The sequence below is a fragment of the Streptomyces sp. ISL-100 genome (assembly GCF_018614615.1).
Taxonomy (GTDB): Bacteria; Actinomycetota; Actinomycetes; order Streptomycetales; family Streptomycetaceae; genus Streptomyces.
The window spans coordinates 113424-224285 of sequence record NZ_JAGGOK010000010.1; the positions used below are offsets into that span (position 1 = coordinate 113424).

107 protein-coding genes, 3 tRNA genes, 3 pseudogenes and 3 riboswitches (2 of these 116 running past the window's edge) are annotated in these 110862 nt (G+C 69.3%); of the genes and pseudogenes, 37 read left to right on the top strand and 76 right to left on the bottom strand.

Annotated features, from left to right (window positions below):
* A protein-coding gene (locus J7E89_RS05955; protein ID WP_214969168.1) for a peptidoglycan-binding protein crosses the window boundary here: on the bottom strand, positions 1-118 show its start. Its footprint begins 1259 nt before the window's first position; only the first 118 of its 1377 coding nucleotides appear in the window; its start codon is at positions 116-118; its stop codon lies off the left edge, out of view.
* Between the two features lie 169 nt (positions 119-287).
* Here J7E89_RS05955 and J7E89_RS05960 point away from each other — a divergent pair.
* The 3 genes from J7E89_RS05960 to J7E89_RS05970 all read left to right on the top strand — a co-directional run bounded on the left by J7E89_RS05960 (position 288) and on the right by J7E89_RS05970 (position 4671).
* Positions 288-361: transfer RNA gene (locus tag J7E89_RS05960), tRNA-Lys, on the top strand.
* A 429-nt stretch (positions 362-790) separates the two neighbouring features.
* On the top strand, positions 791-2740 hold the full coding sequence (locus J7E89_RS05965; protein ID WP_214969171.1) for a glycosyltransferase: 1950 nt from the start codon (positions 791-793) through the stop codon (positions 2738-2740).
* On the top strand, positions 2737-4671 hold the full coding sequence (locus J7E89_RS05970; protein WP_214969173.1) for a kelch motif-containing protein: 1935 nt from the start codon (positions 2737-2739) through the stop codon (positions 4669-4671). The genes J7E89_RS05965 and J7E89_RS05970 overlap by 4 nt, the downstream gene beginning before the upstream one ends.
* A gap of 64 nt (positions 4672-4735) precedes the next feature.
* Here J7E89_RS05970 and J7E89_RS05975 read toward each other — a convergent pair whose 3' ends face one another.
* Positions 4736-5767: a glycoside hydrolase family 6 protein gene (locus J7E89_RS05975; RefSeq protein WP_214969175.1), complete on the bottom strand. Its 1032-nt coding sequence runs from the start codon at positions 5765-5767 to the stop codon at positions 4736-4738.
* Between the two features lie 226 nt (positions 5768-5993).
* Positions 5994-6078, top strand: a riboswitch (cobalamin riboswitch).
* A 55-nt stretch (positions 6079-6133) separates the two neighbouring features.
* Between J7E89_RS05975 and J7E89_RS05980 the strand changes: the two genes are divergently transcribed.
* Together J7E89_RS05980 and J7E89_RS05985 are read left to right on the top strand one after the other, a co-directional pair.
* A complete protein-coding gene (locus J7E89_RS05980) occupies positions 6134-6352 on the top strand; it encodes a CbtB-domain containing protein (protein WP_214969177.1) in 219 nt (72 codons plus the stop codon).
* 17 nt (positions 6353-6369) lie between these two features.
* Complete coding sequence (locus tag J7E89_RS05985) at positions 6370-7134, top strand: CbtA family protein (RefSeq protein WP_214969180.1); 765 nt, start codon at positions 6370-6372, stop codon at positions 7132-7134.
* A 26-nt stretch (positions 7135-7160) separates the two neighbouring features.
* Here J7E89_RS05985 and J7E89_RS05990 read toward each other — a convergent pair whose 3' ends face one another.
* The 6 genes and pseudogenes from J7E89_RS05990 to J7E89_RS06015 all read right to left on the bottom strand — a co-directional run bounded on the left by J7E89_RS05990 (position 7161) and on the right by J7E89_RS06015 (position 11989).
* Entirely contained in the window at positions 7161-7832 is a 672-nt protein-coding gene (locus J7E89_RS05990; protein ID WP_214969182.1) for a class F sortase, read from the bottom strand.
* Position 7833: 1 nt separating this feature from the next.
* Positions 7834-8391 (bottom strand): hypothetical protein, encoded by a 558-nt coding sequence (locus J7E89_RS05995; protein WP_214969184.1) that lies wholly within the window; start codon positions 8389-8391, stop codon positions 7834-7836.
* A gap of 104 nt (positions 8392-8495) precedes the next feature.
* Positions 8496-9275, bottom strand: a complete 780-nt coding sequence (locus J7E89_RS06000) for an HAD-IIA family hydrolase (protein ID WP_214969186.1) — start codon at positions 9273-9275, stop codon at positions 8496-8498.
* 73 nt (positions 9276-9348) lie between these two features.
* Positions 9349-10155: pseudogene (locus J7E89_RS06005) on the bottom strand (nucleotide pyrophosphatase); the annotation flags it as partial.
* 7 nt (positions 10156-10162) lie between these two features.
* A pseudogene (locus J7E89_RS06010) lies at positions 10163-10860 on the bottom strand (phosphonatase-like hydrolase); the annotation flags it as partial.
* A gap of 7 nt (positions 10861-10867) precedes the next feature.
* Positions 10868-11989 carry a TIGR03364 family FAD-dependent oxidoreductase gene (locus J7E89_RS06015; RefSeq protein WP_214969188.1) on the bottom strand — a complete coding sequence of 374 codons (1122 nt, stop codon included), beginning with the start codon at positions 11987-11989 and terminating at the stop codon, positions 10868-10870.
* Between the two features lie 157 nt (positions 11990-12146).
* Here J7E89_RS06015 and J7E89_RS06020 point away from each other — a divergent pair, with 157 nt between their 5' ends.
* A complete protein-coding gene (locus tag J7E89_RS06020) occupies positions 12147-12989 on the top strand; it encodes an alpha/beta fold hydrolase (RefSeq protein ID WP_214969190.1) in 843 nt (280 codons plus the stop codon).
* 66 nt (positions 12990-13055) lie between these two features.
* Here J7E89_RS06020 and J7E89_RS06025 read toward each other — a convergent pair whose 3' ends face one another.
* From J7E89_RS06025 to J7E89_RS06040, 4 genes are all read right to left on the bottom strand, one after another.
* Positions 13056-13838 (bottom strand): GntR family transcriptional regulator, encoded by a 783-nt coding sequence (locus J7E89_RS06025; protein ID WP_214969192.1) that lies wholly within the window; start codon positions 13836-13838, stop codon positions 13056-13058.
* A gap of 71 nt (positions 13839-13909) precedes the next feature.
* The gene (locus J7E89_RS06030; RefSeq protein WP_214969194.1) at positions 13910-15055 is read right to left on the bottom strand and encodes a low temperature requirement protein A; all 1146 of its coding nucleotides are present in this window, start codon (positions 15053-15055) and stop codon (positions 13910-13912) included.
* 77 nt (positions 15056-15132) lie between these two features.
* The gene (locus tag J7E89_RS06035; protein WP_214969195.1) at positions 15133-16065 is read right to left on the bottom strand and encodes a hypothetical protein; all 933 of its coding nucleotides are present in this window, start codon (positions 16063-16065) and stop codon (positions 15133-15135) included.
* A 116-nt stretch (positions 16066-16181) separates the two neighbouring features.
* Positions 16182-17402 carry an ROK family transcriptional regulator gene (locus J7E89_RS06040; protein WP_214969198.1) on the bottom strand — a complete coding sequence of 407 codons (1221 nt, stop codon included), beginning with the start codon at positions 17400-17402 and terminating at the stop codon, positions 16182-16184.
* A gap of 56 nt (positions 17403-17458) precedes the next feature.
* Between J7E89_RS06040 and J7E89_RS06045 the strand changes: the two genes are divergently transcribed.
* Entirely contained in the window at positions 17459-18568 is a 1110-nt protein-coding gene (locus J7E89_RS06045; RefSeq protein WP_214969200.1) for a Gfo/Idh/MocA family oxidoreductase, read from the top strand.
* On the opposite strand, the gene J7E89_RS06050 is transcribed toward J7E89_RS06045, so the two are convergent.
* From J7E89_RS06050 to J7E89_RS06070, 5 genes are all read right to left on the bottom strand, one after another.
* Entirely contained in the window at positions 18552-19166 is a 615-nt protein-coding gene (locus J7E89_RS06050; protein WP_214969202.1) for a Uma2 family endonuclease, read from the bottom strand. The two genes, J7E89_RS06045 and J7E89_RS06050, sit on opposite strands and share 17 nt — an antisense overlap.
* A 97-nt stretch (positions 19167-19263) precedes the next feature.
* On the bottom strand, positions 19264-20127 hold the full coding sequence (locus tag J7E89_RS06055; protein WP_214969205.1) for a fumarylacetoacetate hydrolase family protein: 864 nt from the start codon (positions 20125-20127) through the stop codon (positions 19264-19266).
* A 133-nt stretch (positions 20128-20260) separates the two neighbouring features.
* Positions 20261-21049, bottom strand: coding sequence for a YidC/Oxa1 family membrane protein insertase (locus tag J7E89_RS06060; RefSeq protein WP_214969207.1), 789 nt, complete (start codon positions 21047-21049; stop codon positions 20261-20263).
* 130 nt (positions 21050-21179) lie between these two features.
* Complete coding sequence (locus J7E89_RS06065) at positions 21180-21494, bottom strand: DUF6412 domain-containing protein (RefSeq protein ID WP_214969209.1); 315 nt, start codon at positions 21492-21494, stop codon at positions 21180-21182.
* Positions 21495-21631: 137 nt separating this feature from the next.
* A complete protein-coding gene (locus J7E89_RS06070) occupies positions 21632-22462 on the bottom strand; it encodes a class E sortase (protein WP_214969484.1) in 831 nt (276 codons plus the stop codon).
* A gap of 114 nt (positions 22463-22576) precedes the next feature.
* Between J7E89_RS06070 and J7E89_RS06075 the strand changes: the two genes are divergently transcribed.
* Entirely contained in the window at positions 22577-23593 is a 1017-nt protein-coding gene (locus J7E89_RS06075) for an SEC-C domain-containing protein (RefSeq protein ID WP_214969211.1), read from the top strand.
* Positions 23594-23816: 223 nt separating this feature from the next.
* On the opposite strand, the gene J7E89_RS06080 is transcribed toward J7E89_RS06075, so the two are convergent.
* Both J7E89_RS06080 and J7E89_RS06085 read right to left on the bottom strand, forming a co-directional pair.
* Complete coding sequence (locus J7E89_RS06080) at positions 23817-24917, bottom strand: MrcB family domain-containing protein (RefSeq protein WP_251060176.1); 1101 nt, start codon at positions 24915-24917, stop codon at positions 23817-23819.
* Between the two features lie 144 nt (positions 24918-25061).
* On the bottom strand, positions 25062-25718 hold the full coding sequence (locus tag J7E89_RS06085; RefSeq protein ID WP_214969215.1) for an ATP-binding protein: 657 nt from the start codon (positions 25716-25718) through the stop codon (positions 25062-25064).
* A gap of 207 nt (positions 25719-25925) precedes the next feature.
* On the opposite strand from J7E89_RS06085, the gene J7E89_RS06090 reads away from it, so the two are divergent.
* Positions 25926-26771, top strand: a complete 846-nt coding sequence (locus J7E89_RS06090) for a helix-turn-helix transcriptional regulator (RefSeq protein ID WP_214969217.1) — start codon at positions 25926-25928, stop codon at positions 26769-26771.
* Entirely contained in the window at positions 26771-26971 is a 201-nt protein-coding gene (locus J7E89_RS06095) for a DUF397 domain-containing protein (RefSeq protein ID WP_214969219.1), read from the top strand. Before J7E89_RS06090 ends, J7E89_RS06095 begins: the two co-directional genes overlap by 1 nt.
* A gap of 2 nt (positions 26972-26973) precedes the next feature.
* Here J7E89_RS06095 and J7E89_RS06100 read toward each other — a convergent pair whose 3' ends face one another.
* Positions 26974-27882, bottom strand: coding sequence for a LysR family transcriptional regulator (locus J7E89_RS06100; RefSeq protein ID WP_214969221.1), 909 nt, complete (start codon positions 27880-27882; stop codon positions 26974-26976).
* 79 nt (positions 27883-27961) lie between these two features.
* On the opposite strand from J7E89_RS06100, the gene J7E89_RS06105 reads away from it, so the two are divergent.
* Positions 27962-28534: a cupin domain-containing protein gene (locus tag J7E89_RS06105; RefSeq protein WP_251060152.1), complete on the top strand. Its 573-nt coding sequence runs from the start codon at positions 27962-27964 to the stop codon at positions 28532-28534.
* A gap of 86 nt (positions 28535-28620) precedes the next feature.
* Here the strand turns inward: J7E89_RS06105 and J7E89_RS06110 are convergent, their stop codons facing one another.
* The 3 genes from J7E89_RS06110 to J7E89_RS06120 all read right to left on the bottom strand — a co-directional run bounded on the left by J7E89_RS06110 (position 28621) and on the right by J7E89_RS06120 (position 33003).
* Entirely contained in the window at positions 28621-29616 is a 996-nt protein-coding gene (locus J7E89_RS06110) for a hypothetical protein (protein WP_214969223.1), read from the bottom strand.
* A 353-nt stretch (positions 29617-29969) separates the two neighbouring features.
* A complete protein-coding gene (locus J7E89_RS06115; protein WP_214969225.1) occupies positions 29970-30887 on the bottom strand; it encodes a S1 family peptidase in 918 nt (305 codons plus the stop codon).
* Between the two features lie 778 nt (positions 30888-31665).
* A complete protein-coding gene (locus J7E89_RS06120; RefSeq protein WP_214969228.1) occupies positions 31666-33003 on the bottom strand; it encodes a DUF445 domain-containing protein in 1338 nt (445 codons plus the stop codon).
* Between the two features lie 187 nt (positions 33004-33190).
* Between J7E89_RS06120 and J7E89_RS06125 the strand changes: the two genes are divergently transcribed.
* On the top strand, positions 33191-34483 hold the full coding sequence (locus J7E89_RS06125) for an SGNH/GDSL hydrolase family protein (RefSeq protein ID WP_214969230.1): 1293 nt from the start codon (positions 33191-33193) through the stop codon (positions 34481-34483).
* A 37-nt stretch (positions 34484-34520) separates the two neighbouring features.
* Here the strand turns inward: J7E89_RS06125 and J7E89_RS06130 are convergent, their stop codons facing one another.
* The 4 genes from J7E89_RS06130 to J7E89_RS06145 are packed head-to-tail and all read right to left on the bottom strand — an operon-like array spanning position 34521 to position 38026.
* The gene (locus J7E89_RS06130; protein ID WP_214969232.1) at positions 34521-35318 is read right to left on the bottom strand and encodes a DUF1707 domain-containing protein; all 798 of its coding nucleotides are present in this window, start codon (positions 35316-35318) and stop codon (positions 34521-34523) included.
* Positions 35319-35358: 40 nt separating this feature from the next.
* Positions 35359-36348: an ATP-binding cassette domain-containing protein gene (locus J7E89_RS06135; RefSeq protein WP_374196788.1), complete on the bottom strand. Its 990-nt coding sequence runs from the start codon at positions 36346-36348 to the stop codon at positions 35359-35361.
* 6 nt (positions 36349-36354) lie between these two features.
* Positions 36355-37206, bottom strand: coding sequence for an ABC transporter permease (locus J7E89_RS06140; protein ID WP_308315361.1), 852 nt, complete (start codon positions 37204-37206; stop codon positions 36355-36357).
* 19 nt (positions 37207-37225) lie between these two features.
* Positions 37226-38026: an ABC-2 family transporter protein gene (locus tag J7E89_RS06145; protein ID WP_214969234.1), complete on the bottom strand. Its 801-nt coding sequence runs from the start codon at positions 38024-38026 to the stop codon at positions 37226-37228.
* Between the two features lie 175 nt (positions 38027-38201).
* On the opposite strand from J7E89_RS06145, the gene J7E89_RS06150 reads away from it, so the two are divergent.
* Positions 38202-40742 carry a transglycosylase domain-containing protein gene (locus tag J7E89_RS06150; protein WP_214969236.1) on the top strand — a complete coding sequence of 847 codons (2541 nt, stop codon included), beginning with the start codon at positions 38202-38204 and terminating at the stop codon, positions 40740-40742.
* A gap of 65 nt (positions 40743-40807) precedes the next feature.
* Here J7E89_RS06150 and J7E89_RS06155 read toward each other — a convergent pair whose 3' ends face one another.
* From J7E89_RS06155 to J7E89_RS06165, 3 genes are all read right to left on the bottom strand, one after another.
* Positions 40808-41128, bottom strand: a complete 321-nt coding sequence (locus J7E89_RS06155; RefSeq protein WP_138897668.1) for a multidrug efflux SMR transporter — start codon at positions 41126-41128, stop codon at positions 40808-40810.
* A 47-nt stretch (positions 41129-41175) separates the two neighbouring features.
* A riboswitch (guanidine-III (ykkC-III) riboswitch) is annotated at positions 41176-41243 on the bottom strand.
* A 53-nt stretch (positions 41244-41296) separates the two neighbouring features.
* Complete coding sequence (locus J7E89_RS06160; protein WP_214969492.1) at positions 41297-41593, bottom strand: co-chaperone GroES; 297 nt, start codon at positions 41591-41593, stop codon at positions 41297-41299.
* Between the two features lie 131 nt (positions 41594-41724).
* Entirely contained in the window at positions 41725-42045 is a 321-nt protein-coding gene (locus J7E89_RS06165; RefSeq protein WP_214969237.1) for a DUF3618 domain-containing protein, read from the bottom strand.
* Positions 42046-42224: 179 nt separating this feature from the next.
* Here J7E89_RS06165 and bcp point away from each other — a divergent pair, with 179 nt between their 5' ends.
* From bcp to J7E89_RS06190, 5 genes are all read left to right on the top strand, one after another.
* On the top strand, positions 42225-42695 hold the full coding sequence (gene bcp / locus J7E89_RS06170; RefSeq protein WP_214969240.1) for a thioredoxin-dependent thiol peroxidase: 471 nt from the start codon (positions 42225-42227) through the stop codon (positions 42693-42695).
* A gap of 150 nt (positions 42696-42845) precedes the next feature.
* Entirely contained in the window at positions 42846-44351 is a 1506-nt protein-coding gene (gene proP / locus J7E89_RS06175) for a glycine betaine/L-proline transporter ProP (RefSeq protein ID WP_214969242.1), read from the top strand.
* A 1879-nt stretch (positions 44352-46230) separates the two neighbouring features.
* The gene (locus J7E89_RS06180) at positions 46231-46905 is read left to right on the top strand and encodes an HNH endonuclease signature motif containing protein (protein WP_214969244.1); all 675 of its coding nucleotides are present in this window, start codon (positions 46231-46233) and stop codon (positions 46903-46905) included.
* Entirely contained in the window at positions 46902-47561 is a 660-nt protein-coding gene (locus J7E89_RS06185; protein WP_214969246.1) for an HNH endonuclease signature motif containing protein, read from the top strand. Before J7E89_RS06180 ends, J7E89_RS06185 begins: the two co-directional genes overlap by 4 nt.
* Before the next feature lie 53 nt (positions 47562-47614).
* Positions 47615-47690, top strand: a tRNA-Leu gene (locus tag J7E89_RS06190).
* Positions 47691-47746: 56 nt separating this feature from the next.
* Here J7E89_RS06190 and rdgB read toward each other — a convergent pair.
* From rdgB to J7E89_RS06210, 4 genes are all read right to left on the bottom strand, one after another.
* Positions 47747-48349, bottom strand: coding sequence for an RdgB/HAM1 family non-canonical purine NTP pyrophosphatase (gene rdgB, locus J7E89_RS06195; protein ID WP_214969248.1), 603 nt, complete (start codon positions 48347-48349; stop codon positions 47747-47749).
* Positions 48350-48380: 31 nt separating this feature from the next.
* Positions 48381-48770, bottom strand: coding sequence for a hypothetical protein (locus tag J7E89_RS06200; RefSeq protein ID WP_214969251.1), 390 nt, complete (start codon positions 48768-48770; stop codon positions 48381-48383).
* A gap of 141 nt (positions 48771-48911) precedes the next feature.
* Positions 48912-49646: a ribonuclease PH gene (gene rph, locus J7E89_RS06205; protein ID WP_214969254.1), complete on the bottom strand. Its 735-nt coding sequence runs from the start codon at positions 49644-49646 to the stop codon at positions 48912-48914.
* A gap of 130 nt (positions 49647-49776) precedes the next feature.
* Positions 49777-50010: a glucose PTS transporter subunit EIIB gene (locus J7E89_RS06210; protein WP_028813127.1), complete on the bottom strand. Its 234-nt coding sequence runs from the start codon at positions 50008-50010 to the stop codon at positions 49777-49779.
* A gap of 228 nt (positions 50011-50238) precedes the next feature.
* Between J7E89_RS06210 and J7E89_RS06215 the strand changes: the two genes are divergently transcribed.
* Positions 50239-51540 carry a PTS transporter subunit EIIC gene (locus tag J7E89_RS06215; RefSeq protein WP_214969256.1) on the top strand — a complete coding sequence of 434 codons (1302 nt, stop codon included), beginning with the start codon at positions 50239-50241 and terminating at the stop codon, positions 51538-51540.
* A 253-nt stretch (positions 51541-51793) separates the two neighbouring features.
* Entirely contained in the window at positions 51794-53074 is a 1281-nt protein-coding gene (locus tag J7E89_RS06220) for a PTS transporter subunit EIIC (RefSeq protein ID WP_214969259.1), read from the top strand.
* Positions 53075-53179: 105 nt separating this feature from the next.
* Here the strand turns inward: J7E89_RS06220 and J7E89_RS06225 are convergent, their stop codons facing one another.
* A complete protein-coding gene (locus tag J7E89_RS06225; RefSeq protein ID WP_214969261.1) occupies positions 53180-53932 on the bottom strand; it encodes an MBL fold metallo-hydrolase in 753 nt (250 codons plus the stop codon).
* A 178-nt stretch (positions 53933-54110) separates the two neighbouring features.
* On the opposite strand from J7E89_RS06225, the gene J7E89_RS06230 reads away from it, so the two are divergent.
* Entirely contained in the window at positions 54111-54575 is a 465-nt protein-coding gene (locus J7E89_RS06230; protein ID WP_214969263.1) for a type II toxin-antitoxin system PemK/MazF family toxin, read from the top strand.
* A 172-nt stretch (positions 54576-54747) separates the two neighbouring features.
* Here the strand turns inward: J7E89_RS06230 and J7E89_RS06235 are convergent, their stop codons facing one another.
* The 7 genes and pseudogenes from J7E89_RS06235 to J7E89_RS06260 form a co-directional block, all read right to left on the bottom strand.
* On the bottom strand, positions 54748-55698 hold the full coding sequence (locus J7E89_RS06235; RefSeq protein WP_214969265.1) for a PLP-dependent cysteine synthase family protein: 951 nt from the start codon (positions 55696-55698) through the stop codon (positions 54748-54750).
* On the bottom strand, positions 55698-55976 hold the full coding sequence (locus J7E89_RS06240) for a MoaD/ThiS family protein (protein ID WP_214969268.1): 279 nt from the start codon (positions 55974-55976) through the stop codon (positions 55698-55700). The genes J7E89_RS06235 and J7E89_RS06240 overlap by 1 nt, the downstream gene beginning before the upstream one ends.
* Before the next feature lie 107 nt (positions 55977-56083).
* Complete coding sequence (locus J7E89_RS42310; protein ID WP_355268275.1) at positions 56084-56197, bottom strand: putative leader peptide; 114 nt, start codon at positions 56195-56197, stop codon at positions 56084-56086.
* 69 nt (positions 56198-56266) lie between these two features.
* Positions 56267-57043: an ABC transporter ATP-binding protein gene (locus J7E89_RS06245; protein WP_214969270.1), complete on the bottom strand. Its 777-nt coding sequence runs from the start codon at positions 57041-57043 to the stop codon at positions 56267-56269.
* A complete protein-coding gene (locus tag J7E89_RS06250) occupies positions 57040-58104 on the bottom strand; it encodes an iron ABC transporter permease (RefSeq protein ID WP_214969272.1) in 1065 nt (354 codons plus the stop codon). Before J7E89_RS06250 ends, J7E89_RS06245 begins: the two co-directional genes overlap by 4 nt.
* Positions 58105-58116: 12 nt before the next feature.
* Positions 58117-59091, bottom strand: a complete 975-nt coding sequence (locus J7E89_RS06255) for an ABC transporter substrate-binding protein (RefSeq protein ID WP_374196793.1) — start codon at positions 59089-59091, stop codon at positions 58117-58119.
* Between the two features lie 76 nt (positions 59092-59167).
* Positions 59168-59327, bottom strand: a riboswitch (cobalamin riboswitch).
* 14 nt (positions 59328-59341) lie between these two features.
* Positions 59342-59980: pseudogene (locus tag J7E89_RS06260) on the bottom strand (HD domain-containing protein).
* A gap of 333 nt (positions 59981-60313) precedes the next feature.
* Between J7E89_RS06260 and J7E89_RS06265 the strand changes: the two are divergent.
* Entirely contained in the window at positions 60314-61390 is a 1077-nt protein-coding gene (locus J7E89_RS06265; RefSeq protein ID WP_214969276.1) for a GlxA family transcriptional regulator, read from the top strand.
* On the opposite strand, the gene J7E89_RS06270 is transcribed toward J7E89_RS06265, so the two are convergent.
* The 4 genes from J7E89_RS06270 to clpS all read right to left on the bottom strand — a co-directional run bounded on the left by J7E89_RS06270 (position 61279) and on the right by clpS (position 64505).
* On the bottom strand, positions 61279-61695 hold the full coding sequence (locus tag J7E89_RS06270; RefSeq protein ID WP_214969278.1) for a Mov34/MPN/PAD-1 family protein: 417 nt from the start codon (positions 61693-61695) through the stop codon (positions 61279-61281). The two genes, J7E89_RS06265 and J7E89_RS06270, sit on opposite strands and share 112 nt — an antisense overlap.
* Positions 61696-61775: 80 nt before the next feature.
* Complete coding sequence (locus J7E89_RS06275) at positions 61776-63233, bottom strand: amino acid permease (protein WP_214969280.1); 1458 nt, start codon at positions 63231-63233, stop codon at positions 61776-61778.
* A gap of 346 nt (positions 63234-63579) precedes the next feature.
* On the bottom strand, positions 63580-64191 hold the full coding sequence (locus J7E89_RS06280; protein WP_214969282.1) for a DUF2017 domain-containing protein: 612 nt from the start codon (positions 64189-64191) through the stop codon (positions 63580-63582).
* A complete protein-coding gene (gene clpS / locus J7E89_RS06285) occupies positions 64191-64505 on the bottom strand; it encodes an ATP-dependent Clp protease adapter ClpS (RefSeq protein ID WP_214969284.1) in 315 nt (104 codons plus the stop codon). Before clpS ends, J7E89_RS06280 begins: the two co-directional genes overlap by 1 nt.
* Before the next feature lie 81 nt (positions 64506-64586).
* Here clpS and J7E89_RS06290 point away from each other — a divergent pair, with 81 nt between their 5' ends.
* Positions 64587-65915, top strand: a complete 1329-nt coding sequence (locus J7E89_RS06290; protein WP_214969286.1) for a nicotinate phosphoribosyltransferase — start codon at positions 64587-64589, stop codon at positions 65913-65915.
* A 195-nt stretch (positions 65916-66110) separates the two neighbouring features.
* Positions 66111-66695 carry an isochorismatase family protein gene (locus J7E89_RS06295; protein WP_214969288.1) on the top strand — a complete coding sequence of 195 codons (585 nt, stop codon included), beginning with the start codon at positions 66111-66113 and terminating at the stop codon, positions 66693-66695.
* 115 nt (positions 66696-66810) lie between these two features.
* Here J7E89_RS06295 and J7E89_RS06300 read toward each other — a convergent pair whose 3' ends face one another.
* Positions 66811-67137, bottom strand: a complete 327-nt coding sequence (locus tag J7E89_RS06300; RefSeq protein WP_214969290.1) for a hypothetical protein — start codon at positions 67135-67137, stop codon at positions 66811-66813.
* 122 nt (positions 67138-67259) lie between these two features.
* Positions 67260-69620 carry an immune inhibitor A domain-containing protein gene (locus J7E89_RS06305; protein ID WP_214969494.1) on the bottom strand — a complete coding sequence of 787 codons (2361 nt, stop codon included), beginning with the start codon at positions 69618-69620 and terminating at the stop codon, positions 67260-67262.
* Positions 69621-70036: 416 nt separating this feature from the next.
* Here J7E89_RS06305 and J7E89_RS06310 point away from each other — a divergent pair, with 416 nt between their 5' ends.
* Positions 70037-70315 carry a hypothetical protein gene (locus J7E89_RS06310; RefSeq protein WP_214969521.1) on the top strand — a complete coding sequence of 93 codons (279 nt, stop codon included), beginning with the start codon at positions 70037-70039 and terminating at the stop codon, positions 70313-70315.
* Here J7E89_RS06310 and J7E89_RS06315 read toward each other — a convergent pair.
* Entirely contained in the window at positions 70304-71035 is a 732-nt protein-coding gene (locus J7E89_RS06315; RefSeq protein WP_214969292.1) for an RDD family protein, read from the bottom strand. The genes J7E89_RS06310 and J7E89_RS06315 overlap by 12 nt on opposite strands.
* Positions 71036-71105: 70 nt before the next feature.
* On the bottom strand, positions 71106-72941 hold the full coding sequence (locus J7E89_RS06320) for an RDD family protein (protein ID WP_214969294.1): 1836 nt from the start codon (positions 72939-72941) through the stop codon (positions 71106-71108).
* 268 nt (positions 72942-73209) lie between these two features.
* On the opposite strand from J7E89_RS06320, the gene J7E89_RS06325 reads away from it, so the two are divergent.
* The gene (locus J7E89_RS06325) at positions 73210-73686 is read left to right on the top strand and encodes an SsgA family sporulation/cell division regulator (RefSeq protein WP_214969296.1); all 477 of its coding nucleotides are present in this window, start codon (positions 73210-73212) and stop codon (positions 73684-73686) included.
* Between the two features lie 18 nt (positions 73687-73704).
* Here the strand turns inward: J7E89_RS06325 and J7E89_RS06330 are convergent, their stop codons facing one another.
* Positions 73705-74088, bottom strand: coding sequence for a VOC family protein (locus J7E89_RS06330; RefSeq protein WP_214969298.1), 384 nt, complete (start codon positions 74086-74088; stop codon positions 73705-73707).
* A gap of 96 nt (positions 74089-74184) precedes the next feature.
* Positions 74185-75552 (bottom strand): FAD-binding oxidoreductase, encoded by a 1368-nt coding sequence (locus J7E89_RS06335; protein ID WP_214969300.1) that lies wholly within the window; start codon positions 75550-75552, stop codon positions 74185-74187.
* Between the two features lie 96 nt (positions 75553-75648).
* Here J7E89_RS06335 and J7E89_RS06340 point away from each other — a divergent pair, with 96 nt between their 5' ends.
* The gene (locus J7E89_RS06340; RefSeq protein ID WP_214969303.1) at positions 75649-77040 is read left to right on the top strand and encodes a lipopolysaccharide assembly protein LapB; all 1392 of its coding nucleotides are present in this window, start codon (positions 75649-75651) and stop codon (positions 77038-77040) included.
* Between the two features lie 178 nt (positions 77041-77218).
* Here the strand turns inward: J7E89_RS06340 and J7E89_RS06345 are convergent, their stop codons facing one another.
* The 5 genes from J7E89_RS06345 to J7E89_RS06365 all read right to left on the bottom strand — a co-directional run bounded on the left by J7E89_RS06345 (position 77219) and on the right by J7E89_RS06365 (position 79924).
* The gene (locus J7E89_RS06345) at positions 77219-77812 is read right to left on the bottom strand and encodes a nitrile hydratase subunit alpha (RefSeq protein WP_308315354.1); all 594 of its coding nucleotides are present in this window, start codon (positions 77810-77812) and stop codon (positions 77219-77221) included.
* On the bottom strand, positions 77809-78090 hold the full coding sequence (locus tag J7E89_RS42315; protein ID WP_214969305.1) for an SH3-like domain-containing protein: 282 nt from the start codon (positions 78088-78090) through the stop codon (positions 77809-77811). The genes J7E89_RS06345 and J7E89_RS42315 overlap by 4 nt, the downstream gene beginning before the upstream one ends.
* Positions 78083-78364 carry an SH3-like domain-containing protein gene (locus tag J7E89_RS42320; protein WP_214969307.1) on the bottom strand — a complete coding sequence of 94 codons (282 nt, stop codon included), beginning with the start codon at positions 78362-78364 and terminating at the stop codon, positions 78083-78085. The genes J7E89_RS42315 and J7E89_RS42320 overlap by 8 nt, the downstream gene beginning before the upstream one ends.
* Positions 78365-78373: 9 nt before the next feature.
* Positions 78374-79306 carry a Teichoic acid biosynthesis protein C (Precursor) gene (locus J7E89_RS06360; RefSeq protein WP_214969309.1) on the bottom strand — a complete coding sequence of 311 codons (933 nt, stop codon included), beginning with the start codon at positions 79304-79306 and terminating at the stop codon, positions 78374-78376.
* 177 nt (positions 79307-79483) lie between these two features.
* The gene (locus tag J7E89_RS06365; RefSeq protein WP_214969311.1) at positions 79484-79924 is read right to left on the bottom strand and encodes an ATP-binding protein; all 441 of its coding nucleotides are present in this window, start codon (positions 79922-79924) and stop codon (positions 79484-79486) included.
* Positions 79925-80199: 275 nt separating this feature from the next.
* Between J7E89_RS06365 and J7E89_RS06370 the strand changes: the two genes are divergently transcribed.
* The 3 genes from J7E89_RS06370 to J7E89_RS06380 all read left to right on the top strand — a co-directional run bounded on the left by J7E89_RS06370 (position 80200) and on the right by J7E89_RS06380 (position 83333).
* Complete coding sequence (locus J7E89_RS06370; protein ID WP_214969313.1) at positions 80200-81582, top strand: Tat pathway signal protein; 1383 nt, start codon at positions 80200-80202, stop codon at positions 81580-81582.
* Positions 81583-81621: 39 nt separating this feature from the next.
* Positions 81622-82101, top strand: coding sequence for an SAM-dependent methyltransferase (locus J7E89_RS06375; RefSeq protein WP_214969315.1), 480 nt, complete (start codon positions 81622-81624; stop codon positions 82099-82101).
* A gap of 410 nt (positions 82102-82511) precedes the next feature.
* A complete protein-coding gene (locus tag J7E89_RS06380; protein WP_251060154.1) occupies positions 82512-83333 on the top strand; it encodes a hypothetical protein in 822 nt (273 codons plus the stop codon).
* A gap of 7 nt (positions 83334-83340) precedes the next feature.
* On the opposite strand, the gene J7E89_RS06385 is transcribed toward J7E89_RS06380, so the two are convergent.
* Positions 83341-83778: a DUF4267 domain-containing protein gene (locus J7E89_RS06385; protein ID WP_214969320.1), complete on the bottom strand. Its 438-nt coding sequence runs from the start codon at positions 83776-83778 to the stop codon at positions 83341-83343.
* A gap of 112 nt (positions 83779-83890) precedes the next feature.
* Here J7E89_RS06385 and J7E89_RS06390 point away from each other — a divergent pair, with 112 nt between their 5' ends.
* The gene (locus J7E89_RS06390; RefSeq protein ID WP_214969322.1) at positions 83891-84475 is read left to right on the top strand and encodes a TetR/AcrR family transcriptional regulator; all 585 of its coding nucleotides are present in this window, start codon (positions 83891-83893) and stop codon (positions 84473-84475) included.
* Between the two features lie 231 nt (positions 84476-84706).
* Here the strand turns inward: J7E89_RS06390 and hppD are convergent, their stop codons facing one another.
* The gene (gene hppD, locus J7E89_RS06395; RefSeq protein WP_214969324.1) at positions 84707-85855 is read right to left on the bottom strand and encodes a 4-hydroxyphenylpyruvate dioxygenase; all 1149 of its coding nucleotides are present in this window, start codon (positions 85853-85855) and stop codon (positions 84707-84709) included.
* Between the two features lie 175 nt (positions 85856-86030).
* Between hppD and J7E89_RS06400 the strand changes: the two genes are divergently transcribed.
* The 4 genes from J7E89_RS06400 to J7E89_RS06415 all read left to right on the top strand — a co-directional run bounded on the left by J7E89_RS06400 (position 86031) and on the right by J7E89_RS06415 (position 88722).
* Complete coding sequence (locus J7E89_RS06400; RefSeq protein WP_214969326.1) at positions 86031-86516, top strand: Lrp/AsnC family transcriptional regulator; 486 nt, start codon at positions 86031-86033, stop codon at positions 86514-86516.
* A 62-nt stretch (positions 86517-86578) separates the two neighbouring features.
* Positions 86579-87184: a transcriptional regulator gene (locus J7E89_RS06405; RefSeq protein WP_214969328.1), complete on the top strand. Its 606-nt coding sequence runs from the start codon at positions 86579-86581 to the stop codon at positions 87182-87184.
* 15 nt (positions 87185-87199) lie between these two features.
* Positions 87200-87412, top strand: coding sequence for a hypothetical protein (locus J7E89_RS06410; protein WP_251060155.1), 213 nt, complete (start codon positions 87200-87202; stop codon positions 87410-87412).
* Positions 87409-88722 carry an MFS transporter gene (locus tag J7E89_RS06415; protein ID WP_214969330.1) on the top strand — a complete coding sequence of 438 codons (1314 nt, stop codon included), beginning with the start codon at positions 87409-87411 and terminating at the stop codon, positions 88720-88722. The genes J7E89_RS06410 and J7E89_RS06415 overlap by 4 nt, the downstream gene beginning before the upstream one ends.
* Here J7E89_RS06415 and J7E89_RS06420 read toward each other — a convergent pair.
* The 4 genes from J7E89_RS06420 to J7E89_RS06435 form a co-directional block, all read right to left on the bottom strand.
* Positions 88649-89440, bottom strand: coding sequence for a S16 family serine protease (locus J7E89_RS06420; RefSeq protein WP_214969332.1), 792 nt, complete (start codon positions 89438-89440; stop codon positions 88649-88651). The two genes, J7E89_RS06415 and J7E89_RS06420, sit on opposite strands and share 74 nt — an antisense overlap.
* Positions 89441-89495: 55 nt before the next feature.
* Positions 89496-90137, bottom strand: a complete 642-nt coding sequence (locus tag J7E89_RS06425) for an IclR family transcriptional regulator (protein WP_214969334.1) — start codon at positions 90135-90137, stop codon at positions 89496-89498.
* Between the two features lie 325 nt (positions 90138-90462).
* Positions 90463-92244 carry a DEAD/DEAH box helicase gene (locus tag J7E89_RS06430; RefSeq protein WP_214969336.1) on the bottom strand — a complete coding sequence of 594 codons (1782 nt, stop codon included), beginning with the start codon at positions 92242-92244 and terminating at the stop codon, positions 90463-90465.
* A gap of 238 nt (positions 92245-92482) precedes the next feature.
* Positions 92483-93943, bottom strand: a complete 1461-nt coding sequence (locus J7E89_RS06435) for an MFS transporter (RefSeq protein ID WP_214969338.1) — start codon at positions 93941-93943, stop codon at positions 92483-92485.
* 178 nt (positions 93944-94121) lie between these two features.
* Between J7E89_RS06435 and J7E89_RS06440 the strand changes: the two genes are divergently transcribed.
* Positions 94122-94196 (top strand) — tRNA-Cys (locus tag J7E89_RS06440).
* A gap of 12 nt (positions 94197-94208) precedes the next feature.
* Here the strand turns inward: J7E89_RS06440 and J7E89_RS06445 are convergent.
* The 10 genes from J7E89_RS06445 to J7E89_RS06490 form a co-directional block, all read right to left on the bottom strand.
* Positions 94209-95366, bottom strand: coding sequence for a lactonase family protein (locus tag J7E89_RS06445; RefSeq protein ID WP_214969340.1), 1158 nt, complete (start codon positions 95364-95366; stop codon positions 94209-94211).
* Between the two features lie 188 nt (positions 95367-95554).
* The gene (locus tag J7E89_RS06450; RefSeq protein ID WP_214969343.1) at positions 95555-97894 is read right to left on the bottom strand and encodes a xanthine dehydrogenase family protein molybdopterin-binding subunit; all 2340 of its coding nucleotides are present in this window, start codon (positions 97892-97894) and stop codon (positions 95555-95557) included.
* Positions 97891-99633 (bottom strand): 2Fe-2S iron-sulfur cluster-binding protein, encoded by a 1743-nt coding sequence (locus tag J7E89_RS41755; protein ID WP_308315355.1) that lies wholly within the window; start codon positions 99631-99633, stop codon positions 97891-97893. The genes J7E89_RS06450 and J7E89_RS41755 overlap by 4 nt, the downstream gene beginning before the upstream one ends.
* Positions 99630-100529, bottom strand: coding sequence for a xanthine dehydrogenase family protein subunit M (locus J7E89_RS06460; RefSeq protein ID WP_214969345.1), 900 nt, complete (start codon positions 100527-100529; stop codon positions 99630-99632). Before J7E89_RS06460 ends, J7E89_RS41755 begins: the two co-directional genes overlap by 4 nt.
* Before the next feature lie 302 nt (positions 100530-100831).
* Positions 100832-102505 carry a beta-N-acetylhexosaminidase gene (locus tag J7E89_RS06465; RefSeq protein WP_214969347.1) on the bottom strand — a complete coding sequence of 558 codons (1674 nt, stop codon included), beginning with the start codon at positions 102503-102505 and terminating at the stop codon, positions 100832-100834.
* Positions 102506-102509: 4 nt separating this feature from the next.
* Positions 102510-103343 carry a carbohydrate ABC transporter permease gene (locus J7E89_RS06470; protein ID WP_214969349.1) on the bottom strand — a complete coding sequence of 278 codons (834 nt, stop codon included), beginning with the start codon at positions 103341-103343 and terminating at the stop codon, positions 102510-102512.
* On the bottom strand, positions 103340-104263 hold the full coding sequence (locus J7E89_RS06475; protein WP_214969351.1) for a carbohydrate ABC transporter permease: 924 nt from the start codon (positions 104261-104263) through the stop codon (positions 103340-103342). Before J7E89_RS06475 ends, J7E89_RS06470 begins: the two co-directional genes overlap by 4 nt.
* Positions 104260-105585, bottom strand: coding sequence for an extracellular solute-binding protein (locus tag J7E89_RS06480; RefSeq protein ID WP_214969353.1), 1326 nt, complete (start codon positions 105583-105585; stop codon positions 104260-104262). The genes J7E89_RS06475 and J7E89_RS06480 overlap by 4 nt, the downstream gene beginning before the upstream one ends.
* Positions 105586-105812: 227 nt before the next feature.
* Positions 105813-106124, bottom strand: coding sequence for a DUF3039 domain-containing protein (locus tag J7E89_RS06485; protein WP_214969355.1), 312 nt, complete (start codon positions 106122-106124; stop codon positions 105813-105815).
* A gap of 30 nt (positions 106125-106154) precedes the next feature.
* On the bottom strand, positions 106155-106715 hold the full coding sequence (locus tag J7E89_RS06490) for a YqgE/AlgH family protein (RefSeq protein WP_214969503.1): 561 nt from the start codon (positions 106713-106715) through the stop codon (positions 106155-106157).
* A 253-nt stretch (positions 106716-106968) separates the two neighbouring features.
* On the opposite strand from J7E89_RS06490, the gene murA reads away from it, so the two are divergent.
* A complete protein-coding gene (gene murA, locus J7E89_RS06495; protein ID WP_214969358.1) occupies positions 106969-108309 on the top strand; it encodes a UDP-N-acetylglucosamine 1-carboxyvinyltransferase in 1341 nt (446 codons plus the stop codon).
* A 93-nt stretch (positions 108310-108402) separates the two neighbouring features.
* Here murA and J7E89_RS06500 read toward each other — a convergent pair whose 3' ends face one another.
* The 3 genes from J7E89_RS06500 to J7E89_RS06510 all read right to left on the bottom strand — a co-directional run.
* Positions 108403-108564 (bottom strand): hypothetical protein, encoded by a 162-nt coding sequence (locus tag J7E89_RS06500; protein ID WP_214969360.1) that lies wholly within the window; start codon positions 108562-108564, stop codon positions 108403-108405.
* Between the two features lie 253 nt (positions 108565-108817).
* Positions 108818-109099 (bottom strand): HU family DNA-binding protein, encoded by a 282-nt coding sequence (locus J7E89_RS06505; protein ID WP_028815325.1) that lies wholly within the window; start codon positions 109097-109099, stop codon positions 108818-108820.
* Between the two features lie 336 nt (positions 109100-109435).
* On the bottom strand, positions 109436-110862 hold the 3' portion of the coding sequence (locus J7E89_RS06510) for an NAD-dependent malic enzyme (protein WP_214969362.1). Its footprint extends 7 nt past the window's final position; only the last 1427 of its 1434 coding nucleotides appear in the window; the start codon falls outside the window, past its right edge — the gene reads right to left on this strand; the stop codon is at positions 109436-109438.

A 110862-nucleotide genomic window follows, 5' to 3' on the forward strand; every position in this document is an offset into this window, starting at 1 on the left:
CCGGGTGGCCGCCGGCCGCGACCGTCAGGCCGAGGGCTGCGGCCCGGCGTTCCTGGGCGCAGCCGGGGCAGCCACAGTCGGCCGCAGGCTCGTACTCCTCGAAAACCGGCATCGTCATGCGGTTCCACTCCCGTGGGTTTTTTTGGCGCATCTGCACGGGTGACAGTCTTTCAACTGTCTGGACATAACGCATGTTGACGGTCCAAATGATAACCAAACGGACAGTACGCGGCGTGGCCGGTCCTGAGCACCCGCGACAGTCGGGTAAAGTTCTCCGGGTCAGACAGGCGCCGCTAGCTCAGTTGGTTAGAGCAGCTGACTCTTAATCAGCGGGTCCGGGGTTCGAGTCCCTGGCGGCGCACACGACGTCGAAGCCCCCTCACCGAGCGTGAGGGGGCTTCGGTGATTTCCGGACACCCCCACCCACACCGAACCCGTGTCGCAACCAGCCCTCAAAGCCCGCGTATGACCGGTAAACACCTTGTTTCACCCTTGCGATCAAGGATGGGGGTCGTAGACCCTATCCTGGAGCCAGTGGCTCCAATGGGGCGGGCGGTTCGGGCAAGTTGGGGGCGAGTCCGGCAGCCGGGGGGCTGACGAAGCAAAGGGGGCGGGGGCCCCGTTCGTGGAGCAATCCCGGGGCGGGCATCATGCAACCGGAAGGTTGTCGTCCCATGTCTGAAGGGATGACAGCAGGCCACTTGTACGCCCGGGATGGTCGAGGGGGACCGGCTCCGGGCGAAGAGACCGACGAACACACGCAGCCAGCATGCGTGCGGGGGGATGACTCATGACGTCGACGCCGACCGGCGCCCGGCACAACAACGACCCTTCCCGGACCGCGCAGCTTCGGGTACCCCCGCAGCTGCGGCCCGGCGGATCCCGTATGCGGGCCAAAAAGCCGCTGCCGAGATACGACTACGAGCACTACAGCCGGCTCGCCGGGCCACTGACCCAGCCCGACCCGGCCAAGCCGTACACCGTGCAGTACCGCTCGCTGCTCTCGCAGGAGCCGCACCGTATCCGCGCCGCCCTGCTGCTGTGTGCCGCGCCGCTGCTGTCGCTCGGTCTGTTCGTCTGGCTGATGCAGCCCGAGCACTGGACCGAGCGCGACCCGAACCTCAAGAACGACACGCTGCTGATCCTCGACATCGTCATGCTGGTCTCGATCGGACTGATCGAGCTCTTCCGCACGCTGAATGTCCTGTCGAACGCGCACGCGACCCTGGTCGCCCGCGACCCCGTCCCCGTCGTGCCCGAGACCGGCACCCGGGTCGCCTTCCTCACCTCCTTCGTGCCCGGCAAAGAGCCGCTGGAGATGGTGACGAAGACGCTGGAGGCGGCGGTCAAGATCCGCCACCGCGGGCTGATGCACGTATGGCTGCTGGACGAGGGCAACGACCCGGCGGTCAGGGAGGTCTGCGAGCGCCTCGGCGTGCACCACTTCTCGCGCAAGGGCGTCGCGAAGTGGAACCAGGCCAAGGGCCCCCACCGGGCCAAGACCAAGCACGGCAACTACAACGCCTGGCTCGACGCGCACGGTGACGACTACGACTTCTTCGCCTCCGTCGACACCGACCACGTGCCGCTGCCCAACTACCTGGAGCGGATGCTCGGCTACTTCCGCGACCCGAACATCGGCTTCGTCATCGGGCCGCAGGTGTACGGCAACTACGACACCTTCGTCACCAAGGCCGCCGAGTCGCAGCAGTTCCTGTTCCATGCCCTGATCCAGCGCGCAGGTAACCGCTACGGCGCGCCCATGTTCGTCGGCACGTCCAATGCAGTGCGCATCACGACGCTCAAGCAGATCGGCGGCCTGTACGACTCGATCACCGAGGACATGGCCACGGGCTTCGAGATCCACCGCGCCACGAACCCGGCCACCCGCAAGAAGTGGCGGTCCGTCTACACCCCGGACGTGCTGGCCGTCGGCGAGGGCCCGACCGCCTGGACCGACTTCTTCACGCAGCAGCTGCGCTGGTCTCGCGGGACGTACGAGACGATCCTCAAGCAGTACTGGAGGGGCTACGGCACCATGCCGGCGGGCAAGCTCTTCAACTACACGATGATGATCATCTTCTACCCGATGTCCGCCATGAACTGGATCCTCGCGGCACTGAGCTGCGCGCTCTTCCTGGGCATGGGCGCCTCGGGTGTGCAGATCGACCCGGCGATCTGGATGATGCTGTACGGCAATGCTTCCGCGCTCCAGATCGGCCTCTACATCTGGAACCGCCGCCACAACGTGTCGCCGCACGAGCCCGAGGGCTCCGGCGGTCTGGCGGGCATGGTGATGTCCGCGCTCTCGGCGCCGATCTACGCGCGCTCGCTCATGGACGCCGCGTTCCGCCGCAAGTCCAGCTTCGTGGTGACGCCCAAGGGCGACTCCTCCAGCCCCGACACCCTCTTCGGCACCTTCCGTATCCACCTGTTCTTCATCCTGGTCTTCGGCGGATCCCTCGGCTCCTCCTTCTTCTTCGGCCACGACCATCCCGCGATGATCACCTGGGCCACGCTGGCCCTGCTGATCACGGCGGCCCCGATCTTCGCCTGGCGCTGGTCCATGCGCGAGGAGAAGAAGAAAAAGAAGGCACAGGGCAGGCACGGGGCGCCGCCGCCGAGCCAGTCCGAGCCGCCGGCCGGTCCCCCGCCCGAGGCTCACCTGCCTCAGCAGAAGCCCACCTGGGCCGCTTCCGACCAGACCATGCAGATCGCCCTTGGGGGACGTAAGAAATGAACTACCGTCCGAGCCGCCGCACCCGCCGCCTGGCGATAACGGGTGTGGTGGTGCTCGCTCTGGCGGGGATGAACGGGCCCGCGCTCTACCGCTTCGGCTCGGAGCAGTACCACGACTACAAGATCAACCGGCCGGAGTACAAGGCGGAGAACGGCCACTGGGACTTCCTCGACGTCCCCTCCGAGTTCCGGATCAACACGATCCACGCCGCGCTGCTGCACACCGGCAAGGTGCTGCTCATCGCGGGCTCGGGCAACAACCAGAAGAACTTCGACGCGAAGAAGTTCGAGTCGGTGCTGTGGGACCCGAAGACCGACTCGTACAAGATGATCCCGACGCCCAAGGACATGTTCTGCGCCGGGCACACCCAGCTTCCGGACGGGAAGCTGCTGGTGGCGGGCGGGACCAAGCGGTACGAGAAGCTCGAAGGTGACGTCACCAAGGCGGGCGGTCTGATGATCGTCCACAACGAGGACCCGGATGCCCCGAAGACGCTGCCCGCGGGCACGATCTTCACGGGCAAGAAGAACGGCAAGACGTACGTCTCCAAGGACCCGGTCCTCGTCGAGAAGGCCAAGAAGATCTTCGACAAGCAGACCGGCCGGTTCCTGCGCACCGAGGCGGGCCTCGGGCGGATATACGTCGAGGCCAAGGCGTCCGGGAAGAAGTACGAGTCCGGTACGGAGGACAACTACCGGATCCACGGGCTCACGGGCACCGACGCCAAGAACGTGTACGGCATAGCGCAGAAGCTCGCCCTGGACAAGAAGGACTTCCAGGGCATCAAGGAGGCCTACGAGTTCGATCCGGTGGCGGAGAAGTACATCACCGTCGACCCGATGAACGAGGCGCGCTGGTACCCGACGCTGACCACGCTGGAGGACGGCAAGGTCCTGTCCCTGTCCGGCCTGGACGAGATCGGTCAGATCGTCCCCGGCAAGGACGAGATCTACGACCCCGTCACGAAGAAGTGGGAGTACACCGGGGTCATCAGGAAGTTCCCGACGTACCCGGCGATCTTCCTGATGAACAACGGCAAGCTCTTCTACTCGGGGTCCAACGCCGGATACGGCCCCGCCGACGAGGGCCGTGAGCCGGGCATCTGGGATCTGAAGACCAACAAGTTCAAGAAAATCCCCGGCCTCAGCGACCCCGACCGGATGGAGACCTCCGCGACCGTGCGGCTGCCTCCCGCCCAGGACGAGAAGTACATGGTCATCGGCGGCGGCGGGGTCGGCGAGTCCGAGAAGTCCAGCGAGAAGTCGCGCCTGGTCGACCTCAAGGACCCGAACCCCCGCTTCAAGGACGGCGACTCGCTCGATCAGGGCACCCGCTACCCGAGCGCGTCCCTGATGCCCGACGACACCGTCCTGATCACCGGCGGCTCGAACGACTACCGCGGGCGCGGCGGCTCGGACATCCTCGAGGCGCGGCTGTACGACGCCAAGACCGGCAAGTACCGCCGGGTGGCCGACCCGGCCGTGGGGCGCAACTACCACTCGGGCTCGCTACTGCTGCCCGACGGGCGGGTCATGATCTTCGGGTCCGACTCGCTGTACTCCGACAAGGACAACACCCGGCCCGGCGTCTTCGAGCAGCGCATCGAGATCTATACGCCGCCGTACCTCTTCCGGGACGCGCGGCCGAAGCTCTCCGGCGGACCGACGACCATCGAGCGGGGCGGTACGGCGACCTTCAAGTCGGCGCACGCCGCGTCCATCAAGGACGCCAAGCTGATGCGGCCCAGCGCCGTCACCCACGTCACCGACGTCGACCAGCGCACGGTCGCGCTGGAGCTGAAGAAGACGAAGGACGGCATCTCGGTCACCGTGCCGAAGAACCGGGCGCTGGTCCCGTCCGGCTACTACATGCTGTTCGTGACGGACGATCAGGGCACGCCGTCCGAGGGTGTCTGGATCGAGGTCCCGTAGGTCGCCCCGGGAACGGAGAAGGGAGGGCCGCCCGGCGGCCCTCCCTTCGTATGCCGCGTAACGGCTACTTCGCGTTGCGGGCCAGTTCGAGCGCGTACTCCTCGTACCACTCGCCGGCCTTCGGGCCGCCCTTGCAGTCGCCGTCCGACTCACCGGGACGCTTGATCCACAGGAACGCGTCGACCAGCGGGTCGCCGGTCTTGGTGGTCGGCTTCTCACCGAGCGCGCGGCCCGGCGGATTGCACCAGTTCTCCTCGGGGTCGCCCTCGGTGTACGGACCGTTGCCGTTGCGGCTGGTGTCGATCACGAAGGGCTTGTTGCCCACCTTCGGCGAGAGCTTCTTGCCGAATTCCTTGGACGCCTCGGTGGTCTGGAAGTTGGAGACGTTCACCGAGAAACCGTCGGCGTCCGCGATGCCCGCCCACTGGAGCGGCTCGAACAGCGCGTCCGGCGTCTTCCAGCCCGCGTTGCCCGCGTCGAGGTAGACCTTGGCCTTCGGCTGCTGCTTGAGGCGCTTGATGGCGCCCTTGAGGAGGTCGTACCGCTCCTCGTGGAACTCCTCCGGCGTGCAGTTCTGTACGAGATGCAGCACCGCGTCCGGCTCCAGGATCACGGTCGCCGGGCGGTCGCCGATGCCCTTGGCGATCTCGTCGACCCAGGCCCGGTAGGCGTTGCCGTCGGCGGCGCCGCCCTTCGAGAACTGCCCGCAGTCGCGGTGCGGGATGTTGTAGAGCACCAGCAGCGCGTCGCGGTCGGCCTTCTCGGCCGCCTCCGTGTACCCCTTGGCCTGCGCCTCGGCGTTCTCCGGGCCGATCCACTCGGCAGTCGGCTGTTCGGCGATCTTCGTGATCAGATCGGCCTTCTCGTCGTCGCCTTCCTTGGCGTACGTCGCGACCTGCTTGGCGGCGTTTCCTTCGGGATTGACCCAGTACGGATCGCTGCCCTTCGGCTGCTGCTTCACCGGCGGCCGGTTCGTCTCCTCGCCGCCGTCTCCGTCGGACGAGGAACAGCCCGCCAGAAGCAGTGCGGCCCCCACAGCCCCCACCGCGGTCGCCAGGACACCCTTACGCCTACGGCCGCTGTAACTGCCGTACATCCAACTCCCCCTTGGCTGCACTGAATATATGAGGACCCCCCGGCCCCTCCCCGGACACATCCGGTCGAAACCATCCTGACACACCGGCCGGGCGCGGGGGCGCGGAAGGGTACGGGCACGGGTGCGCGAGCGCCGGTAGCCACGCCGGTAACCCGCCCTGTTGACAGTGCTCAGCCAGGCTGGGACTCTCCGGAGGACAACTCCACACACATCGAGGCGACGGTGGACAGGAACCCGGTGCGATCCCGGGACGGTCCCGCCACTGTGACCGTACGAGGGCCCAAGTGCCCCCGTACGGAAGTCAGGAACTGACCCGTCGCCTCTCCTGCAATGGGGCGTGGAAACCCCAGAAGGAGGCTCACCGGTATGTCTCTGCACACCGCGCAGCACACCGACACCGCGGCGGTCACGTCCGCCGCGACCACCACCCGCCACTGGCTGATCATGGCCGCTGCGGCAATCATCGCCCTGGTCGCGCTCTACGCGGTCTTCATGGACAACGGCACGGCCGTCGCCGCGACGGGCGACTACCTCCACGAGTTCTCGCACGACGGCAGGCACCTCTTCGGTGCCCCCTGCCACTGATCGGGGCCGTAAGCACCATGTCAACACCTGTACTGCCCCTGCTCGGACGCGGGCTGGCGGCGGGCGGGGTGGCCGGCCTTGCCGCCGGCCTGTTCTCCCTGCTCCTCGCCGAGCCCCTGATGGACCGTGCGATCCGCCTCGAAGAGGCACGCTCCGCCGCCGAGGAGCACTCACACGACGCTGCGGCCACGGCCGTCCAGCACCACGAGGAACTGTTCTCCCGCTCCACACAGCACGTCGGCCTCGTCGTCACCGCGGTCATAGCGGGCCTCGCGCTGGGCGCCCTGTTCGCTCTCGCCTACGCCCTGGTGCACCGCCGTACGGGCCTCGGTGAACGGCCGTGGCCCCGCGCCCTGGCCTTCGGCGCGGCCGCCTTCGTGGCGGTCTCGCTGCTGCCGGGACTCCGCTACCCCGCCAACCCGCCGGGGGTCGGAGACTCCGGCACCGTCGCCAACCGCCAGGCCCTGTGGCTGGCAGCCGTCGTGATCGGCATCCTCGGCATGGTGCTGGCCTGGCAGGTGTACGTACGCCTGGCCGACCGGTCGGTTCCCGTACGCCAGGTCGCGGTGGCCGTCACGGCGGTCGCGACGCTCGCGGTGCTCTTCGCGCTGCCGGGCAACCCGGACGAGGTCCCCGTACCGGCGACGCTGCTGTGGGACTTCCGCATACTGTCGCTGGCCTCGCACGCGCTGCTTTGGGCGGTGTTCGCGGGGGTGTTCGGGGCGCTGGGCCTGCGCGCGGCGGCCCGCACGGCTCCGGCGGGGGCGCCGGTGGCGGCGTAACGGCGTAACGGCGTAACACTGACCGGTCAGCCCTGGCCGGTACCCGTCAGGTAGGCCGATACCACCACATTCGCCGTGTAGGTGCGGGCCTTCTTGTCGTACGTGCCCCCGCAGGTGATCAGGCGCAGTTCCGCCCGGTCGCTCTCGCGGGGGCCGTACACCTTCTGCGGGTCGAAGCGTTCGCGGGTGAAGACCTGGACGTCGTCGATGGTGAATTCCAGGCGCTCGCCGCCGGCCCCCGTCACCCGGATCTTCTCGCCGGGGCGCGCGGCGCTCAGGTTGTAGAAGACGGCGGGCTTGCTCTCGGTGTCGACATGGCCGACGAGCAGGGCGGCTCCCGCGGCGCCCGGCACGGTCCCGCTGCCGTACCAGCCGACCTTCGACGGCTGGTGGTACGGCGGCGGATCGACGGCGCCCGACGTGTCGAGCCCACGGGGCACGACGGGGGCCGTGATGCCTATGGACGGCACGGCGAGGTGCTGCGGCGCCGTACCACCGACGGGCGGGTGCGCGGGAGGCAGCGGCACTCCCAGCGGGCGGCCGACAGCGGCCACGTCTCCGGTGGTCGGCGCCGAGCTGCCGCCGACGCCGTTGGTCATCTCCCGGCCCCACAGCCACAGCCCGAGCAGCAGCATGGCCCAGGCGACACCCGTCAGCAGCCGTCCGCCGCCGCCGGCGGGGCGGTCCTCGGCGGACATCTCAGTCCGAGTCCGTACGACGACGACGGCGTACGCTCCGGTAGGCCACTGCCACGGCCGCCACGCCCGCCAGCACGAGTCCGATCACGGTGTGCGGCGTCCCGGGCCCGCCCTCGTCGGTCGCGCCAACCTTCGCCGTGCCGCCGCCGCCCGCGTGCACGGGTGCGATGGGGGTCGCGTGGTGGGTGGGGTGGTGAGTGGGCTTGTGGTGGTGGACCACCGTGACGGTGCCACTGGCCTGGCCGCCGTCCTTGCACTTCACCCAGATCTGATAGTCCCCGGCCTCGGCGTCCGAGCGGATGCGGGCCTCGGCGAACAGGTCACCGCGGTCCGCGGCGGGGCTGAAGTGCGCCGGCGAGGAGAAGGCGTCGGACGTACCGGTGGCATGCCTGCTTCTGCACACGTCGACCCGCAGATCCACCTCCCCGCCGGCAGCGATGGTGGCCGGGGTGACGACGACCCGGCCCTCGGCGCCGTTGTCGGCGTGGGCGGCGGCCGCCGGGACGATGACCGCCGCGGCCGCCACTCCGGCACAGAGAGCGAGCTGCATTGAGCGCATAGTGAACCTCCTGGTACTACGAAGATTCACCGGTACGGCCGTATTTCGCATCTCCAGGGGCCTGTGACTGGGCCGTACGGACCCCTGGAGAGCATGCCGAACGGTCAGACGCGGTCGACGAGGTCCGCGATCGAATCGACGATCGTCGAAGGCCGGAACGGGTAGCGGTCGACGTCCGCCGGCCCCGTCAGACCGGTCAGGACCAGGAACGTCTCCATGCCCGCTTCCAGCCCCGCCAGGACGTCCGTGTCCATCCGGTCGCCGATCATCGCGCTGGTCTCGGAGTGCGCGCCGATCGCGTTGAGCCCGGTCCGCATCATCAGCGGGTTGGGCTTGCCCGCGAAGTACGGGTCCTTGCCCGTCGCCTTGGTGATGAGCGCGGCGACGGCGCCGGTGGCGGGCAGCGGGCCCTCCCGGCTCGGGCCGGTCTCGTCCGGGTTGGTGCAGATGAAGCGCGCACCGGCGTTGATGAGCCGGATCGCCTTGGTGAGTGCCTCGAAGGAGTATGTGCGCGTTTCGCCCAAAACCACATAGTCAGGCTCGTGGTCGGTCAGGACATAACCGATGTCGTGCAGCGCGGTGGTCAGTCCCGCCTCGCCGATGACGTACGCCGTGCCGCCCGGGCGCTGGTCGTCCAGGAAGCGGGCGGTGGCGAGCGCCGAGGTCCAGATGTTCTCGACCGGCACGTCCAGGCCCATGCGGAAGAGGCGCGCGTGGAGGTCACGGGCGGTGTAGATCGAGTTGTTCGTCAGCACCAGGAAGGGCCTGCCCGAATCGCGGAGGCGCTTGATGAAGGCATCGGCGCCGGGGATGGGCGTTCCCTCGTGGATGAGAACGCCGTCCATGTCGGTGAGCCATGATTCGATCGGCTTGCGCTCTGCCATGTGCCGGACTCCTGCCGTACGCAATAAACGCTGGGGGCGCCCGGACCACACCGTCCGGGCGCCCCCACCTTAATCAGCCTGCTGTGATCTTCACCCCGTCGATCACCCAGTACCAATTGTTGCTGCCGGTGTACCGGAAGCGGAAGCTGACGCTGGTGGCCCCGGACGGGATGTTCAGGGTGAGGGACTGGGGCTGCGAGACGACGTCGGCGGTGTACGACTTGACGGCGACCGGAGTCCCGCCGTTCCAGGAGGCGAGGATCTGGGCGCTCTGGCTGCCCTCCTGCCGGTAGAAGGTGGTGAAGTCGAGCTTCACGGTGGCCTTGCCCCCGACGGCGTACGCCGGGGTGACGAGCGTCGAGTCGTACGTACCGGAGAAGGTCTTGTCCGCCCACTCGTCGGAGTCGGCGACCGCGAAGACGCCGCGCGAGCGGACGTTGAGTTCGCGGGATTGGTCGCGCTGGGTCCTGGACCAGAACTCGTCGGTGGCGAAGGACCAGCCGCGCCACTCGGTCATGCCGCCGGTGCCCATGGCGTTGTTGATGACGGACCAGCCGCTGGGCGCGGTGTGCGTGAAGCCGAGGACGCCGGCCGGGATGCCGGTCTCGTCGACGCGGGTTGAGAGCGAGGAATGCAGGGCGTCGAAGGGGTCGGTGGAACGCTCCTGGATGGGCTTGCCGTCCAGGCCCCAGGCGGGGTCCGGCGTGATCCCGAGCTGCTTGAAGACGGTGGCTGCGACGTCGACGAGGCGGGTGTCGATGGGGCGTGCGCCGGCGGCGATTCCGGGGCCCTGGGCGAGGACGAACGTACGCCGCTCCTCGATGGCGCTTCCGCCGTGGCCGCCGGGGTCGGTGTGGCCGTGGTCGGTGGTGACGATGACCCCCCTCCCGAGCCAGCAGATCGGGGAGCTCCTCGACGGAGCCGAGGACGTGCGTCGCGCCGTGGGCGAGCAACTGCTCGCGGTCGTGCGCACCTGTCAGGACGCCCGCGACAACGCCCGCGCCGGAGCGGACGCCGCTGAGCATGTCGTACGACGTGTCGCCGGCGACCGCGATCTCCCGCACCCCGTCGGCGGCGCCCGTGCGCAGAGCGCGGCCAGCACCATGTCCGGGTACGGGCGGCCCCGGCCACCCGCGTCGGCCGGGCAGAGCGTCAGCTCGACGAGCCTCTGCCAGCCGAGCGCGTCGAGGATCGCGTCCTGCGTGACGCGGGCGAACCCGGTGGTCAGGACCACACGCCGGCCCTCGGAGCGCAGCTTCTCGATGGCCTCGCGGGCGCCGGCGACGGGTGCGATGTGCCCGGCGTCGACGAGGTTTCCGTACGCCTCTTCGAAAGCGGCGTTGGCCTGCTGGGCCTTGGCTTCGTCCCCGAAGAGGTGCCGGAAGACGGAGATCTTGGACTCGCCCATGGTGGCGCGTACGTAGTCGAGCTTCGTGGCGTGATCGTCCGATCCCGGCTCGACGCCGAGGCGTTCGGCGGCGGTGGAGAAGGCCTGCTCGACGAGTCCGCCGTCGGCGACGGTGGTGCCGGCCATGTCGAGGACCACGAGCTTGATCGAGTGCGTGTGCGTGTGCGTTTCATTCATCTTCGTTTCACCAGCCCAGTTCGTTCGCGGTGGTTTCGGCGATGGCCGGTGAGCACGTCATGCCGCGCCCGCCGGGCCCGGTCACCAGCCACACGCCGTCGCGCACCTGCTGGCGGTGTACGACGCGGCTCGTGTCGGTGCACTGCGCGTAAACACCCGCCCAGCGGTGCCGGATCTTGGGGAGCGGGCGGCCGAGGAAGGATTCGGCCACCCGGGCGACGTGTTCGTACGGCTCCTCGACGACGTCGAAGGCGAAGGGGTGCTCGTACTCGTGGGTGTCACCGATGGTCAGTCCGCCGTCGCGGCGCTGGACCATCAGCAGCTGCATCTTGTGAGCGGCGGCGGTCGGCTCCTGGGCCTGGGCGGCGTTGAGCGCGTCGAGGGCGTCGCTCGCGTAGGCGGGGTAGTAGCGGAAGCTGTCGGCGTCGGCGACGGAGGTGGTGAGGGCCTCGCCGAGGGGCTCGGTCTGCATCATCTGGAGGCGGACGCGGCGTACGGGCAGATCGGGGACGAGCTCCTTGACGAGCCCGCCGAGCCAGGCGCCCGTACACAGGACGACCGCGTCACCGGTGTGTACGTCGCCGTGGTCGTCCCGGACAGCGTTCTCACCTACGACCTCACGGACTTCGCGCCCGCCGATGAAGGTGTACCGGCCGGACCGCAACAGTGCCTGCTTGAGGGCAAGTTGGGCGGTGCGCGGCTCGACGGCGGCGTCCCGCTCGCACCACAGGGCGGCTTGGAACGCGCCGCGCAGGGCGGGGTTCGCGGCGCGGGCCTCGTCGGCCGTCAGCAGCTTGTAGCCGCGGGCGGCCGCATCGGGACGGTTCAGGGCGGCCTCGGCGACGGCCAGCTCCAGGTCGCCCCGTACGGGCGTCAGCGAGCCGATGGCCCGGAAGCCGAGCTCGGGGATGCGGGCCCCGATGCCTTCCCAGAGCTCGCGGGCGCGCAGGGCGGTTTCGAGCTCCTCACCGCCCGCGCGGCCGCTGACCCATATCTGGCCGAAGTTGCGGAGGCTGGCCCCGCGGGCTTCGGTCTCGCGCTCGATCTGGACGACCTCGTGGCCGCGTTCCACTGCGTGCCAGGCGTGCACGGTTCCCACGACGCCGGCTCCAACGACTATGACTCTCACGGCGGTCACGCTCCTGGCGGCGGGTGACCCGTATGGATCCGCCCGGCGACGGCACGGTGAACAGCCACCCAAGGACGGCCCAGACCCGTTACCTTTCTGTTATCTGACCTGGGAAAGTCATTTGCTCTGCCTGAACGACGCTGACATGGTCTCGGCCATGCCAACCTTCTCCGCGCCCGACGGAACCAAGCTCGCGTACCACGTGTTCGGAGACGGCCCTCCTGTGGTCTGCCTGCCCGGAGGGCCGATGCAGGCCTCCGCGTACCTGGGCGACCTCGGCGGCCTTTCCGCGCACCGGCAGTTGATCACGCTGGACCTTCGGGGCACCGGCGAGTCAGCGATCCCGGAGGACCCCGACTCGTACCGCTGCGACCGGCTTGTCGACGACGTGGAGGCCCTGCGCGAGCACCTCGGCCTCGACCGGATGGACCTGCTCGCGCATTCCGCCGGCGCGAATCTCGCCGCGCTGTACGTCGGCCGCCACCCGGAACGCGTCAGCAAGCTCGCGCTGATCACGCCGAGCACGAAGGCCGTCGGGATCGAGGTCACCGGAGACATCCGGCGTGAGACCGCGCAGCTCCGCCGGGACGAGCCGTGGTTCGCCGCGGCGTTCGCGGCCTTGGAAGCGATTGTGGCGGGCCGGGCGACGGACGACTGCTGGCAGGCCATCGCGCCGTTCTTCTACGGCCGCTGGGACGAGGTGGCTCAAGCCCATCAGGCTGCTGAGGACGGGCAGAAGAACAAGGAGGCCGCGAACGCCTTCGTCGCCGAAGGCGCTTTCGACCCGAGCGCCACCCGCGCGGCGCTCGCACTGTTCGAGCAGCCGGTGCTCCTGCTGGCCGGAGAGGTCGACCTGACAGGTCCGCCTCCCGCGATGGCCGAGTTCACGGGGCTGTTCCCGAACGCCGAGTTCGTCATTCAGCCGGGAGCCGGACACTTCCCGTGGCTGGACGATGCCGACTGGTTCGTGGCGACCACCGCGGCGTTCCTGGGACGGTAGCGAATCGGCGGCGGAGGCGAGCAACCGGACAGGCCGCCCACGGCCCAACGCCTCACCCGGGTTGCGCTAACCCCGGTTGCCGAGCCGCACCGTAAAGCTGAAGCGGTCTCCCCGGAAAAGCGTCCGCACCCGCTCCAGCGGCCGCCCCTCCACGTCCCGCGAGAGCCGGTGGATCAGCAGCATGGGAAGCGCCGGCGGAGTACCGATGAGGAGCGCCTCGCGAGGAGTCGCCAGGACCGTCTCGATGCGCTCGTCGGCGTCACCGAAGGACACGCCGACGCGATCATGAAGGTACGAGTAGAACGACGAATCAGGCTCGAAGTCCACGTCCAGGCGCGGGATGCGGGAGACGGCGACGTACGTACTCTCCAGCCCCACGCGCTCGTCGTCCGCGAGCAGCACCCGCTCCAGATGCCAGACCGGATCGCCGGCGTCCACCCCCACATCGGCGGCGAGGGCCGCCGGACAGGGGAAGCGGTCGAGCCCGATGAGGTTACGTCCGGGCCCGCGGTTCTGCCGGCGTACGCCCTCGGTATAGCTGGCCAGGGCAAGTGGCTGTTCGAGCTTGGGACCGGCGACAACGGTGCCGCGCCCCTGCCGCCGCAGGCGCCCTTCCAGCAGCAGCTCTCTCAGCGCCTGGCGCACCGTCTCGCGGGAGACTTCGTACCGTACGGCGAGATCCCGCTCGGTCGGCAGAAGCTCACCTTCGCCCAACTCGCTGATCATCGCGGCGATATGGGCTTTGACGGCGTAGTACTTGGGAACGCGGCCGTGCTCCGGGATGCCGGAGCGGATCGGCGCGCCGGGGTCCTGGTCGTGCGCGTACGGGTAGTCCTTCGGGTAGTCCACGGACTGGATGTTCGCAGACGATGTTGAACGCTTGCTGCGAGCGGCGGGGGACGAGCGCGGATCAGCGTAGGTCAGCGTGTTTCCCGGCTGCCTTGGGTGATGGAGAGGTAGACCCCAACGGCGACCGTGCAGGCGGCGACCAGTCCGGCCAGCGGTACGGCCCAGTGCCCGGCGAAGCTGGTGGGGAGTACGAGCAGCGCGCCGACGAGCAGGACCATTTGCTGCGCGGTGCCTCGTTTGAAGTGGCGAGCGTGCACGAGCCACACCGTGAGCATGAAGAGGGCTGTGGGAACGGTGACGGCGAGGGAGGCCGCGAGCGTGGAGATGTGGGCGTGGTGCGTCGCCTGTTCGACCGCCACCTCGATGCCGGCGCCGATCGCGGCGGCAGAGCCGAAGATCAGGTAGTGGCCGTACCCCCAGAAGAACGCCTGCCGGTTGGAGCGGAGGTATTCGTGAATGGGCACGGCGAAGTAGATCCAGAAGGCGGCGAAGACGATGACCAGCCCGCCGGCCGCGATCGGCAGCAGTTCGTCGAGCGCCGCTGATTCGTCCAGGGCCGACTGCACGGCCACGGTGGCGGCGGCAATGGTTTCGCCGAGCATGATGATGGTGAACAAGCCGTAGCGTTCGGCGATGTGGTGCGGATGCCAGCTGGTCCGGTGGCGGTTCTCGGCGAAGGCCGGCACGGCGAGCTCGGCGGCGGCGAGCAGCAGGAAGCCCCACGTCCAGGCGGCGTCGGGCAGCAACAGCAGCAGCACCCAGCCCAGCTGCACCAGCACAAGCCCGGCGGCATAGCGCAGCGCCGCTGCTCTCGCGGCTCCTGTTTCACCGTGCGCGGCCCGCAGCCACTGGAGGGTGAGCGCGACGCGCATGATCAGGTAGCCGACGATCGCGACCCCGTAATCGGCGTGGTCGAAGGCGCGCGGGACTCCGGCGGCCAGGACGAGGACGCCGGAGATCTGCACCAGCGTGGCGAGTCGGTACGGGATGTCGTCGCTGTCGTAGGCGGACGCGAACCAAGTGAAATTGACCCAGGCCCAATAGATCGCGAAGAAGACGAACAGGTAGCCCGTGATCCCGTTCCCTGGGTCGCCCTCGGCCACGGCGTGCACCAGCCGCGCGCCGGCCTGCGCCACGGCCACGACGAAGCAGAGGTCGAAGAACAGCTCCAGCGGGGTGGCCGCCCGGTGCGGCTCGTCGGGGCGGCGAGCCCTCATCCGCACCAGCGGAACGACGACTCGGCCGTGACCGGCGCCGGAGGGGGTGGGGGCGGGGCTGGGGTGCTGGTTGGGATTCACTGTCGCCGTCGCGTCGCTGCCGCCCGGAGGCGCCGGGATCCGACCATGAGCGCCCCGCCCGCGAGGAGGAGCGCGCCGGCGGTGGCCCCGAGTGTGAGCAGGCTGGCGGGGGTACGGCCGGTCATGGCCAGGCGGTCGGGGAGCTTGGCGATGGGCGGCGTACGGTCGTCATCGTCGCCGGGGTCGGGGGCGGGGTCGAGCTCGGCGTCGGGGCTGGAGCTGACGTCAGGATCGGCATCGCGTTCGGGATCGCGCTCGGCATCGCGCGACGGATCGGAATCGGGGTCGCGATCGTGGTCGGCGCTGCGGCCGGTGACGGCGAAGCGGTAGTCGTTGGACTCGCCGACCCACTCCCCGTCATCACCGTGCCGTTGTACGACGGCGGCGTTGGCGACGACGTCGCCGGGCCGGGCCCCTGCGGCGAAGGCGAGCCGTACCTTCACGGTGACGGTCTTGCCCGCGGCGACGGTGAATCCGGTGAACCCGTGGCCGAATACGCCGATGTACTCGTCCGCGTCGGTCTTCTCGAAGGGGACCGAGCGCCAGCGCTCAGCACCGTCGTCGTAGAACTCGAACCGAGCCCGGTCCTCGGCCTTGTCGGACGTGGGTTCACGGTCGCGGCCGTCGGTGACCATGACGATGACCGGGTGGATGTTGTGGCAGCTCTCGCCGGTCGCGTTGGTGAGTTCGAGGTACCAGTTCCTGAAGCCGCCGCCGGCCTCGTACGTGCCCGGGCCGCCGCGCAGGCGGGTGCGAATGGGGAAGTCCGCGGAGTCGGGATCACCGCACGAGGGCTCTTGGTCCGCGCCGGGGACGGGCGCCATGGCGAGGGCCGGCAGGGACGGCGACGCAGCGTCAGCGACCGTCGCCGGAGCCATCGTGACTGCCGCGACTCCGAGGGCGATGGCGGGGGCACTGCGCAGTCGCATGGGAAACCTTTGCAGATCGCGGAGCGGTCGGGGTCATCCGGTCATGCCCCCATGACCCTGCCAGGAGCACAGCCCCCAACCGCGCATGCCACGACCGCGAGCGGTCATACAGTCCGCTAAATCCCCCCAACGGCCGAGTCGGCACTGCCGGCACCACTACCAGCACCCGAACCCGCACCGGCACTGGCACCGGTGCCGGCACCGGTGCCGGCACCGGGAAACGCCACATCCGCATGCCCGAAGAGCGGCGCGAGGACCAGCTGCGCGGCCCCGTCGGCGACTCCGCGCCCATCGCCTCCTGCCGCGGCGACCGGCACGGCCGGGCCGCTGCCCTCACGCCGGGCGAGTTCGCTGAGCACCTCGCCCACGCCTCGTACAAAGACTTCTTCATGAGCGGCGATGACACGACCGCCGATCAGCACGCGGTCGATGTCGAGCAGGCCGACGAGGTTGGCGGCCCCGGCCCCGAGAACGCGTGCGGCCTCGGCGAGGTCGCCGCGGGCGACGGCGGCCAGGCACAACGCCTCAATGCAGCCGTGACCACCACAGCCGCAGACGGGCCCGTCCAGCTGCAGCGTCTGGTGCCCGAACTCACCCGCTCCGGTGCGCGCCCCGCGATAGAGCGCCCCGCCGAGCACAAGTCCGGAACCGAGCCCCGTACCGAGATGGAGGTACGCGAACGATCCCCCGGCGGGGCGGGCACGAAGAGCCAGCCCGAGGGCGGCTGCGTTCGTATCCTTGTCCACGACCACCGGCAGCCCGAGCCGCTCGCTCAGCACCTCCCGCAACGCGAACCCGTCCCACTGCGGAAACCCGGTGACGCGATGCAACACCCCCCGACCGTGATCAAGCGGCCCGGGCGCGGCAACCCCGACCCCGAGCAGCGCCTGCCGACGCAGGGGCCGGGACGGAAGGTCGTCAGAGCCCAGTGCGGTGATCTCGCGGGACGCCGCTTCCAGCACCACCTCCGCCCCCGCCCCGAAGTCCAGCGGCGACCTCCGCGCGGCGACCGTCGTGCCCGCGAGGTCCACCAGGACCGCCGTCAGCTCGTCGCGGTCCAGGTGCAGCCCCACCGCGTACCCGGCGTCCGGCACCAGCCGCAGCACCGTCCGCGGCTTGCCGCCCGTCGACGCGCGCCGGCCGGCCTCCGCCACCAGCCCCTCCGCCCGCAGCCGTGCGGTGATCTTGCTGACGGCCTGCGGCGTGAGGCCGGTGCGCTCGGCGAGCTCGAGGCGGCTGATGCCGGCCTCGCCCGCCGTACGCAGCAGGTCGAGCACCAGCGCCGCGTTGTGGCTGCGCAGCGCCGGCAGGTTCGCGCACGTATTGCTCTTGTTCACGGACCCATTGTCCACTGCGCTTGCACTTTGGCAACAGCGTTGCTTAAGTAGGAGCCATGACTGGCACCGGCACCGGCACTGACACTCGCGCCAACCCGCACGCCCCGCTGCGCGTAGGACTCGTGGGCTACGGCCTCGCGGGCTCCGTCTTCCACGCCCCGCTCATCGCCGCGACCGAGGGCCTCGTCCTCGATACCGTCGTCACCTCGAATCCGGAGCGGCAGGAGCAGGCCCGCGCCCAGTTCCCCGGCGTCGGAATCGCGGCCTCGCCCGACGAGCTGTGGGCGCGAGCGGACGAGCTGGACCTGATCGTGATCGCGTCTCCCAACAAGACCCACGTCCCGATCGCCACCGCCGCCATCAAGGCGGGCCTGCCGGTCGTCGTGGACAAGCCGGTCGCCGGCACCGCCGCCGAGGCGCGTGAACTGGCCGCGCTCGCGGAGGACCGCGGCGTTCTCCTCTCCGTCTTCCAGAACCGCCGCTGGGACAACGACTTCCTGACTCTCCAGCAGCTGATCGCCTCCGGCGAGCTCGGCGACGTACAGCGCTTCGAGTCACGCTTCGAGCGGTGGCGCCCGCAGCTCAAGGGCGGCTGGCGGGAGTCGGGCGACCCGGCGGAGATCGGCGGGCTGCTGTACGACCTGGGCAGTCATGTCGTCGACCAGGCGCTGGTGCTGTTCGGCCCGGCGGTCCGGGTGTACGCCGAGTCCGATGTACGCCGCCCCGGCGCCGAGGCGGACGACGACACGTTCATCGCGATCACGCATGCGAACGGCGTGCGCTCGCACCTCTACGTGAGCGCCACCACCGCCCAGCTCGGCCCGCGCTTTCGGGTGCTCGGTTCGCGCGCGGGCTATGTGAAGTACGGCCTGGACCCACAGGAGACGGCGCTGCGCGAGGGCGAGCGGCCCGCGGCGGACGGGAACTGGGGCGAGGAGCCGGAGGCGGCCTGGGGGCGCATCGGCGCGGGCGAGTCCCCGGCGACGGGCGGCGGCAGCCCGGTCCCGACGCTGCCGGGCGACTACCCGGCGTACTACGCGGCCGTAGCCACCGCCGTACGGGCGGGCACCGCTCCCCCGGTCACCGCGGCGCAGGCGGCAGCGGCACTCGACGTACTGGAGGCGGCGCGCCGCTCGGCCCGCGAGGGCGTCACGGTGCGGCTGTAGCGCCGCCCTTCTTCTGCTCGCGCGGGAACTCGTCCGTCCCGAGGGTGATGCCGACCAGCGTGCCGGTGAGGTCGATCTCGTCGCCGAAGTCGAAAGTCAGAGCCGTGCGGTACTTCCCGTCCCGCGGCCGCGTGTGGAGGTGGCACTCGCCGGTGTACGGATCGGCGATTACGTATACGGGTACGCCGGCGACGGCATAGGCATCCAGCTTGGGGCCGTAGTCGTTGCCTGCCGTGTCCTTGGAGATCACCTCGGCGACGAACTCGACGTCCTGGTAGCGCCAGCGGCCGTTGCCATCCTTGACCGAGTCTTCCTTGAAGGCGGCTACGTCGGAGGCGAAGCCGTTGAGGCGCCCGGGGAAGTCGATCCGGACATCGGAGGCGATGCGCTTGCGCGGGTAGCGGGCCCTCAGCTGCTCCACGATGTCCAGGATGATCTCCCAGTGTGTCTGGCGCTGCGGCGACATGTAGATGGCCCCCTGGACGATCTCGGCCTTGATTCCCTCGGGGACGGGCATCCGCTCCAGCAGCTCGAACATCATGTCGAGCGTGAGTTCGCTCTGGTCGGCCATCACGATCCTGTCTTCCAGAACAGTCACTGTGCCGCTCCTCCCCGCTGCCGCAGAGGCGCGCGCAGCCGCGTAGTGCAACGATAAGCCCGGCCTCCAGGTCACGCCGGGACACCGGGCACCGTGCCTACGCGTCCTTCAGCTCCTGCCGCTGCCGCCCCAGCCCCTCAACCTCAAGCTCGACAACATCCCCCGACCGGAGATACGGCTTGGGCTCCGCCTGCCCCATAGCCACACCCGCCGGCGTACCCGTGTTGATGACGTCACCCGGATACAGCGTCATGAACTGGCTGACATACCGCACCACTTCTCCCACCGAGAAGATCTGCTCAGCAGTGGTGCCGTCCTGCTTCAGCTCGCCGTTCACCCACAGCTTCAAACCCAGCGCCTGCGGATCCGGTACCTCGTCCGCCGTCACCAGCCACGGGCCCAGCGGGTTGAACGTCTCGCAGTTCTTGCCCTTGTCCCAGGTGCCGCCGCGCTCGATCTGGAACTCGCGCTCGGAGACGTCGTGCGCGACCGCGTACCCCGCGACATGCGCGAGCCCGTCCTCGGCAGAGTCCAGGTAGCGGGCGGTACGGCCAATGACCACAGCCAGCTCGACTTCCCAGTCGGTCTTCGTGCTGCCGCGCGGTACGAGAACCGTGTCGTCGGGACCGACGACCGTGTCAGGGGCCTTGAAGAAGATGATCGGCTCGGCGGGTATCGCCGCCCCCGTCTCGGCCGCGTGATCGTGATAATTCAGTCCAATACACACGATCTTGCCGATACGCCCGAGCGGCGGCCCGACCCGAAGCGTCCCGGCCGCGTCGTCGATCACCGGCAGCTCACCACCCGCCGCCTCCGCGCGAACCCGGCCGAGCGCCGCCTCGTCGGCGAGCAGGTCACCGTCGATGTCCGTGACGAGGCCCGACAGATCCCGGAGCGTCCCGTCCTGGTCGAGCAGTGCCGGACGTTCGGCACCCGCCGTTCCCACACGCAGCAGCTTCATGGTCAGTCTCCTCTGGTCGAGAGTCACGTTCGGCCCCGGCCGATGGGTGCGGCCATCGGAGGATTGGCTGATCCTCCAAGGTCCGGTTCCAGTCCGCAAGACCCCGTTCACAGACTGGACCTCCCCCATAGCCTTAAGGGCATGGGGGGACCCCCTTCGCAGCAGTAGCTACCGCCCTCTCACCAGCCGGAATGTCCCGGTACAGCCACGCCCGCTCAACCGCGCTCCACGTAGTGCTGGTGACGACGTACAACGCGGCAGCCAACGGCACCACGGCCACCGTGACGATCGTCGCGAAGGACATCAGCGGCATCACCTTGGCCATCGCTCCCATAGCCCCGGCGCCCGGCAGCTGCACCCCGTCCGGCCCCGCGACCGGCATCCCGGGCGCGGCCGCCATCTGCTGCTTCGTACGCCGGTAACTGAACGTGGCCACCGCCGCGACGACCGCGAACAGCGCGACGTACAGCAGCCCCTGCGCCCCGAAGACCCCGCCGTCCGCCAGCGCGTCGGTCCAGCGGTCGCCGAGCGGGCTCGCGAAGAGGGTGTGTGTAAGGAGTTCGTTGGGTCCGCCCCCGATCTGCTGGTTCGAGAAGAGGTGGTACATCAGGAAGAACGCCGGCAGCTGAAACAGGCTGGGCAGGCAGCCCGACAGCGGTGAGACCTTCTCCTTCGCATGCAGCTCCAAGATTGCCTTCTGCAGGCGCTCAGGGTTCTTGCCGTGCTTCTTGCGCAGCTCGGCGATCTGCGGCGCGAGCTTGGTGCGGGCCTTCTGGCCGCGGGCCGTCGCCCGCGACAGGGGATGGATGGCGAGTCGTACACACGCCGTGAACAGGACGATCGCGGCGGCTGCGGCGGAGGCGTGGAAGAACGGTTCGAGCAGATCCGCGAGGCGTGCGACCAGGCTGGCGAAAACGGACATGGTGAGCCCTCCGAGGGGTCTCGTCGTGCCGGAAGAGAGAAAGATCGGCATTGACGACCCACGAGGGGCGATGCGTACGCGAGAACGCGAACTACTCGACGTCCTGCTTCAAAAGCGGCGGTGCGCGCCCCTACGCCGTGGTCGTCAGAAGACGACGACCCGGCGCCCGGGGCCTGGTCCGCCCGCGCGCATCGGGATCACGCTGGGGCAGGAACGCGGTGCGTATCTCCCGGTCCCGTATCGCCGTACGCACCCGTGTGCGCGGCACGGCGGGAACGGAGCGCGCCGCGACGAGCGCGCAGGCCGCGAGGGCGGAACCGGCCGCGGCGGTGGCGGCGAGTGCGACGGCGGCGGAAAAGCTGCCGTTCTCAATAAGCAGGATTTCGGTCAGCAGGAAGAGGACAAGACCGACCGTGCGCAACAACCGCGCCGAACAACGAATCATGATCCCCTCCTTCCCAACGACCGACTCTCAGCCGAAGACGAAGCCGATGCTACTGCCCGGCACTGACAACGCCCCCTGCCGGTACCTCTTCCTTCACACCCCACTGACGCACAACGCGGCCACTAAGTTCCAAGGAGCTAGCGCGGCCGCATCGACGCCAACTTTCCCCACACCACCAGCCGGTACTTGGAGGTGTACTCGGGCGTACAGGTCGTGAGCGTCAGGTAGTAGCCGGGAGCGGTGTACCCGACATCCGTGCGCACATTGCTCCGAGGCACCTTCGCGATCACCCCGCTGTCGCGCGCCGAAGTCTGGGCGAGCCCTTTATCCACGACGTACGTGAAGACAGCGTCCCGCGTCTCCACTCGCACCTCGTCCCCGGCACGCAGCCGGTTGATGTAGCGGAACGGCTCCCCGTGCGTATTGCGATGCCCCGCCAGCGCGAAGTTCCCGGCGCCGCCAGGCTGCGCGGTCTGCGGATAATGCCCGACGTACCCCTTGTCGAGTACGCCGCCCTTGCTGACGCCCTGCGCGACGGGCGCGGTCACGCCGAGGCGCGGGATGCGGAGGATGGCGTACGCCTGATCCCAGCGGGGAGGCGACGGCGTACGGTCGCCGGCGCCCGCCCGGGACGTATCGCCGCCACCCCCACGAATCCCACCACCCTCAGCCACCTCACCATCACCTGCGGCCACGCCATCAGGCACCTTCTCCGCCGCCGCATCCGGGAGAGCAGCCTCTCCCCCACTCCCCTCCCACTGCCTCTCCAGCGCCTGGACCTTCCGCTCGGCGCCGTCCCGGGCCTGTCGGTTGGTCCACCACAGCTGATGTACGACGAGGAGCAGCACGACGACTCCGAACGTCACGGCGGCCTCCGCACCCACCCACAGCCCGCGCGCGGCCGCCGCACGCCCCCGGGAGGCGCCCTGCACCACCACCGGAATCCGCCTCTGCTCCCGCTCCCACACGGCGGGCACGATAGGCCTTCCCCCGACAACTCTCCAGAGCCGCGCCCGTCACGTCCGCGCCCCGCCGCCCCGGGCTCTCTCACCCGCACCCCGTACAGCAGTACGGTGTGGTGCATGCGCCCCGACACGCCTGCCGATCACGCCGATCACACCGCCGAAGCCGAGCGCCTGCTGCGTACCGCGGCGCAGTATCCCGAGGACCAGGAGCCGCTGTACCTCCAGGCCGCGGCCCACCTGGAGCTGTCCGGCGACCGCGCCCGCGCGGCGACGCTGTACGACCACCTCCTGGCGAAGGCCCCGGACAATCCACCCCTGGTGAAGGCCCTCAAGGCGGCCAACCTGTGGGAGTACGGCCACGAGGCGGAGGCCCGCGCGATCATCGACGGCATCCGCGCCGCGTCGCCGCGCGAGGCGGCCCCGTGGGAGATCATCGCGGAGGCCCTGGAATCCCACGACGAACTCCACGCCGCCCACGACACGTTCACCGCCGCACTGACGCTCCTCACGGACCCATCGGAGGAGATCCCGTACGGAGCCCGCTCCCTCGTGACCGGCCGCCACCGCGTACGCCGCCTGCTGGGCCTGCCGCACGACGACTGGGACATGGTGGCGGACACCATGCACGCCGGCCCCATCCCCCTGGACGAGCTGCACGACCCGAAGCGGCTGTGGGCGCTGGGCTCGGACAACCCGGCGGAGCTCCAGGCCGAGATCGCCCGCCTGCGCGCCGAGCTGGGCACGTACCGCACGGCGCTCTCCCGCCCGTTCCCAGTGGCGATGCTGCACTGGCCGGAGGACGAACTGCGCGAACTCCTGACGGCGTACCCCGCTCTGACGACGGAGTACCCCACCCACGCGGCTCACCTCACCGCAATCGAGTCGTCCCTGCGCGACCTGTCCTCGACGGGCACCCAGAACCTAGGCACCGTAAGAGGCACAGTCCCCTCCTACGAGGCATTCGCAGCCTCAGAATCAGCGTCCCCAGCAGACGCCTCCCTCCTCCCCCAGTACGCCACCACCCTGGCAGCCCGGGGCCGAGCAACCCCCTGGCCCCCGCCGCGCAACGCCCCGTGCTGGTGCGGCTCGGGCAACCCCTACCGCGACTGCCACGGCACCCCCGACGTCCCATGACCTTCGCCGGGTTACTGACCACGCGGTCTTCGCGCTGCTGTCACTGCTACTCGGCATCACCACGACCCGTCGGAGCCATCGCGCGCGGTGGTAGAACGCACGAGCAAGTCGTACACGGCCAGGTCAATGCTGGTCTGGGGCATCTCGCTATGCGTATTCGCGGCAGTACTGCTGAGCCTGGCGGCGATCTGACGAAGGCAGGAGCAGCGCCTGATTCAAAGTCCTAATCAGTCATGTTCCAGGTGGCAGCCATACGTGACCCTGACCATCCACCACCTGACTTCCATATCGACGCGATGCCCTGATCCTCCAGGTACGTGGAGTACACTCCGATATCCTCGGTGAAGAGGCCTATGAGGTACGGCGCCGGTTGATCGCGCTTCTGGTAGAGGAAGTAGCTGTACTCCTTCAGCTGACCAACGGCTTCACGCACAGCCGTCGTGGGATTACCGGTCTTCACCACCTTGGCCTCCACGAGCCACTCCGGGCCCTCCTCTCGCGCCTCACCTCCTCGATGCAAAATAAGGTCCTTGGGGTGAACCCGATCCGTGATCGGGACATACCCTCGCGACGCCGCATGTGGCCCAAAATCAGCGATGAGGCGCTCGTGGTCCCGCCTCTTCACCTGCTGCTTCGCAGCGATGTTCGCGATGTAGTCTCTGCTGCTCTTCGGGTGGAACCCATCGAGTGTCCCTGCATCAGCATGCTTTCCAGGCTCGAATTCGACAGCCGGCAGGTCGGTACGCGCCTCATGCCACCACAGCTTTTCGGCTGCTGCTGCCCGTTGCAGGAGACTCGCCGCGTGGCTCAGGTCGTCCCGTAGATCGCTCTCCCCTGGTAGGCCAGCGATCGGGTAACGACGACCCACCACGTTGGCCGCCTCATAGGCCTTAGGGCGGTCCCCTGTGCCGAAGGACGGGCGTTCAGTCCACCCTTGAATCAGACGCAGTGGAAGCGAGTCCAGCAGTTCCGCCGCACGGTTCTCAAGGTGCGCGAGGAAGTCTCTTCTCCGCGGGAACCGGTCTTCGAGCTTCGTGACTCCTTGTTGCAGAGTTAGCGTCACAGCGGACAGGTCTGCGCTGAAGATGTACGCAAGATAGAGGCCCTCCTTGGGGTCCGTATTGACATCCGGGTCGAACACGCCGATCCACGGACAGGTGCTGGCAGTGCCCTGCCCGCCATACCCCTTCGCGAAGTACCGATCAGGCAAGAACAGATCCGTGCGACCCTCCACACCACGGAGAACACGCTGTCCCGCTACGCCCGCCCCCGTACCCCGCTTCTGGTCGTACTTTCCGGCCACTTCAATGAGCAACTCTCGCATCGTCACGTCACGACGCTAGATCACAGGTGAACGCTCACCGACCCGAATACACCAAAACAAGTCACTTGTTGGCCTGTAACAGATCAGCAGGCGTTGGAGATCTTTGCGCGAACCGGACGCTACGACAGCACGTCGATAGCGTTCTTACGCCCTGCTTGTGCCCTCCGCTTCGAAGTGCATCTGGGCGCGGTCGAGGGCCTCGTCCGGGTCGCGGCCGTGGGCGTGTAGCCAGTGGAGGAGGTCGGCGATCAGGTCGATCGTCGCCTCCTCCGCCACAGCCAGTCCCAGCGGTCCCGTCGGGTCGACAGTGGGGTGTGTAGCCCCGCGGTAGAGCGCCAGGAACGTCTCTGCCCTTGTCACACGGCCGCCACCTGTGTGTCCTGTTGGCGTAATGAGGTCCGTGGGAAGTTCGCACCACGTGACCTTGGAGTCGGCTCGCAGGACGACGCCCCAGCGGTCCGTGATCGCGTCGATGATCGCCATACCTCTACCCGACTCGTCGCGGTCCGTGGCAGCGAGCAAGGTAGGCAGTGCGCGCGCGTCCGGGTCATGGACTTCGATGCGCAGTCGCGTGCCGGCCATGGAGACGACGAGGGTCGTTGGCGTCCCCGGGCCGATGTGCGTCAGGACGTTGGTGACCAGTTCGGTCACGCAGAGCTGCGCTGCGTCAGTCAGTTCGGACAGCCCCCAGAGTCTGAGGTGCAGGGCCATCACTCGTCGCAGCCCGGCAACTTCTTCGGCTTCTGCCAGGAAGGGCAGCTCCCATGCCTTCCTGGGAACCTCACACTGACTCTTATCCATGCCGACAGTCCTCACTTTCACGAGTGCGGCGAGTGCGTGGCGCAGTGAGCCACACACACAGCGTGACAGTGAAACTCTCAATATGGAACTCTCATTTGGGAATTGGGGGAGCATGCCTGCTCTGTGCGCGCCCCGGGCGTGCGCTGTCTTGCCTGTACGGCTCCGCGCCGTGCACGCTCAAGGCGATCGACATGAAGGGCCACGACCATGCCAGTTGGACCAACTACCCGCAGGCGCCAACTCGGGGCGGACTTGCGTCGACTGCGGGAGCGCAAAGGGCTCTCACTGGAGGAAGCCGGAGCGCTCGTCGGCATCTCAAAGGCCACGCTGAGCCGTTACGAGACCAAGGGCGGAACAGTCAAGTGGCCCGCCGTACATGCTCTTTGTCGCGAGTACGACGCATCGGAAGAGGAACGCCAGGCTCTCGTCGAGTTGGCCAAAGAAGCCAAGATCCGCGGGTGGTGGCGGTCACTTGCCGATCCGATCCCTGAGTCCATGAACCTCATGCTGACCCTCGAAGACGAGGTCATCCGCGAGGACCACTACTCCTGTATGTACGTCCCGGGCCTGCTCCAGACGCGCGCGTACGCCGAGGCCGTGCATCGCGCTTCCGAGATGCGCTGCACCGAGCAAGAGATCGCGCACATGGTCGACATCCGCATGAAGCGGCAGGACCTGCTGGATCGGGAGGACCCGCCACACATCTGGGCGGTGGTCGATGAGGCGGTCATCCGCCGCATGGTCGGCGGCCGCGAAGTCATGCGGGAACAGCTCCAGCACATTCGGGACCTGGCCAAGCGTCCTCACATCACGATCCAGATACTGCCGTTCGCCGGCGGAGCACACGCCGCAGCCGTCGGAAGCTTCGTGATTCTTGGAGGGCCGGCGCCTGAACTGGACGTCGTGTACGTCGACATCATCGGTGGCGGCCTATTCATGGAGAAGCCCGAGGAACTCGAACGCTATAAGTTGGCGTTCCAGTACTTGCAAGCCCAGGCGTTGGATCTCAACGCCTCAACTGCACTCCTGAACCAGGCTTCCGAGGAGCTTTGATGGATCACGAAGGCATCCGCTGGATCAAGTCCTCGTACAGCGGCGGCAGCGGGACTGAGTGCGTCGAGGTGGCGGCCCTCGTCGGGCGTACCGCCGTGCGCGACTCGAAAGTGGCCGATGGCGCGCGTATTGCCGTGGCGAACGGGGCGTGGGCGGGGTTCGTTCGGGCTGTGCGGCGTGGGGAGTTCGGCGCCGGTTAGCGTCATGCGGCTGCGTTGGGGGTGGCGGGCTCGCCCGGTGGGGTTGAGGCCAGGGCCTGGAGCAGGTGGCGCAGCTGAGGGCTTGGGGGTCCCGGAGGCGCGGCCAGGGACGTGGTGACAGTCAGGTCGGTCAGGGGGCGTACTGCTACGTGGGGGAGCCGCGGTAGGGCGGTTACCTCGTAGAAGGGGGTCCAGGAGGGGCATTCCGCTGTGCCGATTGCGGTGAGGGTCTCCTGGAGGGTCGTGAACGCGGGGCCGAGGCGTGGTTCTGCGCCGGCTTTGCGCAGGGCGGTAGTGATCAGGTCGTGGAAGGGTGCGTTGTTCTGGCGCGGGGCGAGTCTCAGTGGCAGGTCTGCCAGTTGCTCCAGGCTCAGGGCCGGCTCGGACGCAAGTGGGTGATCGCTGGGTACGGCCGCGTACAGGGGGTCGCGCCACATGGGCAGGAGTTCCAGGTCCGGGGCTGTTCGCAGGGCTCGTACCAGCGCCGCGTCGAGCTCGCCGGAACGTATCGCGGTGAGACGGTCGGGGAGCGGCAGACGGCGCGGGCGGACTTGGACGTGTGGGGCTACGGCCGCGAGGTTGTTCAGGAGGCGGTAGATCCGGTCGCCCGGGCCGTGGATCGTTCCCAGGCGTAGGACTCCTGTGGCGCCGGATGCTATTTCGGCGGCCACCTGGTGTGTGCGGTGCGCGGCCGCGAGGACCGCGTGTGCCTCCGGCAGCAGTCGTTCGCCGGCGGCTGACAGGCGCACCTGGCGCGTTGAGCGTATGAAGAGGGTTACGCCCAGCTCACGCTCCAGGCGGCTGATCTGCTGGCTCACCGCCGACTGGACGATGCTCAGGCGCTCGGCGGCGCGGCCGAAGCCGCCCTCCTCGGCTACTGCCACGAAGTACCGCAGTTGGCGCAGTTCCATACGCTCCCCCGATTCATCACGATCCGCGATTTCTGCAGGCGACAACCGCTTCTGGTTCGCGGCTTCTTCCCGGGATGGGATGGACGTCGACCGAAGGAAGTCGATGAAAGAAGTCGATGAAGGGGCCGGGATGACTCATCGGGCAATGGATGGTGTGGGCGGCGTGGGTGGTGCTGGCGGTGCGCTCGTCGTGGGGGCCGAGGAGGCCGAGCGTGTTCCGCTGCCGCATGGTGGTGGGTTTCGGTTGCTCGCCGATGGGGGGCAGACCGGTGGCGCGCTCGGGGCCAACCGGCTGACCCTCGGGGAGGGCGCCGATGGTGCGCGGCCGCACTGTCACTCGCTGTCGTCAGAGTTGTTTTACGTACTCGACGGCACCGTGGAGTTTTTGCTTGATGGTGAGGTGGCGACCGTGGGGCACGGTGGCGTTGTTGTAGTGCCGCCTCGGATGCCGCATGCCTTCGGTGCCGCTCCTGGCTCGGATGCTGATCTGCTCGCCGTCCTGACGCCGGGCGTCGACCGCTTCGAATACTTCCGGGCCCTGGGGCGTATTCAGCATGGGGTCGAGGCTTTTGAGAGCCTGCTTGCCGAGCAGGAACGGTACGACGTGCATTTTGTCGATGCCTCGGAGTGGCTGGCCCTGCGGAACAGCTGAGAGGTGGGACCGCTCATGGCGATGGCGGTCTTGCCGCTTGGTGCGACAAGACCGCCATCGTCTGCTGGCTACGACCTGTGGTGGTGCTAGTTCAGTGTGGCCAGGAGCAGGTTCGGGTTTGGCGGGGTGATGAAGTACGACGCGCTGGGGACGTAGACCGTCTTGCCTTGGACTGCCACGGAGGTGGGGTTCGACAGGCCGTCCTCCGCGGTTAGTGCGATGGAGTGCCTGCCGTTGGGGCGTACTACGGCGACCTCGCTGCTCGAGATCAAAGCCGCCAGGACCGTGTCGTCATGCTTGGGGAAGGCGAAGGTGAAGTCGTCGATGCCGGTCAGGCCGGTTGCCCTGGTCTGGATCGGCCCTGCGGAGCCGTTCCGATTGACCGGGATGCGCAGCAGCAGGCCCTTGTCGGAGTTGGATACCCACACGGCGCCATTGCGCAGCTTGAGGCCGTTTGCGCCGACTCCCACAGCCGGCGGGGGCAACGGCTGGAGCTTGCTGCCCGTGGCCCATGCCTTCGGCTTGACGCAGCCGCGGCCCGGGGCGGCCTTCGCCGGTACGCGCCACACGGTGCCCTTGACCGAGTCGGCGGCGTACAGCACGCCGCGCTTCTCGTCGAGCGCGAGGCCGTTGGGGAAACCGTTCTCCGGCAGGCACGCGATCTGCTTGGCCGTGCGGTGCTTCGGGCTGACGCGCCAGACGCCCGTCAGCCTGTTGCCGGTGGCGTAGTTGACGTACAGAGTCCCGTCATGTGCCCGTGCGATGCCGGTCGTGACCGCGGCGCCGGCGATCGGGGTGTCCGGGTTCGCCACGGCGGGGAGCTCGGCGATGATGCGCGGCTCGTGGTGCGGGGAGAGGCGGGCGACCTGTCGGGCGAAGGCGAACGTGACGTTGGCCGAGCCGTCGGGTTCGAGTGCGATGTTCTCCGGCGTCTGGCCTTCGTCGAAGTTGAAGTGCTCGACGACGCGCGGGTCCGTCAACGTCGGCTCGTGGGCGGAGGTGGGCGCCGACGCGAGCGCCGCGAGGGCGACGGCGGCCGTGGCAATACCGGCCAGACGTGGGAAGCGGGACAAGCGGGGCATGGGGCTCCTCCGGCTGTGCACGAGGTGCGAGTGACAGGGGAGGCCAGAAGAACATGATGGTTCGTCAGCTAACGTGCGCCGGTCGCTCGCGGGCCGATAAATCGCCCGTATGGCCGAAAGCTGCGCGGGCTGGGCGATTGCCGCTCGGTGCCGGTGAACACACGTGGGGGGCCGTACGTACTACTGGGCAACTCCCCCATTTGCTGGGCGCGTGACCGACGACAGGCGGTTGCGCGCCCAGCGCGTGTGTGCCAGGGGGCGCGCAGCGCCTCTGCCGCCGGATGCGAGAAGCCGGCGGACCCTCCGGAGAGTCCGCCGGCTCGCCCGCCCCTTGGGCCATCTGGTTCCGTGGGCTAGAAGACGCTTACTCCGTACGCGCTCAGCGCCTCAGTCACCGGCTGGAAGAACGTCGTACCGCCCGACGAGCAGTTGCCGCTGCCGCCCGAGGTCAGGCCGAGCGCGGTGCTGCCGGCGAACATGGCGCCGCCGCTGTCCCCCGGCTCGGCGCAGACGTTGGTCTGGATGAGGCCGTAGACGACGTCGCCGCCGCCGTAGTTGACGGTCGCGTTGAGGCCGGTCACCGTGCCGCCGCGAAGGCCGGTGGTGCTGCCGCTGCGCTGGACGGCCTGTCCGACGGAGGCGTTGCCTGCGGCCGTGATGTCGCGGTACGAGCCGTTGTAGAGGTAGACCCGGCCGTCGGCGGCGGAGCTGTTGGAGTGGCGGATAATGCCGTAGTCGTTCGTCGGGAAGCTGGAACCGGCAGTGGAGCCGAGCACCGTGGTCCTGGCCGAGTTGGTGTACCAGGTGCTGGTGTTGTTGGTGCAGTGGCCGGCGGTGAGGGCGTAGTACGTGGTTCCGCTGCGGACGTTGAAGCCGAGCGAGCAGCGGCCGGTGCCGCTGTAGATTGCCTGGCCGCCCGCTATGAGTTCCTTGAAGGTGCCGGGCGTGCGCTTGATCTCGAGGGCACCGGCACGTTCGCCCGCCGCCTTCTTGATCTTCGTGATCTCAGCGGCCGAGACGGTGCTGTCGGCCGTAACGACGAGCTTGCCCGAAGCCTTGTCCGTGTACCAGGCCGTGCCCGCCACGTCCGCGCCGAGCACGGCGTCGCCCGTTTCGGCGAGCTGGGCGGCGGTGGGCCGTGCGTTGTCGGTCGGTTCGGCGGCGGCGATCGGCGTTGCAAGCGCGGAGACGGTCAGCAGAGTCGATGCGACGGCGATCAGCCGTGCACGTCTCGCGACGCCGCCGAGGGGAGAGAGGCGCTTGAAGTTCACTACATCCTCCGGTGGGGGATCCCAAGGGCCCGCTGGGTGGGCAGGCCCGTCAGTACGCCGATGCAAGAACCACGACCATTCGTAGCAGTCATGATCCTGACAAGCAGGCGGCTGGTAGGAATCCTGGCGGTCCGGTTGAAGCTTCTACAAGGGCGTCTTTCGGTCGCTCTACGCGCGTCCACCGCCGTCAGGCTTTGTGCCGCGCCAGGGAGTTCCCCGCGACGCCTTACGGTCCCCGGAAGCCCCGGAGGCAGTGTGGACTTGGCGGCCCGCCACCATGAGCGCGTCGGCGTGCGCCGTTCGTTTGCTGATTCGTCATCAACTGATCGCAGGGTCAGGAGTGGCGACTGCCTGTACGGCGACCCGGTCTCCGGATGCGGAACGACGGGCTCCTCTTTTCGCTGCTCAAAGGTGCCGAACAGCGAACGGCCCGTCACCCGCCGTGACGCGGCGCGTCCCTCCGCCTCCCCGCAAGGCAGCGCTCCCGCCTCCGTACCGATGTCGTGGCTTCTGCACACGCACCCCCTCCGTCCCGGGCATCCCACTGGACCTCCTCCGTCCCGTACCGCCCCAAGCGCACCGCCCAATTGCTCCAGCGCCGGGGCCGACCGCGCCCGCGACCGGGGCAGGCACCGCACGGCGTTATCAGGAGATACCTACCATTCCCGCACGGAGCGCGCCTGTCCGGATCCGACCGGCGACCGGCGATTGACGACCGGCGACCGGCGACCGACGACCGGAGCGCCAGTCCCTCAGGCCCACTTCCGTCAGGCCGGCGCTAACCGCCCACCGCATGCGACACCGTGTAAATCAGCAGCCCCGCCAGCGCCCCCACCACCGTGCCGTTGATCCTGATGAACTGCAGGTCCCGGCCGATGTGCGCCTCGATCTTCTTCGACGTGTGCTCCGCGTCCCAGCCCGCCACCGTGTCGCTGATCAGTGAAGTGATCTCCGCGCGGTACGTCGTCACCACGTACACCGCCGCGCCCTCCAGCCACCCCTCCAGCTTCCCCTGCAGCCGCTCCTCCGACGCCAGCCGCGCGCCCAGGGAGATGAGTGAGGCCCGTACCCGCAGGCGCAGTTCGCTCTGCTCGTCCTCCGCCGCCGAAATAATCATCGCGCGTACGGACGCCCAGGCCGAGGCGATCACGTCCTGGACCTCCCCCCGCCCCAGAATCTCCGACTTCAGCCGCTCCACCCTCGCCCGCGTCTCCGCGTCCGACTGGAGGTCCGACGCGAAATCCGTCAGGAAGCGGTCGATCGCGCCGCGCGCCGGATGGTCCGACTCGTCGCGCATCTCGGAGATGAAGCGCAGCAGCTCCTTGTAGACCCGGTCGCCGACCTTCCGGTCCACGAAGCGCGGCGTCCAGCCCGGCGCCCCGCCCTCGATCGCCTCCATCACCGAATCCCCGTGAAGCACCAGCCACGCATAGGCGCGCGTGCAGATCAGGTCCACCGCGCGGTCGTGCGCGCCGTCCGCCACGACGTTCTCCAGCGCCTTTCCGATCCCCGGGGCGATCTCGGCGGCGTCCGCGCGCCGCGTGATCGCCTCGCCGACGACCGCCTGGACGTCGGAGTCGCGCAGGACGGTCAGCGCGCCGCGCAACGCCGTGGAGAGCTCCTCCGTGACGCGGTCGGCGTGGGCCGGCTCCGCCAGCCAGGCTCCGACGCGGCTGCCGATGCCGATGGCGCGCAGGCGGGTGCGTACGACGTGCTCGGAGAGGAAGTTCTCGCCGACGAAGGAGCCGAGCGTCGTGCCCAGCTGGTCCTTCTTCGTCGGGATGATCGCGGTGTGCGGGATGGGCAGGCCCATCGGACGTTTGAAGAGAGCCGTTACGGCGAACCAGTCCGCCAGCGCGCCCACCATGCCCGCCTCGGCCGCCGCCGCGACGTACGCCGGCCAGCCGTCGATCCCCGACTTTTCGGCCCAGGTGGCGAGTACGTAGATGAGCGCGACCAGGAGGAGCAGCCCGGTGGCCATCGCCTTCATGCGGCGTACGCCCTGACGCTTCTCCTCGTCGGCCGCGCTGTACGCGAAGGGCGGCAGGGGGGCGGCCGCGGACCCGGAAAGCTCCTGGTCAGACGTGCCGTCAGGTCCCGTCGTCTTACGATCCATCCGCTCCACCCGTCAGCCTGGCACGCACCATCTCGTACGCACCATCTCGTACGTATTTTCCCTACCTGACCTACTCCTGGAACGCACCGCGAGTTCCCGACGTCTATCAGGGCGGTGCAATGGCGCATCATTGGAGTGAGTTCGAACGGAGCCTCGGGCTCCCTGCGCCCGAGGAGATACACCGAGCATGACCAAGCGCAACGGTTATGCCTTGCTCGCCGCGCTCGCCGCGGTGGTGGTCCTCATCTCGGGGGCCATATTCGCCGGAGCGACGCTCGGCGGTCACGGCCCTGACGACACCACAGAGGCCCGCCCCCGTACGCCGCTCCGTTCCGCGGCCCCCGCCACCTCCGCCTCGTGGATCGGCACCTGGTCCACCGCGCCGGCCTTCGCCGAGCCGGGCACGGAGCAAGGCTTCCCCGGGCGTTCCATTCGTAACGTCGTGCACACCAGCATCGGCGGCAGCAGCGCCCGCATCACCCTCTCCAACCTCTTCGGCGTACAGCCGCTGCACATCACGCACGCCTCGATCGCCGTCGCCGCCACCCCCGGCGCCCCGACGGCCGCCCAGGGCACCATGCGCCGTCTGCTCTTCGGCGGCTCCCCTTCGGTCCTGATCCCGCCGGGCGGACAGGTCGTCAGCGACCCGGCGCTGCTGAAGGTGCCGTACGACGCGGACCTGCTCGTCACCACCTACTCCCCCACGCCCAGCGGCCCGGTGACCCACCATCCGCGGGCCCGCCAGACGTCGTACGTCGCGGAAGGCGACCGTACGGAAGACCCGCTCGGCGACACCTACACCGGGCAGACGCCGTACTGGCGCTACCTCACCGCCGTCGACGTCCTCAGCGGCAAGGCCGAGGGCGCGGTCGTCGTCATCGGCGACTCCATCACCGACGGCGTCACGTCCACGGCCGGCGCGAACCGCCGCTGGACGGACGTACTCGCCGACCGCCTCGACGGGCGCTACGGCGTCCTCAACCAGGGCATCAGCGGAAACCGGCTGCTCAGCGACGGTACGGGTCCGAGCGGCCTCTCGCGCTTCGACCGCGACGTGCTCTCACGCTCCGGGGCCAAGGCGGTCGTCATCGTCCTCGGCATCAACGACATCCTGCGGCCGCCGCACGAGCGCGACGCGGAGCGCATCACGGCGGGCCTCGAACAACTCGCGCGCCAGGCACGGGCGCGCGGGCTGCGGGTCATCGGCGCGACGGTGATGCCCTTCGAGGGGACGCGGGCGCACACGCCGCAGCTCGAAGCGGTGCGGGACAGCGTCAACGAGGCGATCCGTACGCGCGGCATCTTCGACGCGGTCGTGGACTTCGACCAGGCGCTGCGCGACCCGTATGCCCCGGACCGGCTCCTTCCGGCGTACGACTCGGGCGACCACCTGCACCCGAGCGACGCGGGCTACGAGCGCATGGGCATGGCGTTCGACCTCGCGAGCCTGAACAGGGGTACGGACGCGGCTGGGGTGTGAGCGCGGGTCGGTCGGGCCGCAGTCGAGCTTCTTGCGGTCAGTCGGACCCGGAACCGGACCAGGAATCAGACCCGGACTCGGACTCGGACCCGGACGAGGAGTCGGAACCGGACTTGGAACCGGACTTGGGCCCAGACTTGGACCCAGACCCCGACTCCGCCTTCTTCTCCAGCTTCTCGCGCTTGCGCGCCTCCTTGAGGCGCTGCTTCTCGGCGCGGGTGATCTTGTGTTCGACGTCCACCCCGCCCATCAGCGCGAACCCGGTGATCGTCACGCGCGGCGAGTCCGGCGCCACCGGCTCGGACGACTCCGCCGTCCCCCGCTCACCGAAGCCGCCCATGATGCCGACGCCCTTGACGTTCACGTCCAGGCCCGGCGGCACCGTGACCGCCATTCCGCCCATGATCGCGAAGCAGCGGATCACGGTGTCGCGGTCCTCGAAGCGCGCCTCGCGGAGGTCGATTTCGCCGCCGGCCATCAACGCGAACGCCGTGAACCTCCGGCCCACCGTCCACGTCCCCTTACGCCCGAAGCCGCCCCAGAAGGCGAAGGCGCCCCTGGACGAGGCCGGTCCGCCGATCCGGCCCCGCCAGGAGGTCGGCGTACCGGAAGAGGCGGGAGGGGCAACCGATGCGGCCGGGCCCGTACCCGGCACGGGCAGGTCGCGGACCAGCGGCTCCAGCTCGCCGTGCGTACGCGCCTTGTAGACGGCATCGAGACGCTGGTCGAACTCCTCCATGTCCAGCCGCCCCTCGGCGACCGCATCGCGCAGCACCTCGGCGACTCGTTCACGCTCCGCGTCGGAGGCACGCATTTCCGGCAGTCCACTGGTCATGAGGATGAGACTAGTCAACTCCCCGGCTCTGTCCCAGTGTTCAGAGCGTCGAGCGGTCCGCGTACATCTTCGCGATCACTGCCTCGATGTCCGGCTCCCGCACCGACAGGTCCACCAGCGGATACCTCTCCGCCACCGCCGCCACCAGCGGCGCCGCCGACACCGAAGCCGGGAACGCCAGCCACTGCCTCGGCCCCTCCACCTTCACCACCCGCGCCCCGGCCACCTCGATCGGCGGCAGCTCGCGCTCCAGATCCACCACCAGCGTCCGCTCGCTCTCGCCCACCTCGTGCAGCCCGGCCAGCGCCCCGTCGTACACCAGCCGCCCGTGGTCGATGACCATCACGCGCTTGCACAGCTGTTCGATGTCGGTCAGGTCATGCGTCGTCAGCAGGACCGTCGTGCCACGCTCCGCGTTCAAGTCCCGCAGGAAGTCACGGACCTTCGCCTTCGAGATGACATCCAGGCCGATCGTCGGCTCGTCCAGGTACAGCACCTCGGGATCGTGCAGCAGCGCCGCCGCGATGTCGCCCCGCATCCGCTGCCCCAGCGACAGCTGCCGTACGGGTACATCCAGCAACTCGCCCAGGTCGAGGAGTTCGACGCAGCGCGCCATGTTCACCTTGAAGCGGTCGTCCGGGATCCGGTACATCCGGTGCATCAGGCGGTACGAGTCGCGCAGCGGCAGGTCCCACCACAGCGTCGTACGCTGCCCGAACACCACCCCGATGCGCTGCGCCAGCCGCGTCCGCTCCCGCGACGGATCGATGCCCGCGACCCGCACCCGGCCGCCGCTCGGCGTCAGGATGCCGGTCAGCATCTTGATGGTGGTGGACTTGCCGGCGCCGTTCGACCCGATGTAGCCGACCATCTCGCCGCGCGGCACGGAGAAGCTGATGCCGTCGACCGCCCGCACCTGCGTCTTCTCGCGCCGCAGCCGACCGGTTTTGCGGCGTACGTCGAAGACCTTCTCGACGCCGTCGAGCTCGATGAAGTTCTCGATGAAGTTCTCGATGGGATCCATCTCCATGAAGTGTCAGCTCCCCGTGCTGCGGTACGAACGAAGGCCCACCCGCCACGCCACCCCGGCCAGCGCGCAGCACCCAACCGCCACCACCGGCGGCAGGAAGGCGAGCCAGGACGGCAGGTCCAGGGGGTACGGGCGGTCCAGCACGTACAGCGCCGGCAGCCAGTTGACGAAAGCCAGCGGCAGCACGAACGTCACCCCGCGCACGAGGTCCTTCGCGAACACCGTCGGCGGGTACTGGAGCAGCGTGGTGCCGCCGTACGTGAAGGAGTTCTGCACCTCCGACGCGTCCTGCGCCCAGAACTGGAACGCCGCCCCCGCCACGAACACCGCCGCGAAGATCGCCGCCCCGCTCAGAATCATCACCGGCAGCATCAGCACCTTCAGCGGCGTCCACGCGATGTCCAGCACCACCAGCGCGTATCCGAGCACCAGCAGCCCCTGCGTGATCCGGCCCAGCCTGCGCAGCGCGAAGCGGTCGGCCGCGATCTGCGCGAGGACCGGGACCGGCCGTACGAGCAAGGTGTCCAGCGTGCCGTCGCGCACCCGGCGCCCCAGCCGGTCCATCGAGCCCATGACCAGGTCGGAGAGTCCGAAGGCCGCGCCCGCCGTCCCGTAGAGGAAGGCCACCTCAGGCAGGGTGTAGCCGCCGAGCGCGTCCACGTGGGAGAACATCAGCAGGATTCCGACGAAGTCGAGGCCGGTCGCCGCGAAGTTCCCGAAGGCCGCCATCGCGAAGGACGCGCGGTACGCCATCGTGGAGCGGATCCACATCGCCGCGATCATCCGGTACGCCCGGATCCCGGCCCGCAGCTGCCCCAGGGCCCCGACAACCTCACGCGCCTCACCCGTCCCGGTCACCGGCGCGCTCTCCGTCGCCTCAGCCACCCTGAACCACCACCCTGCGCGTAGCCACCGTCTGGAGCAGCCGCCCGGCCGTCAGCAGCACCGCCGCCCAGCCGATCTGGAAGGCGTACGCCTGGACCAGCCCCCAGCCGGTGTGCTTGCCGAGGAAGACGTCCGCCGGGATCTGAAGCAGCGCCGACCAGGGCAGCGCCTGCGCGAGTGCGCCCAGGGCGCCGGGGAAGAGGGTGAGCGGCAGGACCATCCCGGAGAAGAAGAGCCCGGCGAGCCAGGTGATCTGCGCGACACCCGCCCCGTCGATCAGCCAGAACGCGGACAGCGCCGCCAGGAACCGGATCGCGAAGCTGACGACGACGCCGAGCGCGACGGCGACCAGGAAGGCGACCCACACGAGCGGGTCGGCGGGCAGCGCCAGATCGAAGGCGAGCGCGCCGAGCGCCATCGGCACGACGCCGCGTCCGAGGAGGTGGAAGGCGGCCCGCCCCAGGTCGCTCGCCAGCCAGAAGAGCTGGAGGTCGGCGGGGCGGTAGAGGTCGATCGCGATGTCGCCGGTACGGATCCGCTCCATCAGCTCGTTCTCGAAGCCGCCGCCCATCATGGCGGCGGTCATCAGCAGCGCCTGCCCGAGCCACACGTAGGTGAGGGCCTGCGACAGGTCGTACCCGCCGAGCTGCGGACGCTCGTCCCACAGGGCTGTGAAGGTGTACGCCACGATGAAGCCGAAGACGGTGTTGGTGAACACCCCGGCCGCCGTCGCCACCCGGTACGTCGCATGGCGCCGGAACCCACCGGCCGCGACGACCGCGTATACACGCACGCCGACCCCCTCAATTCGCTTCGGCACCAAAACGCCCGACCGTAGCCCAATGGGGTCAGCCGCCGCAGGCATTTTTCGCGGTGCGTGCACTATGGGCGTACAGGCGAATCGCCCGATACGACACAGTTATGCCGGAGAGTGAACCTCTGGCCACGCCCAGGGAGTCTCCACAAGCATGAGCGACGAGCCACAGCAGCCCCAGGGGTGGGCGCCCCGGGACCCCTCCGATCCCTCCGCCCGGCCCGCCACCCGGCCCGCCACCCGCAAGGGGCAGGGCAATACCGAGGGGCAGAGCAAGGTCAAGCGCAAGCGCACCGGCCTGCGCCGCCTGATCCCGACCTGGCGGATGGTCCTCGGTACGTTCCTGCTGATCGCCCTGCTCGTGATCGGCGCGTTCCTCGCCGGCTACACGCTCGTCAAGATCCCGGCCGCCAACAGCGCCGCCACCGCCCAGAGCAACGTCTACCTCTACGCCGACGGCTCCCAGCTCGCGCGCGACGGCGAGGTCAACCGCGAGAAGGTCAAGCTCGCCCAAGTCCCGAAGACCGTCCAGCACGCCGTACTGGCCGCCGAGGACCGCGACTTCTATTCCGAGCGGGCCGTCGACCCGCAGGCCATGCTCCGCGCCGGCTGGAACACCGTCACCGGCAAGGGCAAGCAGTCCGGTTCCACCATCACTCAGCAGTACGTCAAGAACTACTACCTCGGCCAGGAACAGACCGTCACCCGAAAGGTGAAGGAGTTCTTCATCGCGATCAAGCTCGATCGAGAGGAGAGCAAGAACGACATCTTCGAGGGGTACCTGAACACCAGCTACTTCGGGCGCAACGCGTACGGCATCCAGGCCGCCGCCCAGGCGTACTACGGCAAGGACATCGACGACGTCACCACCGGCGAAGGCGCCTACCTCGCCTCGCTCCTCAACGCCCCCAGCGCGTACGACATCACCACCCACCCCGAGAACAAGGGCGCGGCCCTGGGCCGCTGGAACTACGTACTCGACGGAATGGTGAAGGAGGACTGGCTGAGCGCCGCCGACCGCGCGGCGGTCAAGTTCCCCGCCCCGCACGAGGCCAAGCCCGCCTCCAGTCTCTCGGGGCAGCGCGGCTACATCGTGCAGGCCGTCGGGGACTACCTCACCAAGAACAAGATCATCGACGAGGGCACGCTCGCCACCGGCGGCTACCGCATCACCACGACCCTCGAAAAGTCCAAGCAGGACGCCTTCGCCCAGGCCGTCGACGACAAGGTGACGTCGCAGACGAGCAAGGACCGCAAGGCCGACCGCAATGTGCGCGTCGGCGGCGCCTCCATCGACCCGGCGACCGGCAAGGTCGTCGCGATGTACGGCGGCATCGACTACACGAAGCAGTACGTCAACAACGCGACGCGCCGCGACTACCAAGTCGGCTCCACCTTCAAGCCGTTCGTCTTCACGTCGGCCGTCGAGAACGGATCCACCACCCAGGACGGCCGGCAGATCACGCCGAACACCGTCTACGACGGCACCAACAAGCGGATGGTGGAAGGCCCGAACGGCCCGACGGGGTACGCACCCGAGAACGAGGACCAGCGCTCGTACGGCCAGGTGCCCGTCCGTACCGCCACCGACAAGTCCATCAACGCGGTGTACGCGCAGATGGCACAGGACGTCGGCCCGGCGAAGGTGAAGGACACCGCCGTCGCCCTCGGCATCCCGGAGCACACCCCGAGCCTCGACGCGTACCCGTCGATCGCGCTCGGCGTCGCCACCGCCAGCGTCCTGGACATGACGCAGGCGTACGCGACGCTCGCCAACCACGGCAAGCACGGCACGTACACGATCGTCGAGAAGATCACCAAGGACGGCCAGATCATCAACCTCCCGAAGGCGGAGGCCGGATCGGGCACGGGCTCGGATTCGAGCTCCGGCTCCGGCACGGGCTCGGGCTCCGGCTCGGGCTCCGACGCCCGGCAGGGTGTCTCCCGCGAGGCCGCCGACACCACGACGTCCATCCTCAGGAGCGTCGTCGACGGCGGCACGGGCACGGCGGCCCAGTCCGCGGGCCGCCCGGCAGCGGGCAAGACCGGCACGGCCGAGGAGGACAGGGCCGCCTGGTTCGCCGGCTACACCCCCGACCTGGCGACGGTCGTCGCGGTGATGGGACAGGACCCGGAAACCGGCGTACAGAAGCCGCTGTACGGAGCCCTGGGACAGCCGCGCATCAACGGCGGCGGCGCACCCGCGCAGATCTGGGGCCAGTTCACGGCCGCCGCGCTCGAGGGCAAGCCGGTGCAGGACTTCGACCTGGAGATGGCGGCCGGCTCGGAGGAGCCGGCCGACTCGCCGTCCGAGGGGGAGCCGGACACCGGGGAGTCGGAGGGGTCCGACGGGTCCGACGAGCCGTCGGCGAGCGAGAACCCCGACGACGACCCGCCCCGGAGTCCGAGCGACGGCGGCCCCACCGACACGGGCGGCGCGACGGACACCGGCGGCACGACGGGCAGCCCCGGCACCGACGGCGGAACCGCGGACACGGGCGGTACGGGGGGTACAGGCGGCACGGCCGACACCGGCGGCGCGACCGACACGGGAGGTACGGCCGACACAGGCGGCACCACGGGCGCGACCGACGGCGGGACCACGGACGGGGGCACCACCGACACGGGCGGCACCACCGGCCCACCCTCGGACGGCCTCCTGAGCGGGGTGCGCGGCAGAAGCACGAGCGGCTAGCGACCGCAAGTACACCGTGGTCTCGCCAGTACACCGTGGTCTGTGGTCCAGTGCCCCGAGGTGGTCTAGTGCCCCGAGGTCGCCTTCAGCCCGACCACCGCCACCAGCAGCAGGCACACAAAGAAAATCCGGGCGGCGGTCGCCGGCTCACCGAGCACCACCATGCCGAGGACCGCCGCACCGGCCGCGCCGATGCCGACCCACACGCCGTACGCCGTACCGATCGGCAGCGTCTTGGCGGCGTGCGACAGCAGCATCATGCTCGCGACGATCCCCGCGCCCGTGAACACACTGGGCCAGAGCCTCGTAAACCCGTCGGTGTACTTCATCCCGATCGACCAGCCCACTTCGAGCAGACCGGCGACAACAAGCAGAACCCAAGCCATGACGGGGGCACCTCCGAAGACGAAACGCGGAAACAGCGATACATCGGGGTGCGTCGTCTTTGCGTAGAACCCGGTACGGCGCGTCTCGTCGGGGGTGCTTCCAACATAGCAAAGGGCAGCGAAAGGGCCCGGTGACCCTGATCACCGGGCCTGACGCAAGCAGCCTGCCTACAAATACAAGCCGGTCGAGTCCTCCGAGACCCGCTCGGAAGCCACCGCGTGCAAATCGCGCTCCCGCATCAGTACGTACGGGGTGCCGCGCACCTCGACCTCGGCCCGGTCCTCCGGGTCGTACAGCACCCGGTCGCCCGGCACCACGGTCCGTACGTTCTGGCCGACCGCGACCACCTCGGCCCAGGCCAGCCGCTTGCCGACCGCCGCGGTCGCCGGAATCAGAATGCCGCCGCCCGAGCGGCGCTCGCCCTCGGGGCTGTCCGACCTGACCAGCACCCGGTCGTGCAGCATCCGGATGGGCAGCTTGTCGTGCGTGGTGTCGTGCGTGATGTCGTGCCTGGTGTCGTGCCTGGTGCCATGCGTGGTGTTCTCGCTCACGCCCCGAACCTACCTGTCCTCGCCGCCCGCCGTCGGCCCGAGGGTCAGCCTCGCCTGCGGCGCGCCGACAGGGTGAGCAACCCCACCAGTCCCACGGCCACCAGCGCCACCGGCACGAGTCGCTCAAGGCGCGGCGAGCCGTCCTCCGACACGAACTGCGCCTTCACATCGGACACCGTCCGGTTCACCGCGACGAACGCCCGGCCCGCGGTCTGGTCCACGGTCGAGGCGACCCTGGCCTTCGCGTCACCGACGATCGTCTTCGGGTGCAGCCGCACCCCGATCTCGTCGAGCGTTACGGCCAGCTGGTCACGCCGGCTCTTGATGTCCGCCTCGATCTGCGCAGGGGTCCTGGCATCCGACACTGCGCTGCCTCCGTGGTCGTGGGCCGAATCCGGTATTCCTTCGTCGACAGTCTGTCAGCTCGGGCCGTCCCATACCCCACGGCACCCCCATTACGCTCGGGACCGTATCCACGTACACCTCTGCTACAGCCACAGCCACAGCTACAGAGCCACACCCCGCACGAGGAGACCGACGCCTTATGACGAGCGAGCGACTTCAGCCCGGCGACACCGCCCCCGACTTCACCCTGCCCGACGCCGACGGAACCGAGATCTCCCTCGCCGCCCACAAGGGCCGCAAGGTCATCGTCTATTTCTACCCGGCCGCCCTGACCCCCGGCTGCACCAAGCAGGCCTGCGACTTCACCGACAACCTGGAGCTGCTGGCCGGGGCCGGATACGACGTCATCGGCGTCTCCCCGGACAAGCCGGAGAAGCTGGCGAAGTTCCGCGAGAAGGAAGACCTCAAGGTCACGCTGGTCGGCGACCCGTCCAAGGAGGTCCTGACGGCGTACGGCGCCTTCGGCGAGAAGAAGCTGTACGGCAAGACGGTGACCGGGGTGATCCGCTCGACGATCGTGGTGGACGAGGACGGCAAGGTGGAGCGCGCCCTGTACAACGTGAAGGCGACCGGCCACGTAGCGAAGATCATCAAGGACCTCGGCATCTGACAGTCCTTCCCTTCCAGGTGTGTTGTGACCAAGGTCCCGGCAAGTACAGGGGGCCTTGGTTTGCAGCACTGAATAATGGGTTTGCAGCACTGATTAAAAGGCAGAAGTCCCACTTGGACATTGGAAACGCGTCCGAGAAAGGAACCTGCCATGGCCACCGGCCCCGGCTACGGCCCCGACCACGTGGCCGATCCCGAAGCGATCAAGCGCCACCGCACGCTCTTCCGCGCCGCGAGGAGAAGGAAGAACCCGCCGCTTCGCCGCTCCGACATCACCGTCACCGACGAAGCGGCCGTCAGGCGGGCGGTCAAGGCCGCCTCGCTCGGCAATGCCATGGAGTGGTTCGACTTCGGCATCTACAGCTACCTGGCGGTGACGATCGGCCACGTCTTCTTCCCACCAGGGAACGACACGGCCCAGCTCCTCTCCTCCTTCGCGACCTTCGCCGTCGCGTTCCTGGTGCGGCCCATCGGCGGCATGGTCTTCGGCCCCATGGGCGACAAGGTCGGACGCAAGAAGGTCCTCGCGCTCACGATGATCCTGATGGCCATCGGTACGTTCGCGATCGGCCTGATCCCGTCGTACGCCACGATCGGCTTCTGGGCGCCGGTCCTGCTGATCTTCTTCCGCCTGGTGCAGGGCTTTTCCACGGGCGGCGAGTACGGCGGCGCGTCCACCTTCATAGCCGAGTACGCCCCCGACAAGCGCCGCGGCTTCTTCGGTAGCTTCCTCGAATTCGGCACCCTGGCGGGCTACACCGGCGCGGCCGGCCTGGTCACCGTCCTGACGGCCTGGCTGGGCTCCGACGCCATGGAAGCGTGGGGCTGGCGCATCCCCTTCCTGGTGGCGGGCCCGCTGGGCCTCGTCGGCCTCTACCTGCGACTCCGACTGGACGAGACTCCCGCCTTCCAGAAGCTGGAGGCCGGAAACATCCACGCCACCGAGGCCGCCGACACGGTGGAGACCACCGCCAAGGGGGACCTCGCGAAGATCTTCCGGCAGTACTGGCCGACGCTGATCCTGTGCATCGCCCTGGTAGGCGCGTACAACGTGACGGACTACATGCTGCTGTCGTACATGCCGACGTACCTTTCGGACGAGCTCGGCTACAGCGAGACGCACGGCCTGCTGATCCTGCTGGCCGTCATGGTGGCCCTGATGGCGATCATCAGCCAGGTCGGCCGCCTGAACGACCACTTCGGTCGCAAGCCGCTGCTGATGGCGGGCATGCTGGGCTTCTTCTTCCTCTCGCTGCCGTCCTTCCTGCTGATCAAGCAGGGCAGCATCCCCGCGATCGTCGCCGGCATGCTGATGCTCGGCCTGTCGCTGGTCTGCCTGCTGGGCACAATGTCGGCGGCGCTCCCGGCGCTGTTCCCGACGAACGTCAGGTACGGCTCGCTGTCGGTCGGCTACAACCTCTCCGCGTCGTTGTTCGGCGGGACGACCCCGTTGGTCATCACGGGCATGATCAGCCTCACCGGCAACAACCTCATGCCCGCGTACTACTCGATGGCGGCGGCGCTCATCGGCATCATCGCGGTGGCGTGCATGAAGGAGACGGCGAAGAAGCCCTTGTCGGGCTCCCCGCCGTCGGTGGAAACGAGGGAGGAAGCGGCGGAACTGGTAGCGGCGCAAAGGCCGGAACCGAGGTTCTGAGGCGGGGGCACGGGGGGCGGAACCAAGGATCGCTTCTGGGGTTTCGGGTCGTTCCCGAGCGCTCCAGGGTCGGTGGGCCGGACCGGCGCGTCAAGGGCGCTCCCTTCGGTCGCGTCGCTGCGCGATGTGCCTACGGCCCACCCTTGACCCGCCGCCCCGGCCCACCGCTAACGCTTTCCACGGGGACGGCCCAAAGAAAAACGCCCTGCACGCGAGGTGGGGGATGGGCGAAGGTCGGGTTGGTGGCTTGCGGGTGAGTGGGTGGGGCGCGACAGGTTGAGCGGGTAGCTCGGCCCCAGGCTCAGCGACTGCGGGAACGGCCGCTGGTGCGACATCCCCATTCCCACGCACGCGAGCACCCACACCGGTGGGCGGCCGGCCTCTGCGGTCGACCTGCGGGTCGGCCGGTCCGCAGACGGGACGCATGAGTTGAATGGGGTGACCCGGGTGGCTGTGGCGTCCACCCACCACGGTGGTCGGTGGAGCCTCAAGCACCTGGTCGGTGTGGGTGGGGGGACGGTTACCCAGGGGTGCGGATCCTGCCGATGGTCCGGCCGGACGGATAGCGCGCCCGCGCGGCCGCGCGGCCGCTGGGGTGGGCCCGACGCTCTCGACGGGGCGCTCGCGGCACTCGACGGGCTCGGTGGGGCTCGAAGGGTGGCTCGGTGGTCCGAATCCATCACATGGCAACCCTGCATAACCATTTCGCCCCACTTTGGCCATATAAGGGCGGCTTGGGTGGGCGTGATGTGGTGGATTCGGTCCACGCGATGCCCCGCCAGCCACGTCAGCCCCCAGCGACACACGATTCGGCCGCCGAGGCGTGATGCCTGCAAGCCGGGCTGACCGTCTGACGAGGAGGGGAACTCGACCGCCTCAGGGCGTTATCCCGGCGGGGGTGGGACGATATCGCTTCGGCGCGAGGCTGATGTGGCTGGTGCGGCGGCACCTCGACCACTCCGCCCCTGCCACGGCCGACACAGCGGCCCCCCTTCATCGTTAGTGGGATTCGGTCGCTGCAACGGCCCACTCCGGGCCGCCGGAACGCAATTAACCCGGCACTTGATGAATCCCAACACCCCTTTCCCATCCGCCTCAGCCGCGTGGCTGACCCACCCAGCCACCCACAGACCACGTCGGCCAATGGAGAGCGCGGCCGGTGCGGGTGGGTGGGTGCGGAGGATCGGGCTCGTGGGCTCATGCGGCCGGAAGGCCGGGGTTGTCGCCGACAGCGCCCTGCCGCATTCCGAGTTTCGGTGCCCACCGCCCACCCACCCACACCAGCAACGCGCTTGAGGACCAACCGCCACCGGCCGGGGCGGACGCCCAACCCACCCGAGTCACCCCATTCAACTGCCGCGCCCCACCCGCGCAGACATGAGTCCGCAGGTCGGCTCGGCCGATCAACCGCCTCCGTCGTGGGTGCGCGTGTGCGTGAGAATGGGAACGGCGCGCCAATGGCCGTTCCCGCAGTCGCCAAGGCTGGGGCCGAGCCGTCCCCTCAACCTGTCGCGCCCCACTCACCGGGCCCGCCACCCGGTAACGGTGAACGGCCAATCCCCGGACCTCCCCGTGGGCTCCCCCCGGGGGCCGCCCCCCAGAAGCATTGCGGCGGAGGTCCGGCGGTCAAGGGTTAAGCGCAGCGCAATCGCCGCAGGCGACGCGACGCAGGAGCGCCCTTGAGGGGCGGACCTCCGCCGCCAACCTTGGTAAAGGCGGCCCCCACACCAGAAGTAATCACCGCCCCGGGCCGCCCAAAGCCCCCCTCCCCCCACCCCCAAGTGGCGCACGTGATTCCGCATTTCGGACGTAACTCTCCGATAAACAGTTCGTTGATCCGTACGAGACCGCGAACACGCGGCCGGATGCGGAGGGGAACATGCCCGTAAGCCCGTACACGCGGGAGCGTCTCGTAGAGGCTGCGTCCTCGTCGAGAACGCTGTCCGAAGCACTCAACAGGCTGGGGGTCGACCCGAAGAGTCCCTCACGGCGTTATGTCCACGGGCGCATGAAGAAACTGGGCGTCGACATAGCGCACTTCGAGCGTGAAGGCGCGCGGTGGACCAAAGAGGTCCTCGAACCCGTCGTCGCCACCTCGACCACCATGTGTGACGTCCTGCGCCGACTCGGTCTCGGAGTCGTGGGCGGACATCACACCCACATCAGCCGCCGGGTGAAGGCATTGGGGATCGACACTTCGCACTTCGATCCACAAGGACGCGCTGCGAACCGCGCAAGGCGACGCCATCGCACGGCACAGGAGGTGCTGACCCAGCAGGACCCTGCCAACGCCCGGCGCGAGCAGAGCACGCGGCTCAAGCGAGCGATGCTCGAACTCGGGACCGCCGACAACTGCGCCCTCTGCGGAACAGAACCGGTGTGGCGCGGCTCGCCCCTCCCTCTTGAGGTGGATCACATCGACGGGAACTGGCGCGACAACCGCATCGGCAACTTGCGTCTCCTGTGCCCGAATTGCCATGCGACGACCGACTCCTATCGCGGCCGGGGCAAGGGGCGCGCAACCCGGACGCCGGCGATCGGTGGCGGTCAGTGAGCCAGGCCCAGAAGTACACACGGGAGCGGCTGGCCGAGGCGGCGGGGCGTTGCACAGACATCGACGAGGTCATCTCGTTCCTCGGCACCCGGCCGTACGGGCGCCTGCGCCGATACCTGTTCTCCCGCTTCGACCACTACGACATCGACGTTTCGCATTTCCATCGACGTGGCTACCGCAGGCGCGGCGGCGGCCCGGTCGCGAACAACTCCGCGAGGCCGTGGCCGCAGCCGTCTCCCTCGCCGACATCCTGCGTCGGCTCGGGCGACCCGACAGCACAAGCCAGCGCACTGCTGAAGGAGTGGATGGCCGAGGACGAAATCCCTTCGGAGCATCTGCTCGGACAGGGGCATCAGCGCGGCAAGCGACCGCCGACACCCCTCAAAGGCGCTGCGGACATACTGCAGAAGCACAGCGGCGCCCGACGAACGAAGACCAGTCTCCTGCGTCGCGCACTGTACGAATCCGGTGTCCCCGACCGGTGTGACAGTTGCGGCACCGGCCCCGTGTGGCGCGAGAAGCCCATGACGCTGGAAGTCGACCACATCAACGGTGACTGGAGCGACGATCGCGCCGATAACCTCCGACTGCTGTGCCCCAACTGCCACGCGATCACCAGTACCTGGTGCCGAGGTGGCCGGAGGCGGCTCCCGTAGTCGGCCTCTCCTCACAAGAGTCGGCTTCGACCAGTAAAGTGGGCGCGGTGCATGCGCCCGTACGCCAAGGGCTGAGCGGCGATCTTTAGGTGGTCGTGTTTGTCGGTTCGAATCCGACCGGGCGCACCATAACCGACGGCTCGGCTCGCGTACTCGCGAACCGAGCCGTCACCATTGGACATGCCTCAGCCCAGCAGCTCCCGCACCACCGGTACCAGCGCCCGGAACGCCTTGCCTCGGTGGCTGATGGCGTTTTTCTCTGCCGAGGTCAGTTCCGCGCAGGTTACGGCGTAGCCGTCGGGCTGGAGGATGGGGTCGTAGCCGAAGCCGTTCGTGCCGGCGGGGGTGTGGCGGAGGGTGCCCTGGAGGCGGCCTTCGACTACGCGTTCCGTGCCGTCCGGGAGGGCCAGGGCCGCCGCGCAGGCGAAGTGGGCCGTGCGGTGGGGGTCATCGATGTCCGCCAGCTGGGCCAGGAGCAGGTTCAGGTTGGCGGTGTCGTCGCCGTGGGTGCCGGACCAGCGGGCCGAGAAGATGCCGGGGGCTCCGCCGAGGACGTCGACCGCCAGGCCCGAGTCGTCGGCGACCGCGGGGAGGCCGGTGGCCTGGGCCATGGCGTGGGCCTTGAGCAGCGCGTTCTCGGCGAAGGTGACGCCGGTTTCCTTGACGTCGGGGATCTCGGGGTAGGCGTCCGCGCCGACGAGGTCGTGGCTGAGACCTGCGTCGGCGAGGATCGCGTGGAGCTCGGTGATTTTCCCGGCGTTGCGGGTGGCGAGGATCAGGCGGGTCATGCCCCCACAGTATCTACGGGGCCTGCGGGGTCTACGGGCTGCAGACCTTGCCGATCTCGGTGGCAGCCTCGGTGACGGGCGCGATGTCTGGGGTTTCGTCGCCGTTGTTGACGGCGGTGCGGACGTTGTCTACGGCCTTGTTCAGGTCGTCGACGGCCTTCGAGAGGTCCGCGTTGTCCGTGGTGTCCTCGAGGCTCGTCAGTTCCTTGTCGATGTCGTTGAGGGCCTCGGTCAGCTGGGTGGGGTCGTCGGCCGCCGTGGACACGGCCGTGGACAGCTTGTCGACGCTGGTGGCTATGGCGTCGGCGGTCTGGACGCAGTCCATTGCCTTGTCGAGGGCTCCGCAGCCGCCGACGAGGCCGGTGAGCGCGACAGCGGTGACGACGGCGAGTGCGATACGGCTACTACGGCGACTGCGCATGGAGCGGGTCCTCCCCCAGGTACACGGGTGTAAGGGTTTGCGGGTGTGCGGGTGTGCGGGATCGAGGGTGTGTGGACGGGCGTACGGTTCGGCCCGTACGCCCGTGTCATTGGGGACGCTCAAGTGGGCGTCCGCGGTTGCTCAGGCTCGCACGGTCTCCAGTGCCGTGGCCTGGATCGCGGTGAGGTCGGCGCAGCCGCCGCTCGCGAGGTCCAGGAGGGCGTTCAGTTCCTTGCGGTCGAACGGCTCCGCCTCCGCCGTGCCCTGGACCTCGACGAAGCGGCCGTCGCCGGTGCAGACGACGTTCATGTCGGTGTCGGCGCGGACGTCTTCCTCGTAGCAGAGGTCGAGGAGGGGGACGCCGTCGACGATGCCGACGCTGACGGCGGCGACGGTGCCGATGAGCGGCTTGCGGCCGTGCTTGACGATCTTCTTGGCCTGGGCCCAGGCGATGGCGTCTGCGAGGGCGACGTAGGCGCCGGTGACGGCTGCGGTGCGGGTGCCGCCGTCTGCCTGGAGTACGTCGCAGTCGAGGACGATGGTGTTCTCGCCCAGGGCCTTGTAGTCGATGACCGCGCGGAGGGAGCGGCCGATGAGGCGCGAGATCTCGTGCGTACGGCCGCCGATCTTGCCGCGTACGGATTCGCGGTCGCCGCGAGTGTTGGTGGAGCGGGGCAGCATCGAGTATTCGGCGGTGACCCAGCCTTCGCCGCTGCCCTTGCGCCAGCGCGGGACGCCTTCGGTGACGGAGGCGGTGCAGAAGACCTTGGTGTCACCGAAGGAGATGAGGACGGAGCCCTCGGCGTGCTTGCTCCATCCGCGTTCGATGGTGACCGGGCGGAGCTGTTCGGGGGTGCGGCCGTCGATTCGAGACATGTGTGGAGCCTAGCCGCCGGACCCGGACATGCGTGAGGGGCCCGTTCCGGTTCGGGGGTTCGAGAGCTCGGGGGTTCGAGCTCGTGACCCGGATTTCGGAAGGGCCCCTCACGGGCGAGTCATCGCTGACTCACATCATGTCTTCGATGTCCGCCGCGATGGGGTCGGCGTCCGTGCCGATGACGACCTGGATCGCGGTGCCCATCTTGACGACGCCGTGGGCGCCGGCGGCCTTGAGGGCGACCTCGTCGACCAGGTCGGGGTTGTGGACCTCGGTGCGCAGGCGGGTGATGCAGCCTTCGATCTCGTCGATGTTGTCGATACCGCCGAGCCCGGCGACGATCTTCTCAGCCTTGCTGGCCATGTCTTTCTCCCTGTGTGAAAAGCACGAAGTCTCGGCCCACCGTGACCGTGGCCGCTTTGTCACGGTAACTCACGGTTGGACCAACTTCGCGGGCGAGTAACCACCCTGTACCGAATGATGGCGATCACCGGTGCCCTGTCTTCCGGCCGAGCCCCGGACCGTACCGCAACTGGTCTACACCAGTTTCCCCACGCCCGCCAAACCTGGCTTGTTTCCGGGAGGACGCCGATGAGTTCGAATGCGAACAGCGGGGCCGAGCCGCGGAGGAAGTGGTGGAGCGGCACGTTCAAGGGGCTGCAGAAGATGGGGCGGAGCCTTCAGCTCCCCATCGCCGTGCTGCCCGCGGCCGGCATCCTGAACCGCCTCGGTCAGCCGGATGTCTTCGGTGACGACGGTCTGGGCTGGACGAACGTCGCCAAGGTCATGGCGGGGGCCGGCGGTGCGCTGCTCGACTCTTCGCTGGGGCTTCCGCTGCTGTTCGCGGTGGGTGTGGCCATCGGCATGGCGAAGAAGTCGGACGGTTCGACGGCGCTCGCCGCGGTGGCCGGTTTTCTCGTCTACTACGCGGTGCTTCATCAGTTTCCGGTGGACTGCCCGGCGGGCACCACGACCGTTACGGGCGGCTGCCTCGCCGGTGACGACACCTTCACGGCGGCGACGTATCAGAATCCGGGGGTCTTCGGCGGCATCGTCATGGGCCTGCTGTCGGCGTGGTTCTGGCAGCGCTTCCACCGGGTGAAGCTGGTGGACTGGCTCGGCTTCTTCAACGGCCGCCGTCTCGTCCCGATCATCATGGCGTTCGTCGCGATCGCTTTCGCGGCGCTCTGTCTGTGGGTGTGGCCGCCGGTCGGTGACGCGCTGACGAGCTTCAGCGAGTGGCTGGTGGATGCGGGGTCGTGGGGTTCCGGCATCTTCGGTGTCGCGAACCGCGCACTGCTGGTGGTCGGTCTGCACCAGTTCCTGAACGTCTTCGTGTGGTTCCAGTTCGGTGACTTCACGAAGCCGGACGGCACGGTCGTACACGGTGACATCAACCGCTTCCTGGCGGGCGACCCGACGGCCGGTCAGTTCCTCACCGGTTTCTTCCCGATCATGATGTTCGCGCTGCCGGCCGCGGCGCTGGCGATCGCGCACACGGCGAAGCCGCATCGCCGGAAGGCGGTGAGCGGCATGATGCTGTCGGTCGGTCTGACGTCGCTCGTCACCGGTATTACGGAGCCGATCGAGTACTCGTTCCTCTTCATCGCGCCGCTGCTGTACGTGATTCACGCGCTGCTCACGGGTGTCTCGATGGCCGTGACGTGGGAGCTGGGTGTGAAGGACGGCTTCAGCTTCTCGGCCGGATTGATCGACTACGTCATCAACTGGAGCCTCGCGACGAAACCGTGGTTGATCATTCCCATTGGCCTGGTCTTCGCGGTCATCTATTACGCGATCTTCCGGTTCGCGATCGTCAAGTTCAATCTGCCGACCCCGGGGCGGGAACCGGAGGAGGTCGAGGAAGAGATCGAACGGGACATCACCAAGTAGGCGCCCCTGCATAAGCGCCCCTGCCCGGCCGCTCAAAGGCTCTCGGACCTGCCCGGTCCGGGAGCCTTCGCCGTGCGTGGGCCGGTGTGTTCTGGAGCACGGGAAGCGCAGGTTCCTTATCCGTCCTTCACCATGCTAAAACTGGTCTACACCACTGAGTGGTGTAGACCACGTGGCGAGTGCGCCGCGATGTCCCCGAGACGCCGCCGTCCCCCGTTTCCCCCGGGCGGCGCCTTGCCCCATGGAGGAAATGATGTCCACGGACAGCGCCGCCGCCCCCGCGGCCGCCAAGAAGAAGGGCTCCGGCGCGATGGCTGTCATGCAGCGCATTGGCCGCAGCCTCATGCTGCCGGTCGCCGTGCTGCCGGCCGCCGCGCTCCTGGTGCGTTTCGGCCAGGCCGACATGCTCGGCAAGGAGTCGTTCCCGACCTTCATCACCAAGCTCGCCGGTTACATGGCGGCCGGTGGTGGCGCGATTCTCGACAACATGCCGCTGCTGTTCGCCGTCGGTATCGCGATCGGCTTCGCGAAGAAGTCGGACGGCTCGACCGCCCTCGCAGCCGTCACCGGTTACCTCGTCTTCCAGAAGGTGCTCGCCACCTTCACCGACGCCAACCTCCCGAAGGTCGCCGCCGTCGTGGACGGCAAGATCGTCATGAACGAGGCGCCGGTCAACGCCGGTGTCCTCGGTGGCGTGGTCATGGGCATCGTCGTAGCCCTCCTGTACCAGAAGTTCTACCGGACCAAGCTGCCCGCCTGGGCCGGCTTCTTCGGCGGCCGCCGCCTCGTCCCGATCCTCTCCGCCTTCGCGGGTCTCGTCGTCGGCATCGTCTTTGGCCTGATCTGGCCGGTCCTCGGTGCGGGTCTGCACAACCTCAGTGAGTGGCTGGTCGGCTCCGGCGCCGTCGGCGCCGGCATCTTCGGTGTCGCGAACCGTGCGCTGATCCCCATCGGCATGCACCACCTGCTGAACTCCTTCCCGTGGTTCCAGGCCGGTACGTACAAGGACGGCGGCGTCGACTACCACGGCGACATCGCCCGCTTCCTGCACGGCGACCCGACCGCGGGTCAGTTCATGACCGGCTTCTTCCCGATCATGATGTTCGCCCTCCCGGCAGCCTGCCTCGCGATCACCCACTGCGCCCGCCCCGAGCGCCGCAAGGTCGTCGGCGGCATGATGTTCTCCCTCGCGCTCACCGCGTTCGTCACCGGTGTGACGGAGCCGATCGAGTTCACCTTCATGTTCATCGCCCCGGTGCTGTACGCGATCCACGCGGTGCTGACCGGCGTCTCGATGGCGCTGACCTGGGCACTGGGGATGAAGGACGGCTTCGGCTTCTCCGCCGGTGCCGTGGACTTCTTCCTGAACCTCGGTATCGCGAGCAACCCGTGGGGCCTGGCCCTGGTCGGCCTCTGCTTCGCGGCGGTCTACTACGTGGTCTTCCGCTTCGCGATCACCAAGTTCAACCTTCCGACGCCGGGCCGTGAGTCCGACGAGGAGCTTGCCGAGCTGCAGAAGGCCGAGGGGAAGTAAGCCCCGGCCGTACGTAGCGGCGTACGCGGCGGCGTACGCACAAGAGGGCCCCCGGACCGTAGTTACTGGTCCGGTGGCCCTCTTCGGTGCGTATGCCGGAGTGCTTCAGACCTCGTACTCCGTGCCCGCCACTGCCAGTTCCACCGGACCGTCGTACACCGCGCGCGCATCGGCCACGTTCGCTTCCGCGTCCGTCCACGGCGGGATGTGCGTGAGGACCAGCCGGCGGGCACCCGCCCGCCCCGCGCACTCGCCCGCCTCGCGGCCGTTGAGGTGGAGGCCCGGGATGTCCTCCTTGCCGTACGTGAACGACGCCTCGCACAGGAACAGATCGGCGCCGGCGGCCAGTTCGTCCAGCGACGCGCAGACTCCGGTGTCGCCGGAGTACGCGAGGGACCTGCCGCCGTGCTCGATGCGGATGCCGTATGTCTCGACCGGGTGGGCGACCTTCTCCGTACGAACCGAGAAGGGGCCGATGTCGAACGTGCCGGACTTGAGCGTGTGGAAGTCGAAGACCTCGGCCATCGACTTCTCGGTCGGGGTGTCCGCGTACGCCGTGGTGAGGCGCTGCTCGGTGCCCTCCGGGCCGTACACGGGGATCGCGGGGGCGCGGCCGCCCTCGTGCCGGTAGTAGCGCGCGACGAAGTAGCCGCACATGTCGATGCAGTGATCGGCGTGCAGGTGGCTGAGGAAAACGGCGTCGATGTCGTAGAGACCGACGTGGCGCTGCAGCTCGCCGAGGGCGCCGTTGCCCAGGTCGAGGAGCAGCCGGAAGCCGTCGGCCTCGACGAGGTAGCTCGAGCAGGCCGATTCCGCGGACGGGAACGACCCTGAGCAGCCGACGACGGTGAGCTTCATGGAGCGTGAACCTCCGTAACAGGGACGGGGAGGGTTCGTGCGGGTTCAGGTTCGTCGAGCGTAAGGCGCGAAAGACGCGGTCGCTCCTCGATGAGGGGGCGTTGTGGCTGATGTCACCGACGCTGTCACCGGTTCGGGCGGAGCGCGCGGGGCGGGCGGGCGCCGGTACCGTCGGGGCATGGATACGTCTTGGTGGCCGGTGCTCGTCGGCGTGGTGGTGCTTCTTGCGCTGGTGGCGGCTGTCGTCGACGGGCGCGGGCGGGGACGCGGACGGCGGCCCGGGGGGCGCACGCGACCGCCGGGGCGGCCGGGTCCGCGCCGGCCGGAGCGGGTGCCTCGGGCTGGGGAGATCTGGTGGGCGGATGTGCCGTACGAGGACGGGCCCGGGTCGAAGGACCGGCCGTGCCTGGTGTTGTCCGTACGGGGTGAGCGCGCCCTGGTCGCGAAGATCACGAGCAAGTACGTCGACGGGCGGGCCGGGGTGATCGCGTTGGCGCCGGGGGCGGTGGGGGACGCGCGGGGGCGGCCCAGCTTCCTGGAGACGGATGAGCTGCGGGATGTGGGGGTGCGGGGGTTCCGGCGGCGGGTGGGGGTGGCGGAACCCGAGGTCTGGGACCGGGTCCGCCACCTTGCCGGCGGTTAGGCGTGGCCCGGCGGGAGTGGGCGGGCCGGACTGGCCGGCCGCTGCGCGGGGCTTGTTCCCCGACCCGCCCCTTCCCGAACTGGGGCAAGCCCCAGGCCCCGGACCACACAGACGCCCTGCGGGCGTGTCCTCAAACGCCGGACGGGCTGGATTTGCCGGTTGCGGCCATTCCCTACGCCCAGAGCTGGCCCTGCAGCGTTTCGATCGCTGCCTCGGTCGTCTCGGCCGTGTAGACGCCCGTCGACAGGTACTTCCAGCCGCCGTCCGCGACAACGAACACGATGTCGGCCCGCTCCCCCGCCTTGACCGCCTTCTTGCCCATCCCGATCGCCGCGTGCAGCGCCGCGCCCGTGGAGACGCCCGCGAAGATTCCCTCCTGCTGGAGGAGTTCGCGCGTGCGCGTCACCGCGTCGGCCGAGCCGACCGAGAAGCGGGTGGTCAGGACCGACGCGTCGTACAGCTCGGGGACGAAGCCCTCGTCGAGGTTGCGCAGGCCGTACACCAGGTCGTCGTAGCGCGGCTCGGCGGCGACGATCTTGATGTCGGGGAGGTTTTCGCGCAGGTAGCGGCCTACGCCCATGAGTGTGCCGGTGGTGCCCAGGCCCGCCACGAAGTGCGTGATGGTCGGGAGGTCGGTGAGGATCTCCGGGCCCGTGGTGGCGTAGTGCGCGCCCGCGTTGTCGGGGTTGCCGTACTGGTACAGCATCACCCAGGACGGGTTCTCCGCCGACAGCTCCTTGGCGACCCGTACGGCCGTGTTGGAGCCGCCCGCCGCCGGGGACGAGATGATCTTCGCGCCCCACATGGTGAGCAGATCGCGCCGCTCCTGGGAGGTGTTCTCCGGCATGACGCACACGATGTCGTAGCCCTTGAGGCGGGCCGCCATCGCGAGCGAGATGCCGGTGTTGCCGCTGGTGGGCTCCAGGATGGTGCAGCCGGGGGTCAACCGGCCGTCCTTCTCCGCCTGTTCGACCATGTGGAGCGCGGGGCGGTCCTTGATCGAGCCGGTGGGGTTACGGTCCTCCAGCTTGGCCCAGATGCGGACGTCGTCCGACGGCGACAGCCGCGGGAGGCGGACGAGCGGCGTATTGCCGACCGCCGCCAGCGGGGAGTCGTACCGCATCAGACCATGCCGCCTGCGACGGCCGGGAGGATGGTAACGCTGTCGCCGTCGGCGAGCTTGGTGGAGATGCCGTCGAGGAAGCGGACGTCCTCGTCGTTGAGGTAGACGTTCACGAAGCGGCGCAGCTGGCCGCCGTCGACAATGCGCTCCTGGATGCCGGTGTGGCGCGATTCCAGGTCCGTGAAGAGGTCGGCGAGGGTGTCACCGTTGCCCTCGACGGCCTTCTTGCCGTCGGTGTAGGTGCGGAGGATGGTCGGGATGCGGACCTCGATGGCCATGGCTTTCGACTCCTGTCAGGAGGGTGGCTTGAAAGGCGCGCGGCAGTTCGTCCCCCGCGCAGGGGCAAGCGTGTGCGTGTACGTGCGTGTACTGGATGGCCCGCGGCTCAGGCCGTGGCCGTCGTACAGATAGCGCTGGCGAGCCGGCACAGGTCGACGTGCAGGCGCGCTACGAGCAGCACGGTGCTCGGCGTCGTCTCACTCACGTCGTGGGGAACCATGCGGTCATCGTATAGATTCCCGGGCCCCTTCCCGGTATGTGATCTCACATGGTGGGCGAAAAATGCTCGTTAGGTGGACACAGGGAGGTAGACGACGGTCGGTGCGCCGGTCTTCGGATGGGTGCTGACCTCGGCTGATACCCCGTAAACGGTGTGCAGGAGGTCGGCCGTGAGGACTTCCTCCGCGGTGCCGGATGTGACGACCCGGCCGCCGTCCAGGACGTAGAGGCGGTCGCAGTAGTAGGCCGCAAGGTTCAGGTCATGCAGGGCGAGCAGGTTGGTGGTGCCCAAGTCGCGCACCAGGCTGAGGATCTGCAGCTGGTAGCGGATGTCCAGGTGGTTGGTCGGCTCGTCGAGTACGACGAGGGACGGCTGCTGGACGAGGGCGCGTGCCATCAGGGCCCGCTGGCGTTCGCCGCCGGAGAGGGACGGGAAGCCGCGGTCCGCGAGGTCCGCGATGCCGACGCGGGCGAGGGCGGTCCGTACGAGCTGGGCGTCGGTTTCCGTGTCCTGTTCCCAGAAGCGTTTGTGCGGGGAGCGGCCCATGGCGACGACGTCGCGGACGGTCAGCTCGAAGCCCGCCGCGCCGCCGTCCTGCGGGACGGTCGCGATGCGCCGGGCGCGGGTCTTCGGGCTCATGGCGTGCAGGTCGTCGCCGTCGAGGAGGACGCGGCCGTGGGTGGGGCGGAGCGTTCCGTACACGCAGCGCAGGAGGGTCGTCTTGCCGCTGCCGTTGGGGCCGACCAGGCCGACGGTCTCGCCGTCGGCGGCGGTCAGGGTGACGTCGTCGACGAGGTGGCGGCCTTCGGTGCCGTACGAGAGGCCTTGTGCGGTCAGGGTCGTCACGCCGGGGCTCCTTCGGTTGCGCCTCCCGGGCGGCGGCGCAGCATCCACAGGAAGAACGGGCCGCCGGTGAGCGCCGTGAGTACGCCGACGGGGATGTCCTGGGGCGCCGCGACGGTACGGGCCGCCAGATCGGCCAGGACCAGGAAAACCGCACCGCCCAGCGCGGCGACGGGCAGCAGCCTGCGGTGTCCGGCGCCGACGGCCATGCGGGCGGCGTGCGGGAGCATCAGGCCGACGAAGCCGATCGCGCCGCTGAAAGCGACGAGTACGCCGGTGAGCAGCGAGGCCAGGACGAAGACGGCGGCGCGGAAGCGGGCGGTGTCGAGGCCGAGGACGGTGGCGCCCTCCTCACCCACCAGGAGCAGGTCGAGCGGCCGGGCGAGGGTGACGAGGAGGGCCGTACCGACGGCGAGGACGGTCGTGGGGAGCGCGAGCATGTCCCAGCGGGCGCTGCCGAGGCCGCCGAGGGTCCAGTAGAGGGCTTCTCTGAGGTGGTCGGCGCGGGCCGAGGTGACCATCAGAAGGCTGGTCAGGGCGGACAGGATGTACGAGACGGCGACTCCGGCGAGGACGAGGCGGCCGGTGGTCATGGCGCCGCCGCCGCGCGCGAGCCCGTACACGAGGACGAGTGAGCCGAGCGCGCCCGCGAAGGCGGCGAGCGGGACGGTGACGGTGGTGGCGAGGCCGGCACCCGCGCCCCCGCCGATGCCGAGGACTATGACGCCGACCGCGCCGACCGATGCCCCGGATGAGACGCCGAGGAGGAAGGGGTCGGCGAGCTGGTTGCGCACGAGGGCCTGGAGGACGGTGCCGATGACGGCGAGCCCGGCGCCGACGACGGCGCCGAGCAGGACGCGCGGCAGCCGTACGTCGAGGACGATCGTGCGGTACGGGCCGGGGTCAGCGGCGCCGGTGACGATCTCCAGCACCTGCGTGGCGGGGATGCGTACCGAGCCGAGGGCGAGTCCCGCGACCGCCGCCGCGCCGAGCAGGGCGGTGAGCGCGGTGAGGAGGAGGGGGTAGCGGAGCCGCCCGCGGGTGGCGGGGGTCTTGCAGGTCACTGCCGCCGCCCGCTACTTCTTGCGCTCGTTGAGTTCGGGGTGGAGCTGGCGCGCGAGAGTGTCTACGGCTGCGGGTGCGCGGACGCCGAGGACCATGTCGGAGAGGGGCAGGACGGCGAAGCGCTTGTTCTTGACGGCGGGGACGTCGGCGAGGGCCGGGTCGTCGAGGAGGCGCTGCTTCTTCTGGGCGACGGTGGTCCCGCCGTAGTCGAGGATGACGATCGTCTCGGGCTTGCGGTCCACGACGTTTTCCCAGGCGGCGTCGGCGAACGGCTTGGGGAGGTGGGCGAAGACGTTCTTGCCGCCCGCGCGCTTGATCATCTCGTTGCCGATGCCCGTGCCGCCGACGGTGGAAGCGGTCTTGTCGCCGCCGTCGTAGACGAAGACGGAGACGGGGTCGACGCCCGTCAGCTTCTTCTCGGTCGCGGCGTTGCCCTTCTTGGCGTCGGTGATCCAGCGCTCGGCGCGGTCGGTGACGCCGAAGGTGCGGCCGACTTCGCGGATCTCCTGGTAGAGGGCGTCCATCGAGGTCTTGCCGTCGGCGCAGTATTCGGTGTTCAGGCGGGAGTTGATGCCGGACTTCTTCAGTGTCTCGCGGCTGCGGCCGTCGCCGGCGGAGAAGGCGGAAGCGTAACCGCCGTACACGAAGTCGGGGTTGGTGGCGAGCAGCTTCTCGTACGACGGGTACTCCTTGGCCAGCACAGGGGTGGCCTTGTACTCCTTCTCGTACTTGGGGAGGACCTTGTCGTCGAGGTAGGCGGTCCCGGCGAGGGACTTGGCGAGGCCGAGCTCCAGCATCACCTCGGTGACGTGCTGGTTCATGGTGACGACGCGGGTGGGGGCTGCGGTGTAGGTGGTCTTCACGCCGCAGTTGGTGACGGTGTAGGGGAAGCCGGCGGCGGCCTTTGCCGCGGGCGCGGGCTGTTCCTCGGCCGCGGTGCAGGCGGTGAGGGGGAGCAGGGCGGCGGTGGCGGTGGCGGTGGCTATGAGCGCGCGGCGGGTACGGCGGGTACGGCTGGACACAGTGGTGCCTCCTCCGGGGGATTTCCTCGTCCCCTGGTCGGTGGTGAAGAAGGCGGCAGGTCAGTTCCTGGCTTCCAGGCGGAGCTCAAGGCGCTTGATGAGCGTGGCTGAGCGCGGCCTGGTCACAGTGGCGGGACCGTGCCGGATTCACACCGGCTTCCTGAGTCCTGCCGCCCGGGTCGTGCACAGTCTGTCAGTGCGTCCGGTGTCGTGGTCATTCGGGCCAGGCGGAGTTCTGGATGGTCTCGACGAAGTCACCGCGCTCGTAACCCGGCACGAAGTGCTCCAGTACGGACTTGACGTTGCCGAAGGTGGTGTCGGGCTTGGGGGCGATGCCTTCGGTGAAGGCGGCGAGGATGCGCTTCTTGAAGTCGGGGCGGGGGTGCAGGGCGGTGATCGCGGCGCGGTCGTCCGGGGAGATGTCGTCGTAGCCGATGCCGAGTACGTCGTACTCCACCCCGGCGGTGACGAGAGCGACCTCCGGCTCCATGAACTGCGGGATGCCGGGCGTGGTGTGCAGGGCGATGGCCGTCCAGACGCGGCGGATGCCGTCCTCGGGGACGCCGTGGCTCTGGAGGAAGCGGCGGGCCTCGTCGGCGCTGTCGACCTCGAAGCGGCGGCCGCTGGTGCGGAGCTCCTGGTTGAGGCCGAGGTCGTGGAACATGGCGCCGATGTAGAGGAGTTCGGGGTCGAAGTTCAGGGCGCGGGTGCGGCCCTGGAGGCTGCCGAACCAGAACACTCTGCGGGAGTGGTGCTAGATCAGCTCGGTTGTCGTGTCGCGGACGAGTTCGGTGGCGGCGGAGGCGAGGTGGGTGTCGGGGGCGGTGATTCCGGCGGCGGTTTTGTTGGTCATGGGGTCAGCTTGCGCGCGTGCGGGGCGGCGCCGCCATGTCCTCTGGGTCACCCTTCCCACACATCGGGACACGCGGGTCCCGGCTGCGGGTTGCGGCGGCGGGCTGCGGGTCCGGGCTGCCGCTGCGCGGGGTGTCTTCCCCACCCCGCCCCTTCCCGAACTGGGGCAAGCCCCAGACCCCGGGACGCCCTGCGGGCGTGTCCTCAAACGCCGGACGGGCTGAAAAGTCAGCCCCTCCGGCGCTTGAGGAGCGAGGTCTGGGGCAGCGCCCCAGTGCAGGAAGGGCGGGGGTGGGGAACAAGCCCCGCAAGGCGCACGCTCTAACCTCTGGGCATGGCTCACTCAGTGGTGGTGTTCGCGTTCGACGGTGTGCGGCTCATGGATGTTTCCGCTCCGCTGGAGGTCTTCACCACCGCCGGGAACGGCTACACCGTGCGCGTCTGCACCCCCGACGGCCACGGCGTCACCACCTCCACCGGCCTCCGGATCGGCGCGGACCTCGCGGCCGGGGACGTGGGCCGGGCCGACACCCTCGTCGTGCCGGGGGCCGTGGATGTGGGCGCGCTCCTGCGTACGCCGGGGCCAGTCGGCCAAGTCGCCGCGCTGGCAGCGGTGTCGGGGCGGGTGGCCGCCGTGTGCACGGGGGCGTTCGCGCTTGCCGCCGCCGGGCTGCTCCAGGGGCGGCGGGCGACGACGCACTGGGAGCATGCCGCCGAGCTCGCCCGCCGGTTTCCCGAGGTGGCCGTGACGCCGGACGCCATCTACGTGCAGGACGGGCCGGTCTTCACCTCCGCCGGGGTGACCGCCGGCATCGACGTGTGCCTGGCCATGGTCGAGCAGGACCGGGGGCCCGAGGAAGCCCGGCGCGTGGCGCGCGACCTTGTGGTGTTCCTCCAGCGGCCCGGCGGCCAGTCGCAGTTCTCCGCCGCGTCCCGTACGCCCCCGACCCGCCATCCGCTCGTACGCCCGCTGCTCGACGCTGTCGCCGCCGACCCGGCGGCCGATCACAGCCTGCGGGCAATGGCCCGCAGCGCCGGCGTGAGCACGCGCCACCTGACGCGGCTGTTCCGGGAGCAGACGGGCACCTCGCCCGCCGGGTTCGTGGAGAGCGTACGGCTGGAGGCGGCACGCATCCTGCTGGAGGCGGGCGCCGGGGTCACCGCGGCGGCCGCGCGCAGTGGCATCGGCAGCGACGAGAGCCTGCGCCGGGCCTTCGCCCGGCACTTCGGGGTGACCCCGTCCGCGTACGCCGCACGCTTCCGCAGTACGGCCGTGGGCGACAGCAGCGGCAGCGGCGGTTACGCCTCGACCTTGACTTCTTCCTCCGTGATCACGCCGTCCACGATGCGGAACGAACGGAACTGGAACGGGCCCGCATCGTCCTTGTCCGCCGTGGACACCAGGACGTAGTGCGCGCCGGGCTCGTTCGCGTAGCTGATGTCCGTCCGCGACGGGTAGGCCTCGGTCGCCGTGTGCGAGTGGTAGATGATCACCGGCTCTTCGTCCCGGTCGTCCATCTCGCGATAGAGCTTCAGCAGATCCTGCGAGTCGAACTCGTAGAACGTGGGCGAGCGGGCGGCGTTCAGCATCGGGATGAAGCGCTCGGGGCGCCCGGACCCGGCCGGACCCGCGACCACGCCGCACGCCTCGTCGGGGTGGTCGGCGCGGGCGTGCGCGACGATCTGGTCGTACAGGGCCTGGGAAAGGGTCAGCATGGGCCCCAGGATAAGCAAAGGGTCCCGCCCGTACCGAGGGGTGGTACGGGCGGGACCGCATGCTGGACTCCCAGGAGGGGTTACGCCTTCGGCTCGACGCTCTGCGACGCCGACGCCGACGCGCGCTTCTTCAGCACCAGCCACGAAACGCCCAGCAGCAGCGCCCACAGCGGCGCGCAGTACAGCGAGATCCGCGCGTCCTTGTCGATGCCCATCATCACGATGACCATGCCGATGAAGAGCAGGGCGAACCAGCTCGTGTACGGCGCTCCCGGGGCCCGGAAGGAGGACTTCGGCAGCTCGCCGCGGTCGGACTTGGCGCGGTAGCGGATCTGGCTGACCAGGATCATGATCCAGGCCCACATGCCGGAGATGGTCGCGAAGGAGACGACGTAGTTGAACGCCTCGCCCGGCCACTGGTAGTTGATCCACACACCGACCAGCATCAGGGCGGCGGAGAAGGACGTGCCCGCCAGCGGCAGGCCGTTCTTGGTCAGCTTGGTGAAGAACTTCGGGCCCTGGCCGTTGAGCGCGAGGTCGCGCAGCATGCGGCCGGTGGAGTACATGCCCGAGTTGCAGGAGGACAGGGCGGCGGTGAGGACCACGAAGTTGACGATGGCCGCGCCGACGCCGAGGCCCATCTTCTCGAAGGCCGCCACGAACGGCGAGACGCCCGGCTGGAAGTGGGTCCACGGGACGACCGAAAGGATCATGATCAGCGCGCCGACGTAGAAGACGGCGATGCGCCACGGGACGGTGTTGATGGCCTTGGGCAGGACCGTCTTCGGGTCCTTGGCCTCGCCTGCGGTGACGCCGACCAGCTCGACGGCGAGGAAGGCGAACATGACCAGCTGGAGGGTCATCAGCGTCTGGCCGATGCCGTTGGGGAAGAAGCCGCCCTGGTCCCAGAGCATGGTCACCGAGGCGGTGTCACCGGCGTCGGAGAAGCCGATGGTGAGGATGCCGGCGCAGATCAGGATCATGCCGACGATCGCGGTCACCTTGATCATCGAGAACCAGAACTCCAGCTCACCGAAGAGCTTCACGGAGATCAGGTTCACGCAGAAGAGGAGGACCGTGAAGATCAGGGCGAAGACCCACTGCGGCTGATCGGTCCAGCCGTCCGTGTTCTTGGTCCAGTACTGCATGTACTCGGAGGCCGCGGTGACCTCGGTGATGCCGGTGACGACCCAGAAGAGCCAGTACGTCCAGCCGGTCACGAAGCCCGCGAAGGGGCCGACGAACTCGCGGGCGTACTCCGAGAAGGACCCGGAGACCGGGCGGTACATGAGGAGCTCGCCGAGCGCCCGCATGATGAAGAAGATGACCAGGCCGGCCATGGCGTAGGCCAGGATCAGGCTGGGGCCCGCGATGGAGATGCCCTTGCCGGCGCCGAGGAAGAGGCCGGTGCCGATGGCGCCGCCGATCGCGATCATCTGGATCTGGCGGGCGCCGAGTCCGCGCTGGTAACCCTCGCCGGATGTTGCGCCTTCGGCCTCACTGCCGTCGTGCTGTTTGTCGACCTGCACTGAGGTCATGGTGTATCGCGCCTTTCTCCATGCCGATCCGGCCTTGAGCGGCTCGGATCGACTGTGACGATCCTTTGAGGGGCGGACCCCCGGATGTGGGATGGAGTGCGGGCCGGCGGTCAGCCGGCGTCAGCGCCCCCGGGCACAGGGGTGGCGTCCCCGGGCGGTCGTGAAGATTTATCACGCTCGCAACAGTGATCCACTGCGCCCAATGTGGCGCACACCACTGGAAAAATGGAACAAATAACGCCTGGGGCGGCAAAGAGGCCCCAGGCGTTAATGCGATCGTTATCCGGATTTGAGTGTCCGTTGAGCGAACGCCATGATCGATATGTCCGGACAGATCAGGTCATAGTCACGGCATAAGCGTTTCGACGAGGCTTTCCTGGAGCGCGCCGAGCCACAGATACGCCATCACCATCGGCTTGCGCGGGTCGGAGTCCGGCAGCCGGTAGAGCTCGCCCGTCTCGTCGCCCTCGTCCTCGTCGGTGACCTCCAGGCGGGTGCCTATGGTCAGCCGCAGATCGTTGAGCGCGCCGAGCCAGCGCTTGCACTCGTCGTCCGTGAGCTTGAGTACGGCGCCGCCCTCACCGGCGGTGTTCAGCGAATCGAGGCTGCGTACGACCGCGAGGGCGTCCTCGCGCTTGCGCTCGCGCAGGTCGTTCTCGGTGAAACGCCGGAACTCGGCCGAGTTGGCGCGCACCTCGCGCTCGTGCGCGTCGTCGGGATCGGCCTGCGGATCGCCGTACGCGTCGGGGAAGAGCCGGGCCAGCGCCGGATCGGACGGTGCCTCGCTCGGCCCCTGCGCGAACAGTGCGGCCAGCGGGTCCCCGCCCGCCGTCGGCTGCTCGCCGGGACCGACCAGCTCAAGCAGTTGTACGGCCAGGCTGCGCAGGATCGAGATCTCGACCTCGTCGAGCACGACGGCCGCGCCGCCGCCCGGGATCTCCTCGAAGAGCCCGGCCATCAGCCGCGGTCCTGAGTGAGCGTGGCCCAGAGCCCGAAGCCGTGCATCGCCTGCACGTCGCGCTCCATCTCCTCGCGGCTGCCGCTGGATACGACCGCGCGGCCCTTGTGATGGACGTCGAGCATCAGCTTGTGCGCCTTGTCCTTGGAGTAGCCGAAGTAGCTCTGGAAGACGTACTCGACATAGCTCATGAGATTGACGGGGTCGTTGTGGACCAGCGTCACCCAGGGGACGTCCGGTTCGGGGACGGCGGAGGTTTCCTCGGCCGACTCTGGGCGTTCGATCTCTACGGGAGCCGTACTCACTTGTCCCATGGTGCCACCGGTCAGGGGCCATCGCACAAACGGCCACGTAGAAATCGTCACTCTGACGAGATTGGGGGTAGCATCCTTGCCATGAACACTGCGGACCTTGGGCTGCCGGTGGATGTGCCGTCGACAGCGCTCTTCACCGACCAGTACGAGTTCACGATGCTGCAGGCCGCCCTCAGGGCCGGCACCGCCGACCGGCGCTCGGTCTTCGAGGTCTTCACCCGCAGACTGCCCGAAGGGCGCCGCTACGGCGTCGTCGCGGGCACCGGGCGGGTCCTGGACGCCGTGGAGAACTTCCGCTTCGACGCGGGCGTGCTGGGCTTCCTGCGCGAATACGCGATCGTCGACGAGCCGACGCTGGAGTGGCTCGCCTCGTACCGCTTCTCGGGCGACATCTGGGGCTATCCGGAGGGCGAGGTCTACTTCCCGGGCTCGCCGATCCTGCGCGTCGAGGGCAGCTTCGCGGAGTGCGTGCTGCTGGAGACGGTGATCCTTTCGATCCTCAACCACGACTCCGCCATCGCCGCCGCCGCCTCCCGGATGGCCGCGGCGGCGGGGAGCCGGCCGCTGATCGAGATGGGCGCCCGGCGTACGCACGAGCTGTCCGCCGTCGCCTCGTCGCGCGCGGCGTACGTCGGCGGCTTCAGCTCGACTTCGGACCTCGCGGCCGGTTTCCGGTACAACATCCCGACCGTCGGCACGAGCGCGCACGCCTTCACCCTGCTGCACGACAGTGAGCGCGACGCCTTCCAGGCGCAGGTCGCCTCGCTCGGCAGCGGTACGACCCTCCTGGTCGACACGTACGACGTCGCGCAGGCCGTCCGTACTGCCGTAGAGGTGGCCGGGACGGGCCTGGGCGCGGTCCGTATCGACTCGGGCGACCTGCTGCTGGTCGCGCACCGGGTGCGGCAGCAGCTGGACGAGCTGGGGGCCACCGGGACCCGGATCGTGGTGACCAGCGACCTCGACGAGTACGCGATCGCCTCGCTGGCGGCGGCTCCGGTCGACGCGTACGGCGTGGGCACGCAGCTGGTCACGGGCAGCGGGCACCCCACCTGCTCCATGGTCTACAAGCTGGTCGCCAGGGCCGACTCGGCGGACCCGAAGGCTCCGCTCCAGCCGGTCGCGAAGAAGTCGACGGGCGGGAAGACGTCGATCGGCGGCCGCAAGTGGGCGGCGCGGCGGTTGGACGCGCACGGCGTCGCGGAGGCGGAGGTCGTCGGCACCGGCCTTGTGCCGCCCGAGCTGGCGGACCGGCAGCTGCTGGTCGAGCTGGTCAAGGGCGGCGATGTCGTGGCGCGCGAGCCGCTGGACGACGTACGCCGGCGGCACATCGCGGCGCGCGGCGCCCTGCCGATGTCCGCGGTGCAGTTGTCCAGGGGCGAGCCGGTGATCCCCACGGAGTACGCATGAACGGGGGGTGAGCGGGCAGCGGGAAGCGAGAGGGCGGGCGACGGGGGTCCGGTCGGCCCTCGCCGGCCGCCGCTGACCCTCGTCGGCCGTTTAGCAGCCAAAGGCCCCCTGCCGCAAGGCCGTTGGAATCTCTACTCTCGAACCATCACCCCACAGCGGACACCCGCCGCCGAATCCCCACTGAAGGGCCCCGCCATGCACCGCGCCTTGATCGTCGTGGACGTTCAGAACGACTTCTGCGAGGGCGGGAGTCTCGCGGTGGCGGGCGGCGCCGACGTCGCCGCCGCCGTCACCGACCTGATCGGCGAGGCCCCGGCCGGCTACCGCCACGTCGTCGCCACCCGCGATCACCATGTCGATCCCGGGGACCACTTCTCGTCCAACCCGGACTACGTCCACTCCTGGCCGGTGCACTGCGTCGCCGGTACGGAGGGCGTGGGCTTCCACCCGAACTTCGCGCCGGCCGTCGCGTCGGGCGCCATCGCCGCCGTGTTCGACAAGGGTGCGCACGCGGCGGCGTACAGCGGCTTCGAGGGCACCGACGAGAACGGCGTCGCCCTGGCGGACTGGCTGCGGGCGCGTGGCGTCACCGAGGTCGACGTGGTCGGCATCGCCACGGACCACTGCGTGCGGGCGACGGCGCTGGACGCGGTCCGTGAGGGGTTCACGACGCACGTACTGCTCGATCTGACGGCGGGCGTGTCGGAGGCGACGACGGAGCGGGCGCTGGAGGAGATGCGTGAGGCGGGGGTTGAACTGTCGGGCAAGCCGGTGGTTTAGCCACCCATACGCCCTGCGGGCGTGTCCTCAATCGCCGGACGGGCCCCTATGGAGTATGGAAGCCCGTCCGGCGATTGAGGAGCGGGTGGGGGAAAGCCGGCGCAGCGGCCCGCTCCTACGCCCGCGCAGCGTCCGGGCGTACAGGCCTGAGCAGGGCCCGTATCGGATGCCAGAGTTCCACCGTCTCCTGCGGCGCCGTGCGCCACAGCAGGCCGTCCGGATGGTGCAGGACCGCCGTGATCTCGTCCAGCGTCGGCGGGTGGGCGTTGCCCCGCAGGTAGACCGCCCGCAGGCCGAGGTTGCGCAGCCGCGTCAGGGCGCGGGCCCGGTTCACGGAGTGGACCAGGACGCGGACCTTGTGGCCTTCGGCCGTCGGGCTGGGCAGCGTGAGAGCTACCACCACACTGCCGCCGGGCAGCCGTACGAAACCTCCACCGGACATGCCGATCAATCCCCCATAAGACGTGGTGTCAACAAGAGCTGGTCAAGAGGCATCTAAACGTGAACGGCCGCCGCCCGCTAGAGGGCGACGGCCGATCATGCTCTGACCTGCGGTGTTACGAATTACTTACCGGAGGGACCGACCTTCACCGTGATCGTCGAGCCGCTCTTCGGCTCGCTCACGATCGAGATCTTGGTGTTGGTGTCAGTGACCTGCACCCCACCGGTCGGGTTCTCCTTGTACCAGTACGTCCCCTTGCGGTCGTCAAAGACCGAGACGCCCTTCTGCGACGCCAGCTTCAGCGGCACATCCGCGTTGTGCAGCGTGAAGCCGTCCGTGCGGTAGCGGCTGAAGGTGGAGTCGAAGGACTGGATCTTGTTCCGGAGGAGCTTGCCGTCCGCCCACTTCAGGGGCTTGGCGTGCGCGTCGACCGGCAGGATCAGGCCCTTGCCGTGGTGCTGGCTGGTGTTGTTGTCCTTCTGCGAGGTGTCCCAGAGCCAGACCATCAGGCCGTTCTGGTACGGGTAGTGCTCGACCCAGCTGGGACGGGTCGTGGCGAAGCCGAAGTTGTACGGGCCGACGGCGAGCGTCTTGTCGTACGACACGTACTGGCGGTTCTCTGCCAGGTAGTACTGCTCGTACTGCTTGGTGAAGGACTCGCCGATGCGCGAGAAGCCCTTGGCGGTCCAGCCGTTGTCGTCGGCGCCCTCGGCGTTGTCCGTGAAGAGCGGAGCGCCGTCGGCCGTCACCGTGATCGCGTCGGCCGCGAAGCCCTTGCCGCCCGCGCCGCCGTCCGTCTGGTAGCGGAAACGGAGGTCCACCTTCTTGCCGGCGTACGCGTCGAGCGGGAAGGCCAGCTTCTTGTACGCGCCGCCCACACCGGTCAGCCCCGGGTTGCCGGCGGCGTCGCGCGCGAGCGCCTTGCCGTCGGCCGTGCCGTCCACGACGGTCCACGTCTTGCCCGCGTCGGTCGAGACCTCGGCGTACAGCCAGTCGTACTCCGCCTCGATGTCCCACCAGCCCTGCAGCGACAGCTCGGCCTTGGCCTTGCCGGTGAGCTCCACCGACCGGGTGAGGGTGTTCTTGAGGTCGTCACCCATGTCGCTCCACCACTGCTTGGAGCCCTCGGCGGGCTTCACGACAGTCGTGGTCTCGGACTTCTTGGGCAGCTCGACGACGAGCGCCTGCGGGTTCTTGGTGTTGTACGCCGAGACGCCCAGCTTGTGCTTCGACTTCGTCGCGGCCTTGGCCTTGTCGTAGTCGAGCCAGCCCAGCTGGAGCTTGTCCCAGGCGGTCATGTCGCCGGGCAGGTCACCGATTTCGGTCTTGCCCTTGCCGAGCCATGAACCGGCCGACATCAGCGACCAGAAGCCGACGCCGTTCTCGCCCTTGCCCGAGGTGTCGTACAGGTCGGGCAGGCCGAGGTCGTGGCCGTACTCGTGGGCGAAGACGCCGAGGCCGCCGTTCTCCGGCTGCATGGTGTAGTCGCCGACCCAGATGCCGGTCTTGCCGATCTGGGCGCCGCCGGCCGGGTTGCCCGCCGGGCCCGTCTTGCCGGCGTCCGTGCCGTACGCGTACCAGCGGTGCGCCCACAGGGCGTTCTCGCCCTGGGCGCCGCCGCCCGCCGACTCGTCCTCGCCCGCGTGGACGATCTGGAAGTGGTCGATGTAGCCGTCGGACTCGTTGAAGTTGCCGTCGGAGTCGAAGTCGTAGCGGTCCCACTGGTCGTAACCGGCGAGCTGCGCCTTGATCTCGACGTCCGTCTTGCCCTTGGCCTTCTGGTCGGCGGCCCAGGCGGTCACGCCGTCGCGGACGGTGTCCCACACGTTGGAGCAGTTGCTGCTGCCGCAGTAGTTGGAGCCGTAACGGGCCTCGTTGTAGTCGACCTTGACCCAGTCGGAGACTTCGCCGTCGACCGAGTAGCGGCCGGACGAGGTCTTCTCGTAGTACGTCTTGAGGGAGTCCTTGCCCTTGCCCTCGCCGAAGTACAGCTCCTGGAAGTGCTTCTGGTCGTAGTCCTTCTGCCAGGCCGTGGAGTTGTCCTGCGTACGGTCCGGCTCGGCTATTCGGTTGTGCGCGGGGCCGGCCTCGCCGCCGTACTTCTTCACGGGCGGCTTCGGTCCGTCGCCGTCCGGGTCGAACATGGTGGTGTCGTCGACCTTGTCGCCGAACTCCACCAGGATCGTGAAGATCTTGTCGGTCTTCTCCCGGCCCAGTTCGACGTACTTCTTGTCGTCGAGCTTCACGACCTTGGAAGCGCCGCGCTTTTGCACCGTGGCGTCGCCGGCTATGACCTGTTCGAGCGCCGCCTTGCGCTCCAGCTCCTGCTGCTTGCTGAACGGGCCTTCGAGATCGTGCTCGACATGACCCTTGGCGGGCGCCGGGTCGCGGCGCTCGATGTTGGCCTTGTCCCCCGTACCCGCCGGCTTCTCGTCTGCCTGGGCGGTGGCGAATGCGGATGCCGTCGCGGCGGTCGCGGCCATGGCCACGACTACGGCGGCGGCTCTGATCCGCCCTCTGTTGGTGGTCACTTGATGATGTCCTCCCCCGCGGGCCGCGTCAGCACGGAAGAGGGTGAGGGGTATCCGGGCGCGGCGCGCGTCTCAAGTGACGACATTTGACCGGAGTTACCGAAGAAAAGACAGATCTTGACTTGAGCAGCTCAAGTGCACTATGCAGTTCTTCGATTCCGGATACCGGACGTTCCGGTGGGCCGGGCAGGCGCGTCGATCTCACCTGATGAGATATGGAATGACTCCGTGCGCCCCCGATGCACCGGCACCGTGGGTTAGGTCACGCTTACTACCGGTTCCGTGCGGGCACTCACCGTCGTAGAGTCGCCTGCAGTGCGACCCGGTTGAGACAGACCCCCTATCGCTGCTCCGAGGACGGAATCGCCATGCCGCGTCCGACTGCCGCACAGTTCGCATACGGTCCAGCCACCGTCGTCTTCTCGACCCTCGCCATGCTGCTGCTGTCCCAGACGGCGTCGGGCATCGGCATCGCGATCATCGCCCTCGCCGCGCTCGCGCTGGGACTGCTGGTCGCGCTGACGGTGCCCATGCCGAAGACGGCGCGCACGGTTCGTCGTACCAACGATGCGGCCGTCTCCGAGACGGTCACCGCGCGGCCCTCACGAGCCCACTCCACGGTCGGCGGGCACTCGCTACGTAGTTGAGACCACCACCGTCTTGGCCGCCTTGTCGTGCAGCCCCTGTTTGTAGGGCTTGTCGACCAGGATCATCACCAGGTTGATGAGCCACCAAAGGCAGAAGCAGCAGATCAGAGCCGGCACCCACAGGATCACGGCGCGCAGCAGCGACGCGTTCATCTCCGGGACCATGCCGTTGTTGAGCATCGCTACGCGCAGGTTCATCAGCCGCTTGCCGACGGTCTGGCCGTCCTTGGCCGTCAGGTAGGTGTCGTAGCCGATGTACACGACCATGCTGACGAGCTGCCAGATCAGCGACTTGCCGTCGGACATGGTCGAGACTTCGTCCCAGTCGTCGCTGTTGTAGCTGTCGAACATGCCGATCAGCCAGCCGATGAGCCCCAGCGGGATGCCGACGATCAGTGCGTCGATGATGCGGGCCGCGACGCGCTTGCCGGTGGGGGCCAGCGGTGGCATCCCCGCGAGCGGGTCGGCGGCGCCCCCGCTGTAGGGCGGGGGCGGTGTGCCGTACGGGGAGCCGCCGTACGGGGAGCCGGGGCCGGGTGGGGTGGGGCCGCCGGGATCACCGGGTTCGGCGGGGTCGCCGGGACCACCGGTGCCGCCTTCCCCGTACGGGCCGCCGCCGGACGGGGGTGGTGGCGGCGTCGACGGCGGTTCCTGCGGCGGCTTCTTGCGGAACGGGTCGTCATCGGGCGACGGACCGGTCGGCGGCTGATCGTTGCTCATAACCGCAGTCGACCGCGCCCGCCCGCCGCCCGCATCCGGTCAGGTGCCGTTCGGGGGACCTGGGTGCCCGTCAGTCCCCCGCCACGAACGTACGGGCCGCCTTGTCGTGCCAGCACTGCCGCCACGGGCGGTCGAACAGGCACCACGCGGCGTTGACGATCCCGATGGCGAGGACGCCGAGCACTCCGTAGACCAGCCAGCGGCGCAGCGCGGCGCCGAACGTCGGGGGTTCGTGCGCCTCGATGTCCCGCACGTGCATCCGGCACAGCTTCTTGCCGAGCGTACGGCCCCACTTGGCCGTCGGCAGCACCTCGTACACCACTCCGAGGAGGAGGTACGCGCCGAGCACGATGCCGAAGTACCCGGCGGTGGTTCCGTCGAGGAGCCATACGGTCACGGTCTCGCCGGAGAGCTTCGCCGCCTCGATCTTGTCGTCGATGTGCGCGAGCGCGGCGGACACGAGCGGTACCGCGACCGCGCTGACGCCTGCGCCGAGGACGACCGTGTCGATCAGCCGGGCGGCCAGCCGCTTGGCGAGGCCGGCGGGCCTGGCCGCGGCCTGGGCCTGGGCGGCTTGCAGGAACGGATCGCTGACCGGCGGCTTCCAGGGCACGACGGGCGGCGCGCCGGCCTCGTCCTGGTCCGGCTGCGCGAGCTGATGCACCTGCTGCGCCCAGGAGGCGGCCCCGCCGCCCGCCCCGGAAGAAACGGGAGCGGCAGCGACCCCATCGCCGGCCTGCGGAACCTGCGCCTGGCCCTGCCCCTGGCCGGATCCGGGGCTCTGTGCCGGTACGCCGAACTGTCCGGCGGCGTGGCCCTGGCCGGGGGCCTGCGCCCGGCCCGGGGCTGCCGCCTGCCCGTGCCCGCCGGCCCCGGGGAACGACCCCGGAGCGTGCGGCTGCCCGGGTACTTGGCCCTGCCCCGGCGCCTGCCCCTGGCCGGGAGCCTGCCCCTGCGCGGGGGCGTGTCCCTGGGCGGAAGCGTTCCCCTGGCCAGGGGCCTGCGCCGGGCCGGGAACCTGCCCCTGCGCGGGGGCCTGTCCCTGCCCGGGAGCCTGACCCTGGCCCGGGGTCTGGGGGCCGGGTTGGCCCGGGAGTTGGCGGCCGCCGGCTCCCGGGGTCATGGTCCTGATGGCCATGGTGCCGTCGGCCTGGGCCGTGCGCGGGGACTGGGCGTCGCCGCGGCGCAGGGCGCGGATGGTGACCGTGCCGTCGTGGGGAGGAGGCGTACGGACGCCGGGAAGCGCACCGCCGCTGGGGTCCGCGCCGCCGGCGCCGCGCGGGCCGGCCTCGGCCGGGGCTGCGGGCGTACCGCCACGGGGTGCCGTGCCCGAGGAGGCTTCCGGCGCCGAGCCGCCCGTACGCCGGAGGTCGATCCCGCCGCCGCGGCGCTGATCGCCCGAGGCGTCACCCGGCGCCGTCGCCGCAGCGCGCCGGGGGTCATCCGACCCACGGCCCTCGCCAGAAGCGGAACCGCCGGTACCGGCAGACGTACCGCCGGCGGCCGCAGATGTGGTGCCCGTGGCGGGGTCCGGCCGGGAGGAGCCCCACGAGACGCGGCGGTCGCGTTCGCCACCGAAGCCGGTCTGGCGGGACGCGTCCGCCTGCCAGGCGGACGCCGGTTCCGGGGGGCTGCCGTGCAGGTGCGCGCCCTCGGGTTCCTCGTCGAAGAAGAGCGGACCGGTCTCCTCGACGGCGGGGGTGGGGGCAGGAGCAGGGGCAGGGGCGGGGGACGCCGTGCCCGCGGGCGCGGCCGGCATTCCCTCGCCGTCCGACGGGGCGGGGCGACTGGTTCCGGGCACCCATGAGGCCCCGTTCCAGAACCGGACGTAACCGGGGATGGACGGGTCGGGATAGTAGCCAGGAGTGGGGCTGCTGTCGCCGCTGGCCGGGGTGGGGGCGCTCATCACCGTGTCCCGTATCTAGTCGATGGCCTCGTTATCGAGGTCCACATCTATCAGACCGCCGCGACGCGCCGGGCCGGTCCCAATGGAAGCACTTCTTTCCGGGCATCCCCACACCCTCCCCGTGGCCTCCCCGTGGCCTCCCCACGGACGCCCGAAAGACTTTGAAGTCATTGAGAGAAGTCGCGTAATGAACCGACGCCAAGCCCCTCTCTCCCTGTGAGGCCCGCTCGAAGGCGCAGGCCCCGTACCCGGAGAGAAAGGCACCCTCATGCACACCGTGGTGGAACGCGAGCTCGAACTGAACCTGGTGCTGTCGCCCGAGCGCAGCATCCCCGTCCCGGCCCGGCTGACCTACCGCACACAGGACCCGTACGCCGTGCACATCAGCTTCCACATCGGCTCGGACTCCCCGGTGAACTGGACGTTCGCCCGCGAGCTGCTCGTCGAGGGCGTGTTCCGGCCGTGCGGCCACGGCGACGTCCGGGTCTGGCCGACCAGGATCGACTCGCGCAGCGTGATCTGCGTGGCCCTGACGTCGCCCGACGGTGACGCCCTCCTGGAGGCGCCGTCCCCGGCCGTGTCCGCCTGGCTGGAGCGGACGCTGCGCGCGGTCCCGCCCGGGACGGAGTCCGGACGGCTGGGCATGGACGAGGCGCTGGCCGAGCTGCTGACGCCGACCCCGGCCGACGACCTGTGGCTGCGCGATCCGTGGCCGTCGGACGAGTCCAAGGACGGCGAGGCATGACGGAAGACGAGAGTGGCTTCAGTCGGTCACGTACGTATGGGTGATGAACTCGACGGAGTGGCCGTCGGGGTCGTCGATGTAGAACCCGCGCCCCTGGAAGAGGTGGTTGATCTGCTGCGACTTCTCGTGGTGCGGGTCGGCCCAGTAGGGGAGTTCGCGCTCCTTCACCCGCGCGAGGATCTCGTCGAATTCGCTGTCCGGCACCAGGAACGCCAGATGCTGCGAGACGATCCGCGCGCTTTCGGAGTCCATGTAGTCGAGGGTGACGCCATTCTCCAGCGGCACGCTCGCGAAGGGGCCGAAGGGCTTCGGCTCCGGGGCGCCGATCAGCTCCGTGAGGAAGCGGGCGGCGGCGAAGCGGTCGCGGCTGTGGACGATGGTGTGGTCGAGGCGCGCGGGCACGGTTCCTCCTCGTTGAGGCTGCTGCTTGACCTGCCTCCCCACGCTATGCGCAGCACCGCGCCCGGGCCATCGGGCTTTGGCCGTACGTCTGGGGCCTCAGAGGACCTTGCCCGGATTGAGCAGCCCGAGCGGATCGAAGGCCGCTTTGACCGCCTGCTGCAACTCAACTCCCACAGCCCCGAGTTCGCGCGCCAGCCATTCCTTCTTCAGTACGCCGACACCGTGCTCGCCGGTGATCGTGCCGCCGAGTTCAAGGCCGAGCGCCATGATCTCGTCGAAGGATTCACGGGCGCGCCGCGACTCGTCCTCGTCCAGATGGTCGAAGCACACCACGGGATGCGTATTGCCGTCGCCCGCGTGCGCGCACACCCCGATGACCAGGTCGTACTTCTCCGCGATGACGGCCGTCCCCTCCAGCATCGCGCCGAGCTTCGAACGCGGCACGCAGACATCGTCGATCATCGTCGCCGACTTGACCGCTTCCAGCGCCGTAAGGGACATCCGCCGCGCCTTCAACAGCAGTTCGGACTCGGCGGCGTCGTCGGCGGGGACGACGCCAGAAGCGCCGGCCGCGATGCACAGCTCACCGACCACCGCCAGGTCGGCAGCCGGGTCCGGGGTGTCGAAGGCGGCGAGCAGGAGGGCCTCGGTGGACTCGGGAAGGCCCATGTTGGCCATCTTGTTGACGGCGCGCAGGGTCGTACGGTCCATGAGTTCGAGGAGGGAAGGGGCGTGGCCGCGCGCCATGATCTCGCAGACGGCGTCGCACGCGGCGGCCGCGGACGGGAACTCGGCGGCGAGGACGAGCTGCCGCGGTGGTGCGGGCTTCAGTGCGAGCACCGCCTTGACAACGATGCCGAGGGTGCCTTCGGAGCCGACGAAGAGCCGGGTGAGGTCGTAGCCGGCGACGCCCTTGGCCGTGCGCCGCCCGGTGCTGAGGAGCCGCCCGTCGGCGAGTACGACGTCCAGCCCGAGAACGTACTCGGCGGTCACGCCGTACTTCACACAGCACAGCCCCCCGGCAGCCGTGCCGATGTTGCCGCCGATGGTGCACATCTCCCAACTCGACGGGTCCGGCGGATAGCAGAGCCCTTCCTCACCCACAGCACGCGACAGCACCGCATTGATCACCCCCGGCTCGACCACGGCGATCCGGTCGACGGCACTGATCTCCAGAATCCGGTCCATCTTCACCAGCGACAGCACGATGCAGCCGTCCGTCGCGTTGGCGGCGCCGGACAGCCCCGTCCGCGCGCCCTGCGGCACGACGGGCACGCGCAGCGCGGTCGCGGTGCGCATGACGTGCTGGACCTGCTCGACAGTGCGCGGCAGGGCCACGACGGCCGGGGCTCCGGCGGCGCAGAATCCGGCCATGTCGTGGGCGTACGACGCCATGATGTCCGGGTCGGTGATCAATGCCTCGGCCGGGAGGCCCGCGCGCAGCTGTTCGAGAAGATCGTCCATGGTCCCAGCGTGGCACTCGGGGCCATCGGTGTGAACCCGTCTGCGATCCAGTTCGCGCGTCCGGGTGTGCCCCTGGTGCTGGCGCACAGTGAGCGCATGAAACAGCAGGTGAAGCGGCGGCGGCCTTGGGTCGCCGTGCTCACGGGCACGGCGGTGCTGACGGCCGGCGTCGCAGTGGTGCTCGCGTCGGGATGGCTGAGCGAAGAAGCGCCGGCACCGGGCCCCGTGGGACGGGCGATGGCCGCCGTCGAGGCCGTGGGTGCCGGTGTGCCGGCCACCCCCACCGACCTGACCGCACTCATCGGCGACCGCGAGTCGTGGCTGCGCGCGCACCCCGAGGACGACCATTCCTGGTCGGTGCTCGGGTCCGCGTACCTGGAGCGGGGCCGCTGGACGGGGGACCCGGAGGACTTCCCCCGCGCGGAGATGGCGCTGCGGCACTCGCTGTCCGTACGCCCCGAGAGGAGCGGCAATCCTGACGCCCGGGTCGGTCTCGCGGCACTCGCCCACGCCCGGGGGGACCACCGCGCGGCGAAGAAGTGGGGCGAGGCGGTACGGAAGCAGTCGCCGAGGCGCTGGACGGCGTACCCGGTGCTGATCGGCGCGTACACGCGGCTGGGCGACCAGAACGCGGCCGCCGAGGCCCTGAAGAAGCTGGAGGCGCTGCACCCGGGCCCCTCCGTGCGGCGGCTCGCGGCGGAGGTCTACCGCGACCGGGGCTGGCGGGAGGACGCGGCGGCGACGCTGGCCGACGCGACGGCGCGTGCGGGGTCTGCGGCGGAGAAGGTGACCGGGCTTCACCTCATGGGTGAGCTGGCGTGGGAACGGGGCGAGCTGGAGGAGGCCCTGAACCACTACGAGGCGGCCCTGCGGACGGACCCCGGCTGTGCGAGAGCCCAGGCGGGCCGCGCCCGGGTACTGGCGGCGCTGGGTCTCACGGCCGACGCGGAACGCGATTACCAGACCGCGCTTGCGCTCACCCCGCTTCCCGAGCTCCACCTGGAGTACGGCGAGCTGTTGCAGTCCCTGGGCCGGCAGGCGCATGCGCAGGAGCAGTACACCCTCGTACGGGAAGGGGTGGCCCTGCGGCAGCGTCGCGGGGGCGGCGGGAACGAACTCCTCCTCGGGCAGCTCGACGCGGATCACGGTGATCCGGCCACGGCGGTGCGGCGGTTGCGGGCGGAGTGGGGGCGGCATCCGAACGCGCATGTCGCGGACGCGCTGGCTTGGGCCCTGTACCGCTCCGGTGGGAAGCGTGCCGAGGCGCTCAAGTTCGCCCGCAAAGCCACGGAGTACGGCTTGCGCAACGCGCAGTTCTTCTACCACTTGGGTGCGATCGAACGGGATGCGCGCAAGTACGGCGCGGCCAGGCGCCACCTGGAGGAGGCGTTGCGCGTCAACCCGGCGTTCTCCCCGCTGCTGGGGCCGAAGGCGCGGGAGGCCCTCAACGCCTTGGGTGAGCCTTCGGGGGGTGGGCCGCGCCGCTGAGCGCTTCGCGTGTCACGGTGCCGGGAGGGGACGTGTCGGGGCGCTCCCCGCAGGGTGCCGAACGCAACGAGCCCGAATACAAAAACCCGTACCCGAACGTTCGGCACCCGAGGAGACGCCCCGGCGCGGCACCGACCCCTGGGCGGGGGTGGCAGAGCGGAGGCGCCCCCGGCCGGAGCTAGAGTGCGGCCGTGCCGATCAGGGCGTTGCGGGGGATCAGGGCTGCCAGGGAGTGTTCGTCCAGGTGTTCCGTGTTCGCCGGGCGGCGTGGCAGGACCATGTAGCGCGTCTCCGACGTGGAGTCCCAGACCGTCACGGCGACATCTTCCGGCAGCACCAGGCCGAATTCCGCCAGCACCGCCCGCGGCTCCCGCACCACCCGCGACCGGTACGCCTCGCTCTTGTACCAGCTCGGCGACGGCCCGAGCAGCCGGATCGGGTAGCAGGAGCACAGCGTGCAGACCACGACGTTGTGCGTGTCCGCCGTGTTCTCGACGACGCGCAGCCGCTGCGGCTGCACTCCCCCGGCCGACAGTCCCAGCTCCGTGATCGCCGTGGTCCCGTCGGCCAGCAGCCGCTCCCGGAACCCCGGGTCGGTCCACGCCCGGGCCACGACGCGCGCGCCCCCGGCCGCCGAGGCGCCCGTAAGAAACGCGTCGATGGCTTCGTCGACCGCGGCGCCGGTGACAATGCCACGGTCCTCCAGCAGCGTCTCCAGGCGCCGCACCTGGCGGGAGATCAGGGCATCGGAGTGGGAGGTGGTTCCGGTCACGGCTGGTCGTCCTCCAAGTAGCTTTCGAACAGGTCCAGCACCACGTAGTGATCACCCTCGCCCCACAGGTCCCGCGCCGCGAAGCGGACCGCGTACACCTGCTCCACAGGGCAGTCCGTACGCCCCTGAGAGCGGATATCGGCGAGCGGCGCCCGCCCCTCCGGCTCGATGACCGTGCCGCGCTTGCCGCGGGCGTACCGCGGCAGGCGCGTGTGGTGCGGCGGGTCGTGGTGGAGGGTACGGACGTACGCGCCCGGCGCGTAGCGGTCGTCAGTCATCGAGCTCGCCCGCCGCGACAACGCCCTTGCGCTCCAGGAGAGTCCGGATCGCGAAGAACCACCGCTCGTAGTACGACGCCGCGAGGTACTCCGCGGGCGGCATCGTCTCGACGGCGTCGCGGAACTCGTCCAGGTTGTAGACCTTCTGGGCGATGAGCGCGCCGTTCAGGGCGAAGACCCGTGCCTCCCAGTCGGCGTGGAAGGGCTCTGTGTCGTCGGTGGTGTCGACGGGCCCGAAGCCCTGCATGCCGCCCACGTCGTTGATCCTGGCCATGCCAGGAGCTTATGCGTGCTGCTTGTAGTAGATCGAGTACCTGCGCGCGCCCGGCTCCCCCGAGGCGAAGCCCATGCACAGCTGCGGCTTGCTGGTGCGCCGTACGGCGAGGCCTTCCGGCTCGCGGTGGTCGAGGGAGTAGCCGGCCTCGGTGCGGGTGCGCTGGACGAGGCTGCCGGTGCGGATGTCGATGCAGGAGACGTACGCGTTGCCGTGCCCGGAGGGCGGATTGGCGGTTCCGTATGGCTCGCCGGCCAGCTGGTACAGGTAGTTGCCGTGCAGCGCGAAGCCCTGGAAGTCGATGTCCGGGTCGGGGTGGGCGGCGGCCTGAGCGAAGTCGTGGAGGGGCTTGGAGAAGTTGCCGGCGACGGCGTGGGAGAGCGAGAAGACGCGGTAGCGGACCTTGCCGCCGATGCGGTGACGGACGGCTATCCGTTTGCGGCTCATGTCCACGGACGGCTGGTTGGCGGTGGACCCGGGGACCGGGTAGCGGGTGGATTCCGTCGAGCTGCGGCGTATCTTACGGTCCGCGAAACGGAACCGCGTTATGCCGCGCCCGAACGCCCCGGAGTCGGCGACCCGCCCGTCCGACTCGGTCCAGATCCAGGTCGCCCCGGCCGCGTCCCGCTCGACGCCCATGCCGACGCCGTGCCCGTGCCCCAGCAGATACATGTGCCCCAGCCGGGTGCCGCTGAGGTCCAGTTGGTTCAGGCACATGTCGCCGCGCTGCCGCCGCTCCGTGCCGGTGTACGCCCGGGACTCGCCCGGGAGCTTGATTCCGCCCTGCATCACCTGGACGACGTACAGCCGCTTGCGGGAGTCGTCGAAGGCGAAGGACTGGAGGACGGTGGTGTGTCCGAGCTGCTTCTTCCAGTGCCATCTCGTGGACGGCACGGCTAAGTTGATGCGCTCGTCACTCGTGCTCGCACTGATGCTAGTCATGGCCATGACTCACGATAGCGACCCTGCGCCCCCATGGTCAGGGGCGCGCAGGGCCGCGCACGCAGCACACACAGCACACGGAGCACGCGCAGCGCAGAGCCTCGGGCGCGCAATCTCAGAAGGTTGCCGCGCTTCTCCTGCTCGCGCTCGATCGCCTCGAAGAGCGAGGACTGCCCTTCACTCGAACGATGCGAGCCGCACGCGGACGGTCTTCCCGCAGTGCTGCCGCAGGAACCAGCCAACCTCACCGCCGAGTTCACGAACGACCCGCAGCCCGCGCCCCCGTTCGTCGCCCTCCCCCGATTCGATCCGCTCGCCAAAGCGGGGGAACGCTCTGCCGGGGTCGGAGACGTCGATCAGGAGACTTCCGTCCTCAAGGACGGCCAGCCGGAGAGACAGTTCGTGTCCGCGCTTCCAGCCGTGGCTGATCGCGTTGGTGACCAGCTCGGACACGATCAGCACGGCGTCTTGTACGTCGCCGGGCCACTGCCAGTTGATCAGGTGGCGCCGGGCGTGAATACGGGCCAGGCGTACGGACCCGTACACCATCGTGTAGCCCATCGACCACTCCCGCGCCACGGTCGCAGTCAGCGCCTGACAAGGCTCTGGTGTCGCCATGGCCACTGCCCCTTATTCCAAGTCGTTGACGGACACACAGAGCGAACCGCGTTTGCGCCGAGCTGGGTATACCGTCAGAGGCCCGGGAGTGGTCAAAGTGGTCAAAGATCGTTTCTCGCCGAACGCTGCACAGAGGACTGGTTCTGGCTAATCCCGGCACCCTCCCGGGTGTTGGGCGCTACGTTGGGTTGCGCGCTGCGGAGATGGGCATTCGGCATGCCGCAAGGCGCGGATCGGTCAACACGGTCAGAGAACCTTGTATGCGAGGGCGCATCATGTCGCGCAAACGAAATGAACAGCTCGCGGCACTTCTGGAGGAAGCGGGCTGGTCACGCGCCCAGACCGCGAGCGCATTCAACCGAGTCGCCCAGGAGAACAGGCTGTTCGACTTTGCGCACATCGGCCGCTCCCACATCAGCATGTGGGTCGGCGGGACGGAGCCGTCAGGTGCCGCGCCCGTAATCCTGGGCCAGGCGCTTTCCCGTCGACTGAAGCGTGTCGTCACACTGGACGAAATCGGGTTCACGGCTCCTCCACCACAGGGGACATTGGAGTGGCACGTCGACCCGCTGACGGCGCTGGCCAACTTGAGGGGAACGGACGTGGACGCGGACCGGCGAAGCCTTCTGGCGAGCGGGGTGTACTCGGCTGCGGCTCTCGTTCTGCCCGATGAGATGTGGTGGGCCGATGCCGCTCAGAGTCCTGTCACCCCTGCGGCCGCAGGGTCCCAAAGGGTCGGTCGGCACGACGTGGCCACGGTTCAGGAACTGACCGTGGCATTCTCACGCATGGACCAGCGGCGCGGTGGCGGGCACGGCAGGAATGCACTGGTGCAGTATCTGCACTCGGACGTCTCCGAGTTCCTGCACGGGCGGTTTTCCAATGAGCAAGTGCGGCGTGACATGTTCTCCGCAGCTGCAGAGCTGTCGTATCTGTCTGGTTGGATGGCGTTCGACAACGGCGAACAGGCCCTGGCGCAGCACTACTTCGTACTGGCTGTGAAACTGGCGGCCCAAGCCGACAATCCTCCGCTGACCGGGCACATTTTGCGCGCCATGGCACACCAGGCAATCGACCTCGGGTTCTTTACTGGGGGCCTGAGGCTTTCCAGCGCTTCAATTCAAGGCACGCGCTACTCGTCGGCCACGCCTCGGGAACGGGCGCTGCTCGGTGTCGTCCACGCTCGTGGCTTGGCTGCGAACGGCAAGAGGCAGGCGGCGGCAAAGGCACTGCTGAGGGCCGAGGACGATCTCGCATCGGTGAGCGACGGCATCGAGGAACCGCCGCGTACATTCTTCTTCGCCGAGGCATCGCTGGCCCACGAGACGGCCTGCACATTGCGCATCTGCGGTGACCAGCCAGCAGCTGTCCGGCATTTTCAGCGAAGTGTTCGGACCCGTGGAGCGGAGTTCCGCCGTACGCATGCGGTGACGCTGGGGTATCTCGGGGCTACACAGATCGCCAGCGGCAGCGTGGAGGAAGCCTGCGCAACCTGGAGCAGCGTCCTGGACACGATGGAAGAGGGCATTTACTCCGGGCGGGCAAAGCAGGCCGTCGTCGACATACGGCATCTACTGTCCCCATACAGGCATCGCGGAATCGCTGCCGTTAGGGCACTGGACAGGCGGGCCGCAGCATACCTCGCCCCAGTAGATTGACTGCGCCGCACATATGGGACGACGGGACAGGGAGAGCACATGACGCAGGCACTGGAGATCGAGCCCATCGCCACGGTGGTCGGGGGGCGGTTCGAGCCCGCCGACGACTACTGGGGCGGCACCACGTCGATCATCCGCCTGAACCCGGGCTTCCCCGTCGAGACAGTGCAAGGCCTCGCGGAGTTCTCCCACCTCGTCGTCACTTGGCATTTCCACCAGGCCTCGCCCGACGACGTCGCCCTCCACGCGCGCAGCCCGCGCAACAACCCGGCCTGGCCACCGACCGGCACATTCGTCCACCGCAACCACCGTCGGCCGAATCAACTGGCCACGTCGTTCCCCCGCCTCCTCAAGGCAGACCGCCTCGACCTGCATGTGACCGACCTGGACGCCATCGAGGGCACACCGGTCTTCGACCTGGCGCCGTACTTCCCGGAGATGGGCCCGCGCGGCAACGTGCACACGCCCCGGTGGCCGAGCGAAATGCTCGTGAACTACTGGTCAGAGCCGAAGGGCTGAACCGCCCTCTGTACGGTTACGGACGGGCGGCCCGCTTGCACCTGGCCCTGAAACGTCTCTTCCCGTACGGAACTCGCAGCCTCGTCGTTACGAGTGGCTGGATCGCGGTGCTTGAGCTTCGGGGGTCGAGGGTCGAGCCTCTTTTGCCAGGAATGGATGGTGGGGAACATTCCCACCCACCCTCCCCTTGTGGGCGTCAGGTCGCCGCCCAAGTGGCCGTCCACGCCGTCGAGATGACTTTTTGTGGTCATGTCGCCACGGAGTGCAATTGGCGTGTAGCGTGTCTCGCAACATAGATCGACCCCCGCAGGTGTTAGCGCACCGGACGGGGGTCTGACCAACAAGATCGAGGCACGATCTCAATGGGTACTCAGCAGTTTAGTCCTGCCCCGCACGCGCCCGCCCATCCCATGGCAAAGCCTGGGTTCGAAAAGCGTTCCGCGCCCGACCAAGAAGCGCGGCGTGGGCGGGATTTCGCACATCTGCCCAAGCGTGAGGCCGCTATCGCGCATTACGTCGACCGGCTGCCCGACGGGTCCGACATCTCCATCAAGACGCTGGCCCGGGAGATGGCGGACTACGGGCAGTGCGCAGTCGCCACCGCGCTGCGCGCCCTGTCGGTCGCCGGGCATCTGCGGGTCGTGCGGCGGACGGTGCAGGACTGCGAGGGGGTGCGATGGGTGTCGCTGTCGTACTTCTCGCGCACCGCGCGGAGCGATGCCTGGTGGGCGGCGTTCCTCGGGGACAACGTGCCGCAGAACGGGATGGATGAGCCTGTGCCCGTGAAGGGACACGAGGCGCGCGGGCACGACGCGCTGGCCCGGATGGGGCGTACGGCGCCGGAGTTGGCGCTGTCCGCGCTGGAGTGCAAGGCGCTCGCGCCGCTCGCCGGGGAGTGGTTCCGGCGTGGGGCCACCGAGACGCAACTGATGCAGGCGGTGACGCTGCGGTTGCCGGGGCCTGTGGGATATCCGTTCGGGTTCGTACGCTCGCGCCTGGAGAAGCAGTTGCCGCCCGAGCCGCCCGAGCCCGTCCAGGCGCGGTACGTACTGGAGTGCACCGGGTGTCACGCGCCCGGCACGGTTGAATCGCTCCCGGGCGGGCTGTGCCGCGCCTGCCGGGGCATCCCGTACATCCCGCAGCCCGGCCTTCCCGCTGACGTCGTACGCGGGAAGGCCGAGCGGCTGCGGATGTCTGTACGCGCGCACAAGGGGCGTCGGGACGGCGGCTGATTTCCTGCTATCGGACGGCCGGGGCGTCCAGGGCCACGACGGGCGTGACCGACGGGCGCGCCTTGCGGGCCTCCGTCAGCAGCATGGCGGCGGTCAGTACGACGATCGCCGCGGCCGATACATGAACGGTCAGTGCCGTGACGGCCGTGCCGCCATGGGTGACGACCGCGAGCGCGTCACCGAGTGGAATGACGGCGTTGATGAGCACCACCCAGCCGAGGATCCGGCGCTCGCCGAGCGCGAGCAGCAGGAACACGGTTGACGCCACAGCGAGATCGCGCACGCCCTTCACGACGAAGTAGCCGTCGGCGTTTCCCTGCGGCCAGGGGTCGATGCCGAAGCCGGCGGGTGCGCCTCCCAGGTTCAGCAGGAAGTTGAGCCCGAAGAACAGGACCGCGGTGCCGGTCAGAACGGCCAGGGCGGTGGTGATATGACGCCTGGTCATGAGTCCCCCTCAGGTGTGCGGGGCCTGCGGGCCCCTGATCTAGCGTGGAAAGAAGCAACAGCGATGCTAGATCTAGCACAGCTTGAATGTCTAGCGGTGCTAGGATTCCTTCATGGCAGTGCAGCAGCGCCGAGAGCGCGAACGAGCAGACCGGCACCGGTTGATCGTCAAGGCGGCCCGGGAGCTCGCCGAGGCGGAGGGCTGGGGTGCGGTGACCACACGCCGCCTTGCCGAACGCGTCGAATACAGCCAGCCGGTCCTCTACAGCCACTTCAAGGGCAAGAGCGCGATCGTGGCGGCCGTCGCCGTCGAGGGCTTCGCCGAACTCGCCACCGCCCTGCGCCAGGCCCGCGCCCCCCACCACGCACCACGCGCGGCGCTGCTCGCCCTGACCGACACCTACCTCGACTTCGCCAGGGAGCAGCCCGCGCTCTACGCCGCCATGTTCGTCCACGAGATCGACGTCGAGTTCGGCAGCGAGGCGACTCCCGAACCGCTGAAGGCCGCCTTCGGTGAATTCCTCGGCGCGATCGAGCCGTTGGCCGCCGCCCGCGGTGACGACCGGGAGACGTTCGCCGAGGTGCTCTGGAGCGCGCTGCACGGCCTGGCCACCCTCACCGAGGGCAGCCGGATGCGCCCCCATGAGCACCGGGCCCGGGTGGATCTGCTGCTCGACATGGCGGTGTCGGGAGCCTGACGGTTCAGCTGCTACGCGCCTGCTTTGCACCGTCTTCGCCGGGACGGCGCGCGTCGGGCCGCTGGACGCGCCCGTCGTCGTAACCGCCGGGGAGCATGTGAGCTGGGTGTCGGACGTGCCTCATGTGTACGCCGCCGTGGGGGACGCGGAGGTGCTGGCCTCGCTGCTGATCCGGCACTGACGCGGCCCCACGGGTTCGTCCGTGGGGCCGCGTCGGGGTGGAGACGTAAGCTACAGGTTGCCGCGCTTCTCCTGCTCGCGCTCGATCGCCTCGAAGAGCGCCTTGAAGTTGCCCTTGCCGAAGCCCATCGACCCGTGCCTCTCGATCATCTCGAAGAAGACGGTCGGCCGGTCCTGGACCGGCTTGGTGAAGATCTGCAGCAGGTAGCCGTCCTCGTCGCGGTCCACCAGGATCTTCAGCTCGCGCAGGGTCTCCACCGGCACCCGGGTTTCGCCCGCCCACTCGCCGAGGGTGTCGTAGTACGAGTCCGGCGTGTCCAGGAAGGAAACGCCCGCCGCCCGCATGCTGCGCACGGTCGCGACGATGTCGTTCGTGGCGAGCGCGATGTGCTGGACGCCGGCGCCGCCGTAGAACTCCAGGTACTCGTCGATCTGCGACTTCTTCTTCGCGATCGCGGGCTCGTTGATCGGGAACTTCACCTTCAGGGTGCCGTCCGCGACGACCTTCGACATGAGCGCGGAGTACTCGGTGGCGATGTCGTCGCCCACGAACTCCTTCATGTTGGTGAAGCCCATGACGTTGTTGTAGAAGGCGACCCACTCGTTCATCTTGCCGAGCTCGACATTGCCGACGCAGTGGTCGATCGCCTGGAACGTGCGCTTGGCCGGCGGCTCGACGATCGGCTTGGCGGCGACGAAGCCGGGGAGGTACGGGCCGTCGTAACGGGACCGCTCGACGAGGGTGTGCCGGGTCGAGCCGTACGTCGCGATCGCGGCCAGGACGACAACCCCGTGATCGTCCTTGACCTCGTGCGGCTCCTCGAGGCCGCGCGCCCCGTGCTCGACGGCGTAGGCGTACGCGGCACGGGCGTCCGGGACCTCGATGGCGAGGTCGACGACGCCGTCGCCGTGCTCGGCGACGTGGTCGGCCAGGAAGCGCCCACGGTCCGTGGAGGGCTTGATGACGGAAGTGAAAACGAAGCGCGCGGCGCCGTTGGTCAGGACGTAGCTCGCGGTCTCGCGGCTGCCGTTCTCCGGTCCGGAGTAGGCGACGAGCTTCATGCCGAAGGCGGTCGAGTAGTAGTGCGCGGCCTGCTTGGCGTTGCCGACGGCGAAGACGACCGCGTCCATTCCCTTGACCGGGAAGGGATCGGCCTCACGCGCGGTGCTGGGGGTGGTGTGGTGCGTGGTCTCAGTCATGTCGGCAGACTCTCTCCGTATCGCAAGCTGCGCAATAGTTCACTGAAAGGCTGGGCAATATGCCCAGTGACTCACGAGAATGAGCGAGCGATCTGTACAGGATGCTCAGGCTCATCCTCAGGGTCGTCGCGAGGTGTCGGAAGAAGCATCGGAAGCATCAGGAGGCGGGTACCCCATGTCTACCGACGGTATCGACGAACTCGACGGCCGGCTCATCGTGCTGCTGGCGCGCGAGCCGAGGATCGGGGTCCTGGAGGCGTCGCGCCGCCTGGGTGTGGCGCGCGGGACCGTACAGGCGCGGATGGACCGCCTTCAGTCCAATGGAGTCATCCGCGGGTTCGGCCCGGACGTCGATCCGGCCGCGCTCGGCTATCCGGTGACGGCGTTCGCGACGCTGGAGATCAAACAGGGCCAGGGAGCCGACGTACGGGCGCACCTGACGACCGTCCCGGAGGTCCTGGAGCTGCACACCACGACCGGGCACGGCGACATGCTCTGCCGCCTCGTCGCCCGCTCCAACGCCGATCTCCAACGGGTGATCGACCGGGTTGTCGGTTTTGATGGCATTGTGCGGGCCTCCACGGCGATCGTCATGGAGAACCCCGTGCCGCTGCGGATCATCCCGCTGGTGGAGCAGGCGGCGGCGGACCGGCCGGGCTGACGCAAAGAAATGGTTGCAACGAACTGCTTGCAAAGCATCCTTTGCAAGCCTACGGTAAACGCATGCCCACCCAGCCCGGGCCAACACCGCCCCACCCAGAGCCCCACCCACCCAACTCCCGCACCCTGGACGCCCGTTCACTGCGCGGCCTCGCCCACCCCCTCCGCATTCAGCTGCTGAAGTCACTCCGCCACGACGGCCCCGCCACCGCCTCTCAACTGGCCGAGCGGCTGGGTGAGTCCAGCGGAGCCACCAGCTATCACCTGCGCCAGCTCGCCGCCCACGGCTTCGTCGAGGACGACCCGGAGCGCGGCAAGGGCCGCGAGCGGTGGTGGAAGGCGGCGCAGGAAGGAACCACCTTCAGCAGGGAGCTGCACCGCAGCCCCGATCCCGCCGTACGCGGGGCCGCGGACCTCTTCCTGCACGAGATCGCGAACATCCACACCCAGGAGCTCGGCACCTGGCTCGCCACCTCGCGCGAATGGCCCGAGGAATGGGCCGGCAGCTCGGACATGAGCGACTTCACGCTCCAGCTCACCCCTGAGCAGCTGAAGGAGCTGAACGAGAAGATGCACGCGCTCATCAACAGCTACCACGGACTGTCCGGCGAAGGCTCCGCCCAAGTCCGCCTGCATACGCACTCGTTCCCCCGCCGCCCCACGGACTGAAAGGAACCGCGCGCCATGCACCCCGCCATACACCCCGACACACACCTCCGCCTCCACCACCAGCGCGCCACCGAACTCCACGCCCAGGCCACCGAGTACGCCCGCGCCTTACGCCCCGATTCCCGCCGCGCCCTGCGTGCCCTGCGCACCCGCCTCGGCTGGACCATGGTCGAGCTGGGCCTGCGCCTCGCCCAGCACCCTCCCGCCCCGTCGGCCCGTATCGCATGACCGCCCAAGGGGGACGAAAACCATTCGCGGCCGTACTGGCCGCCAACACCATCTCCATAGCCGGTACTTCACTGACCATGATCGGCGTCCCGTGGTTCGTGCTCGACACCACGGGCAGCGCCGGCCGGGCCGGCGTCGTGGCCTTCTGCGCGACGCTGCCGGTCGTCGTCTCCGCGCTCGTCGGCGGCCCCCTCATCGACCGGATCGGCCGCCGCCGGGTCTCCGTCGCCTCCGACCTGGTGTGCGGCCTCGCCGTCGGCGCGATCCCGCTGCTGCACTACGCCGGCGCGCTGGAGTTCTGGATGCTGTGCGCCCTGATGGCGGTCGGCGGCCTCGCCCATACGCCCGGCATGACCGCCCGTTACGTCCTGATGCCCGACCTCGCCGCCCACGCCGGCACCACCCTGGCCCGCGCCGCCAGCCTCTTCGAGGGCGTCTCGCGCGGGGCCCGCATGATCGGGGCCGCGCTCGCGGGCGTACTGATCGCGCTGCTCGGTGCGGAGGCGGTACTGCTGCTGGACGCGGCGACCTTCGCGGCGTCGGCGCTGCTGGTCGCGGCGGGGGTACGGGGCGTACGGGCGGCCGAGCCGCAGAAGGCCGCGACGCCGGTGTCATTCGCGACGTACCGCACGGAGCTGCGCGAGGGGTACGTCTTCCTCCTGCGCCACCGCCTCCTCCTGGCCGGGGTCCTGATGGTGATGCTCACCAACGGCCTCGACCAGGGCTGGAGTTCGGTCCTCCTGCCCGTCCACGCCAAGGAAAACCTGGGCGGCGCGACCGACCTCGGCATGCTCGCCGCCGTCTTCGGCGGGTGCGCGCTGCTCGGCGCCCTGCTCTATGGGGCCGTCGGCGAACGCTTCCCGCGCCGGGTCGTCTTCACGGTCGCGTTCCTGCTCTGCGGGCTGCCGCGCTTCGTCGTCGCCGCGCTCGTGGACGGAACGGCCGCGCTGGCCGTGACGATGGCGGCGGGCGGTCTGGCCGCAGGGATGCTCAACCCGATCCTGACGACGGTGACGTACGAACGCGTCCCGCAGGAGCTGCGCAGCCGCGTCGGCGGCGTCGCCACGGCCGGCTGCGAGCTGACCATGCCGCTGGGCGGTCTCGCGGCCGGGCTGCTGGTCGAGGAGGCGGGGCTGGTGACGGCGCTGCTGGTGGTCGGTGGGGCGTACTTCCTGGCGACGCTGAGCCCGGTGGTCTTCCCGTCCTGGCGGACGATGGACGACGTACCCGCAAACCTCAGCAGCTCGGAACCTTCCCGCCCTTCTTCTCCAGCGCGACCAGAGCCTGCACAGCATCCTTCAGCGTCGTGACGGGCACCAGCCGCAGCCCGTCGGGCAGCTCCGCCTGAGCCTGCGAGCACTCGTCCTTCGGCACGAGGAAGACCGTCGCCCCGTCGCGCCTGGCCGCCTGCGTCTTGAGCGGTACGCCGCCGACGGGGCCCACGTCTCCGCCCGAGGTGATCGTGCCCGTACCGGCGATGTTGCGGCCGCCGGTGAGGTCGCCGCCCGAACCGTCGCCGTCCAGTTTGTTCACGATGCCCAGCGAGAAGAGGAGACCGGCGCTGGGGCCGCCGATGTCGGCGAGGTTGAGGTCGACCTTGACCCGGTCGGGGCTCTTGCGGAGGTAGCCGAGCGCCGCGTCGACGGCGGTCTCCTGCGACTGCTCCATCTCCTGGACGTTGTGCTTCTCGATCTCGGCGTCGGTGCCGCCGGTCGGGTAGACCGCTTCCTTCGGCAGGACGGCCCGGTCGGTCCTGAACCACGCGTCGGCGACCTGCCCCAGGTCGACGTCGACGGACGGTCCGGTCGCCACGATCGTCGTCATCCGCAGCTGGCCCACGGTCTCGCGGACCGGCGCCCCGGTGATGGTGATCACCGGCTTGCCCTTGTCGTCACCCAGGACGTTCGCGGTACTGCCGGGCTGCGCGAGGACGTACGGCAGCGGCGCGAACCCGGCCACGGCGAGGAGCGCGAGGACGGGAGCCCCGCAAAGGGCGAGGACGCGGGGACGGGAGAGACGTGAGAGCACGCCCCTAATCTAGTGGGCCCGCGCACCTCTCCCCCGTGCACCTCTCGCGCACCCCTCACCTCAGCGCGTCGGCAACCTCCCGGGCGGCGTCGACCACGCGCGGCCCGACCCGCTCCGGGACGGAGTCGGCGAGCATGACGACCCCCACGCTGCCCTCCAGCCCGGTTATGCCGACCAGCGGCGCGGCCGCGCCGCTTGCGCCCGCCTCCAGTTCGCCGTGGGTGAGGGTGAAGCCGTCGACCGCGAGAGCGCCCTGCCGGGCCGCGAGGATGGCCTTGCCGGCCGCGCCCCGGTCGAGCGGATGACGAAACCCTGTGCGGTACGCCACGTGATAGTCGGTCCACGTCGGCTCGACGACCGCGACCGCGAGCGCCTCCGCGCCGTCGACCAGGGTCAGGTGCGCCGTGGCGCCTATGTCCTCGGCGAGCGAGCGCAGCGCGGGCAGGGCGGCTTCCCGTACGAGCGGATGGACCTGACGGCCCAGGCGCAGCACGCCGAGGCCGACGCGGGCACGTCCGCCCAGGTCGCGGCGTACGAGCGCGTGCTGCTCGAGGGTGGCGAGCAGCCGGTAGACGACGGTCCGATTGACCCCGAGCTTGTTGGAGAGCTCGGTGACGGTCAGACCGTGGTCCGTGTCGGAAAGCAGCTTGAGGACACGAAGTCCTCGGTCGAGCGTCTGGGAGGTTTCCGCGGTCACGACGCCCACTCCTCTGTGGTGAGTGCGGCGGCTCTCTCACGCTGTGCGTCGCCGGTCCCTTCGGCGGCGCGCGCTGAGGCCGCCGGCAGGCCATGGCACCGGCTGCGCTCCGAGGCGGCTCTGCCACGGGGCGTATGCGTTGCGGGAAAGGTAGCGATCGACTCCGCTCAGCGGAAGACCTCGTCCAGAATCCGGGCGCGGAAGGAGAGTTGATCCACATTCGGGACCAATTCCGCGCCGGCCCGGGATTGGAGCTACGGACACCAACAGCCGAGCGGGGCCCGGAGACAATCCTCCAGACCCCGCTCCCCACCTCATTCAGACGTCATCGCATCCGGGTGGCCCACTCCTGAACCTTCTTGATCCGTTCCTGGAGCTGCCCGGCCGTGGCCTCCGCGCTGGGCGGCCCGCCGCAGACGCGCCGCAGCTCGGTGTGGATCACGCCGTGCGGCTTTCCGGTCTGGTGGACGTACGCGCCGACCATGGTGTTCAGCGACTTCCGCAGTTCCAGCAGCTGCTTGTGCGTGACGACGGGCCGTGATTCGGCGGGCTTCTCCAGCAGGTCCGCCTCCGCCGCCGGCTTCTGCCGACTGTGCGCGATCTGCCGGGTCTGCCGCTTCTGGAGCAGAAGCTGTACCTGGTCGGGCTCCAGCAGCCCGGGAATGCCGAGGTAGTCCTGCTCCTCCTCGCTCCCCGGGTGGGCCTGCATGCCGAACTCGGCGCCGTCGTAGAGCACCCGGTCGAAAACCGCGTCGGACTCAAGAGCCTCGAAGGGCAGCTGCTCCTCGGTCTCCTCGTCCTCCAGCTTCTCGGCGTCGGCGAGGAGCTTGTCCTCCTCGCTGAACGGGTTCTCGTCCTCTCCACCCTTCTTGGGCTTGTCGAGGACGTGGTCCCGCTCAACCTCCATCTCATTGGCGAACTCAAGAAGCATCGGAATCGTAGGAACGAACACCGAAGCGGTCTCTCCCCGCCTCCGCGATCGCACGAATCGCCCGACGGCCTGGGCGAAGAAAAGCGGGGTCGAGATGGTCGTGGCGTACACCCCGACAGCGAGCCGCGGTACGTCGACACCTTCCGACACCATCCGCACAGCGACCATCCACCGCGATTCATCTGCGCTGAACTGGTCAATCTTCTTCGAGGCGGCCTTCTCATCGGAGAGAACAACAGTCGGCCGGTCCCCGGTGATCTTCTTCAAGATCTTGGCGTACTCGCGCGCGCTGTCCTGGTCGGAAGCGATCACAAGCCCACCGGCGTCCGGAATCCCCTTCCGCACCTCGGTCAGCCGCGTGTCGGCGGCCGCCAGCACATTCGGGATCCACTCCCCCGTCGGCGCGAGCGCGGTCCGCCAGGCCTGCCCGATCGCATCCCGGGTCATCGGCTCGCCGAGCCGGGCGGCGATCTCGTCACCGGCCTTGGTGCGCCAGCGCATGTTGCCGCTGTAGGACAGAAAGATGACGGGCCGCACGACACCATCGGCAAGGGCATTCCCATACCCGTACGTGTAGTCGGCGGAAGACCGCCGGATCCCGTCATTCCCTTCCTCATACGCGACAAAAGGGATGGGATTGGTGTCGGACCGGAAGGGCGTACCGGTCAGGGCCAGCCGCCGGGTCGCCGGGTCGAACGCCTCCTGGCAGGCCTCGCCCCAGGACTTCGAGTCACCGGCATGGTGAATCTCATCGAGAATGACCAGCGTCTTGCGCTGCTCACACCGATTCCGATGAAGCATCGGGCGTACGCCGACACCGGCATAGGTGACGGCGACCCCGTGGTACTCCTTGCTGAGCGGCCCGGCGCTGTAGTCCGGGTCGAGCTTGATGCCTATCCGGGCCGCGGCCTCCGCCCACTGCTTCTTGAGGTGCTCGGTCGGCGCCACGACCGTGATCTGCTGCACGACGTGGTGGTGCAGCAGCCACGAGGCGAGCGTCAGCGCGAAGGTCGTCTTGCCGGCGCCGGGCGTCGCGACCGCGAGGAAGTCGCGCGGCTGGTCCTGGATGTACTTCTCCAGCGCCCCCTGCTGCCAGGCACGCAGCTTGTTGGCGGTGCCCCAGGGGGCGCGGCCGGGGAAGGCGGGTGAGAGGTGGTGGGAGGCGGTAGTAGTCACGGTCTCCGGTTCGAGGCTCTCGGGGTCACAGGGGGTCGTACGACAACCGGGCCACCCTACCGGCGCCCCACCCCGCCCCACGTATGAACGCCGCCGGGTCGCCCCTTGGTGGGACCCACCTCACACGAGCGCACGCAGTCCTTCCGCGACGGCGGCCGGGTCGACATCGCCCGTATCGGTCCCATTCAAGACGGCTGCCGCCGGCCAGGCGGCCCGCTTGTTGCCGTCGACGAACGGGTTACGCGCCCTCCCGCGTCCGCAGCCGGGTCGCCACCCAGGCCCCCACCAGAGCCACGCCCGCCATCGGCAGGAACACCGCCGCGAAGGCCGCCGGATGGGAGGCGGAGGCGCCCGTGGTCACAGCGTGGCCGACCGCGCCGCCGCCCAGCGCCGCGAAGACCGCACCGCCGATGGCCAGCAGCATGACGTTGGACAGCCCGTCCGAGATCTGAAGGGCGGCAGAGTTGGCACCCGCCTCGTTCGGCGGCGACAGCTTGAGCAGCAGCACACTCGTCGAGGCGATGACCGTGCCCATGCCGAAGCAGCCGACACCCCACGCGACCGCGACCACCCACACCGGGACACCAGCGATGAGCACGCTGGGCGCGGTAGCGATGGCAGCCGCGACCAGCACCATGCCCCCGGAAACCATCCGCTCCCGGTACGGCTCCACGCGCGGCCGCGACTGTACGTACGACCCGAGCGCCCACGTCGCACCGCCGACCGCGAGCGAGAGCCCGGCCATGGTCGGCGACAGCCCGCGCTGCGTCACCAGCATGAGCGGTACGAACGACTCAGCCGCGATGAACGACCCGGCAGCGATCCCCCGCAGCAGCACCACAGAAGGCAGTCCGCGCGCCGCCACATAGGTCCCGCGCGGCAGCAGCCCCAGCACGGCCGGCACTAGCAACGCACCCCCCACCACCGCCGGAACCAGCGACAGCCACCGCAGCTCCTGTCCGGCGTACTGAAGCAGCCCCGCCCCCAGCGAGATGCCGAGCGCGAGCCGGATCCGGCGGCGGTCGAAGGCCGGCACGGGGGCACCGGCGTCGGCCGGCCCGCCCGCCATGCGGCGTATGGCGGGCAGAGCAAGAGCAAGCGGAAAAACAACCAGCACCGGGATACCGACAAAGACCCAGCGCCACCCAAGATGCTCCGTAACGGTCCCGGACACGAGCGGCCCCACGACGGACGGCACGACCCAACTCGCGGCGAACGCGGCCAGGATCGCCGGCTGCAACCGAGCCGGATACGCCCGGCTGACGACGACGTACAGCGCGACGATCACGAGCCCGCCACCGAGCCCCTGGACGGCCCGCCCGACGATGAACAACCACATCGCATCCGCCGTGCCGGAGAGCAGCAGCCCAGCCCCGAACGCGCTGATGCCGGCGGCGAGCGGCGCGAGAGGACCGCGCCTGTCGGCCCACTGCCCGGACAGGACCATGGCGTAGAGGCTGGTGGTGAAGTACGAGGAGAAGGCGAAGGCGTACAGCGAAACACCCCGCAGCTCCCGCGCGGCGACGGGCATGGCCGTACCGACGGCGGTCGCTTCGAACGCGATGAGCAGGACGACGGCGATGATGCCAATGCTGAGCGCGCGATGGGTCTTGCCAAGAACGCCGCTGTGATCTGCGGGTACGCCGGGTATCCCGGCTTCGGGCGCGACCTCGGCGTCGCGCGGCTCCAGGGCGGTCATTCGCCAAGAGTAAGGGGCGTAGCGCCCAATGGGCCCTGTCCTAAGGAGGTCCTGCCGTCGGCCTTTGGTCGTACGCCCGAGGCCGGCCCATGAACGCGACATGGCAGTCGCATTGCGTCCCGGCCCGATCCCTTGATGGCGCGGACGCCACCGCCCTACGGTCGTGACATCACCACACGGCCGTGTACCCGAGTGGCTCAGGGACTTGCCTGCAAAGCAAGCGACGTCGGTTCAATTCCGATCACGGCCTCCAATCGCGGAAGCACTAGACGGGCAGTACGCACACCGGAACCGGCGCCCGAAGCGCCGCCCCCGCCGACGAGAGCCGCCCCGTCCCCCGGTCCACGCGGAAAACCACAACCGTGCCCGACTTCTGGTTGGCGGCGAACAGCAGCGTGCCGGACGGATCGAGAGCGATGTGCCGGGGGTACGAGCCGCCCGACGGCACCACAGACACACGCCGCAGCGCCGCGCCCCCGCACTCAACGCCAAAGACGGCGATGCTGTCGTGCCCCCGGTTGGAGACGTACACGAACCGCCCGTCCGGCGAAACAAGCACCCCCGCCGGGTAGTTGCGCTCGCCGAGTTCGGTGCCGGGCGCCAAAGTGGACTGGACGGTACCGGGGGTCAGGACGCCACTGTTCCGCTCGTAACCGCACACGACCACCGAGCTGTCCAGCTCATTGACGACGTACGCGTGCCGCCCGGAGGGATGGAAGGCAAGGTGCCGAGGCCCGGCTCCGGGCTTCATCGCGGCGCGTTGATGTTCCCGGAGCTTCCCGCTGCGCGGGTCGGGCCGATAGGTGTGGACGGTGTCCGTACCCAGGTCGACGGCGACGACGTACCGCCCGCCGGGATCGGTGACGACCATGTGCGGATGCGGCCCCTCCTGCCGCTCGGGGTCGGGCCCGGACCCCGTGTGCCGTATGACGTCGACAACCTCCCCGATCATGCCCCCACGCCCTACTGGGTGTACGGACACGCTCCCGCCGGTGTAGTTGGCGGCCAGCAGGAACCGCCCGTCGGGGTGCACGGACAAGTGGCAGGGATCAGCGCCACCCGTGCCACGAGCAGGCCCCAGCACCTCGGGCGTCCCGGCCCCGACTCGCACGGCGGTAACCGCACCCTCGGCGCGCTCGTCGACGGCGTACAGGGTCCGACGGTCGGGCGAGAGCGCGAGGAAGGAAGGATTCTGCACGCCGGCGAGCACCCCGGTGGAGGTCAACTGCCCGCTGCGCGGCCGGTACGAGGCGAGCCCGATGCCCGTGCCGCCGCCGGGCTGGGCGGTGTACGTACCGAGGTAGGCGCGGCGCAGTGCGGGTGCGGTGGCTTGCGCGTCACCCCTGGTGAGCGCGATGGCGACCCCGGCACCGGCGAGCAGCCCGAACCCTCGTCGGCTCACGCCACGCGTCGCATCACTCATGAGACCCCTCACGCATCCGAGAGTTCGAGCGTCGGCACTGCGTCGCATACTCGCCCGGACGAGCACACGGGACAAGGGGCCGCGCGGACTTACTCCCAATGCGCCTGAGAGCTCACCCCCGCGCCGCCCCGGCCCACCGACCCTGGAGCGCTCGGGACGACCCGAAACCCCCAGAAACGATCCGTGGTTTACCCCCCAGCCCCCGCAACCGCCACCGCCACCGCCGCCTGCGGTCTGATCGGCAGCCGGTTCACCGGGCGTCCCGTAGCCGCCCGCACCGCCGAGGCGATCGCCGCCGGGGACGTCACCACCGGCACCGCGCTGACCGGCTTCGCGCCGAACGGGGCCACCACGTCCCGCTCCTCCACCAGCTTCACGATCCGGATGTCCGGCGCGTCCAGCGCCGTCGGCAGGGCGTAGTGCGTGAGATCCGGATGGCGGATCAGGCCTCGCGGCGTACGCAGGTTCTCCGTCAGCGCCGCGCCCACGCCCTGCGTGACCCCCGCTTCGATGCGGGTCGCCAGCTGCGCCGGGTTCAGGACGCGGCCCACATCCTGCGCCACCGCCATCTCCACCACGCGAATCGAGCCCAGCTCAATATCGACGTCCACGATCGCGCGGATCGCGCAGAACGCCAGGCCCACAAACGCGTCGCCCTGCCCAGCCTCGTCGAGCGGCTCCGTCGGATGCGGCCGGCACTGCGCCGTGGCCCAGAGCTCCTTGCCCTCCATCGCCTCCGTCACCGTCGTCGACAGGACTCCGTCGTACGACGTGATCTTCCCGTCCGCGATCTGCAGCAGTTCGGTCGACATCCCGAACTTGTGCGCCAGCGGCTGCAGCAGCTGCGTACGCACCATCTTCGCCGCCCGCTCCACCGCGCCGCCCGACACCCACGTGTGGCGGCCGTGCGTCGCGGGGCCCGCTGGAGGCTGGTCCGTGTCCACCGACGCGACATGCACCTCTTCGACACCCAGGACCTCCTGGACGATCTGGCGCGCCAGCGTCGAAAACCCGCCGCCCGTCTCGACCGCCGCACAGATCACCGTAGCGACCCCGCCCTGGACCTTCACCGTGGCCGTCGAGACCTCGTCCGTGCCCTCCGCGCCCAGCATGTGCACCATGCCGACCGCGTATCCGACTCCCCGACGCACCGCGCTCGGCTCGCCCGCACCCTCCGGGCCGCCCGGCAGCAGCCACTCGTCCTGGGGGGTGTCCTTGGGCAGCGCGGGAAGCGGGAAGTCGCGTACGGAGCGCAAAAGCTCCGCCACGGGAGCCGGGCACGTCACCGTCTGCCCCGTAGGCAGCAGATCACCCGTCGCCAGCACATTGCGCAGCCGCAGTTCCGCCGGGTCGAGTCCGACCTTCGCCGCGAGCTTGTCCATCTGGCCCTCGTACGCCGCGCACACCTGCAGGGCGCCTTCGCCACGCACGTGTCCCGACGGCGGGTTATTGGTACGGACGGCCCAACCCTCAATAAAGGCGTGCGGCACGACGTACGGACCGCACGCGAAAGCCACCGCCGCCGCCAGCGATTCCGACGAGGCGTCGGCGTACGCACCCGCATCCAGAAGAATCTGCGCCTCCACCTTCACCAGGCGGCCCTCCGCGTCCGCGTGGTGGCGGTAGCGCAGCAGAGTCGGGTGCCGATGAGCGTGGCCGAGGAAGGACTCCTCACGCGTGGCTGCCAGCTTGACCGGGCAGCCGGTCTTCAAAGCAAGCAGCCCCAACGGGATCTGGAAGCTGCCGTCCTCGCGGTCGCCCGTCGCGCCCGGAACACCGGTCACCACAACCTTCACGCGCTCTTGCTCCAGCCCGAAGCAAGCCGCCGCGCGGTCACGGTCCGTATGGGGATCCGTCGACGCCGTGTAGATCTCCACGCCACCGTCCGGGCGCGGGACGGCGAGGCCGGCCTCCGCGCCGATGGGCGCCGGGTCCTGGCGGCCGATGCGGTACAGGCCCTCGACGATCACCTCGCCCGTGACCTCGGGGTCGCCGTAGCTCAGCGGGATGTGGCGGATCAGGTTGCCGTCGGGGTGCAGCGGCTCGGCCGCGAAGGCCTGCTCGGGGTCGGTGACCGGTTCGAGGATCTCGTATTCGACCGCGATGGCTGCGGCGGCCAGACGAGCCGTGTCCGGGTGGTCTGCGGCCACGGCGGCGATGGCCTCGCCGTGGTGGCGGACCAGGTCGGAGGCGAAAACGGGGCGGTCGGCGACGCTGCGGCCGTGCGCGGGGTCGCCCGGCACGTCCTGGTGGGTCACTACGGCCCGTACACCCGGCATGTCCGACGCAGCCGACGTGTCGACCGAGACGATACGGGCGTGGGCGTGCGGCGAGCGCAGTACGGCGGCCCACAGCAGGCCCTCCGCCCACAGGTCCGACGCGTACGGGAACGTGCCCTCCGTCTTCGCGCGCGCGTCGGCCGGGGCGAGGGACGCGCCGAGGCCCTGAGTGGGCGCCTCGGGGCGGTGCTCGGGCTGGGTGCCGTCGACCGCCGTGGTGCTGGTCGCGGTGGCCGCGTCGTTGCTCACGCCATGCCTCCGTCGTGCGGGTGCTCGTGCGGGTGCTCGTGCTGGTGGGGCTGCTGGACGCTGCCGGCGCCGGGGGGTGCCTGGTGCGGGATGCGGGCCTCTTCGGACGCGGCGGTCGCTTCACGCTCGGCGACGACCTCGCGTACCGCTTCGAGTACGCCCCGGTAGCCGGAGCAGCGGCAGAGGTTGCCGCAGAGGGCCTGGCGGGTCTCCAGGTCGCTCGGGGCGTGGTTGCCTTCGAGCAGATCGTGGACGGTCATCGCCATGCCGGGTACGCAGAAACCGCACTGGACCGCGCCGCAGTTGGCGAGAGCGCGCTGCACGTCGGACGGCTCGCCGTCGGTGGCCAGGCCTTCTACCGTACGGACCTCGCTGCCGGCGGTGGTGGCTGCGGGCACGAGGCAGGAAGCGACCAGCCGGCCGTCGACCTGGACGGCGCAGGCGCCGCACTCTCCCTGGGAACAGCCGTCCTTGGCGCCGGCCAGGCCGAGGCGCTCTCGCAGGACGTAAAGGAGGGACTCGCCGATCCAGGCGCCTGTGACGGGGCGGTCGGCGCCGTTCACCCGGAGGACGTAGGAGGCATGGGGGTGCTCGCTGTGGGCGTCTTCCGGGGTTTCCGGGGCGCCGGCGACGGCGTCGGGATCGGCGCCCAGAGCATCGTGACCGGTGCCGGGGGCGTCGGAATCGGTGCCCTGAACGTCGGGGGCGCTGCCCAGGGCGCCGGGCTCGGGGCTGGTGCCGGGGGCGGGCTCGGTGCCGTCGCCGGGCCCAGTGCCCGAGGCGTCCGGGTCGGTCCCGCCCCGTGGCGTCTCCTCGGGCGTCGAACGTTCGGGTACTGCGATTTCTTCGGGCTCGTTGCGTTCAACGCCCTGCGGGGAGCGCCCCGGCACGTCCCCTCCCGCCACCGTGGACTGCGAGGCGGCGTCGGTCGCGTCCTGCGGTGCCGGCTGCTTCGGCTCGGGGGCGATGGGCTGCGGGGGGTGCGGCTCGAAGTCGTGCGTCAGGTGCGGGGACGGCGTCCGCTCGGGGTGGGGCGTCTGCGTCCGCTCGGGGTCGGAGGTCTGTGTCGGGTCCAGGTTCGCGGGGTGGGGCGTCTGTGGCGGCTGGGGCGCCCATGGGGCGGAGGCGCCGCCCGGCAGTGTCGGGCTTGCCTCGGCCGTGTTTGCCCAGGGGGCCGCCGCGCCGCCCGGCAGGGTCGCCGGGGGGTGGGTGTTGGCCCAATGGGACGCCAGGGCGGAGGTCGTGAACTCGCCGGATTCGTCCGGGAGGTCCCCGTCCGCCACCGGGATCGTCCACTGGCCCGTGAGCTCGGACGCGACCGGCGGCGTCGGCTCCGGGGCCGATTCGAAGCTCCACTGGCCCGTCGCACCCGGGTCGTGCGCCGGGGCGGGCGCCTGCGGGCTCTCCGGTTCCGGCCACCGCATCTCGCCCGGCGCCGAAGCCGGCATGGTCCAGGTGCCGGTCGCGCCGGGGTCGGTCGCGGCCGCGCTCGACGGCGTCTGCGGGATCTGCGGGGTTACGTGCGGAGCGATCTGCGGCGGTACGTAGTCGTGGCCGGGCGCGGCCAGTGGGTCGCCGTAATCGCCGTATCCGCCGAAGTCCGTCATGCCCTCGGGCAGCTGAACGAACGCCGTGGCCTCCGCGTCGTACTCACCGCCCTGCGGGATCGGCTGCCAGCCGCCGGGGTACGGCGCTCCCGGCGTCTCGGGGTTCGTACCGGGGTTCTCGTTCTCGCTCACGACAGTGCCCTCCCCAGCGCTCGTCGGGCCAGCGCGGCGACCGTACGCCGCAGGTGCAGTACGGCGGGCGGCAGCGGCGCGGGGGGTTCCGCCCCGTCCGGCGCCGGAGCCGGGTCCGGGATGCAGGCGGCGGCGACGTACTCGCCGAACGCAGCGCACGCGTCGGGCGCCAGCTTGCGGTCCGCGTCCCACTCGATCAGCGAGGCGATCCAGCGCTCCGCCTCCAGGGGCCGCAGGGGCATCGGCGCGATGGCGCCCACCGCGCACCGCACGTCGCGCCGCGCCGGGTCGAGGACGAGTGCGACGGACGCGGTCGCGCGGCCGGGGCCGGTGCGTCCAGTGGCTTTGAAGAAGACCTGGGGGGCGTGCAGCAGAGGTACGCGGACGAAGCCGATCAGCTCGCCGGCGCCCAGCATGTCGCGGCCGGCGAGGAGGTGGGAGACGGGCGTCTCGCGGCGTACGCCGCCCGGTCCCGCGATCACCAGCGTCGCTTCCATCGCAGCCAGTACGGGCAGGGTGTCGCCGGTGGGCGCGGCGGTGACGATGTTGCCGCCGAGCGTCCCGGCGTTACGGATCTGGGGCGGGCCCGCGGCGCGCGCGGCCGCGGCCAGCGCCGGGATGAGGGCCGCGAAGTCGGGCCGTCCCATCCGGGCGTGCGTGAGACCGGCGCCGAGCAGCGCGTTTCCGTCCTGGTACTGCCAGCCCCTGATCTCACTGATCCGGCCCAGCCCGACCAGTGCGGCGGGCCGCAGTTGCCCGGAGTTCACGGATGCCATCAGGTCCGTACCGCCCGCGACGGGCACGGCGGCAGGCATGGCGGTGAGTGCCGCCACGGCCTCGTCGAGCGAGGCCGGGAGCGTCACGGACTGCGCCGCCTGCGGTGCGTGCGTGGTCAACCCAGCTGCCCCTTCCCGGTGTCCCGGCTGTCCCGTCTGCTGCGCCGTACGGTACGTGCTCACAGTCCGGACGAGGCAACTCTGGCACATCTTGCGAACCGGCCGACGCGAGGGTCCACTAGGGGCCCCTCGTCCCTGGCCAGGGCATTGGTCCGCTTTCGCACCTCATCGGTGGTGAGTGCGAATTGACACTCTTCAGCGCCTCTTGGGTGACTTACGACTTATGCCGAGCCGTATGCCGAGCCGGGGTCCCTCCACGCTCCCAGGCCCGGCACAGTGCGGCACGCTCCTTCCCTCACGGCTCACACGTTTGGGGGCGACCCCTCGATCGGGCGTCCGAGCGTGGCCGGATTTACGTCGGGCGACGGGCGCTTGTGCCAGGGCAACGGACCGCCCGGTGGCCGGTAGTCGACCCCCAGAGCATCAAGCCGCCGGTAGTGCGCTGTCATCCGGGCCTCAAAACCGGCGAAGTCGCGTTCGGCAGGTGCCGGCAGGTCCGCCCACGCGACCTCGGCGAACGCCGCCAGGCGGGGGAACGTCTGGTAGTCGACGCGGCTCTGGTTCTCCATCACCTCGGTCCAGACGTTGGCCTGGGTGCCGATGACGTGCCGCGCCTCCTCGGGTGTCAGCTCCGCCGGTACGGGCTCGAAGCGGTAGACGTCCTCCAGCGTGCGGACGTACCCGATGGGCATCGGCTCGCCCGGGCCGCCGTCCTGGCGGTGGTCCAAGTACACCTCCTGCTGGGGGCACATGACGACGTCGTGGCCGGCTTTGGCCGCGGCGATTCCGCCCGCGTATCCGCGCCAGGACGAGACCGCCGCTCCCGGCGCGAGGCCGCCCTGGAGGATCTCGTCCCAGCCGATGAGGCGGCGTCCGCGGGCCGTGAGCCACGTGTCGAAGTGGCCGATGAACCACGACTGGAGTTCTTCCTCGCCGGCCAGGCCGAGTTCCTTGATACGCGCCTGCGCCGTCGGGGATTCCTTCCACTGGATCTTCAGTGCCTCGTCGCCGCCCACGTGGATGAAGGTGGAGGGGAAGAGTGCGAGGACTTCCTCGAAGACGCCCTCGAAGAAGCGGAGGGTGTTGTCAGTGGGGGCGAGTACGTTCGTGCTGATGCCCCAGGTGTCCCAGACGGAAAGGGCGGTCGTATCGATGACGTCTGTATTGCCCAGCTCCGGATACGCGGCGATCGCGGCCTGCGAGTGGCCCGGGATATCGATCTCCGGGACGACGGTGATATGCCGCTCGGCTGCGTACGCGACGATCTCGCGGATGTCGTCCTGCGTGTAGTAGCCGCCGTGCGGTGCCTCGGTCCACAGGTCCGACGACCGGTGGCCCCATTTGGTGCGCGCCCGCCACGCGCCGGTCTCCGTCAGTTTCGGGTGGCGCTTGATCTCGATGCGCCAGCCCTGGTCGTCGGTGAGGTGGAAGTGGAAGACGTTGAGCTTGTGCGCGGCGATGAGGTCCAGGTAGCGCAGTACGCCGTCCTTGGGCATGAAGTGGCGTGACACGTCGAGCATCAGGCCGCGCCAGGCGAAGCGCGGCTTGTCCTCGATGGCCACCATCGGTACGGACCACTCCCGCGCGGGGTCGACGGGCGCCCGCCGGAAGGCGTCCGGGCCGAGCAGCTGACGCAGGGTCTGCGCGCCCCAGAAGACGCCCGCCGCGCTGCCGCCCTCGATGAGGACGAGGTAGCCGTCGACAACCAGGCGGTAGCCCTCGGGGCCGAGGTCCTGCTCGATCTCGGGGTCGATGCGCAGCTCGATGCGGTTGCTGCCGCTGTCGCGTTCGTTGTCGCTGTCGGTGCCGTCCGGCAGCGGCAGCCCGGTGGCGGCGCCGACCGTGGCGCGCAGCCAGCGGGCCACACCCTCGGTACCGGGGCGGGCGAACAGGGCGGTGTCGCGGCCGAGGGGGTAGTGGCCCTGGGCGGGGGGCGCCCAGGCGGCGGCTCCGGGAGCCGGTACCAGATCGAGCATGGCGTCAGTCCTTAACCGCTCCGCCCAGTCCGGAGACCAGGCGTCGCTGTACGAGTACGAAGAAAACCAGCACCGGGACAGTCATCACCGTCGAGGCTGCCATGATCCCTCCCCAATCGTTTTCCTCCGGCTTGAAGAAAACCAGCAATGCCATGGGGAGTGTCGACTGTGAGGTGTCGCTGATGATGAAGGACTTGGCGAAGAGGAAGTCGTTCCACGTCGAGATGAAGGAGAAGACGCTCGTCGCGACCAGCCCCGGGAAGACGAGCGGAAAAAGGATCTGCCACAGAAAGCGGGAGCGGCTCGCGCCGTCGATGTACGCCGCCTCTTCCAACGCCTCGGGAACCGCCTTGACAAAGCCGCGCAGCATCCACACCGCGAACGGCAGCGAGAAGGCGATGTGCGGCAGGATCAGTGAGCCGAGGGTATTGAGCTGTCCGAAGTCCCTCATGAGGAAGAACAGAGGGATCGTCAGCGCCTCGATCGGCACCATCTGGGCGACCAGGAACATGATCAGCAGCGTCGTGCGGAACTTGAACCGGAAGCGGGTGACCGCTGTCGCCGCCAGAAAGGCGATCAGGGCGGAGGCGATCACCACGACGGACGCGACCAGCAGGCTGTTGAGGAAATAGCGGCCGAATTCCTGCTGCTCGAAGACGCGCCGGAAGGAGTCGAGCGACGGCGAAAGGGTCCACGGTCTGGCCTCCGTCGACTGGATCTCGCCCGCCGGTTTGAAGGCGGAAAGCACCATCCAGTACAGCGGGAAGGCCACGGCCGCGGCGATCAGCAGCGCCGACGCCTCTGCGGCCAGGCGCCAGGGGCGGCGTACAAGAGTCATATTTCTTCAGCTCCCTGACGTCGCAGCAGCCGCAAGTACACGAGCGTGACCGCGAGCAGAATCACCAGCATCACGACGCCGATCGCCGCGCCCAGGCTGTACTGCGAGGACGCGAAGGCCTTCTGGTAGGCGTAGACGTTGAGGACGAGGTTCTGGCCGGCGATGCCGCCGCCGTTGGTCATGACGTAAATCTGGGTGAAGACCTTGAAGTCCCAGATGATCGACTGGATCGTGACGACCACCAGGATCGGCCGCAGCATCGGCGCCATCACCGACCGCCAGATCCGCCACTGCGAAGCCCCGTCGAGGGACGCCGCCTCCAGCACCTCCCCCGGGATCGCTCTGATGCCCGCGTAGACCGTCACCATCACGAACGGGAACGAGCACCACACCACTTCGAGGAGTACGAGTGCGAAGGCGCTGTAGCGCCCGTACGTCCACGAGTGGTCGCCCAGCCCCAGCACCCGGTTGACCGGCCCGAAGTCCGTGTCGAAGAGAAACACCCAGACGGTGGACCCGGTGATCGCCGGAGTCGCCCACGCGCCGAGCGCCGCCATCATCAGCGCGAGCCGCGGCACGGACCGTACGCGCGTCAGCAGCACGGCCAGCGCGCAGCCGAGCGACAGGGTGGCGATGACGCAGGCCGCCGCGAAGACGACGGTCGCCAGGAGCACCTGCCAGAACTGCGGGTCGCCGAAGAGCGTGGCGTAGTTCCCCAGCCCCTTGAAGGTGGTCGGCTCGCCGCCACTGACCTGCGCCTGCGTGTACTCCAGGAAGGAGATCAGGCCGAGCTGGTAGATCGGATAGACGAGCAGTCCGCCGAGTACGACGAGGGCGGGCGCGAGGTACAGCCACGGCGTCCAGCCGGGACCTCGCCGCAGGCTCGCACCCGGCGCACCCGACGCACCCGACGCCCTCAACCTGCCGCGCCGAACGCGTCGTTCATCTTCTTCGCCGCGTCGCCGGAGGCCGCCGCCACGTCCTTACGGCCGCTGACGACCTCCTGGAACATCGTCGGCAGTACGAGGGAGGAGTCGATCTGCGCCCAGCCCGGCGATGCCGGAGCCGCCTTCGCGCCCGCCGCGAGCGTCTTGATGAAAGGCTCGACGAACGGCTCCTTCTTCGCCGCCACCTCCCGCACATCGGTGTACGTCGGCAGGAACCCCATCGCGTCGAAGAGCTCCGCCTGCGTCTTCTTCCCCGCCAGCTCCTTCATCAGGTCGACGGCGAGCGTGCGGTGCGAACTGCTCTTCAGTACGCCGATGTTGTTGCCGCCCGCGAAAGCCGGAGCGATCTCGCCCGCCTTCACGCCGGGCAGCGGCACCACCGCGTACTTGCCCTTCACCTTGCCCGCCTCGACTGCCGCATGGCTGAAGTCGCCGCCGATCGCCATGCCCGCCTTGCCGGACGCGAAGGCGGTGACGGTGTCGTTGCCGCCCATCTCGGCGCACTTGGCGGCCGGGCAGTTGTCGGAGCCGAAGAGCGAGGTGTACGCCTTGATGCCTTTCTGGGCAGCCGGGCTGTCGATGGCGGAGGTGTACGTTCCATCGCTTCCGCCGCCCTTCTCGGCGAGTTCGCCGCCGTGGGCCCAGATGAAGGGCATCGCGCCGTACGTGTACGCGCCGCCGACCGCGAGCCCGTACAGGGCGGGCTTCGCCTCGCGGATCTTCTTTGCGGTGGTGATCAGTTCGGCCTGCGACTTGGGCGGCTTGAGCCCCAAGTCCTTGAAGACGTCGGTGCGGTAGTACAGCGCCCGTACGCCGACGAAGAGCGGGGCACCGTACACCTTGCCGTCGACCGTCACTGACTGCCTGGCCGTGGGGTCGGTGTCCTTGGCGTCGGCCCAGGATCCGAACTCCTCACTCACATCGGCGAGTCCGCCGTCCTTGACGTAACCGGCGGTGTCAGTGTTTCCGTACTCGATCAGATCAGGGGCGCTCTTCGGGTCGTTGAAGGCGGCCTTGATCTTCTGGGCGCGGGTCTCGACCGGTATGTACTCGATCTCGACGTCGACGTCGGCCGCCGCGCCCTTGTGCCGCGCGCGGAAGGCGTCGACGGCGCGGTCGACGACCTTCCGCTTGGGCTCGTTGCTGACCTCCTGGAAGAGCCAGACGCGCAGCGTGCCGCTCTTCTCGTCCTTCTTCGCGCTGTTGTCGGAGGTCTGCGGGGCGCAGGCGGTGGCGGTGAGGCCGGCCAGTACAAGAGCGGCCGTCGGCACGGCAATTCGGGCAGAGAGCTTCATCCGGGACTCCTGTTGAGTCGGCGTTGCAACATACGCAACGTCGGTTTCGCGCTGCACAACAGGCAGGAATCTAGATCGCCCGCCACGAGCCGACAAGAGGTCTGAACCACTCTGCGCCGGCTCTCCACCACCTTGTGACCAGCCGGAGCATCCCGTGCAACGCGAACGGCCCCCGCGGTGCGCCGATGCGCACCGCGGGGGCCGTCCCCGTACCTACTGGCTACTGCCTACTTCTTGCCGCTGCTGTCCTTGCCGCCCTTGCCGCCCTTGTCCTTGTCGCCGCCTGCGCCCAGAGACTCGAAGATCTCCTTGCACATCGGACAGACCGGGTACTTCTTCGGGTCGCGGCCCGGAACCCAGACCTTGCCGCAGAGCGCGACGACGGGCGTACCGTCGAGGGCGCTCGCCATGATCTTGTCCTTCTGGACGTAATGGGCGTACCGCTCGTGGTCTCCGTCGCCGTGCGAGGTCTGCGGCGTCGGCTCGACGAGGGTCCCCGTACCTGCCCCGCGCTCGGGCTCGGGCTCAAGAGTGCTCATGGCGTCCAAGGGTACCCACCCCGGGCCCGTTCAGTTCAGGCTCGGATCGTCCGGGTACGTCGCGATCATCGCGAGTCTGCTGCGCTGCCTGCGCAGTACGGCCCGCCACAGGCTCTCCGGCTCCGGTGACGACACGTCGCCCGGCTCCGACTCGACGACGTACCAGGCGCCGCTCTTCAGTTCCTCCTCCAGCTGGCCGGGGCCCCACCCCGAGTACCCGGCGAAGATCCGCAGGGAGCCGAGCGCCGCCGCGAGGAGCTCCGGCGGGGCCTCCAGGTCGACCAGGCCGATCGCGCCGTACACCCGCCGCCAGCCGAGCGGGCCCTCGTCGCCGGGGATCACCGCGACCCCGAGAGCCGAGTCGAGCGAGACGGGGCCGCCCTGGAAGACGACGTCCGGCTCACCCGCGAGGCCGGCCCAGGGCAGCAGGATGTCCCGGACTCCGACCGGCGTCGGCCGGTTGAGGACCACGCCGAGCGAGCCCTCCTCGTCGTGATCGATGAGGAGCACCACCGCACGGTCGAAATTCGGGTCCGCCAGGGCCGGGCTGGCCACCAGCAGCCGTCCTGTGAGCGAGGACACCTCCGTCATGGCAGACATGATCCCGCACATTCGCCCTCCGGGGGGAGCGGACGGCAGTCTGTGAGGCTGCGCAGCTCAGGGCGCACCGGAGCAACGGGAGCGCGCACCGCCGGAACGTCACACTCCGCAGAGGCCGCTGTGCGGAGCGTGTTGTGTCTGATTCATGACATACGTGAACCCCGCTTGGCCTTATGGCACAGGGGTAGTCGCCCCTTACTCTTTTCTCTGGCCACCTGTCCGACCACTCCGGAACGCGAGATCCATGACCGGCACTGAAGATGTACTGCTCGTCCACGGCGGCACCCCGCTCGAGGGCGAGATCCGCGTCCGCGGCGCGAAGAACCTGGTGCCGAAGGCGATGGTCGCCGCGTTGCTCGGCAGCGGTCCGAGCCGACTGCGCAACGTGCCCGACATCCGTGACGTGCGCGTCGTACGCGGACTGCTCCAGCTGCACGGCGTGACGGTCCGCCCCGGGGAGGAACCGGGTGAGCTGATCCTCGACCCGTCCCACGTCGAGTCGGCAAACGTCGCCGACATCGACGCCCACGCGGGCTCCTCGCGCATCCCGATCCTGTTCTGCGGCCCGCTGCTGCACCGGCTCGGCCACGCCTTCATCCCGGGCCTGGGCGGCTGCGACATCGGCGGCCGGCCGATCGACTTCCACTTCGAGGTGCTGCGGCAGTTCGGCGCGACGATCGAGAAGCGGGACGACGGCCAGTACCTGGAGGCCCCGCAACGACTGCGCGGCTGCAAGATCCGGCTGCCGTACCCGTCGGTCGGCTCGACGGAGCAGGTGCTGCTGACGGCCGTACTGGCGGAAGGCGTGACGGAGCTCTCCAACGCCGCCGTGGAGCCGGAGATCGAGGACCTCATCTGCGTACTGCAGAAAATGGGCGCGATCATCTCCATGGACACCGACCGGACCATCCGGATCACCGGTGTCGACTCGCTCGGCGGCTACAACCACCGCGCTCTCCCGGACCGCCTGGAGGCGGCCTCCTGGGCGTCCGCGGCGCTCGCCACCGAGGGCAACATCTACGTGCGCGGCGCGCAGCAGCGCTCGATGATGACGTTCCTGAACACGTTCCGCCGGGTCGGCGGCGCCTTCGAAATCGACGACGAGGGCATCCGCTTCTGGCACCCGGGCGGCCCGCTCAACGCGATCGCCCTGGAGACCGACGTACACCCCGGCTTCCAGACCGACTGGCAGCAGCCGCTGGTCGTCGCCCTGACGCAGGCGTCCGGCCTGTCCATCGTCCACGAGACGGTGTACGAGTCGCGCCTGGGCTTCACCTCCGCGCTGAACCAGATGGGCGCGCACATCCAGCTCTACCGCGAGTGCCTGGGCGGCTCCGACTGCCGCTTCGGCCAGCGCAACTTCCTGCACTCGGCGGTGGTCAGCGGCCCGACGAAGCTCCAGGGGGCGGATCTGGTGATCCCCGACCTGCGCGGCGGCTTCTCGTACCTGATCGCGGCGCTCGCGGCGCAGGGCACGTCCCGGGTCCACGGCATCGACCTGATCAACCGCGGCTACGAGAACTTCATGGAGAAGCTCGTCGAGCTCGGTGCGAAGGTCGAGCTGCCGGGCGGCGCGCTCGTGTGATCGTTTGACCTACGCCGAAGGGGCGGCCGTCCGGATTACCGGGTGGCCGCCCCTTTTCGCTGTGCTCGTACGCGCTGTGCTCGTACGCCCGGCTCAGTCCCGTTCGGCGGATACCGAGGAGCTCTTCGACGCCTGGCCGCCGTCGTCGGACGAGGCCGGTGCCGATCCCATGCTGGCGGCGAGCGTCGCGGTCAGGAGTACGGCGCCCACCACGAGCAGGGAGCGGCTCGGTCGGGCCTGGGTCGATACGCGCACGTGTTACTCCTGGGTCGCTGAGTCGGGCGAACGCGCGCCTTACCAGTTTCCAGGGACGTAAACCTTTTGTGTTTGAGAATGCTTCAGCCGCTGGAGGCCGTGAGCGGGCTTCTGCGGGGGTACGGCGCCTCGCCCGGCCCCCCTTGGGGGCCAGTCGCCTTCGCGCGGCCTCCACCGACCCCTCAGGCACGCCGAAGGGGGCGGCCACCCGGCGTATTCCGGATGACCGCCCCCTTCGGGTCTGCCTTGGGTGTTACTTGCCCTTGGCGGCTTCCTTGAGCTTGGAGCCCGCGGAGACCTTCACGCTGTAGCCGGCCGGGATCTGGATCGGGTCGCCGGTCTGCGGGTTACGAGCGGTGCGAGCGGCACGGTGGGTGCGCTCGAAGGTCAGGAAGCCGGGGATGGTGACCTTCTCGTCGCCCTTGGCGACAATCTCGCCGACGGTCTCGGCGAGAGCGGCCAGCACGGCGTCGGCGTCCTTGCGGGTCACGTCGGCGCGGTCGGCCAGGGCGGCCACCAGCTCACTGCGGTTCATGTTTGTACTCCCGTGTTCTTCTTGCCTGTAAGGCGTGAGATCGAAGCCGATGCTGCCAGGGCCCTCGGACAGTCCCCGGACCCGGGTCTGTCGTCAGACCCTCGCGCCCAAATACGCATCCTGCCCCCACCAGCGGCGGGAAAGCCAATCCGGCACCCTCCGGAGTCACACGAAAAGCGCCACAGGCTCGACTTGGTGACGCTCCGTCCGCTGCCGGAAGCGGACCGCAGGGTCCTGCAGGACTCTGCAGGGCCCCGCGGGCTCATTGCCCGCCACCCTAGAGGGGGCCGTGAGGCCCTGCGACCCGCGACGCGCCGGGTGGGCAGCCGGGAAAGATCAGGCGGACGTGGAACCCGTCACAGCGGATCCCGCGGCCTTCGCGGCCGTACGGACGGCTCCCGCGACCGCGCCCGCCACCCTGTCGTTGAAGACCGACGGGATGATGTAGTTCGCGTTGAGCTCGTCCTCGGTGACGACGTCCGCGAGGGCGGCCGCGGCGGCCAGCATCATCTCCGTGTTGACGGTCCGGGACTGGGCGTCCAGGAGGCCGCGGAAGACGCCGGGGAAGACCAGCACGTTGTTGATCTGGTTCGGGAAGTCGGAGCGGCCCGTGGCCACAACAGCCGCCGTCTGACGGGCGATTGCGGGCTCGACCTCGGGGTCCGGGTTCGCGAGCGCGAAGACGATCGCACCGTCCGCCATCGCCGCGACGTCGTCGCCGTTGAGCACGTTCGGGGCCGAGACGCCGATGAAGACGTCCGCGTCGACCACGGCCTCTTTGAGGGTGCCCGTGACACCTTCAGGGTTGGTGTTGTCGGCGATCCAGCGCAGCGGGGACTCGGGTGCGGCGTCGACGAGGTCCTCGCGGCCCGCGTGCACCACGCCGTGGATGTCGGCGACGACCGCGTGCTTCATGCCCGCCGCGATCAGGAGCTTGAGGATGGCCGTACCGGCCGCACCGGCGCCGGACATGACGACCCGTACGTCACCGATCGACTTGCCGACCACGCGCAGCGCGTTGGTCAGTGAGGCGAGCACCACAATGGCCGTGCCGTGCTGGTCGTCGTGGAAGACGGGGATGTCGAGGGCCTCGCGCAGGCGCGCCTCGATCTCGAAGCAGCGGGGCGCGGAGATGTCTTCGAGGTTGATGCCCGCGAAGCCGGGGGCGATGGCCTTGACGATCTCGACAATGGCGTCGCTGTCCTGCGTGTCCAGGCAGATCGGCCACGCGTCGATGCCGGCGAAGCGCTTGAAGAGGGCCGCCTTGCCCTCCATGACCGGCAGCGCGGCCATCGGGCCGATGTTGCCCAGGCCGAGCACCGCGGAGCCGTCCGTGACCACGGCGACGGAGTTGCGCTTGATGGTGAGGCGGCGCGCGTCCTCGGGGTTCTCGGCGATCGCCATGCACACGCGGGCGACACCCGGCGTGTAGATCATCGAGAGATCGTCACGGTTGCGGATGGGGTGTTTGGACGCCATCTCGATCTTGCCGCCGAGGTGCATCAGGAAGGTACGGTCGGAGACCTTGCCCAGGGTCACGCCCTCGATGCCACGCAGGCCCTCGACGATTTCGTCGGCGTGCGCGGTCGAGCTCGCCGCGATCGTGACGTCGATCCGCAGCTTCTCGTGGCCGGAGGCGGTCACGTCGAGGCCGGTCACCGACCCGCCGTGGGACTCGACGGCCGTGGTGAGCTGGCTGACCGCGGTCCCGCTCGCGGGGACCTCCAGCCGGACCGTCATCGAGTACGAGACGCTGGGCGCCG

Bases quoted from the DNA above. Each gene is read 5' to 3' on its own strand.
- J7E89_RS05965 (WP_214969171.1), top strand. From the start codon at position 791: ATGACGTCGACGCCGACCGGCGCCCGGCACAACAACGACCCTTCCCGG.
- J7E89_RS05970 (WP_214969173.1), top strand. From the start codon at position 2,737: ATGAACTACCGTCCGAGCCGCCGCACCCGCCGCCTGGCGATAACGGGT.
- J7E89_RS05975 (WP_214969175.1), bottom strand. From the start codon at position 5,767: ATGTACGGCAGTTACAGCGGCCGTAGGCGTAAGGGTGTCCTGGCGACC.
- J7E89_RS05980 (WP_214969177.1), top strand. From the start codon at position 6,134: ATGTCTCTGCACACCGCGCAGCACACCGACACCGCGGCGGTCACGTCC.
- J7E89_RS05985 (WP_214969180.1), top strand. From the start codon at position 6,370: ATGTCAACACCTGTACTGCCCCTGCTCGGACGCGGGCTGGCGGCGGGC.
- J7E89_RS05990 (WP_214969182.1), bottom strand. From the start codon at position 7,832: ATGTCCGCCGAGGACCGCCCCGCCGGCGGCGGCGGACGGCTGCTGACG.
- J7E89_RS05995 (WP_214969184.1), bottom strand. From the start codon at position 8,391: ATGCGCTCAATGCAGCTCGCTCTCTGTGCCGGAGTGGCGGCCGCGGCG.
- J7E89_RS06000 (WP_214969186.1), bottom strand. From the start codon at position 9,275: ATGGCAGAGCGCAAGCCGATCGAATCATGGCTCACCGACATGGACGGC.
- J7E89_RS06020 (WP_214969190.1), top strand. From the start codon at position 12,147: ATGCCAACCTTCTCCGCGCCCGACGGAACCAAGCTCGCGTACCACGTG.
- J7E89_RS06030 (WP_214969194.1), bottom strand. From the start codon at position 15,055: ATGAGGGCTCGCCGCCCCGACGAGCCGCACCGGGCGGCCACCCCGCTG.
- J7E89_RS06035 (WP_214969195.1), bottom strand. From the start codon at position 16,065: ATGCGACTGCGCAGTGCCCCCGCCATCGCCCTCGGAGTCGCGGCAGTC.
- J7E89_RS06045 (WP_214969200.1), top strand. From the start codon at position 17,459: ATGACTGGCACCGGCACCGGCACTGACACTCGCGCCAACCCGCACGCC.
- J7E89_RS06055 (WP_214969205.1), bottom strand. From the start codon at position 20,127: ATGAAGCTGCTGCGTGTGGGAACGGCGGGTGCCGAACGTCCGGCACTG.
- J7E89_RS06060 (WP_214969207.1), bottom strand. From the start codon at position 21,049: ATGTCCGTTTTCGCCAGCCTGGTCGCACGCCTCGCGGATCTGCTCGAA.
- J7E89_RS06065 (WP_214969209.1), bottom strand. From the start codon at position 21,494: ATGATTCGTTGTTCGGCGCGGTTGTTGCGCACGGTCGGTCTTGTCCTC.
- J7E89_RS06075 (WP_214969211.1), top strand. From the start codon at position 22,577: ATGCGCCCCGACACGCCTGCCGATCACGCCGATCACACCGCCGAAGCC.
- J7E89_RS06080 (WP_251060176.1), bottom strand. From the start codon at position 24,917: ATGCGAGAGTTGCTCATTGAAGTGGCCGGAAAGTACGACCAGAAGCGG.
- J7E89_RS06085 (WP_214969215.1), bottom strand. From the start codon at position 25,718: ATGGATAAGAGTCAGTGTGAGGTTCCCAGGAAGGCATGGGAGCTGCCC.
- J7E89_RS06090 (WP_214969217.1), top strand. From the start codon at position 25,926: ATGCCAGTTGGACCAACTACCCGCAGGCGCCAACTCGGGGCGGACTTG.
- J7E89_RS06095 (WP_214969219.1), top strand. From the start codon at position 26,771: ATGGATCACGAAGGCATCCGCTGGATCAAGTCCTCGTACAGCGGCGGC.
- J7E89_RS06100 (WP_214969221.1), bottom strand. From the start codon at position 27,882: ATGGAACTGCGCCAACTGCGGTACTTCGTGGCAGTAGCCGAGGAGGGC.
- J7E89_RS06105 (WP_251060152.1), top strand. From the start codon at position 27,962: ATGGACGTCGACCGAAGGAAGTCGATGAAAGAAGTCGATGAAGGGGCC.
- J7E89_RS06110 (WP_214969223.1), bottom strand. From the start codon at position 29,616: ATGCCCCGCTTGTCCCGCTTCCCACGTCTGGCCGGTATTGCCACGGCC.
- J7E89_RS06120 (WP_214969228.1), bottom strand. From the start codon at position 33,003: ATGGATCGTAAGACGACGGGACCTGACGGCACGTCTGACCAGGAGCTT.
- J7E89_RS06125 (WP_214969230.1), top strand. From the start codon at position 33,191: ATGACCAAGCGCAACGGTTATGCCTTGCTCGCCGCGCTCGCCGCGGTG.
- J7E89_RS06130 (WP_214969232.1), bottom strand. From the start codon at position 35,318: ATGACCAGTGGACTGCCGGAAATGCGTGCCTCCGACGCGGAGCGTGAA.
- J7E89_RS06135 (WP_374196788.1), bottom strand. From the start codon at position 36,348: ATGGAGATGGATCCCATCGAGAACTTCATCGAGAACTTCATCGAGCTC.
- J7E89_RS06150 (WP_214969236.1), top strand. From the start codon at position 38,202: ATGAGCGACGAGCCACAGCAGCCCCAGGGGTGGGCGCCCCGGGACCCC.
- J7E89_RS06155 (WP_138897668.1), bottom strand. From the start codon at position 41,128: ATGGCTTGGGTTCTGCTTGTTGTCGCCGGTCTGCTCGAAGTGGGCTGG.
- J7E89_RS06160 (WP_214969492.1), bottom strand. From the start codon at position 41,593: ATGCTGCACGACCGGGTGCTGGTCAGGTCGGACAGCCCCGAGGGCGAG.
- bcp (WP_214969240.1), top strand. From the start codon at position 42,225: ATGACGAGCGAGCGACTTCAGCCCGGCGACACCGCCCCCGACTTCACC.
- proP (WP_214969242.1), top strand. From the start codon at position 42,846: ATGGCCACCGGCCCCGGCTACGGCCCCGACCACGTGGCCGATCCCGAA.
- J7E89_RS06180 (WP_214969244.1), top strand. From the start codon at position 46,231: ATGCCCGTAAGCCCGTACACGCGGGAGCGTCTCGTAGAGGCTGCGTCC.
- rdgB (WP_214969248.1), bottom strand. From the start codon at position 48,349: ATGACCCGCCTGATCCTCGCCACCCGCAACGCCGGGAAAATCACCGAG.
- J7E89_RS06200 (WP_214969251.1), bottom strand. From the start codon at position 48,770: ATGCGCAGTCGCCGTAGTAGCCGTATCGCACTCGCCGTCGTCACCGCT.
- rph (WP_214969254.1), bottom strand. From the start codon at position 49,646: ATGTCTCGAATCGACGGCCGCACCCCCGAACAGCTCCGCCCGGTCACC.
- J7E89_RS06210 (WP_028813127.1), bottom strand. From the start codon at position 50,010: ATGGCCAGCAAGGCTGAGAAGATCGTCGCCGGGCTCGGCGGTATCGAC.
- J7E89_RS06215 (WP_214969256.1), top strand. From the start codon at position 50,239: ATGAGTTCGAATGCGAACAGCGGGGCCGAGCCGCGGAGGAAGTGGTGG.
- J7E89_RS06220 (WP_214969259.1), top strand. From the start codon at position 51,794: ATGTCCACGGACAGCGCCGCCGCCCCCGCGGCCGCCAAGAAGAAGGGC.
- J7E89_RS06225 (WP_214969261.1), bottom strand. From the start codon at position 53,932: ATGAAGCTCACCGTCGTCGGCTGCTCAGGGTCGTTCCCGTCCGCGGAA.
- J7E89_RS06230 (WP_214969263.1), top strand. From the start codon at position 54,111: ATGGATACGTCTTGGTGGCCGGTGCTCGTCGGCGTGGTGGTGCTTCTT.
- J7E89_RS06235 (WP_214969265.1), bottom strand. From the start codon at position 55,698: ATGCGGTACGACTCCCCGCTGGCGGCGGTCGGCAATACGCCGCTCGTC.
- J7E89_RS06240 (WP_214969268.1), bottom strand. From the start codon at position 55,976: ATGGCCATCGAGGTCCGCATCCCGACCATCCTCCGCACCTACACCGAC.
- J7E89_RS42310 (WP_355268275.1), bottom strand. From the start codon at position 56,197: ATGGTTCCCCACGACGTGAGTGAGACGACGCCGAGCACCGTGCTGCTC.
- J7E89_RS06265 (WP_214969276.1), top strand. From the start codon at position 60,314: ATGGCTCACTCAGTGGTGGTGTTCGCGTTCGACGGTGTGCGGCTCATG.
- J7E89_RS06270 (WP_214969278.1), bottom strand. From the start codon at position 61,695: ATGCTGACCCTTTCCCAGGCCCTGTACGACCAGATCGTCGCGCACGCC.
- J7E89_RS06275 (WP_214969280.1), bottom strand. From the start codon at position 63,233: ATGACCTCAGTGCAGGTCGACAAACAGCACGACGGCAGTGAGGCCGAA.
- J7E89_RS06280 (WP_214969282.1), bottom strand. From the start codon at position 64,191: ATGGCCGGGCTCTTCGAGGAGATCCCGGGCGGCGGCGCGGCCGTCGTG.
- clpS (WP_214969284.1), bottom strand. From the start codon at position 64,505: ATGGGACAAGTGAGTACGGCTCCCGTAGAGATCGAACGCCCAGAGTCG.
- J7E89_RS06290 (WP_214969286.1), top strand. From the start codon at position 64,587: ATGAACACTGCGGACCTTGGGCTGCCGGTGGATGTGCCGTCGACAGCG.
- J7E89_RS06295 (WP_214969288.1), top strand. From the start codon at position 66,111: ATGCACCGCGCCTTGATCGTCGTGGACGTTCAGAACGACTTCTGCGAG.
- J7E89_RS06300 (WP_214969290.1), bottom strand. From the start codon at position 67,137: ATGTCCGGTGGAGGTTTCGTACGGCTGCCCGGCGGCAGTGTGGTGGTA.
- J7E89_RS06305 (WP_214969494.1), bottom strand. From the start codon at position 69,620: ATGGCCGCGACCGCCGCGACGGCATCCGCATTCGCCACCGCCCAGGCA.
- J7E89_RS06310 (WP_214969521.1), top strand. From the start codon at position 70,037: ATGCCGCGTCCGACTGCCGCACAGTTCGCATACGGTCCAGCCACCGTC.
- J7E89_RS06315 (WP_214969292.1), bottom strand. From the start codon at position 71,035: ATGAGCAACGATCAGCCGCCGACCGGTCCGTCGCCCGATGACGACCCG.
- J7E89_RS06320 (WP_214969294.1), bottom strand. From the start codon at position 72,941: ATGAGCGCCCCCACCCCGGCCAGCGGCGACAGCAGCCCCACTCCTGGC.
- J7E89_RS06325 (WP_214969296.1), top strand. From the start codon at position 73,210: ATGCACACCGTGGTGGAACGCGAGCTCGAACTGAACCTGGTGCTGTCG.
- J7E89_RS06335 (WP_214969300.1), bottom strand. From the start codon at position 75,552: ATGGACGATCTTCTCGAACAGCTGCGCGCGGGCCTCCCGGCCGAGGCA.
- J7E89_RS06340 (WP_214969303.1), top strand. From the start codon at position 75,649: ATGAAACAGCAGGTGAAGCGGCGGCGGCCTTGGGTCGCCGTGCTCACG.
- J7E89_RS42315 (WP_214969305.1), bottom strand. From the start codon at position 78,090: ATGACTGACGACCGCTACGCGCCGGGCGCGTACGTCCGTACCCTCCAC.
- J7E89_RS42320 (WP_214969307.1), bottom strand. From the start codon at position 78,364: ATGGCCAGGATCAACGACGTGGGCGGCATGCAGGGCTTCGGGCCCGTC.
- J7E89_RS06360 (WP_214969309.1), bottom strand. From the start codon at position 79,306: ATGACTAGCATCAGTGCGAGCACGAGTGACGAGCGCATCAACTTAGCC.
- J7E89_RS06365 (WP_214969311.1), bottom strand. From the start codon at position 79,924: ATGGCGACACCAGAGCCTTGTCAGGCGCTGACTGCGACCGTGGCGCGG.
- J7E89_RS06370 (WP_214969313.1), top strand. From the start codon at position 80,200: ATGTCGCGCAAACGAAATGAACAGCTCGCGGCACTTCTGGAGGAAGCG.
- J7E89_RS06375 (WP_214969315.1), top strand. From the start codon at position 81,622: ATGACGCAGGCACTGGAGATCGAGCCCATCGCCACGGTGGTCGGGGGG.
- J7E89_RS06380 (WP_251060154.1), top strand. From the start codon at position 82,512: ATGGCAAAGCCTGGGTTCGAAAAGCGTTCCGCGCCCGACCAAGAAGCG.
- J7E89_RS06385 (WP_214969320.1), bottom strand. From the start codon at position 83,778: ATGACCAGGCGTCATATCACCACCGCCCTGGCCGTTCTGACCGGCACC.
- J7E89_RS06390 (WP_214969322.1), top strand. From the start codon at position 83,891: ATGGCAGTGCAGCAGCGCCGAGAGCGCGAACGAGCAGACCGGCACCGG.
- hppD (WP_214969324.1), bottom strand. From the start codon at position 85,855: ATGACTGAGACCACGCACCACACCACCCCCAGCACCGCGCGTGAGGCC.
- J7E89_RS06400 (WP_214969326.1), top strand. From the start codon at position 86,031: ATGTCTACCGACGGTATCGACGAACTCGACGGCCGGCTCATCGTGCTG.
- J7E89_RS06405 (WP_214969328.1), top strand. From the start codon at position 86,579: ATGCCCACCCAGCCCGGGCCAACACCGCCCCACCCAGAGCCCCACCCA.
- J7E89_RS06410 (WP_251060155.1), top strand. From the start codon at position 87,200: ATGCACCCCGCCATACACCCCGACACACACCTCCGCCTCCACCACCAG.
- J7E89_RS06415 (WP_214969330.1), top strand. From the start codon at position 87,409: ATGACCGCCCAAGGGGGACGAAAACCATTCGCGGCCGTACTGGCCGCC.
- J7E89_RS06435 (WP_214969338.1), bottom strand. From the start codon at position 93,943: ATGACCGCCCTGGAGCCGCGCGACGCCGAGGTCGCGCCCGAAGCCGGG.
- J7E89_RS06445 (WP_214969340.1), bottom strand. From the start codon at position 95,366: ATGAGTGATGCGACGCGTGGCGTGAGCCGACGAGGGTTCGGGCTGCTC.
- J7E89_RS06465 (WP_214969347.1), bottom strand. From the start codon at position 102,505: ATGCTCGATCTGGTACCGGCTCCCGGAGCCGCCGCCTGGGCGCCCCCC.
- J7E89_RS06470 (WP_214969349.1), bottom strand. From the start codon at position 103,343: ATGACTCTTGTACGCCGCCCCTGGCGCCTGGCCGCAGAGGCGTCGGCG.
- J7E89_RS06480 (WP_214969353.1), bottom strand. From the start codon at position 105,585: ATGAAGCTCTCTGCCCGAATTGCCGTGCCGACGGCCGCTCTTGTACTG.
- J7E89_RS06485 (WP_214969355.1), bottom strand. From the start codon at position 106,124: ATGAGCACTCTTGAGCCCGAGCCCGAGCGCGGGGCAGGTACGGGGACC.
- J7E89_RS06490 (WP_214969503.1), bottom strand. From the start codon at position 106,715: ATGACGGAGGTGTCCTCGCTCACAGGACGGCTGCTGGTGGCCAGCCCG.
- murA (WP_214969358.1), top strand. From the start codon at position 106,969: ATGACCGGCACTGAAGATGTACTGCTCGTCCACGGCGGCACCCCGCTC.
- J7E89_RS06505 (WP_028815325.1), bottom strand. From the start codon at position 109,099: ATGAACCGCAGTGAGCTGGTGGCCGCCCTGGCCGACCGCGCCGACGTG.